Raw genomic sequence first — 88,295 nt, 5'->3', positions numbered from 1 at the left:
AGCTAAGCTTGCGCCGCTAGGTGTCGGTGGCGCCGGAAGATGACAAGGGTTGCAGGAAGGCCACGATACATTGCGGCGAACCGTCGAAGGATGATGCCCGCCCGCTACCGTTGGCAATATCATATTGATCTTGCGCATCTTTACGATCGCTTTAAAGCGCGTCGCGATCTCTGAGATTCGCTCCCAGCACTTTAGACTTTTGATTTTTCGCATGTCGTTATCGCAAAACCGCTGCACACTTTTGCGCGACATGCTCTAGGATTCCGGCGACCCGGCCGAAGGAGAATCAGTTGCACCTGCTGTCAGCCACTTTGTTTGCCTGCGGCTGCGTCAGCCTCGTCGACGGCCCCCTGTGGCCGCCGGCGCAAACCTATGTCGACAAGACGGTGCAATGCAGCCAGAGCAGCAATCCCGCCCGTTGCGAACAGACGCGCAATAGCTGGAAGACCGATTACGAGGAGGCCATCGCCGGCGGCTATCGCGCGCAGAAACATGTCGCCCTATGCCTCAGCACCGGCTGCGACGAAGCGATCCAATCTGATAAGATGCTCGGCTGTGCCTGGCGCATGGTCATTGCCGACGCGAAACACACCCAGTCGGACGGCTTGGATGCCGCGAACCTCACCCGCTTCTGCGGAACGGACTATATCGACGAGAAGGGAAAGCTCGCGGCCGCCTCGCAAGCAAAGGCGATGCTGCGCCTGATCGGCCAATAACAGGCCACGGGGCAAGGGTTTTCTGCCGCGTGGCTTAGTCATTTTTCTAGCTTAGGCGTAGGGCACAACGAATTTGCCGATGGCCTCGATCTCGTTGGGGCGAATATCGTGGCCGCCCGGATGCCATTCGAGCGTGACCTTGGCATCCTGCCGCGCGAAATAATCGGCCAGCGCCTGGGTCACCGGCGCAGGCGAGATCGGATCCCGCTCGCCCGCGGTGATCAGCACGCGCCTGCCCGCCAGCCTTGAATTGTCCTTCGGCTGGAAGGGGATGAGCGGATGCATCAGCACGGCCGCATCGAAGAGGTCGCCATGCTCGATCAAAACATTGGCGAGGATGTTCGCGCCGTTGGAAAAGCCGAGACCGAGGATCTGCGATGCGCCGTGTTGAGCCGCCAGCTCCGAGACATAGGCCGCCACCTTTTCCGTCGCGCGGGCAAGATCGGCCATGTCATAGACGCCCTCGCCCGTGCGGCGAAAGAAACGCGCCGCGCCGTATTCCGAGACATCGCCGCGCGGCGATATGATGGTGGCATCCGGCAGCAGGCGGGCAGCGAAATCGAAGAACTGGTTCTCATCGCCGCCGGTGCCATGGAAGGTGAAGAAAATAGGCTTTCCGGGCGCACCGGCCTTCAGCCGGTGCACATAGGTCGTATCCGTCATGATTTTTCTCCTGGATCAGCCTTCCAGCGGCTCAAGATGCTGCTCGATCAGGCCGCGCAGATGCGCGTGCTGTTCAGGCAGTTTCAGTGCTTCGCCGAGATGGGCCGTATCCTCGTCTCGGTTGAAGCCGGGTTCGTTGGTGGCGACTTCGAACAGCACGCCGCCCGGCGTACGGAAGTAGATCGCCCAGAAATAATCACGGTCGATGACCGGAGTCACCTGATAGCCCGTATCCATCAGCGCCTTGCGCACCTCCAACTGCTTTGCACGGTTCTCAACGGCAAAGGCGACATGGTGGACGGAGCCGGCGCCCGGCAGCGCGCGATTGATGTTGGGCATGGTTTCGAGATCGACATAATCGGCGCCGTTGCCGCCAGGAATGGCAAGCCGCTTGACGCCTTCATGCGTATCGACAACGTCGTAACCCATGTACTTCAACAACTCGGCGGTGGCGCCTTCATCCCTGAGCCGCATGGCAACGGAATGGAAGCCCCTGATGGCATGCTCGGCATCGACCCCGTTATGCGTCCAGGGCTGACGCTTGTCATCCTTGACCTCGACGAGCGCGAAGCCATCGCCATCCGGGCCGGCAAAATGCAGGCGCTTCTGGCCGAAGGATTCATCGGCCTTCAGGCCCTCGACGCCATGCTGGCCGAGCCGCTCGGTCCAGTAGCCAAGTGCACCTTCCGGAACGGAGTAGACCGTATTGCCGACTTCGCCGGTCCCCGGACGACCGCGCGCCATCTTCGGGAACGGGAAGTAGGTCATGATCGTGCCGGGAGTGCCGACCTCGTCACCATAGTAGAGGTGATAGACATCGGGAGCGTCGAAATTCACCGTCTTCTTGACGCGGCGCAGGCCGAGCGTATCCGTGAAGAACTTGTTGTTGGTCCGGGCGTCTTCCGCCATCGAGGTAACGTGGTGAAGACCTTTGATCTGGTTGAGCATCTCTAACCCCTTTTTTTCGCCTGCACCGGCAGGCGTTTCTCATGGGCAGAAGATGGTCTTGTGGGCCGTGTTTCGATAGCCCCGAATAGCCAAACGGATTGTCTTCAATGAGTGAACGATAAATTCAGATCGTTCACCGAGAAGCAGTACTGCTCTCATTTGTTGATTCCCAACGGGAGCGGCTTTAGATTAAGCTAGACAGTCTAGCTAGTGAGGGTTTCGATGAGTTGGCCATTGCAGGATGCTAAGAACCAGTTTTCAAAGGTCGTGCAGAAAGCGCGCAGCGAGGGACCGCAAATTGTCACCTTGCGCGGAGAACGTGCGGCCGTCGTCCTGTCTGCCGAAGACTATGATGCTCTCCTGGCCGGCAAACCGAGCCTTGCCGATGACTTGCTATCCGGGCCGGCCTGGGATGACGAAATGATTGACGCCGTATCGGAGCGCAGCAAAACGCCTAGCCGGGATGTCCTCTTCTGATGTATCTGGTCGACACCAACGTCATCTCGGAAATCCGGCGCGGTAATTCCCAAGCGATTGACTGGCTGCGCTCAATCGACCCCTCCACTATCTATCTGAGTGTCATCACACTTGGAGAGATCATGCGCGGGATTGCGCTCAAGCGAAAATCGGACCCGCGCACCGCAGCACATCTGGAAGAATGGCTGCGCAAGATCCGGCATGATCATGGCAATCGCATTCTTCCGATTACCGATCAGATTGCGGTCGAATGGGGGCGCATCGCGGCACAGCGTCTGCGCGGCGATGCCGATGGATTGATCGCGGCAACGGCGATCGTTCATGATCTTATCGTCGTCACCCGCAACATCGGTGATTTCGACGACACCGGCGCTTCGATCAGCAACCCGTGGGACCAGATACCTTACTGAGCCTCAGGATTGCTCGGCAGAGCCCAATCGATCGGATCCCGGCCATGCTCGGCTAGATAGGCATTGGCCTTGGAGAAATGCCGGCAGCCGAGGAAGCCGTTATGGGCCGACAGCGGCGAAGGGTGCGCCGCCTTCAGCACCAGATGGCGCTCGGTATCGACAAAGGCCGCCTTCTTCTGCGCATAGGAGCCCCAGAGCATGAAGACGACGCCGTCGCATTCGTCGTTGACTTGGCGGATGACGGCGTCGGTGAAGCGCTCCCAGCCCTTGCCCTGATGCGATGCGGCCTGCGATTCCTCGACCGTCAGCACACTGTTGAGCAGCAAGACGCCTTGCTCCGCCCAGCTTTCCAGAAAGCCGTGCCGCGCCGGCGGAATGCCGAGATCGGTTTCCAGCTCCTTATAGATATTGACCAGCGACGGCGGAATGCGCACGCCGGGACGGACGCTGAAGCAGAGCCCATGCGCCTGCCCGAAACCATGATAGGGATCCTGCCCGAGAATGACGACCTGCACCTCGTCAAGCGGGGTCAGATCCAGAGCCCGGAAATACTCGCTGCCACGGGGAAAGATCACCTTGCCGCGCTGCTTCTCCTCGACGAGAAAGGCCTTGAGCTGCTGCATGTAGGGGCTTTCGAACTCCGGAGATAGCGCCTCTTTCCAGCTCTCCTCCAGCTTGATGCTCGCTTCCGCCATCGTCTTTCGCCTCCGTCAATTGTCAGCATGTCGATTGAGGATGAAAGCGCTGGCGTGTCAAGGAAAGGGCTGGGGCTGCGGCAGGGAGATCACAGTTTTCGTCAGGTGGCATGGCTTGCTTCCGCGTTTCACGTAAATGTCGCAATGACGGAAGTACGGCACGCAGGCGTTGACAACGTCCTTCGCTTCGGCCATTGGAAGCCATCCCAATTTTCCGACCGGTGCCCCATGCTAACCTTGCATTCCCTTGGCGAGCGCATCGTCGTGCTCGGCCCCTCCAATGCCGGCAAGTCAACGCTGGCTGTGGCCCTTTCCAAAAAGCTCGGCTTTCCGACAGTCCATCTCGATCAGCTTCACCACCTTCCCCACACGGATTGGAAGCAGCGCCCGGAAGCAGAGTTCGCCGCGCTGCACGATGCGGCGATTCTTGGCGAGCAATGGATCATGGAAGGCAATTATACGCGCCTGATTCCGCAACGTTTGGCCCGCGCTACTGGCGCCATCCTCATCACCTCCAATCATTGGCTGCGCTTTTCCCGCTATCTCAAGCGGACCCTGATCAACCGCTCAGATCGAGCAGGGCATCTCGAAGGCGCCAAGGACAGCATCAAATGGGAGATGATTCGCTGGATACTCGTGAAGACCCGCAACAGCGGCACCAAATACGCAAATATCCTGCGGGAAGCCGAATTGCCGATGGTGGAATGCCACACAGCCGAGGCTCTCAATAACCTTTATCGGGCATGGGATCTGCCAAGCAGACGATAGGCTTCATACCGAAATGCTCGCGTTGAGTTAACGCACGCGGCCCCCAATCACCCCTTGATCCGCGCCATCCGCGCATCATAAAGCGGCTTCAACGACACCTGGCACGGCACGCGGCTTTGCGCGACATCGAGTTCGTAGCGACTGGACAGCACGAAATCCTCAGTCACGCCGTCGGGATTGCGGACATAGCCGTAGCCGATGGCCTTGCCGATCGTATAGCCGTAGCCGCCGCTCGACAGCCAGCCGACGCGCTGGCCATCGCGATAGATCGTCTCGCGGCCGAGAAGCACGACTTCGGGATCGTCGGGCACGAAGCAGGCGAGCATCTTTTTCACGCCAGAGGCCAGTTGCCGCTCGATCGCCTCCCTGCCGCGGAATGCGACGTCCTTCTTCGTCTTCACCGCCCAGGCAAGCCCGGCTTCAACAGGCGTATGATCCGGCCCGATATCCGAGCCCCAGGCGCGATAGCCCTTTTCCAGCCGGCAGCTTTCGATGGCACGATAGCCGGCATTGACGAGGCCGTGCTCGCGCCCGGCGGCCATCAGCACGTCATAAACGCTAGTGGCATATTCCACAGGCACATGCAGCTCATAGCCGAGTTCGCCGACATAGGTGATGCGCAGCGCCCTGACGGGACAGCCCGCGATACCGACTGTTTTCACTTTACCGAAGGGGAATGCGGCGTTCGAAACGTCGGCCGAGGTCACGGCCTGCAATATCTCGCGCGATTTCGGCCCCATCAGCGACAGCACGGAATAGGCGGAGGTGACATCCACCAGCTCCGCATGCATTTCGGACGGAATATTCCGGGCGATCCAGTCGAAGTCATGCGTAGCAAAGCCGGTGCCCGTCGTTATGTAGAATTCGTTCTCGGCGATGCGGCCGACGGTGACGTCGCATTCGATGCCGCCGCGGTCGTTGAGCATCTGGGTATAGGTCAGGGCGCCAACTGGCTTGGCGACGTCGTTGGAAGCGATCCATGAGATCGCCGCCTCGGCATCCCTGCCCTTCAGCACGAATTTGGCGAAGGAGGTCTGGTCGAAAATAACGGCCGCCTCGCGCACCGCCTTATGTTCGCGGCCGACAGCATCGAACCAGTTCTGACGGCCGTAAGTATAGACGTCCTTCGGCTCCTCGCCGGCGAATAGATCGGCAAACCAGTTCGGCCGCTCCCACCCGAGCTTTTCGCCGAAGCATGCGCCCTGCGCCTTGAGCCGATCATAGAGTGGCGACTTACGGCACGGCCGGCCGCTGGAATGCTCCTCGAAGGGCCAGGCCATGGTGTAATGCTTGCCATAGGCCTCCAGCGTGCGGGTGCGCACCCAGTCGGTGTCGAAATGCGGGCGGCCGAAACGCCTGATATCGACCGGCCACAGATCGTAGGGCGGTTCGCCCTTGGCGACCCATTCGGCAAGCGCCATGCCAGCTCCGCCGGCGGAGGCTATGCCGAAGGCGTTGAAGCCGGCGCCGACGAAGAAATTCCTCAACTCCGGCGCCTCGCCGAGAATGAAATTGCCGTCGGGCGTGAAGCTCTCCGGGCCGCACAGCAGCTGCTTGACGCCGGCCGTCTGCAGCGCCGGCACACGCACCAGCGCCTGTTCCATGATCTGCTCGAAATGATCGAAATTGCTGTCGAGCAGCGTGTAGTGGAAATCTTTCGGAATACCATCGAGCGCCCAGGGGATCGGGTTCGGCTCATAGCCGCCCATGACAAGCCCGCCGACCTCTTCCTTGTAATAGGTCAGCCGGTCCGGATCGCGCAGCGTCGGAAGGTTGGACGGCACGCCGAAGGATTCGGTGATGAGATATTGATGCTCGACGGAGACAAGCGGCACGTTGACACCGAAGCGGCCGGCAAAGGTCCGTGTCCACTGCCCGGCGCAGACGACGACGCGCTCGCATTCGATGCGGCCCCTCTCGGTGATGACGGCGTGGATGCGGCCCTTGTCGATCTCCAGATCGAGAACTTCGGTATCCTCGAAGATCGACACGCCGCCCACGCGGGCGCCCTTCGCCAACGCCTGGGTGATATCGGAAGGATTGGCCTGCCCATCGGTCGGCAGGAAGGCGGCACCGACGAGGTCGTCGACATCCATCAGCGGCCAGAGATCGCGCGCCTCCTGCGGCGTCAGGAGATGCATCTGCAGGCCGAAGGACTGCGCCGTTGTCGCCTGCCGCTTCACCTCCGTCCAGCGCTCCTCGTTGCAGGCAAGACGCAAGCCGCCATTCATCTTCCAGCCGGTGGCAAGCCCGGTCTCCGCCTCGAGCGTCTTGTAGAGATCGACCGAATAGCCGAGCATCTGCGTGATGTTTGCGCTGGTGCGCAATTGACCGACGAGGCCGGCGGCATGAAACGTCGTGCCCGAGGTCAGCTTCTTGCGTTCCAGCAGCACTGTGTCGGTAAAGCCGAGCTTTCCGAGATGGTAGGCGGTCGAGCAGCCGATGATGCCGCCGCCGATGACGACGGTCTTTGCTGTAGCCGGCAGTTCCTTCATCGTGTCACCTCAAGAATTGCGAAAACCCTGCCAGGCGCTCTCGAAGCGCCGTAGATTTTCAGCTGTATAGGAAGAATAATCGAAATCGATGTCGGAATGGATTTCCGAAACCATGCTCCACATCGTCTCGCGTAGGAGGGAAGCACATTTCATCGCCTGATAGCGCCGGCGCAGGTCGTCGCTGATGGAAGCTTCGAAATAGGCCTCCAGCATCGCCTCTTCCTGCGCCTCGGAGAATTCATTGTTGGAGGCAAGGCCGCCGAGATCGAAAAACGGCGTGTTGAAGCCAGCATAATCCCAATCGATCAGCCAGAGCCGCTTGCCGTCGTCGAGGAAATTCGCCGCCAGCAGATCGTTGTGACCGAAGGCAATCTCGAAAGGACCGGCTTCACGCTCGAGCCGCTCGGCAATTTCCAGGAAGGAAATCAGCCGCGACTTGTGCCGGCTACCACCGGCCTCGAGAACGGCCGCATAATCCCTGATCACATGGAAGACCCAGAAGATGGCTGCCGGTCCGCGAAAATGCCTGGCGACGTCCCGATGACAGGACCGGACGAGCGGCACGACGCGGGCCATCATGGCCGGGTCACCTATATCAGCGGCCGACAGCGGCTTTGCGTCGATATAGTCAAGCACCAGTATGCCGGGCTCGTGATGGATGACGGCGGGCGAGAGGCCGGCAGCATGGGCGGCCCTGCTTGCCGCCAGCTCATTGGCACGGCTAATATGGTGAACGGGAATGTCCTCACCCAGCCGAACAACGAAGCGCCGGCCCGCATTGCCGACCAGATAGTTGCGATTGGTGATGCCGCCGACAAGCGGGGCGATCTCGATCGGCCCGTGCCAGATGCCGAGAGAATAGATCTTGTCTTCCGGCGTCGCAGTCATTCCCCTCTGGCCCCTCCGGTACCACTGCCGAGCATCCTTCGGATGAGAAAGGTTCCTTACAACAGCGAAGCTGTCAAGGGCACCCCACAAAATGAAACGAAGATTTGGCTTTTTGTTGGTTTCGAGAGGCTGTTCGAATTGGATGAGCTATGGATATCGCGAAGAGAGCGCTTCACCGTAGGTGAGATTTGCCTTAAAAACTCAAGCGCGAGGCAAATGTATCAAGCTCGTGCGCGTTGACGCCTCTGGCGGCGACGGAGTTGGCCATTTCGGGATCAATACCCTCAATAGGATCAGCAACCATGTCGGGCATATCCCAGCCACCGCTTCATTCCAATCATCGCGAGCGCGAAATTCTGGAGGAACTGCGCTTGGCCGGCGGCGCGAGCCGCATCCAGTTCCTGGCCGAACGGCTCGGCGTTTCCGAGGAAACCATCCGCCGCAACATCCGCAGCCTCGAGGCCAACGGGCTCGTGACCAAGGTGCATGGCGGGGTCCACATCAAGGATTCGATGATCGAGCCTCCGCTGCATCTGCGCATGAACGAGAATGCGGAAGCCAAGCGGATGATCGCCGCCTCCGTCGCATCCATGATCGAGGATGGAGACGCACTCTTCCTCGATGTCGGCTCGACCACGGCCTTCATTGCCGTTGCGCTGCAGAAGCACCAGAACCTCTTCGTCGTCACCAATGCCGTCGCGGTCGCTCACGCGCTCGCAACCCGCAACGGCAACCGCGTCTTCTTCGCGGGCGGCGAACTGCGCGGGCACGACGGCGGCGCCTTCGGCATGGAGGCCGCCAATTTCCTGCGCCGCTTCAACATACGCCATGCCATCCTGTCGGTCGGCGCCATCAACGCCACCTCCGGCTTCATGCTGCACGATCTCGAAGAAGCGGAATATTCCCGGGAAGCGGCCGGCCGCGCCGAAAACTGCATCATCGTCGCCGACAGCGCCAAGTTCGGACGCAGTGCACCCATCGTCCTCAGCGAACCCACAGCGTTCGACAAACTGGTCACCGACGAAATACCGCCATCAGACATTCGCGCCATGCTGGAGCGCAATAACATCGAACTCGTCGTCGCCAACCGGCAGCGGGGTGAGCGGCGATAGATTGAAGGCTGGCACTATCAGCTATTGCCGGTATCGGATTCCGGGAACGTGCTGAATCGACTCAATCCTTGCACATCGCCTCCAGCGTCTGGGCGGCCTTGCTGGCATGGCGCTCCTTGTGGCGCAGCAGCCGGAAGCTGCGGACAGGCAGGTCGAACCTTGCCTGAACCAGCAGTCCTTGCCCAAGATAGGCTCTCGCCGCGGCACTCGAAACAGCCGCGGCACTTTGCCCGGCAGAAACCGCCGACAGCACCGCTTCATTCGACGGCAAGACAAGTGCCATGCCGAGATCGCGCGGTGACGCACCCAGCCTGGCGACCGCATTTTCGAATTCCGAACGCGTGCCCGACCCCTCCTCCCGCATCACCCAGGAGGTGCCGGTGGCAAGGTCGGCGACGGTCAGCTGACGTCCATCCGCCCAGGGATGATCCGGCGGTACGACGATGACGAGTGCATCCTGCGCGACGATCTTCATCGAGAGCGCCGGCGCGTCCACTTCACCCTCGATGAAACCTAGTTCGGCAGCACCATCGATGACGGCTTCCGTGACGGTTCGCGTGTTACCGATCGTCAGATCCAGCTCGATACCAGGGTAATCGCGATGAAACCGCATCAGCAGAGGCGGCAGCCAGTAGCTGGCGATGGTCTGGCTCGCATAGAGGCTGAGCCGGCCGCGCTGCAACCCACCCAATTCGGATAGCATGAGTTCCGCCGAACGTACCCGGGCGAGCGTCGCCTTGGCTTCACCCAGGAAGGACCGCCCTGTCTCCGTCAGCTCGATCCGTCGGCCGACGCGGTGAAACAGCTCCACACCGTAATAGGCCTCGAGATTCTTGATCGCCGAGCTGACGGCCGAAGGCGTCAGGTGGATGGCTTCAGCGGCGTTGGTCAGATGTTCTCGTTCGGCGACGGCGACGAAAATTGCGAGCTGCTCGAAGGTCATGGGAAATCATTCTAATTTATCGAATGAAACATAGGATAATATTCGATGGATGTCGACATCGACAGGTGAGACTTTCCGCCTCACCGAAGCATAGCAAACGAACGACGGCACGATATGTCACTTGCTCAACGCGTCAACACGATCCTTCCCGGCCTCGCGCTCACCTGCGCCGTCGCCCTTCTCGCATACGCCGGCGAGCATGTCGAAATCGGCCTGTTCGGAGACCGATGGATCGAAAGCCTGGTGCTTGCCATTGCGCTCGGCATCACCGTCTGCACGCTCAAGCCGCTGAACCCCGCCATGAGGCCGGGCATCGATTTCAGCGCCAAGATCCTGCTGGAAATCGCCATCGTGCTGCTCGGCGCCTCCATTAGCCTCTCGGCCATTCGCGGCGCCGGCGTCTGGCTGATCGCCGGCATCGCTATCGTTGTCGTTTTATCGATCGCCGCCACCTACCTCATCGGGCGGGCGCTTGGCCTGCCGCCGAGGCTGGCAACGCTGATCGCCTGCGGCAATTCGATATGCGGCAACTCGGCCATCGTTGCCGTTGCTCCCGTGATCGAGGCGGATTCGCAGGAGATCGCCGCGGCACTCGCCTTCACCGCCGTCCTTGGCATTGCGGCTGTGTTTCTGCTGCCTCTCCTCTATTTCCATCTCGGCATGAGCGTGCCCCAATACGGAACCCTGGCCGGACTGACCGTCTATGCGGTGCCGCAGGTGCTGGCCGCGACCGCGCCCGTCGGCCTCCTCGCCGTCCAGACCGGCACGCTGGTCAAGCTCGTCCGCGTCCTGATGCTGGGTCCCGTAATCTTTCTGTTCGGCCTCATCACCAAGACCGAGGCAGTTGGCGCCGACGCACGCGGCAGTCACCATCATTCGCTTGTTCCCTGGTTCATCTGCGGCTTTCTCGGGCTGATGGCGCTGCGCTCCTTCGGCCTCATTCCGGATGCGCTGGTTGCCCCGATGGAGGTGGTGTCAGGCATGCTGACCGTCATCGCCATGGCGGCGCTCGGCCTTTCGGTGAATATCCGCTCCGTCGCCCATGCGGGCGGCCGGGTCATTGCAGCGGCGACACTGTCGCTGCTGATGCTCGGCCTCATCAGCTACGGCTTGATCGTCGCCTTGCAGATCCAGTAGCACGCGCGCCCGCCGTCGGTCGGCTCTTGTCCATGACGATACCCGCTTTCAGCAACGCGACAATCTCGTTTCCCGAAGCAGGATAGCCGATGGCATAGCCTTGGAGTTCGTCGCAACCGACTTCGGCCAGGATGCGCGCATGTTCTTCGGTCTCGACCCCTTCGGCAACGACCTCGACATTCAGGGTCCGCGCAATGTCGACGATGGAACCGACAAGCCGGCGCCGCTCGTCGGACACCGTTACCGCCGTCACCAGTTGCCTGTCGATCTTCAACCGCTTCGGCTTCAGTGTAACCAGGCCGATCAGCGACGCATGGCCCGAGCCGAAATCATCGATTTCGATATCGATTCCCATCTCCTTGATGCCGGCAATATTGGCGAGAACCCGGTCGTCGGGAGCATCGAGAAAGATGGTTTCGACCAGTTCGAAGGCGATGGCGTTGCGGGGTATCCTCAGCGCCTTCAACCCTTCGATCAGATCCGGATCAGCAAGCCGGCGCCCGGAGATATTGACGGCAATACGCGGCGGCGAGAGACCCTGCGACACCCAGTCCGACCGGTCGGTAAGCGCGCGCTTAAGGACGGCCGCATCGATTTCGGCGGTGAGCCCGTATTCATCGGCCACCTTCAGGAAGGCGATCGGGCTCAACAATCCTCTTTCCGGATGCCGCCAGCGCGCGAGCGCCTCCAGCCCGACAATGCGGCGACTGCGGGCGTCCACCTGAATCTGATAGAAAGGCTCGATCTGACACAGCACTGGCGCCAAACGCAATTCGTCGGCCAGCTGACGCTCCGCCTGCAGGTCGGATTGCAGCTTCGGCGTGAAGAACTCCACCCGGTTGCGGCCGAGCTTCTTCGCCTGGAAAAGGGCGACGTCGGATTCCGCCAGCAGATTGCCGGCGCTGCCGGCCTCGCTCATGGCCACGCCGATGGAGGCACCGATCTTCAGCATCTCATTGCCGAAACGCACCTCACGTCGCAATCGCCAGAAAATATCATTCGCGATCGCTTCCAGCCTCTCGGCGTTGCCGACATTCACCAGAGCAGCCACGAATTCATCGCCGCCGATACGCGCGACTATGTCGTTGGCGGTTATGGCTCCGGATACGCGCGCGGCGGCACTCTGCAATGTCGCGTCGCCGGCCGCATGACCCCATTTGTCGTTGATCTCCTTGAACCCGACGAGATCGATGTGGAGCACGGCCAATGTCTCGATAGATGCGTCGTTGCGCAATTCGGTCAACCGTCGATCGAGGTAGCGCCGGTTCGGAAGGCCGGTGAGATAATCGTGATCGGCGGCGTGCTCGATTCGCGCCCGGCTCTGCTCCAGGGCAACGGCGCGGGCCTCCGCAATGGCCTTTTGGTTGGTCAGCTCGCGATTGAGCAGTACGTCGGCGGTTACATCCCATTCGGCGCCGATGAAGGAAGGCGCACCATCGGCATCTTCATAGTAATGCGCGCGCGAGCGAAGATGGCGCACCTCACCGCTGGGCAGAATGATGCGGAACTGCGAGTTGTAGAATCCCTTTCCCTCGAGCGCGATCTGGAAGTCGTTGACCGCCCCATCCTGATCCTCGGGATGCAGCGCCTTAAACCAGACATTGGAAGAAACCCGGCGATTGTGGCGCCCGGTCCCGTAGAGCTTGTGCATCTGCTGGTCCCAGAGCAGCTCCTGTTCATTGACGTTATGCTGCCAGACGCCGATTTGAGACGCCTCCAGCGCCAGCTCCAGCCTTCTCAGAAGGTCTTGGAACTCTTCTTCGCTTCGCCCTGTTGTCGTCTCTGCCAAAGAGCTCCACCCCCTTCGGGAACTGAAGAGACCGCATAACTGCTGCTAAGTATATAGGCACTACTCCCTTTCACGAACTTTAATGGTAGCGCATTGGGTGTTCGATCAGCAGTTTTTCGATATCTGAACCAGAACATGATGCCGAAAAGTGTAAGCTGCTTTCGGACGGCATCACGCCTTACCTGTTTGATTCCGGCGCGGATCCAGATTTTAGGTCGAGTAGACCTAAAATCATCCGGCGCTAATGGTTATGCCTCGGCGGTATTGCGGCGATATTGCGGAAATCCGCTGCGCCATCGAGGACGGCGCCATCGGAAAGCTGCGTGACCGAACGGCGATAGATCCGCTGCCACGGCGTCGCATCCGGCGGAACGGCCGGGATGCCGTCGCCCTTGCGGCGCTCGATTTCCGTCTCGTCGACCAGCATGTCGCAACGGCCCTGATTGAAATCGATGCGGATGATGTCGCCGGTTCTGACCCAGGCAAGTCCGCCGCCGGCGGCACTTTCCGGCGATGCGTTGAGGATGGACGGGCTGTCGGCCGTACCCGACTGCCGGCCGTCGCCGATTGTGGGAAGGCTGCGGATGCCCCGCTTCAGAAGCGCATCCGGCGGCTGCATGTTGACGACCTCGGCCGAACCCGGCCAGCCGATCGGCCCTGCCCCCCGAATGACGAGGATCGTGTTCTCATCGATCCCGAGCTCGGCATCGTTGATGCGCTTGTGATAATCCTCCGATCCGTCGAAGACGACAGCCCTGCCCTCGAACACGCCTTGGCGGCCCGGCTCCTGCAGGTAACGGCTGCGGAATTCCTCGGAGACGACGCTCATCTTCATGATGGCGAAATCGAACAGATTGCCCTTGAGGACGAGAAAGCCGGCACGCTCCTTCAGCGGGTCGGCGAAGGGGCGGATGACCTCGCGATCGGTCGCCTCGCGGCCCTTCAGATTCTCCGCCATCGTTCTGCCTGTGACCGTCGGACAGCTTCCGTCCAACTTACCGGCCTGCAGCAGCTCCCACATAATAGCCGGAACGCCGCCGGCGCGATGGAAGCGCTCGCCTAGATAGGCGCCCGCCGGCTGCACATTGGCAAGCAGCGGAATGTCGAAGCCATGCACCTGCCAGTCGTCGGGATAAAGTTCGACGCCGGCATGTTTCGCCATGGCCGCCAGATGCGGCTGCGCATTGGTCGAGCCGCCAATGGCGGAATTGACGCGGATGGCGTTGAGGAAAGCCTCGCGCGTCAGCACGTCCGAAGGCTTGATATCGGCGCGAACCAGCTCGACCGCACGCTTTCCTGTGCGGTAGGCCATCTGGCCGCGCTCGCGATAGGCGCCGGGAATGGCGGCGCAGCCGGTCAGCGACATGCCAAGCGCTTCCGCCATGGCATTCATGGTCGAGGCCGTTCCCATGGTGTTGCAATGGCCGATGGAGGGAGCCGAGGCGAGCGACGCCTCCATGAATTCTTCTTCGTCGATCTCACCCGCCGCCAGCTTGCGGCGCGACCGCCAGATCACCGTGCCGGAGCCGGCAAGCTCGCCCTCATGCCAGCCATCGAGCATCGGCCCGCCGGAGAGAACAATTGCCGGAATATTGACGGTCGAGGCGGCCATCAGCGCCGATGGCGTGGTCTTGTCGCAACCGGTGGTCAGTACGACGCCATCGAGTGGATAGCCATACAGCACTTCCACCAAGCCCAGATAGGCGAGATTGCGGTCGAGCGCCGCCGTCGGGCGCTTGCAGTTCTCGAAGATCGGATGGGTCGGAAATTCGATCGGAATGCCGCCGGCATCGCGGATGCCGTCGCGCACGCGCTTGGCAAGATCGAGGTGGTGACGATTGCAGGGGGTCAGATCGCTGCCGCTCTGGGCAATGCCGATGATCGGCTTGCCCGACCGCAGCTCTTCCGGCGTGATGCCGTAGTTCATGAAGCGCTCGAGATAGAGCGCCGTCATATCGATATGATCCGGATTGTCGAACCAGTCCTGCGAACGCAGACGACGCTTGGATGCACCCTTATCGTTCATCACTTCCTCAAGCCTTTCCTCGGGCATTCTTGTCTTCCAGATGCTGCAGCAAACCGCTGTGATCCTGCTCGCCGCCGCCATTCTCGACGAATTCGGCAAATTCGGCTCTCACAGCTTCCGTCAAAGGGAGATGAAGCGCGAGACTCTCCGCCGTCGCCAGAACGGTATCGAGATCCTTCAGCTGATTGCGGGCGGTTCCGCCCGGCTCGAAGTTGCGCTCGATCATGCGCTGACCATGCAGCTCCAGGATGCGGCTTTCGGCGAAGCCGCCGCGAATCGCGGCCCGGAATGCCTCGCGCGAACCGCCACCGGCCTCGACCAGCAGCATCGCCTCCGCGACGGCTCCGATGGTGACGGCAACGATCTGCTGATTGCCGAGTTTTGCAAGCTGGCCCGTGCCGCTGGGGCCGACGCGGGTCACGCGTCCGAGAGGCGCCATGATATCGCGAACGCTGTCTATCACCTCGGCATCGCCGCCGGCCATGATCGCAAGCGTTCCCGCTTCGGCACCCACGACGCCGCCGGAGACCGGAGCATCGATATGCCGAATGCCGCGCTCGGCAAGCTTGCCCGCATGTTCGCGGGCAACCGCGGGCGATATCGAGCTATGGTCGATCACGATCGCGCCGACTTCCAGCGCCTCAGCCACACCACCACCGAACAGGACCTCGCCGACGGCGCCGCCGTTGGTCAGCATGGTGAAAAGAACGGATGCTCCGCGCGCCGCTTCGACCGCCGTATCCGCGACGGTCGCGCCATCGGCAGCCAAAGGCTCCGCCTTGCTGCGATCGCGATTCCAGACGGTCACCGCGAAACCGGCGGCGAGCAGCCGCCGCGCAATCGGCGCGCCCATCAGTCCCGTACCGAGAAAGGCGATCTTTCTGCCTTGCATGAAATATCCTCCGAATTGCAACGCATCGGACACCGAAACTGGATAGCGAAACGCGTTCGTCATGCAGACGGATTCGGCGACGATCTTCCGCCCGCTACCGACCTCAAAGCTCCACGATCCGCAGGCGACCGCCATGCCCGACGTACGTCAATCAACTCATCCCAGAGCTTGATAAACCTCTGGAGACAGCATGCAAAGGAAATCGGCTATCGTGCGGCAAATTCTTCGAAAGAATGGTAAATTAGCCAAGACGAAAATATGGGCACAGAAAAGCGGGACCTTTCGGTCCCGCCCATGGCATGTCGAGCACTGGAGTGCCGCTACAGCGCCGCGCGTCAAATATGACGCGCAAAGGTCGCTGTAGCACTTTAAATCTGCTGCATATCCTTAAATCGATTCCGATTTAAGGAATTATGCAGTAGGCACTGCCTCCTATTCGGCGGCGATCGGGAGTACCTCCGCCGAATGGTCGTTGTCGTTGTGAGGGTGCTGCTTCAGCGGACGATTGCCCGTTACGCTGCGGATCAGCACGTAGAAGACCGGCGTCATGAAGATGCCGAAGAAGGTGACGCCGATCATGCCGGCAAACACCGCGACACCCATGGCGGCACGCATCTCGGCACCGGCGCCGGTCGAGGTGACCAGCGGCACGACGCCCATGATGAAGGCCATGGAGGTCATGAGGATCGGGCGCAGACGCAAGCGGCTGGCCTCGATCGCGGCCTGGACCGGCTTGCGGCCGTCGAACTCCAGCTCGCGGGCGAATTCTACGATCAGGATCGCGTTCTTCGCCGAAAGCCCCACCAACACCATCAAGCCGATCTGGGTGAAGATGTTGTTGTCGCCACCCGTCAGCCAGACGCCCGTCAAGGCGGCAAGCACGCCCATCGGCACGATCATGACGATCGCGAGCGGCAGGCTTACGCTTTCATACTGGGCTGCGAGCACGAGATAGACCAGCAGCAGGGCCAGCGGGAAGATGACGATGCCCGAGCTGCCGGCCAGGATCTGCTGATAGGTCAGATCCGTCCATTCGAAGCCGATGCCCGGAGGCAGCGTCTCGCTGGCGATCCTCTCGACAGCGGCCTGCGCCTGGCCGGAGGAGAAGCCCTGCGCAGGACCGCCGTTGATATCGGCGGCGAGGAAGCCGTTGTAGCGCGTCGTCCGCTCCGGCCCGGTGCTGGCCTCGACCTTCAGGAGTGCCGACAGCGGGATCATCTGGCCCGACGCCGAGCGAACCTTCAGCTGGCCGATATCGCTCGCATGCGAACGGAATTGGGCGTCCGCCTGCACACGCACGCTGTAGGTACGGCCGAATGCGTTGAAGTCGTTGACGTAGAGCGAACCCAGATAGATCTGCAGCGTATCGAAGACATCGGTCACCGAGACACCGAGCTGTTCGGCCTTGGCGCGATCGAGATCGGCGAAGAGCTGCGGCACGTTGATCTGGTAGCTCGAGAAGATGCCCGTCAGTTCCGGCGTCTGGTAGGCCTTGGCGAGGAACGCCTTGTTGGCCTCGTCGAGCGCCTGATAGCCGAGACCGGCACGGTCCTCGATCTGCAGCTTGAAGCCACCGGTCGTGCCGAGACCCTGGACGGGCGGCGGCGGGAACATGGCGATGAAGGCGTCCTGGATCGCGCCGAACTTGTGGTTCAGCTGCATGGCGATCGCCCCACCCGACAGATTGGGCGTCGTGCGCTCTTCGAATGCCTTCAAAGTCACGAAGACAATGCCGGCGTTGGAGGAGTTGGTGAAGCCGTTGATCGACAGGCCCGGGAAAGCGATCGCATGTTCGACGCCTGGCTGTTCCAGCGCGATCTTGCTCATCCGCTGGATGACGTCATCCGTACGGTCGAGGGTGGCGCCGTCGGGCAGCTGGGCAAAGCCGATCAGATACTGCTTGTCCTGCTGCGGCACGAAGCCGCCGGGGACGGCCTGGAACAGGTAGTAGGTCGCGCCGATCAAGGCGAGATAGACGACCATGACCAGGCTCTTCACCGACAGGATACCGCCGACGCCCTTGCCGTAAGCGGAAGAGCCGCGATGGAAGACCTTGTTGAAGCCGCGGAAGAACCAGCCGAAGGCAAAGTCCATCATGCGCGTCAGCATATCCTTCGGCGCATGGTGATCCTTCAGGAGCATCGCTGCCAGTGCCGGAGACAAGGTCAGCGAGTTGAAGGCGGAAATGACGGTCGAGATCGCGATCGTCAGCGCGAACTGACGATAGAACTGGCCCGACAGGCCGGAAATGAAGGCCAGCGGCACGAAGACGGCGACCAGCACCAGCGCGATCGCGATGATCGGGCCGGAGACTTCCTTCATGGCGCGATAAGTCGCGTCACGCGGGCTGAGGCCATTCTCGATGTTTCGTTCGACGTTCTCGACGACCACAATCGCGTCGTCCACGACGATACCGATCGCCAGCACCAGGCCGAAGAGGCTGAGCGCGTTGATCGAGAAGCCGCAGACATACATCACCGCAAACGTACCGATGATCGAGACCGGAACGGCGATCAGCGGGATGATCGAGGCGCGCCATGTCTGCAGGAACAGGATGACGACGATGACGACGAGCACGATTGCTTCGAGCAGCGTATGCACGACTTTGTCGATCGATGCGCGCACGAACTGCGTGGTGTCATAGACGATTTCATACTTCACGCCGTCGGGCATCGCGGTCTGCAGCTCATTCATCGTCTTGACGACGTTGTCCGAGATGGTGATCGCGTTGGAGCCCGGCGACTGGAAGACCGGAATAGCGACTGCCGGCTTGCTGTCGAGCAGTGAACGCAGCGAATAATCGGCCGCGCCGAGTTCGATGCGGGCGACATCGCGCAGGCGCGTGATCTCGCCATTGGTGCCACTCTTGACGATGATGTTGCCGAATTCCTCCGGCGTCGTCAGACGGCCCTGGGCGTTGACGTTCAGCTGAACGTCGATGCCGGGAACGCTTGGCGACTGGCCGATGATGCCGGCGGCCGCCTGGATGTTCTGTGCACGAATGGCATTGGCGATGTCGCTTGCGGCAAGACCGCGTTCGGCCGACTTCTGCGGATCGACCCAGACGCGCATGGAATAGTCGCCCGATCCGAACACGCGAACCTGGCCGACACCGTCGAGGCGGGCGAGCCGGTCCTTGATGTTCAGCGTGGCATAGTTGCGCAGATAGGTAATGTCGTAGCGATTGTCCGGCGAGATGAGGTTGACCACCATCATCAGGTCAGGCGAGCTCTTGACGGTGGTGATACCGAGATCGCGCACGTTCTGCGGAAGGCGGGGCTCTGCCTGCGAGACGCGGTTCTGCACGAGCTGCTGCGCCTTGTCTGGGTCGGTGCCGAGCTTGAAGGTGATCGTCAGCGTGAGCAGACCATCGGACGTCGCCTGGCTACTCATGTAGAGCATGCCTTCGACGCCGTTGATCTGTTCTTCGATCGGCGTTGCCACCGTTTCGGCGATGACCTTGGGGTTAGCGCCCGGATATTGGGCGGTGACGACGATCGACGGCGGCACGACCTCCGGATATTCGGAGATCGGCAGCAGCTTCAGACCGATCAAGCCGGCGACCACGATGAGGATCGATAGCACACCGGCGAACACCGGACGGTCGACGAAAAATCTTGAGATGTTCATGGCAGAACCCTCTCCACGAGTGAATCAAGGGACACGAGGTCCAGGCCCGCGGCCCACAGTGGCGCCACGAGCATTACAAAATCGAGGCTTAGAACAGCGGCCGGAAGCGAAACCTTCCGGCCGAATAATTATTTGGCGGCGACCTTCTCTTCCAGCTTCGGATCAACCACTGCGCCCGGGCGAACCCGCTGCAGGCCGTTGACGATGATCCGGTCGCCGGCATTCAGGCCAGATGTAACGATGCGCATGCCGTCGGAGCTGTCGCCAAGGCTGATCGGACGATATTCGACCTTGTTGTCCGCCCCGACCACGAAGACGAACTTCTTGTCCTGGTCGGTGCCGATCGCACGCTCGCTGATGAGCAGCTTGTTCTCGGCCTTCGGCTGGCCCATGCGGACCCGCACGAACTGGCCTGGGATGAGACGGCCGCCCGGATTGTCGAATACGGCGCGAACGCTGACGGTGCCGCTCGCCGTATCGACTTCATTGTCGATCAACTGCAACTTGCCCTTGATCGGCGTGCCGTTATCGCTTGCCGTCCCGATCTGAACCGGAATCTGCTCGACAGGTGGAGCCACGCCACTGCTGGCGGGCAGCTCGGACAGCGCCTGGGTGACGGTCTGTTCGTTGGCGTTGAAGCTCGCATAGATCGGATCGACCGAAACGAGCGTCGTGAGTGCCGGCGAAGACGAGCCGGCAGCGACGAGATTACCGACAGTGACGGCGATCTTGCCGACGCGGCCGGCGATCGGAGCGCGAACTTGCGTATAGTCGAGGTTCAGCTGCGCCGTCTGCAAGGCTGCTTGCGCCGCCTTCAGATTGGCCTCGGCCTCGGCATAATTGCTTGTGCGCGTGTCCATGTCGCTCTGCGAAATGGTCTTGTTGTCGAAGAGCTTCTGCCCGCGGCCGACTTCGACCTTGGCGAGATCGAGCTTGGCTTTTGCTGCTCCGACCTGGGCCTGAGCCTGGGCGACGGCCGCCTCATAGGGTGCGGGATCGATCGTGACAAGCAGGTCGCCCTGCTTGATCAAGGCGCCTTCGCGGAAATGCACGGACTGGATTGCGCCGGCCACACGCGGCCGGATTTCAACCCGGTCGATGGCTTCGAGCCGGCCGGAAAATTCCTGCCAGGAGGTGACATCGCGAGGCTCGACGGCGGCAACGGTGACGGGGACCGCCGGCGGTGCCGCCTTGCTGGCCGTCTCCGTTGCCAGAGCGCCGCGCGGCAGCTCCAGATAAAAAGCCGCGCCTGCAACAGCGGCAGCAACACCCATGCCAGCGCCCCACAGGGCCCAGCTCTTACCGTTGGACTTCATGTTGGTCTCTCCTTTGGTCCCGTCTTGGGACACGGGACCGAAAATTCCTATTGTCTCAATAAAATCGGGGGTCGAAGCATCGCGCATCCGCGTGACCACCGCTCCGGCCTCATGCCTTCGACGCCTCATCCCATTCGCGCTTGTCTCTCGCGGGACGGGATAGCCTAGTCGATCAAGCCTGCACGTCTTCGACAAAACCCTTGAAACAGCAACAGATGTCCTGCTGCCACGAAGGCCTGTCTTTCGACTGCCCGCCGTAGAGAGTGGGCCAGCCTGTCCCGGCGGGAAGGACTTGCTGGCGAACACGGACGCCAGCCGCTTTCAGCCGACTGCCGTATTCCATGCTCTCGTCGCGGAGCGGGTCGTCCTCGGCCGTGAGCACCAATGCCGGCGCGAGGCCCGAAAGCCGCGAACAGTATCGAGGCGCTGCATAAGGATGGCAGACACCGCCCAGGAAGCCCAGGTATCGGTTCCAGCCGTCCGTCCAACGCTCGCGCATGCCGCTTTCCTCCGCCTGGAGGAAAGATTTCGATCCCATGAAAGGATCAAGCAAGGGCGAAATCAGCACCTGTCCGTCCAGCGAACCGGGCATCTGATCGCGCGCCTTTAAAGCGACACCCGCTGCAACATTGCCACCCGATTCCTCTCCGGCGACAAACAGCAGCGATTTTTTCGCCCCACCCAGCGCAAGCATGTTCCGCTTGTTGCCGAGGTAGGCGAGAATTCCGTAGGCGCATTCGAGCACCTTCGGAAAAGCATTCTGATTGCCGCTCGTATAGTCCGCGGCAACCACGATGGCACCGGCCTCAGCGAGGCTTGCCGCCACCGGCCTGTCGGTCGCATGATCGGTGTCGAGAAAAGCGCCGCCGTGCAGATAAAGCACGAGAGGTGCCGCCTTCTTCAAACCTTCGCCGTTGTAGATCCGGGCTTCCACGGGCCCCGTAGGCACGTTTTCCAGCACAACATCTTTCCACGGCGCACTCATCGACCCAAATCCTTGTCTGCTCGAGCGAATATGATTCAATTCAGAAGCGGTCTATCACGCTTTGCAATCATATTCCCGAATGCGGTCTTTGGCGCCCCCATGCCGCATTGCAACAATTACGATAAAAACATATTGTTATTCCGCTTCGAGAATAAGTAGCTTATATTCGATCAGACTATTCACGATTACAAACAATCGGCTTCTTTTCGTTACGGTCCAGGGACATCATAGAAATGGATCAGTTGTCAGCAATGCGGGCATTCGCGCGTGTGGTGGAAACGGGTAATTTCACCCGCGCCGCAGCTGCCCTTTCCATGCCGAAGGCGACGGTGACGACGCTCATCCAGTCGCTTGAGGCGCATCTGCACGCCAAGCTTCTCAACCGCACGACCCGGCGCGTCATGGTGACGACGGACGGTGCGCTCTATTACGAACGCGCGGTTCAGATCCTTTCGGAAATAGAGGAGCTGGACGGCAGCATCAGCAATTCGCAGAGCCTTCCGAGCGGGCGCCTGCGCGTCGAAATGGCCGGCGCCTTCGCCGAGAAGATCGTCATGCCGGCACTGTGCGATTTCCATCAACGCTATCCCGATATCCATATCGACCTCGGCGTCGGCGACCGTCTGGTGGATTATCTGGCAGAGAATGTCGATTGCGCGCTGCGCGCCGGCATGCCGAGCGACCAGTCTCTGATTGCCCGCCGCGTCGGCGAAATACACCTCGTCACCTGTGCGGCACCGCTTTACATCGAGAAGCATGGCTTTCCGGAACGGCCGGAGGATCTGGAAACCAGCCATTATGCGGTCAGCTATTTTCGCGCGCAAACCGGCCGTACGATTCCATTCCTGTTCGAACACGGCAACGAGGCATTGGAAATCAGCCCGCGCTATATCCTTTCGGTGAATGACAGCCGCAGCTATCTCCAGGCAGCCTTGATGGGGCTCGGCATCGCGCAGGTTCCGAGCTTCATGGCCCGGGACGCGCTTGCAAGCGGCGAACTCGTTCCCATTCTTTCCGGCTGGACCCGGCCATCACTGCCCCTGCATATTGTCTATCCGCCCAACCGGCACCTCAGCAACAAGGTGCGTGTCTTCGTGGATTGGATGGCGAAATTGCTGGTGACCTCGCGAGTGGGCGAGGCTTGAGAGGCGGGCCACCTTCTTCCCCATGCCGTGGGAAGAAGGTGGCGCTCATGGCAAACGATCAGCTCCAGGATGCGCCTGCCTGCTGGCGGACCGTCGCGTTCAGCCGGTTCCAGACATTGTCGATCGCGATCGCGACGATCAGGGCCGACAATGCCTTTTCGTCGAAATGCCTTGCCGCTTCGTTCCAGATCTCGTCGCTGATGGCATCGGGCCGGTCGGCAAGCCGCGTAGCCGCTTCCCCGAGAGCCAGAGCCGCGCGTTCGGCTTCTGAAAAATAAGGCATTTCGCGCCAGGCGGAGACGCCGACGATGCGCTCCATCGTCTCGCCGGCCTTCTGGAGCTTGCGAAAGCCCATATCCGTGCAGACGCTGCAGCCGTTGATCTGGCTGACGCGCAGATGCACGAGGTCCATGATATTTTCCGAAAGACCCTGATCCTTGATCGAATTGCTGACGGCCAGAAGCGCCTGCAGCGTTTCTGGCAGAACGAGGGCTGGGTTCTTCATACGAGCTTGCATATCTATTTCCTCTGATTGTGAGAGCATTGTTGCGGCTCAAGTCCCGACGATGCACTCTCCTGCCGATTCGCTGTCACACCGGCCGGATTTTACTCGTCATGGGTCTGACGAAACGCGATGAGGGAATGTGACCGATGGACGAAAAAAAGTGGCAGGCTGAAAAATTCGAGGCGAACCGGCCGCATCTGCGCGCGGTTGCCTACCGCATGCTCGGCTCGCGCACCGAGGCCGAAGATGCGGTGCAGGAAGCATGGCTGCGCCTGATCAGGAACGACACCTCGGACATCGAAAATCTCAGCGCATGGCTGACGACGGTCACGGCCCGCATCTGCCTCGATCTACTGCGCGCCCGCAAATCCCGCCGCGAGGAGCCGCTGACAGTCCAGATCCCCGAACCGATGGTCGTGCACGAAGCCGGAGCCGGCACCGACCCGGAACAGGATGCGTTGCTGGCCGATTCCGTCGGTCTTGCCCTTCTGGTCGTGCTGGAAAAGCTAAACCCGGCAGAACGGCTTGCTTTTGTTCTGCATGATATGTTCGACGTATCTTTCGACGAGATCGCCCCGATTCTGGGACGCACGACCGTCGCAACGCGCCAGCTTGCAAGCCGCGCCCGCCGCCGCGTGCAGGACACGCCGTCAGCCACGGAGGCCGATCTCACCCGCCAGCGCCACGTCGTCGATGCTTTCTTCACAGCATCGCGTCACGGCGACATGCAGGCCTTGATGGCGGTCCTCGATCCCGAAGCCGTTTTCCGCCCCGATGCCGTCGCGGCACGCATGGGATCCGTCGGCGAAATCCGCGGGCGCGCCGACGTCGCCAAGACGTTCCACGGCCGGGCGCAGGCAGCGCGGCTCGCCGTCATCAATGGCGCGGTCGGCGCCATCGTGGTGATCGGCGGGCAGTTGCGCATTGCCCTTCAGCTCACCGTCGGCGAAGAGGGCATGGTCACGACCATCAATGCGATGGCGGATCCGGAAGAACTGCGCAAGCTGGAGATCGTCTTGATCGAACCGTAGAGCATTTCCGCTTTTCTTCGAACCGCGAAAACGCTCTATCTTCTTGCTTCATTACGCATTCCGGACGGAAAACCGCTGCGCACTTTTCCTGGAAGTGCTCCAAGACCTAGCGCATCTGCGTCGGGCTGGTGCCCGTCAACCTGCGAAACATCGCGATGAAGGCGGAGGTGTTGCTGTAGCCCAATTCCGCTGCGATCCGGTGCACGGGCTCGCCGGCCTCGATCAGCGACAGCGCGGCAACGAGTTTCAGCCGCTGCCGCCATTCGTTGAAGGAAAGGCCGAGATCGTCCCGGCATCGGCGCGACAAGGTACGCTCGGTCGTTCCCATCCTGCGCGCCCATTCCGAAAGGGAGTGCCGGTCGCCGGGTTCGGCCTGCAAGGCACTCAGGACCGGCCCGAGTAGCGGATCGTCGGAAAGCGGCAAGTAGCTTTCGCAGCGCGGCGCCAGGCGAATCTGATCGACCAGAACCCGCGCCAGCCGCAGATCCTCGACCGTTTCGGGCATGGTGACATCGCGCGCCGCGAAATTCGCGAGGATCGCCTTCAGCAGCGGATTGATGCTGAGCGTCGAAGGCTTCGCCGGCAGATCGTGGCAGAGGGCGCGATCGACATAGACGGTTACATAGCGCAGGTCATGCTGGTTATAGGCGCCATGCATCGTATCCGGCGGCAGCCAGATGGCATAATGCGGCGGCGACAGATAGCGCACGCCTTGAATGTCGAACTCGCAGACACCGACAAGCGCATAGTTTAGCTCGCCCCAGGGCTGGCTCTTTTTGGGAAAAACCGTGCCCGCCCTATAATTCTCGGTTCGGAAGGAAACCGGATTTGGCGGATCGCCCTCGATGCGCGGAGATCTAACGGACATGTCCTCATTTCGCTACCGTTGTCTTAATCTCGCTATATACCAGAATTCGGACAAACGGTAGAGAAGCTTCGAGATTGCGAACCATGTCCGCCCTCCTTCATTTTGCCCAAGCCAGAAGACGACGAGAGATCATTCCCATGAGCACCCAGCCGAATGCTTCCGCCTCCATCGTCAGCGCGGCTGGACTTGCGCCACTGCTGACGGTGCTGATCTGGTCCGGCAATACCGTCGTCACCAAAGCGTCCGCCGGCGTGATCTCGCCGGGCTCGATCTCCTTCTATCGCTGGCTGATCGCCTTCGTCGTGCTCCTGCCCTTCGTTGGCCGCACAGCATGGCGCAACCGCGCCCTGTTCCGGCAGCATTGGCTGAAGCTCGCCACCCTTGGCGCTCTTGGCATGGTGATCTATCAGAGCCTCGCCTATGAGGCGGCCAAGACCACCTCTGCCGTCAATATGGGCGTGATGATCGCTTTGATGCCACTGCTGTCGACGATTTTCGCAAGCCTGCTTGCAGGAGAAAAATTGAGCATCGCCAGCCTGGCGGGCGGCGTAATTTCCCTGATCGGGCTCATCTATCTGACGTCCCGAGGCGACCCGATGCAGCTCGCGAATGGCGGCTTCCATATCGGCGACGGCCTGATGATCATCGCCGTCCTCTCGAATGCGCTCTATGGCGTGATGCTGAGACGCTGGGCGATGCCGATTCCGATGTGGCAGCAGCTTTTCTGGCAGATCGGCTTTTCGACCCTATTGCTGATGCCGATCTTCCTGATGGGCGAGATCTCACCGGTCACAACAGCAAATCTGCCGCTGATCCTCTATGCCGCGATCCCGACCTCCCTCGTCGCGCCGCTCTGCTGGATGATCGGCATTCAGAGGCTCGGCGCGAGCCGGACGTCGCTGCTGATCAACCTCCTGCCGATCATCGTTGCGGCTCTCGCCTGGGTGCTTCTTGGAGAACTGCTGCATGCCTATCATGCGATCGGCGGCGCACTTGCCCTCATCGGCGTCGGTCTCGGCTTACGCAAGACTCCAGCGAAGTACGATCCGGCCGATGAGACAAGCTTGGAGGCCGAGGAAGCTTGACCGCCACTCCGAGAAGCCCTTTCCTTTCTCCTGCCCTTCGTTCTACCATGAACGAGTCCTGAGAAGCGAAGAGGAAGCGAGCGTGCGCATTGCCCTGGAACCGGTGTCCTCCAGAACGACGATCCAGGAGAGCGTCTACCAGCAGCTCAGAAACGCGCTCATGGCCGGCAATTTCGATCCGGGCCAGACGCTGACCATCGCCTCGCTCGCCGAAACCTTCGGAACCAGCAACATGCCGGTGCGCGAGGCCCTACGCCGGCTGGCGGCTGAAAATGCGCTTGAAGTCGCAGCCAACGGCTCGGCCCGCATTCCGATCGTCACCCTCGGCCGCCTCGACGATCTCTGCCGCGCCCGCATTGCCGTTGAAGGCCTGGCCGCCGAACTCGGCATGCCGAACCTCACCCCGACAGACATTGAAACGCTCGAGCGCATCGCTGGGGAACAGCATGTGATCGGCCTTGGCGCCAATGTCTACGACCTGATGGCAAAGAACCAGCAGTTCCATTTCACCATCTACCGCGCCTCCGGCTCCGAAGTGCTGCTGCAGCTTATCGAGACCCTGTGGCTGCGCTTCGGCCCCTACATGCGCATGCTCTCCGCCTCGGTCGAACCCTTGATGCGCAGCGGCGAGCTCGATCCCGCCGGCGAGCATGGTTCCATTGTCAAGGCGCTGAAAGCCGGCGACTTCGTGGGCGCACGGGACGGCGTCATCGCTGATATCAGCCGCACCCACGAAATCCTCAGGGATTATTGCCCGGCCACGCAGGATGAACCGCGCAAGGGCTCCGGCTCGGCCCGCCGCTAAACTCCCAAAAAGAGGCTGAGGAATTTGGTTGAACCTTAAAGTATTTTGTGATCAAATGATCAAAATTGAGGTTTCAATCCCATACTCAGAGCGAGATCCCCATGAGCTCCGCCCCTTCCGTATCGCAATTCGCCGGCCATAACAGTTTCCCGGTCGACGAGGTTCGAGCCATGTTCCCCGCCATTCAGAAGGCCGGCGATTTCGTCTTTCTCGACAATGCGGGCGGCGCGCAGGTGCCGCAGACGGTTGTCGACGCGGTTGCCAATCACCTCATCGATTTCAATGTCCAGCGCATGGCGAAATACCAGCACAGCCAGGGCGTTGACCGCAATCTGGACGAGGCGCGCGAAAGCGTCGCCATGCTGGTCAATGCCTATCGCCCGGAAGAAATCTCCTTCGGTCAGAACGCCACTTCCTTCATCCGCCTCGTGAGCCTCGGCATTGCCAAGCTGCTTGGCGAGCGCAACGAGATCGTCGTCACCGACATGGATCACGATGCCAACATCGCCACCTGGATGGCACTGGAAGCCGATGGCGCGAAGATCGTCTGGTGGCGCATGCGTGAGGACGGCACGCTGCATGTGGAAGACCTGAAGCCGCTGCTCAACGACAAGACCCGCCTCGTCGCCTGCACCGTCACCGCGCATTCTATCGGCACGATCGTCGATGTCGCCGCTGTCTGCAAACTGGCACAGGCCGCCGGGGCCGAGACCTTCCTCGATTGCGTCCATTACGGCCCGCATGGCCTGATCGACGTGCAGGCGTGGGGCTGCGACTACCTCGTCTGCTCCGGCTACAAGAATTTCTCGCCGCATATGGGTTTCCTCTGGGGCCGCTACGACGCGCTGGTGAAACTTCCCACATTCAAGGAAGACTTCATTCCGGACGTGCCGCCTTACAAGATCGAAGTCGGCACCTTCACCTACGAGAACGTTGCCGGCATGAACGCCGCGATCAAATATCTCGAAGGCCTCGGCCGGCGTTTCCTGGCCGCTGGCGATCATAGCCGCCGCGAGGCGCTTGCAGCCGCCATGGGCGCGATCCGCCAGTATGAGCTGATGCTTTCGCGTGAGATGATCTCAGTGCTGAAACGCCACGGCGCCACCATCTACGGCATCTCCGACGAGAACCGTCTGGAACAGCGCGTTCCCACAATATGCTTCAACATGCCTGATATCACGCCGCAGGAGTTCGCGGACGAGATGGGTAAGCAACGCATCGGCCTGCGCGACGGCCACATGTTCGCACCGCGCCTGATGAAACGCCTCGGCCTTTCCATGGAAACAGGTGCCATCCGCGTGTCGCTGGTGCATTATAACAAGGTCGAGGAGATCGCGCGGTTCGATGCGGTCCTGACCGAGATCATGGCGCGGTGCAAGTAAGCCGTGCCTGTGAGCGGTGGCGGCGCCCGAACAACTCCGCCACCGCAATGCCTCCGTGCCGGTGCCCGATCGGCACGGAAGCTGCCCTGAAATTCAGGGCAGATTGCCCTGTATCTTTTCGGTCTATCCCTCGTTGAGAGGACCGCTGAAATATGAGGATGCCAATGAGCGATTTCCGCCGGAACTGTATGGAGCAGAAGCTGCTCATCGGTACGTTTGCGGCGATTCCGCATCCTGTCGCCATCGAAGTCACGGCAGCCACAGGCGTCGATTTCATCTGCATCGACTGGGAGCATTCGCAGATCAGCCGCGAGCGTATCGAGGATCTGATCCGCGCCGCTGACGTCCACCGTGTTCCCGCCATGGTCCGCGTACCCGGACACACGGCGGAAGATATCGCGACTGTTCTGGACGCGGGTGCGGCGGGCGTTCTTGTTCCCCGCGTTTCGACGGCGGAGCAGGCCAGCGCTGCCGTCAAAGCCACCCGCTATCCCCCGCTCGGCGCTCGTGGCGTTGGCCCCGGTCGTGCGGCCGCCTATGGCTACCGCATTCCAGATTACCTCGCCAAGGCCAATGCGGAACTCGTGCTTGCCATCCAGGTCGAAACGGCCGACGGGCTTGCCAATATCGCCGAGATCGCCGCCGTCGATGGCGTCGACCTCATCTTCATCGGCCCCGGCGATCTCTCGGTCTCGATCGATGCCATGGGACCTGCGGGCAAAGACAGGCTCGATGCGGCGATCAGCATCATCGCAAAAACGGCTCTGTCTGCCGGCCGCGCGGTCGGCATCTTCCGCCCTTCGCCCGATGATATCGGCGCATGGTCGCAAGCCGGCATCAGCTTCTTTGTGCTCGCAAGCGACACGATGTTTCTGGGCGCCAGCCTGGCCGCCGGCATCGATGCCGCGCGAGTGGGTGGCCAGCGTGTGAACAAAAAAGAAAGCTAATTTCTATCAGTGCGTTACGACTTGGAAGGGCAAAGTGAAATCGAACAGGAAGGTAGACTTTTTAAGCTTAAAATTTGTCCTTGAAATGCAGCAGCTTTTAGATAACCATTCGAAATCGAGGGGTGGCTCGATCGAAAGTTTCCGCAGCCGTTTGAGCCCTCCAATGCCGAATTCCCAGGGGAAATTCCTTGTCTCTTCTACCGCAGCATAACTTGCCGAACGCGATATCAGGCCGCGATGCCCTCGAGGGTATTCGCGCCCAGATCCGCGATATGCGCACCGACAACATCGCAGTCCTTGCCAAGCGCGCCCGCGAACTCGGCGGCGTCATTCCGCTCTGGTTCGGCGAGGGCGACATCGTGACGCCGGCCTTCATCCGCGATGCTGCAAAGAGGACGCTCGACGATGGCGCAACCTTCTACGTGCCGAACATGCGCGGATTGGCGACGCTGAACGAAGCGCTGTCCGACTACCAAACGCACTGGCACCGCCGCCCTATCCCGATCGAGCGCGCGACGGTCGCGCCCGGCGGCATGCAGGCGCTCTACATGGCGCTCGAACTGCTCGTCGATGTCGGCACCAATGTCGTCTATGTCGCGCCGCAATGGCCGAACATTCATAACGCCATCCACCTGATCGGCGGCGAACCACGTGCCGTGTCGCTCGATTTCGATACCGACTGGCGCCTCGATCTCGACAAGCTTTTCGCCCGCTGCGACGCCCGCACCCGCGCGATCTTCCTGTCGACCCCCTCCAATCCGACGGGCTGGACCGCCTCGCGCGAAGAGATGCAGGCGTTGCTGGATTTCAGCCGCCGCACCGGCATCTGGATCATCTCCGACGAAGTCTATGCACGCCTCTATTTCGAGGGCGAAATCGCGCCCTCGATCCTGCAGGTGGCAGAAGACGGCGATCGCGTGATTGCCATCAACAGCTTTTCGAAGGCCTGGGCGATGACCGGCTGGCGCGTCGGCTGGCTCACGCACCCGTCTGCGGTCGCCGACCAGCTCGGCGCGATGACGCAGTATATCAATAGCGGTACCTCGGCCATGGTTCAGGCAGGTGCTGCCGCCGCTCTGCGCGAAGGCGAGCCGCTGGTTTCCGAAATCCGCGGCCGGATCAAGGCCGGCCTCGATCTGGCCTATGAAAAGCTACCGAAAATACCGGGCATGATCCTGCCGGAGAAACCGCGCGGCGGCATGTATGCCTTCTTCGCGCTGCAGGGCGAGCCCGATGCGACGGCGCTGTGCGAGCGTATCCTCGAAACGGCCCGCGTCGGCCTGGCACCGGGATACCATTTCGGCGAGGCATCGCGCGCGTTCCTGCGCATGTGCACTTTCCGCGAAACCGAACAGATGCGCATCGCGCTCGATCGCATGGTCAACGCGATGACATGAGACGGCCGCCGGTCTGGCGGACGGGGAATACCGCGGGTGAGAGGAAAAGCCCGCAGCCATAACCAGAGGGAGACTAAGAAAATGCCTATTACTCGTCGTAGTCTGCTGGTCCTTGCGACCGCCGTCGGCCTGGCCGGCGGAAGCCATTTCGCCTATGCCGCCGATGTCTTGAATGTCGGTTCCTATCCGAACAACCCGCCCTTCGAATACAAGACCGCGAATGGCGGCTTCGAAGGCTTCGAGGTCGATGTCGTCAACGAAGCGGCCAAGCGCGCCGGCATGACCACGAACATCGCCGACTACGGCTTCCAGGCGCTGTTCGCGGCCACGAGCTCTAAGCGTATCGACGTGGCGATCTCGTCCATCACCATCACGCCGGAGCGCCTGAAGTCGCAGTCCTTCACCCAGCCCTTCTACGACTCCGACATGGGCGTCGCCACCAAGGACGGCGGTTCGATCAAGACACTCGCCGATCTCAAGGGCAAGACCATCGGCGTGCTGTCGGGCTCTACGGGTGAAAAATGGGCCAATGATAACAAGGCTGCTCAAGGCTTTGCCGACGTAAAGGGCTACAACTCGCAGCAGGACATGTTCCTCGATCTCGGCGCCGGCCGCATCGACGCCGTCGTCAGCGACATTCCGGGCATGCAGTATCTCTTCGTCAAGACCAAGGGCTTCGCCATCAAGGATCGCATCAAGACCGGCGAACAATACGGCCTGATGATGACCAAGGATTCGCCACTGCTCGGCAAGATCAACGATGCCATCACCGCGATGAAGAAGGACGGTACGCTGGAAAAGATCCACGAGAAGTGGTTCGGCGGCAAGGCGCCGGCAGGCTCCTCCACCATCACCGAATTACCTATCCCAAAGGCGTGATCAAAAGATCATTGTTGAAATGAGCTACGCCGGTCGCAACGACCGGCGTAGATGTAAGAAATTATATCTTCGTTTCGCGCGCGGGAGTGCCAATGTCTTTCGTCGATACTTTCTTCAATTCCGACGTCATGATCTCGGCTTTCCCCCAACTGCTGCGCGGGCTTTGGATGACCATCGCGCTCGGCGTGGTCAGTATCCTGATCGGCGTGACCGGCGGCCTCGTCGTCAGCCTGATCCGCCTCTATGCTCCCAAACCGCTGCAACTATTGACGGTCGCCTATATCGACATCATGCGCGCCATGCCGATGCTGGTGGTGCTGATCCTGATCTATTACGCGCTGCCCTTCGTCGGCATCAGCTTTTCCGCCTGGTGGTCGGCGATCCTCGGCTTTTCCATCGTGCTGGCTGCCTATTCGGCCGAGGTCTTCCGCTCAGGGATCGAAAGCGTGCCGCGCGGCCAGTTCGAGGCCGCGGCAGCCCTCGGCATTCCCTTCCTGATCACGCTTTACAAGGTGGTGCTGCCGCAGGCGGTCCGTATCGTCATCCCGCCAACGACGAGCAACTGCGTGTCGATGTTCAAGGATACGTCGCTCGCCTCGACCGTGGCCCTGCCGGAACTGCTGAAGGAAGGGCAGAATGCCCAGGGCCTCTATGCCAACCCCTCACCGCTGATCATGGCCGCGGTGATCTACGTCATCCTGCTCTGGCCGATGGTGCGCCTCGTCAGCGTGCTTGAGAAGAAGTTCAAGAGCGAGCAGGCGCGATAGAGCATTTCCAGGAAAAGTGCGTAGCGGTTTTCCGTCAGGAATGCGTAAGGAAATAAAAAATAAAGCGTTTTCGCAATTCGAAGAAATCGGAAATGCTTTAGGCGCGGCCGTCAATCGAAGTCGGCGCCTGACAGATGGTTGCTTACCGATGATTTCACCGCGCCGATATCGCGCCACAGCTCGCTGACGATAGCGGGGTCCACATCTGCCATCATGTCGCGCAGCCAGCCTTCATGGGCTGCGGCCATGGCGCTGAACGACGTCTCGCCCTTCTCCGTCAGCTTCGCGACCGTCACGCGCCGGTCGCCATCGGGCGTGACGCGCAGCACGAGGCCATCCGCTTCCAGGCGTTCGACAAGCCCGGTGACATTGCCGTTGGTGACCATGGTTCGCTTCGACAGCTCCCCAAGCCGGAGACCCTCGCGTTCGCGATAGAGCTGCGCCATCAGATCGAATTGCGGCAAGGTCGCGCCGAACTCGTTGCGCAGCCGGCGGCGAATTTCCTGCGAGATCAGCTTCGTTGTCGACAGCATGCGCAGCCAGAGCCGCAACTCCAGCTTTTTGCCTTCCTGCGCGCCCTGAACGATGATCTCCAGGTCAACGGTTGCACTTTCCGGTTCTGCCATCACGTCAGCTCAATTCAATGCTCTGCATTCACGATGTGAACGATCTAGGGAGCAACATTTGAAATGTCAAAGGTTTGCACGTCAAGCCAAATGGTGCTCACTTGGCCAGCATTTTCCCCAACATGAAGCCGGAGCCCGCCCCCGTTCCCGCACCCGGCCATGTCGAAGCCCCGCACATGAACAGAGATGCCACCGGCGTCCTGTAGCGCGAATAACCGGCAACGGGGCGAAAGAGGAAATTCTGGTCGAGATGATGGCTGCCCGAGAGGTTGTCACCGCCGACGAGATTCGGGTTCTCGCGTTCGAGATCGATGGGCGAAAAGACCGACCGGCCCAAAATCTTCCCGCGCAAGCCCGGCGCATAGCGCTCGATGATATCGAGAACGCGCTCGGCATAGGCATCCTTGATCTCGTCCCAGTTCGAACCGCTGATTTGACCTGCGGCATCGCCATGGAATTCTGCCGGCAGTACGCGCACCTGTATCCAAAGCACATGCTGCCCGGCAGGCGCGCGGGACGGATCAATGGCCGTTGGCTGACCGACCACCAAGGCGGGTTCGATCGGCAGCAGCCCGCCCATGGCGTCGGCATAGACACGCGACATCATTTCGAGATCCGGTGCGATATGCACATAGGCGAAATTCTGGAGCGCCTTGCCCGCCGTCCAATCCGGAAGGCCCGACAGCGCCAGATGGATCATCATCGTGCCGGGGCCGGCACGGAAGCGCTTGACCTTGCCGTCGAACTCCCGACGCGACGGGTCCTGATCCAGCAGCTTGCCGAACAGGATCTGCGGATGGACATTGGCGATAACGGCGCGCTTGGCTTCATAACGTCGTCCATCGGCCAACACGACACCAGTCGCCTTGCCGCCTGAGGTGATGATCTTGTCGACGCGCGTTCCAAGCATCAGCTCGCCGCCCTTGCTTTTCAGCACGGCCGCCATCGCCTTGATGATCGTATCGGCGCCGCCCTTGCCGATCACCATGCCGAAAGCCTGATTCGCCATGGATTCGAGATAGGGAAACAGCGCGCCGCCGGCGACATCGGGTGCAAAGTCGAGATGCAGCCCCCAGGCGGCCATCATCGTTTTGAGCTTCGCATTCTGGAAGCGGGTGTCCAGAAAATCGCGCGGCGAGGCAAGGAGCATGCGCGCTGTGTCGTAAACCCAGCCCGTCCCCTTTTCGCGCCATGCCTTCCAGACGACCTTGGCGGCAGCCATGGACGGCATCGGCGAGCCGAGCAGACCGAAAATATGCGGGGCATCCGCGCCGAATTGCGAGAGCATGTTGCGCCAGGCGGCGGCATCTTGCGGCGATATGTCGGCGATGGCGCCTGCTGTCTTCTCGATATCGGTGCTGACGCCGAGATAGGTGCCGTCGCGGAAGACGCTGGCAAAGCAGTCCGCAGTCGGCACGAAGCCCATACCTTCGGCCAACAGTTCGTTCTTATACTGGGCAAAGAAGGCAGAGCCGGCGAACATGGAGAGGTTCATGGCACAGAGATCGTGCCTGAAGCCGGGCAGCGTCACCTCACGCGTCTTCACCGCGCCGCCGGGCTCCGCGTTGCCCTCGATGACGGCGACTTTCCAGCCCCTCGAAGCCAGATGCACCGCCGCCGCCAGGCCATTATGGCCGGCCCCCACAATGATCGCATCATAGCTCATTACTCGCCCCTCTTTGAATTGTAATTATTATTATCACATGCATACATTCTGAGCTTTAAGCTTCAAGTATCTGTCGGCGCGAACCGCAAGGTACCGACACAATCATAGGTCGCTAAGTTGTAAATCATTCCCGAGATTAGCGTTGTATTTCAGTAATTTACCAATCCGGCCCAGCCTCGAATTGAAACCCAATTTTGGCCTCCGGAAGCGGGCTGGAATGCTTGCAATATCATATATTGTGACATAGGCTCCCTCCATTCCGCCGCCACGCGGACCCGGTGCCAGGAGGAAAGGCACCCCGCGCCAGGCGATACCGACTTCACGCCTGATCCCGAACAAAAGACCTGCAAAAGGGCTCTGCGCATGGGATCACGCGACAACAAGGGGAACTAGAAAAAATGACTGCTACCACACTCGCCAGTCTCGCCTCGGCCCTGCTTTCGGGCTCCGTCAAGGTCGTCGATCTCACCGCGCCGCTCGGACCGGATACCCCGGTGCTCTACCTGCCGCCGCAGTTTGGCAAGAACACGCCCAAGGTCAAGGTCCACACGATCTCCGAATACAACGAGGACGGCCCCTTCTGGGCCTGGAATTGGCTTGAACTCGGCGAGCATACCGGCACGCATTTCGATGCGCCGTGCCACTGGGTCACCGGCAAGGACAATCCGAACAACACGACCGACACCATCCCACCGCAGAATTTCGTAGCGCCGGCCAATGTCATTGACCGCTCCAAGGAAGCTGCAGCCGATCCCGACTATCTGCTGACGGTCGACAGCATCAAGGAATGGGAAGCTGAGAACGGCGCAATCGAAGCCGGCACCTGGGTGCTGCTGCGCACCGACTGGTACAAGCGCAACGGCTCGACCGAGACCTTCCTGAATGCCGATGAAAACGGCCCCCACTCTCCCGGCCCGACGGCCGAGGCCATCGAATATCTGCTGAGCAAGGGGGTCATCGGCTGGGGTTCGGAAACGATCGGCACCGATGCAGGCTCCGCCGGCGGCATGAACCCGCCCTTCCCGGCGCATAACCTCATGCACAAGGCCAATCGCTATGGCCTCGCCAGCCTCTCGAACCTCGATCAGCTTCCGGCCAAGGGCGCCGTGCTGATTGCCGCTCCGCTGAAGTTCGTCAAGGGCACCGGTTCGCCGGTTCGTGCACTGGCATTGATTGCATGATAGGCTGGAGAGGTTGGCGTCCGGGGCGGACTTCAGCCTTTCCGTTCATCTTGCCTATGAGGGGCAGCGGCAATGGGCGATCATGATTACATCATCGTCGGCAGCGGCATCAACGCGCTCGTCGCAGCCGCAATGCTCGGCAAAAAAGGCCACAAGGTGCTCGTCCTCGAGCGCAACGACCGCATCGGCGGTTGCCTGCGCACCGAGGAGATCACCGAGACCGGCTTCATCCACGACGTCATGGCAACGACCATGGTGCTGTTCCTCACCTCGCCGGCCTATGGCGCCATCGGCAAGGATCTGGAGGCGCGGGGCCTGGAATTTGCCCATGCCGAGTTTCCCACAGGCATCCTGCGACCCGATGGTTCGCATGTGATCTTTTCCAAGAACAGGCAGCGAAATATCGCCACCTTCGACGAACTGTCGCTCGGTGACGGGCAGACCTTCTCCCGCGAGATGGAGGCCCTTGCCGCCGATGCGCCATTCCTGTTTTCCCTGCTAGGCGGCGCGCTGTGGTCGGGTTCGACCCTGAAGGCCGTTGCCGGGCAAGGCTGGAACCGTGGCCTGCGCAAGCTTGCCGCCTGGTTCGGCGAAGCCTTGACGCCGGCGCGCGGCTACCTCGAAACCACCTATCGGTCGGAAGACATTCACGCGCTCTGGGCACCCTGGGTGCTGCATTGCGGCCTCGGGCCGGAAAGTGCCTACTCCGCCGAGATGCTGAAGGTCATCGCCTTTGCGCTGGAGCTGGGCGGCGCGCCGATCGTCAAGGGCGGCGCCGAGAAACTGCTGGCCGCCTTCGAACGACTGATTGCCGATAATGGCGGCGAAATCCGTGTCAGGGCCGATGTCGAGGCCGTCGTTCCCGGCCCCAATCGCCGCGCCGGCGGCGTGCGGCTTGCAAGCGGCGAGATATTAAGGGCGAAAGCCGGGGTGATCTGCTCCGTGACCCCCAACCAGCTCTACGAGCGGCTGATGGCGGATTGGCCGGATCCGCTGCCGGCCGAGATAAAATCGAGCGTTGCCAGCTATCGCTACGGCAAGGGCGATATGCAGATCCATTACGCACTTTCCGAACCGCCGCGCTGGAAGGCCGATGCCGAGCTCGGCAAGGTGGCGCTGCTACATCTGACCCCCAGCCTCGACGGCGTCTCGCGCGCCGCCAACGAATGCGAGCGCGGGCTATTGCCTGCGGAGCCCACCGTCTGCGTCGGTCAGCCGGTGGCGCTCGATCCCAGCCGCGCGCCGGAAGGCAAATCGATCCTCTGGCTGCAGCTTCCCGAAGCGCCGCGCCGCATCAAGGGCGATGCCGCCGGCGAGATCGCGACGCCGGAAGATGGCCGCTGGACGGAAGAGGTGCGCGAGCGCTATGCCGACCGCGTCGAAGCCCTGCTTGCGAGCCACATCGAAAACTTCTCAAGCATAAAACTCGCACGCCGCGCCTACTCTCCGGGTGATCTGGAAGCGATGAACATGAACCTCGTTGGGGGCGACCCTTATGGTGGCTATTGCGGCCTCGACCAGCTTTTCATCTGGCGTCCCTTCAAGTCATCTGTTAACCACCGCACCCACATATCAGGCCTCTACCACATCGGCGCTTCGGCCCATCCCGGTGCAGGCCTTGGTGGAGGCTCCGGCTTCCTGCTCGCATCATCGCTGAAGTAACACGTTTCCCAGGGAGGATCGTCGATGGAGGAACGGTTTTCAGGCACCGTTTTGAGGCGCAAGCAGGATGAGAACGCAAAGCGCCCGACCATGGGCGAAATCGGCCTCAATCACTTCGCACCCTATCTGATGAACCGGCTGATGGCGCGCTGGAACGCCAATCTGTCCGAAGAGCTTCGTGAATACGACATGACGACCGTCAAGATGCGCGCGCTTGCTGTTCTCAGCGTATCCTCGAGTGTCACGATCAACGAACTCTCTGTCTTCGCCGTGACCGAGCAATCGACGATGAGCCGCACCCTGGATTCACTCGAACAGCAGGGCTACATTCGCCGCCAGCCCCGCGCCGAAGACATGCGCATCCGCGACGTCTCCATCACCGAGGAAGGCCGCGTCGCCTTCGAAAAGGTCTGGCCGACCATGTACGACCTGTTCCTCCAGATGTTCGACGGCGTTGACGAGGCGGAATACCGCACCTTCATCTCGACCCTGCACAAGGTGCTGCACAATATCAGGAAGCATGAGATCTGAGGCAGTGCTTATCCCGCCCCCAGCGGGCGGGAAAGCAAATTCTTACATTTAGCCGCAAGGCTAAGTGTAAGAATTTGCAAGGGCGGGGTTAGGCAGGGACGCATGAATTCCCGGAACAAAGACGGGCAAGAAGCGGACCCCCGCTCTGGCAATTTCAATGACTTAGCAATTGCGATGAGCTTTTGAATGAGTGGCCGCGTCTGTGTCGCAATTGCTAAGCCAGTGAAATTGCTTTCTCGCCCGCCAGGGGCGAGATAAGGCTCCGCGCTCGCCACAGCTTCACAGCGTCTCCACAGTCTTCAGAGCGCCATCGAGCGCCGTGCCCTTCTCGTCCAGCAATGCCGCCTGCCGCAGCCGCCGCATCCAGGCGGCACCGTCTTCTCGATCGCGCAACAGCGGCAAGGCGGACATGACACGATCGAACTTGGAAAGCCCGCGCGCATGCGTATCGGAATAGCCCTTGACGAGCCGGCGGTTGCCGAGCACCTCGACGGCGAGATCGTAATTGGCGGCCAGCAGATTGGATGCCGTTGCAAGCCAGGCCTCGCGATGCTCGACCTCGCGGGCATGCCGCAAGGTGCCGCGACGGATACGGCGTAGCGTCGAGACCATGTAGAGGCTGAGGAACCAGAAAAGCGTGCCGGTCTGCACCCGCCGGCCCTTGTTGACGAAACGGTCGAGCCGGGAAAACAAGCGCGGCCGGCTTTCGATCCAGAGACCCATCGCCTTCGGCATCGTGCCGCAGACCTCGTCCATGCGCGGATGCATATATTCGGTCATGTAGACGATCTGATCGTCCTTGGCGCCGACCTCCTTGCGCACGCGCTCGAAGCGGGAGCCGCGCACCTTCAGGTCGGCGACGCGGATGACATCGTCGTAGGCCATGGCAACGGCAACATATTTGCCTGATTGAACGGTGAAGGCGAAATCCTTGGTCGCGCCGCCGGCCTTGCGGTCGAGCGCATGGAGTGCCGCGACACGGTTCAGATATTCATCGGCATAGGCCGGATCCTGATAGTCCGTCAGCTTCTTGACGCCAGCGAACAGAAAGGGCCAGGCGACTTCGGGAAATTCCGAGCGGATGCGATTGACCAGCCGGTCCAGGGCAGGATGGCCGGCCGTCTCAGGCAGGGCATCGAAATGCTTCGGCGGCGTTGCGGAAACCGCATCGCGCGGCTTCTCCTTGACCCTGTCGAAAGCGGCATTGAAGGCCTTCAGGCTAGGCTCGATGCCCTTGCCGCCGGCGCGAATCATCGCCTCGAAGGCCTGCTTACCGAAGGGAAGCGCGCCGGAGCCGGCCAACGCACCGAACATGGAGGCCGAAATCACGCTGCCATTCCTGACGGCCATCATTTCCATGTCGAAAGCGATGGTGCGCTTGGCGGCGAAATCCGTGGCATCAACAACCACTTCGGCATTGCCGATACCGTCGCCCGGCTTCTCCTTCTCGGCAACCGCAAAGGAACGATGCGTCGAGGCAATCAACAGCGTCTTGTCCGGCGTGACGAGACCGCGCAGCACCGAGCGGCCAGCCTCCATCAACTCGGCCGCCATGACGACATCGACATCGCCCGGCGTCGGCATCAGCGAAAAGATCGGCTCGTGCCCGTCGCGGGCCGGCAGCATCTCGATATAATAGATCGTCGCGCCCGTTCGCTGCGCCACGCCGGGCACCGACGTCGTCTGCGCCATCCATCCCTCAGCCTCGGCAAGGCCGACAATCCAGTCGGCCAAAACACCGCCGCCCTGCCCGCCCATGGCGAGGATGGCAAGCGACAGAGGCTTGTCCGTCGAGAGACGGCTTGCACTGAGATCACTCATGCTCACATGCTCGTTCATATCGCCCTCTCAATCCGAAAAGACGATGCGGCCGGCGCGGCGGCGCGCCTGCAGCCAGCCGATGATGCGGGAACGCATGCGGGCGACGAAGCGATCCCAGCCTGTCGGATTATGAATGATGTCGGCACGATAGAAGGAGGGACAGAGCACCGCTGCCTCGGAGACCTCGCCGCAATTGCCGCAGCCGACGCAATTATTGTCGATTGCCGCCACCGGATCATCCTTCAGCGGATCATCGGTATGCTTGACCGACAGCGAGGGACAGCCGGAAAGGCGGATACAGGCGTGATCGCCGGTGCAGACATCTTCGTCCACGCCGAAGCGCTCCTTGACCATGCGCTTGCCGTCCTTCACGGCCTTGGTGAATTGCGGCTTCACGCGGCGCTGCTTGTTGAGCATGCACTCCGAGGAGGCGACGATGATCTTCGGTCCCGGCTCCTTCGAGGTCAGAGCCTCGCGCAGCGTATCGCGCATCTTGGCGACATCATAGGTCCGGTCGATCTGGCGCACCCAGGTCGCGCCGATGCCCTTGACGGCATTGACGATCGAATTGTTGGTCTTGCGGCGCGGATTGAGCGCGCGCGAGGACGGTATGTCCTGCCCGCCGGTCGCCGCCGAATAATAGTTGTCGACGACGAGGATGACGCCATCCTGCTTGTTGAAGACGGCATTGCCGACGGAGGTCGCAAGCCCGTTGTGCCAGAATCCGCCGTCGCCCATGACCGAGATCACGCGCTTGTCGGCCGCGACATTGAAGGCCGAGGCGGCGGCCGGCCCAAGCCCGTAGCCCATGGTCGTGCTGCCGATATTGAAGGGCGGCAGGATCGAGAAGAGATGGCAGCCGATATCGCCTGATATGTGATGCTGGCCGAGCTCGTCCTCCACCATCTTCATGGCAGCAAAGATCGGCCGCTCGGGACAGCCGATGCAAAAGCCCGGCGGGCGCGGCGGCACGACTTCAGCGAGCGCCTTGATCTTCGGATCGTTGAGGACAGGCGTCGGATCCGGCAGCGGCGGCTGATTGCCGAGCAGTACGCGCTGATGGATTTCCAGGAAGTTCTTGATGCCCTTCATCAGCACCGGCGCGGTATATTCGCCGCCCATCGGCAGCACATCCTTGCCCGCAACCTTGGTCTGGATATCACGGCGGCGCAGGATGGTATTGAGGGATTGCTCGATATATTCCGGCGCCCCCTCCTCCACCATCAGCACCGCTTTCTTGTTGGCGCAGAACTCAGCGATCTGGTCATCAACAAGCGGATAGGCGACGTTAAGGACATAAAGCGGCACGGCGGAATTGCCGTAGACATCGGCAAGGCCGAGCTGCTGCAGCGCGCGCATGACGCCGTTGTAAGCGCCGCCGAGCAGGATGATGCCGACATCGCCTTCCGAGGGGCCGAAATACTCGTTGAGCTGACGCTTCCTAATGAAATCGACTGCAGCCGGCCATCGCTTCTCCAGCTTCTCCTTCTCGTGCATGAAGGAAGCTGGCGGCAGCACGATGCGGTTGACGTCGCGAACCGGATTTTCAAGCGCCTGCTTCAGCGTATAGGCCGGCCGCTTGTTGTCTTTGGTCACGAACTGGCCGTGCACATGACAGCTGCGGATGCCGACCTGCAGCATAACAGGCGTGTTCGAAACTTCCGAAAGCTCGAACCCCTCCTCGACCGCCTGCACGATCGACGGCAGGTTCGGGCGCGGATTGAGCAGCCACATCTGCGATTTCATCGCATAGGCGTGGCTACGCTCCTGCATGATGGAGGAGCCCTCGCCGTAATCCTCGCCGATGATGATGAGCGCGCCGCCCGTCACCCCGCCCGAAGACAGGTTGGAAAGCGCGTCGGACGCGACATTGGTGCCCGCCGTCGATTTCCAGGTAACGGCGCCGCGCACTGGATACATGACGGAGGCGGAGAGCATGGCCGCCGCGGCCGCTTCCGAGGCCGACGTCTCGAAGTGGACGCCCAGATCCTGCATCACGTCCTTGGCGTCGGCCAACACGTCCATGAGATGGGAGATCGGCGAGCCCTGATAGCCGCCGACATAGGAAACACCGGACTGCAGAAGTGCCTTGGTGATCGCGAGGATACCCTCGCCGCGGAAGATGTCACCTTCCCCGAGCTTCAGATCCTCGACCTCGCGCGCAAACGATCGCTCGGCCATGACGTTACCCCTTTGCCCTTGTGGGCTTGTTTTAAATCATTTGCAAAATCATATTTTGAACTTCCTTGAACTGTCAACGAACAATTATGCGATTTCGCCGCCGCAATTTGCGATATCGGCTGCACGACCATATTGCATGACCGTGAGACATCGCTGGCTACAGTATAGGCTCAGCAGCTATATATATGCATAAGCATAGATTTTTTGCGAACCTGCAAAGCCGGTCGAGGAATGGAGGCCGGATTTCGCGAGACGGTCATAGAAAGCACTTGCCGCTCCAAAATATGTATTTTAAGATTAAAACATTCCGACAATAAATCGCCAGCGGCAGTTGGGCGTCATGCTTTTCTGCCGCTTAACAGGGGAACGGAGTGACCATGACGACACTTACTCGGCGCGAGGCATTGAGCCTCGGCGCAGCCGCATTCATGACTGGGATTCTAGCCGGCAGAACGCCCGTGGACGCAGCGGAAGCCGGCACGCTGACCATCGCCTTCAACGTCAACCTGCCATCCTTCGATCCGACGACCGGCCCGTCCGCCGTCAACCCGACGATCCAGGCGATCTATCGCTCGATCTTCGACCAGTTCATCGGCCAGGGACCGGATCTGAAATTCCAGCCGGGTCTGCTGACCGCCTGGGGCTGGAATGACGACAAGACCAAGGTCTGGATGGACGTCCGCGAGGGCGTCACCTGGCATGATGGCTCCAAATTCACGCCCGATGACGTCGTCTGGTCGCTGGAGCGCGCCGCCAAGCAGGACACGGGCAATCCGATCCAGTTCATCTGGTCGACCGCCAATAATTACAAGGTGGAAGGCAATCGCATCACCGGCGATGTCGTCCGCTTCGAGCCGACTTTCTTCAAATGGATGGCCTTCCTCACCGGCTACGTCCTGCCGAAGGATTATTACACCAAGGTAGGCGCACAAGGCTTCGAAAAGAAGCCGATCGGCACTGGGCCCTATATGGTCGATGCTTATGAAGGCAACTCCTATCTGCGCCTGAAGGCAAACCCGAACTACTTCGGCGGCAAGCCCGCCTTCGACACCGTCATCTTCAAGTTCGTGCCGGATACGACGAGCCGCGTGGCCGAAATCGAGTCCGGTTCATCCGACGTGACGCTGGAAATACCCTATGAGGATTTCGATCGGCTGAAGAAGAAATCGGGCCTTGCCGGTGTCGCAACCCCGATCTCCGACATCGGCATGATCTTCATCAGCAATGTCGACCCGATGCTCGACAAGAATGTTCGGCTTGCCGCCAACATGGCGATCGACAAGGAAGCGATCATCAAGCGGCTTCTGCGCGGCTACGGCAAGCCGCTCTCGACGCTGGAAGCGCCGGAATACGACGCCTACGATCCTTCCATCAAAATCCCCTATGATCCTGAGCAGGCCAAGAAACTCTTGGCAGCCAGCGGCTATTCGCCGGAAAAGCCGGTGAAATTCAGCATCAAGACGACCCGAGGCTTCAAGCCGAAGGACTACGAGATGATCCAGGCGATCGTCGGCATGTGGCGCAAGGTCGGCATCCAGGCTGAAATCGAAGTCTACGAAATCGCCAAGCACTACGAGCTGCGCGCCGCCCATCAGCTCGGCCCGGCCGCCTTCTACAATTGGGGCAACGCTATCGGCGACCCGACGACCTCCACAGGCTTTGCCATGTTCGGCCCTTCGCCACACTCGGCCTGGAAGACCAAGGATGTCGACGACATGCTGGGGCCGCTATGGGTGGAAAAGGACGAGGCAAAGCGCATTACCGGCTGGAAGGCGGCGATCAAGTACATCGCCGAACAGGGCTATGTGATCCCGCTGCTGCAATATGCCCAGCCGATCGTCTACAAATCGAGCCTGAAGGTCACGCCGAACGTCTCCGGCGCCCTGCAGCCGACACTGGTGTCGAAGGGTTGATGCGTCGAGCTCTAAGCGTGTAGCCTTGCCCCTCACCCTAACCCTCTCCCCGCATGCGGGGAGAGGGGACGACCTCTGTCTCTCGCCTAAGACGGTGCGCGGAAAGAAGGCTGCGGGTGCTTCTGTCTCCTTCTCCCCTTCAAAACGGGGAGAAGCTGGCCGACAGGCCGGATGAGGGGCCCGCACGCTTCATTTGCAGCAGCAGATGCGATCGGAATTCATAACGAATGATAGCAGTCTCCATTCTCAACCGGCTGATCATGGCCACGATCACCCTCTTCGGCGTGGCAGTGATCGTCTTCATCCTGTTGCGCGTCGTGCCGGGCGATCCGATCGCGATGATGATCTCGCCGGGCGCGAGTCCGGCCGACATCGCCGCGCTCCGCGCTCATTACGGGCTCGATGCGAGCCTGACCACGCAATTCTGGCTGTGGTTGAAATCGGTTCTGACGGGTGACTTCGGCACTTCTATCTCCCTGAAGCGCGATGTACTCTCCCTGCTCGGCGAGCGCCTCCCCGCAACGCTGGAACTTGCCTTCGCTGCATTAGTGCTGGCCGTTCTTCTCGGCGGCGCGGTCGCGATCGTCGGTACGCTCGCCCGCCGCACGATTTTCGAGCCTGTGATCGATAGCCTCACCGGCCTTTTTCTCGCGGTTCCGGATTTCGTCTGGGCGCTGGCGCTGGTTCTCGTCCTCGGCGTCCTCTTTCCGCTCTTTCCGCTCTCCGGCCGCATCGATCCGAGCGTCGACGCACGATTCGCCACGCCTTTCTATCTCCTCGAAAGCCTGCTGACGCTTCGCTTCGGCATCTTCGCCGACATCTGCGCGCATATGGTCATGCCGGTCCTGGCGCTCGGCCTGCCGCTGGCCGCCATCATCGCCCGCGTACTCAAAGCCGCACTCTCCGAGGCCATGGTGCAGGACTATATTCTGCTCGCCAAACTCAAGGGCATGTCCGAGCTGCGGCTGGTGCTGCAGGAGGCACTGCGCAATGCCGTCGGCCCGACCATCGCGCTGACCGGCGTACAATTCACCTTCCTGATCGGCGGCACCGTCATCGTCGAGCGCATCTTCGCCTATCCTGGCATCGGCAACATGGCGATCGATGCGGTCATCAATCGCGACCTGCCGCTAATCCAAGGGCTCGTGCTGGTCTTCGGCGCCCTCTTCATTCTCGTCAATCTGGCGGTCGATCTCCTGGTCGCGGCCTTCAATCCGAGGCTCGCCCATGGCTGACGTCACCTCGCCCGCCATACCGCGACCACCATCGAGAATGGCGAAACGCATCCGGGCGCTGCTCTCCGAGCCGAAGGTGATCTTCGGCGGCGGCTTCATTGTCATTCTTCTCATCCTCGCGATCTTCGCGCCCTATATCGCGCCGAAGGACCCGCTGGAGCAGGATCTCATGTCCGGCACCCTGCCGCCGGCGTGGATCGACGGTTCAGATCCGGGTTTCCTGCTGGGTACGGACGATCTCGGCCGCGACGTGCTGTCACGCGCCATCTTCGGCACGCGCATCGCTCTGACAGTCGCCTTCATCGCTGCAGGTCTTGCAGCATTCATAGGCACATTGCTCGGCCTTCTCGCCGGCTGGTACGGCGGCTGGATCGACAAGGTGATCTCCCGTCTCGTGGATATCTGGATGGCCTTCCCGCCGGTGCTGCTGTCGATCCTGCTCGTCGCCGTCTTCGGCTCCGGCATGCATTCGGTGATCGCGGCCATCGTCATCATCGACTGGACACGCTTCTGCCGCGTCGTGCGCTCGGAAACGCAGGCACAGGCGCGGATGGATTATGTGACCGCAGCCCATACGATCGGCTTTTCGCGAGCCAGAATCCTCTTCAGCGAAATCCTGCCAAACGTGACGCCGGTGCTGATCGCCCTTGTCAGCCTGGAAATGGGCATCGCCGTCATTGTCGAAGCCATCCTGTCTTTCGTCGGATTGTCTGTTGCATCCGATACGCCGACCTGGGGCGGCATGATCGCCGAGGGACGGCAGATGATCTATCAGGGCTGGTGGGTGCTGGTCGTGCCGCTGATCGCGCTGTTCGCGACGGTGCTTGCCTTCAATCAACTCGGCGACGGCCTGCGCCGCGCCCTCGATCCGGTGATGCGCCGATGACATCTCCACTCCTCTCCATTGCCGGCCTCAGCGCCATATCCGACCGCGACGGCGGCGCACCGATCCTGCGCAATGTTTCCCTGACGCTCACGCGCGGCGAAGTACGCGGGCTCGTCGGCGAAAGCGGCGCCGGAAAATCCACCATCGCCAAGGCCTTGCTCGGCATCTTGCCGCGCAGCGTCCGCATTACAAGTGGATCGATCCTGTTCGAGAACCGCAACCTCCTTACCCTTTCAGCCAGGGAATTGCGCGGCATCATGGGCAGCGATATCTCGCTGATCCCGCAGGACCCGCAGACGGCGCTCAATCCCGGCCGGCGCATCGAGGCGCAACTGACCGACGGCCTGCGGTTGAAGCGGGGCATGTCGTCGGGCGATGCCCACCGTCGCGCGCTGAAACTGCTGGACGAAGTGCATATCCGCGATCCCGAACGTGTGTTGCGCGCCTATCCCCATGAATTGTCAGGCGGCATGCGCCAACGCATATTGATTGCCGCCGCCTTCGCCCTGGAACCGAAACTGGTCGTCGCCGACGAGCCGACCACGGCGCTCGATGTCACCGTGCAGAAGCAGATCCTGCGGCTGATCCGTGGCCTGCAGGAAGCGCATGGCACCGCCGTCATCTTCGTCACGCACGATCTCGGCGTCGTCGCGCAGATCTGCGACAGTGTGACCCTGCTCTACGCCGGCAAGGTTATTGAAGAGGGTCGCACGAGTGACGTGCTTGCGCATCCCCAGCACATCTACACGAAATCACTTGTCGCCGCCGGCCCGCGCTACGACCGTCCGGATGCCGGGCTGACGCCGGTTCCGCAAGCCGTCTTCGAGCAGTTGCGCCGCGAAATCGGCATTCCGGAGGGCGGCCGATGAGCGGTTCCGATCATCTCCTGTTGGCCAGGGGCATCGAAGTCACCTATGGCGCCAAGCCGCATCTTTTCGGCCCGCCGGGCCATGGCATCAAGGTGCTGCACGGAGTCGATATCGACATCCGCCGTGGCGAGACCGTCGGTATCGTCGGCGAAAGCGGTTCAGGCAAGACGACGCTCGGTCGCGCCCTGCTACGGCTGGTCGATGTGACTACCGGCAGCATCCATTTCGACGGCAGGGACATCACCCGCCTGCCAGATGCTGACATGCGCCCGTTCCGCCGCCGCATGCAAATGATCTTCCAGGATCCGATGGCCTCACTCAATCCGCGCCATACGATCCGCCGCATCCTCGTCGAGCCGTTGCTACTGCATCGGCTGGCTTCCGACCGGAAGGAAGCCGAACGCCGCGTCGCTGAAATCCTGGAACGCGTGACGCTGCCGCAGGCCTGCCTCGATCGCAATCCGCACGAGCTTTCCGGCGGCCAGCGCCAACGCATCGGCATCGCGCGGGCAGCCCTGCTGAAACCGGATTTCGTACTTGCCGACGAGATCGTCTCCGGTCTCGATGTGTCGACGCAGGCGCAGGTGCTTAATCTCTTGAAGGAGCTTTCGCGCGACCTCGGCCTGTCCATGGCCTTCATCAGCCACGATCTCTCCATCATCCGCGCCGTCTGCGACCGCGTCTACGTCCTGCGTCACGGCCGCGTCGAGGAAGAAGGCGGATGCGAGCGCGTCTTCACCGCACCCGCTTCCGCCTATACCCGCATGCTGCTCGACGCTATCCCCCTGCCGGAAGTCGACCCGCACTGGCTCGGTCGCGAAAGCCTGGTGGAAGAAGCGTCGGAAGCTTGAATAGCCGCCCGAAGGAGGCGCAAAGCTGTCACTGAAACCGCAGCGGGAATGCAAAAGTATCGGCCTACCGAAAGGGAAATCGCCATGAAATACCCTATGTCAGCAGAGAAAAAAGCCGGCGGGCTGCCCGGACTTCGTGGCCATGACCATACGGGACTCACGGTGCCGGATATGAAGCAGGCGGTCGATTTCTTTCAGAACGTGCTCGGCTGTGAGGTCATAATGTCGTTCGGCCCTTTTGCCGATGACGAGGGCACGTTCATGACGGATTTGCTCGGTGTCCACCCAAAGGCTCAGGTAAAGCAAATAACGCAAATACGCTGCGGTTTCGGATCGAACATAGAGCTCTTCGAATACTCGGCCCCGGACCAGCAAGATCTGAAACAGAAGAACAGCGATATCGGCGCATTTCATATCTCGCTCTACGTCGATGATATCGACGCGGCAAAGGCCTATCTGGACAGCAACAACATCGAGACACGGCTGGGACCCTTCTCGGTCCAGGATGGCCCGGCCGCCGGCCAATCGATCCTGTATTTTCAGGCACCATGGGGCCTGCAATTCGAGGCCATCAGCTATCCCAAGGGTATGGCTTATGAAAAAGATACCGGAGCCGTGTTGTGGGATCCGAAGAATCCGGGCAGGTGATCGATGCCAGGAAAGCGCCGCCTATTCAAGCCGCCGGCGTCTTCAGGCGGAAGCGCTGTATTTTACCCGATTCCGTCTTCGGCAAGGCTTCGACGAAGACGATGGAGCGCGGATATTTATAAGGCGCGATCACCGCCTTCACGTGCTCCTGTAGCTTCCTGACCTGCAGATCCGATGCGACGACGCCTGCCGTCAGCACCACATGCGCCTGAACGATATGACCCCGCTCCTCGTCCGGCTTGCCGATGACGGCGCATTCCAGCACATCGGCATGCGAAAGAAGTGCTGCCTCGACTTCCGGCCCGGCAATATTGTAGCCGGCCGAAAGAATGATGTCGTCGGAACGGGCGGCAAAGTGGAAATAGCCTTCGTCGTCCTGAATGAAGCTGTCGCCGGTCACATTCCAGCCATCCCGTACATAATCGGCCTGCCTGGAATCGGCGAGATAGCGGCAGCCGATCGGCCCGCGAACGACGAGCTTGCCGATCATGCCGCGCGGAACTTCGTTCATCTCATCGTCGACGACACGGGCTTCATAGCCCGTCAGCGGCTTGCCCGTGCAGTTCGGCCGCGCGTCGGAAAGACGGTTGGAGATGAAGATGTGCAGCAACTCGGTCGAGCCGATGCCGTCGAGGATCGGCTTGCCGGTCTTGTGCGTCCACTCCTCGAAGATCGGCCCCGGCAGCGTCTCGCCGGCCGAAACGGCGATGCGAAGTGAAGACAGATCCGCCCCCTCTTCCATTGCCGCCAGCATGGCGCGATAGGCCGTCGGTGCGGTGAAGCTGATCGTCGCGCCATATTCCTGGATGATCTCGACCATGTTCTTCGGCGAGGCGTTTTCGAGCAGCGCCGTCGATGCGCCGAAGCGCAAGGGGAAGATGACGAGACCGCCAAGCCCGAAGGTAAAAGCGATCGGCGGCGAGCCGATGAAGACGTCATCGGGCGTCACCTGCAGCACTTCCTTGGCATAGGCGTCGGCGATGATCAGGATATCCCGATGGAAATGCATCGTCGCCTTCGGCACACCCGTCGATCCCGATGTGAAACCGAGCAGCGCCACATCATCCCGCCCGGTCTTCAGGGGCTCGAAACGAACGGGTTTGTTGAGCGCGATGCGGTCGAGCTCGGCATCGTGATTGGCAGTGCCATCGAAGCCGATCACCTGCTTGAGGAAATGGCTGCCCTTGGCCGCCGAGACAAGCTCCTCCAGCAGCCGCGTATCGCAAAGCGCCAGCGAGATTTCCGCCTTGTCGATGACCTTGGAAAGCTCGCCTGCTCGCAACATCGGCATAGTATTGACCGCGACGGCACCGACCTTCGTCACCGCCAGCCAGCAGGCGATCATGGCGGGGTTGTTGCCGGAGCGGATGAGAACGCGATTGCCGGACTTGACGCCGAAATTCTCGACGAGCGCATGCGCAATACGATTGGTCCAGTCCGCCAGTTCCTTATAGGTGCGGCGGCGGCCGTTGCCGATCAGGGCGACATTGTCGCCGAAGCCTTTCTCGACCATGCGGTCGCTGAGTTCGAAGCCGGCATTCAGCCATTCCGGATAGTCGAAACCATCCATCCGCAGCTCGGGCCATTCCTCGAAAGGCGGTAGATTGTCTCGCGTGAATGTATCGGTATGACCAGTCGGTCCCAGCATTGCCTTGCTCCCGCATTCCTATCGATCAAATCGCCACGACAGCCGTTTCCCTGCGGCACATGGAGCGTTGTCAAAAAAGATCGCACCGAAGCCCGCAATGTTCAAGCAAGAAATTTTAAGCCTAAACTATTTTTAAATTCCTATTGATTCAAAAGGACAATTTTCATTTTATACGGTACTATGATCATCTACCATCCGCGGCTCCCGGCAGGAAAAGCCTTGACGAATGGCGCCAACAAGATATTTTAAACTTAAATGATTTTGAGGCCGACTGCGGCTGGACGAGGAGGGAAAAGCGATGCGCATCGTCTGTATCGGCGGCGGCCCCGCAGGGCTTTACTTCGCGCTTCTGATGAAGAAGTTCCATCCCGAACACTCGATCCGCGTCGTCGAGCGCAATCGCCCCTATGATACATTCGGCTGGGGCGTCGTCTTCTCCGACGCAACAATGGTTTCGATGCGCGAATGGGACCCCGAAAGCGCTGCCGAAATCGAGGATGCCTTCAACCATTGGGACGATATCGAGGTTCTGTTCAAGGGCACGCGCCAGCGCACGTCGGGCCACGGCTTCGTCGGCATCGGCCGCAAGAAGCTCTTGAACATCATGCAGAAACGCTGCGAAGCGCTCGACGTCGAGCTGATTTTCGAAACCGACGTCAATTCCGATCTCGATTACCCGGACGCCGATCTGGTCATCGGTTCGGACGGCCTCAATTCGAAGATCCGCAATCATTATCCGGAAGTCTTCCAGCCGGATATGATCACCCGACCGAATCGCTATATCTGGCTCGGCACCAACAAGCAGTACGACGCCTTCACCTTCGATTTCCGCCGCACCGATCACGGCTGGTTCCAGGCGCATATCTATAAGTTCGACGACAAGACCTCGACCTTCATCGTCGAGACGACGGAAGAAGCCTATCTCGCCCATGGCCTCGACAAGATGGACCAGGACGGCTCCATCGCCTTCTGCGAAAACCTGTTTTCCGAAGTGCTCGAAGGCGCGTCGCTGATGACCAATGCCCGCCACATCCGCGGCTCGGCCTGGCTGAACTTCAACCGCCTGATCTGCGGCAAGTGGAGCCATTTCAACGGCAATTCCCATGTCGTGCTGATGGGCGATGCCGCCCACACCGCGCATTTCGCCATCGGCTCCGGCACCAAGCTCGCCATCGACGATGCGATTGAGCTGACCCGTCAGTTCATGATTCATGGGCATGAGAAGGACAAAATTCCGGCCGTCCTTGAGACCTACGAGGAAATCCGCCGCGTCGACGTTGCCCGCATTCAGAATGCCGCTCGCAATGCGATGGAATGGTTCGAGGTCGTCGGCCGCCGATACGCCGATACGCTCGAGCCGCCGCAATTCATGTATTCGATGCTCACGCGCTCGCAGCGCATCAGCCACGAGAATTTAAGGCTTCGCGACAAGACCTGGCTCGAAGGTTACGAGCGCTGGTTCGCCGAGAGATCCGGCCTTGCCGTCGGCAACGACCGCTGCCTGCCGCCGATGTTCACGCCCTACCGCCTGCGCGATGTCCAACTCATCAACCGCATCGTCATGTCGCCGATGGCGATGTATTCGGCCGAGGACGGCGTGATGAACGATTTTCACATCGTCCATCTCGGCTCGCGCGCCCTCGGAGGCGCTGGTCTGATCTTTGCGGAAATGACCTGCGTCACCCCGGATGCACGCATCACACCCGGCTGCCTCGGCCTCTGGAACGAGGCGCAGGTCGCGCAGTGGAAGCGCCTCGTCGATTTCGTTCACATGAACAGCGCCGCCAAGGTCGGCATCCAGCTCGGCCATGCCGGCCGCAAGGGTGCGACGAAGCTCGCCTGGGAAGGCATCGACCAGCCACTTCCCGAAGGCGACTGGCCGCTGATCTCAGCATCATCAGTCCCCTATCTCAATAACAGCCAGGTGCCGAGGGCCATGGATCGCGCCGATATGGACCGCGTCAAGGCCGACTTCATCCGCTCGACCGAACTGGCGCTCGATACCGGCGCCGATTGGCTGGAACTGCATTGCGCCCACGGCTATCTGCTGTCGAGTTTCCTGTCGCCGCTGACCAATTTGCGCGACGACGAATATGGCGGCAGCCATGAGAATCGCGCTCGCTATCCGCTCGAGATCTTCCATGCGATGCGGGCGATCTGGCCGGCGAACAAGCCGATCTCGGTCCGCCTCTCCTGCCATGACTGGACCGATGGCGGCAATACACCGGAAGACGCGGCGATCTTCGCCCGCATGTTCAAGGAAGCCGGCGCCGACCTGATCGACTGCTCCTCCGGCCAGGTCTCCAAGCAGGAGCAACCTGTCTATGGCCGCCTGTTCCAGACGCCCTTCTCCGACAAGATCCGCAACGAGATCGGCATCCCGACGATCGCCGTAGGTGCGATCTCCGAAGCCGATCACGCCAATTCGATCATCGCGGCGGGCCGCGCCGATCTCTGCGCCATCGCCCGCCCGCATCTCGCCGATCCCGCCTGGTCGCTGCACGAAGCCGCCAAGATCGGCCTGACTTCCATTCCCTGGCCGAAGCAATATGTTTCCGGCAAGACGCAGTATGAAACCAACCTCGCCCGTGCGGCCACATCAGCACCGGCGAAATGAGGACGAGATGACGACTTCGGGCAAACTTGCCGGCCGCCACGCCCTCGTCACCGGGGCCGGTAGCGGTATTGGCACCGCGATCGCCAAGGCGCTCGCCGCCGAGGGCGCGCGCGTGAGCCTGGCCGGTCGCCGCAGGGAGCCGCTGGACGCGGTTGCCGCCGAGATCGGGGCGCAGGCTTTCGTGGTCGATGGCTTCGATGTCACGAACCCTGATGCCGTCGCGCAAGGCCTTGCCAAAGCGCGCGAAAAGTTCGGCCCGGTCGATATCCTTGTCAACAATGCCGGCGAAGCGCCGAGCACGCCCTTCGAGAAGACGAGCCTGGAGGCCTGGAACCACGTCCTCTCAGTCGACCTGACGGGCGTTTTCGTCGTGACGCAAGCAGCCCTGCCCGACCTGAAAGCACATGGCGCCGGCGCTCGCATTATCAATATCGCCTCGACGGCCGGCCTGAAGGGCTATGGCTACGTCTCTGCTTACGTGGCCGCCAAGCATGGCGTCGTCGGCCTGACCCGCTCGCTGGCGCTGGAACTGGCGAAGACCGGCATGACAGTCAATGCCGTCTGCCCCGGCTTCACCGACACGCCGATCATCCGGCGGTCGATCGAGACGATCGTTGCCAAGACCGGGCGCACGGCCGAACAGGCGCTTGCCGAGTTCACGAAATCCAATCCGCAGGGACGCCTCGTCAAGCCGGAAGAAGTCGCCGACACCGTGCTATGGCTGGCCTCGCCGGCTGCGGCGTCGATCAATGGACAGGCAATTGCGGTTGCCGGTGGGGAGATTTGAGCGCCATGAGCGATCTAGATATGACGATGAAGGGGCATCTGAAGCCTTTCAAGGATTTGAAGCCTGAGCACTTCCTCTGGGAAGTCAGCGAAGACAGCCGCGTCGCCACCATCCGCCTGAACCGCCCGGAACGTAAGAACCCGCTGACCTTCGACAGCTATGCCGAACTGCGCGACCTTTTCCGCGACCTCGTTTATGCATCGGATATCCGCGCCATCGTGCTGACCGGCGCCGGCGGCAACTTCTCCTCCGGCGGCGATGTCTTTGAGATCATCGAGCCGCTGACCCGCATGGCGATGCCCGAGCTTCTCGCCTTCACCCGCATGACCGGCGATCTCGTCAAGGCGATGCGCAAATGCCCACAGCCAATCATCTCGGCGGTCGACGGCATCTGCGCCGGCGCCGGCGCCATCCTGGCAATGGCCTCCGATCTGAGGCTGGCGACGCCCGAAGCCAAGACGGCCTTCCTCTTTACCCGTGTCGGCCTTGCCGGTGCCGATATGGGCGCTTGCGGCATCCTGCCCCGCATCATCGGCCAGGGCCGGGCCGCCGAGCTTCTGTTTACCGGCCGCTCGATGACGGCGGCGGAGGGACAGGCCTGGGGCTTCTACAACGGCCTGCACGCCAGCGGGGATCTTGAGAACGAAGCGATCAAGCTCGCCCGCTCGCTCGCCGACGGCCCCTGGTTCGCCCATGGCATGACGAAGACCATGCTGAACCAGGAATGGGCAATGGGAATCGACGAAATGATCGAGTCCGAAGCGCAGGCTCAAGCCGTCTGCATGGCGACGCAGGATTTCCGCCGCGCCTTCGAAGCCTTCGCCGCCAAGCGCCGGCCGGAATTCGAGGGGGATTGAGCGGATGTCCACGGCAAGCAGCCTCGCCGGCCCGACCCGCGATCATCTGGATTGGCCCTTCTTCGAGGAGCGCCATCACCATTTCGCCGCTGAAGTCGATGCCTTCGCAAAGTCCGGCGTCATGGCTTCGATCGATCACGCCGATGTCGATGGCGCATGCCGGAAGCTGGTCAAGGCGCTGGGCGAAGCCGGGCTGTTGATCGCCGCCACTGGGTCTTCCGACAGCGAACCGCTGATCGATTCCCGCATGGTCTGCCTCGCCCGCGAAACGCTGGCCTGGCATGACGGCCTTGCCGATTTCGCCTTTGCCATGCAGGGCCTCGGCACCGGCGCCATCGGCCTGTCCGGCTCGCCGGAATTGCGCTCGGCCGTGTTGCCCAAAGTGCGCTCGGGCGATTGGCTCGCTGCTTTCGCGCTGTCGGAAAAGGATGCCGGCTCCGATGTGGCGGCCATGAGCTGCGCTGCCCGCCTGGACGGCGACCATTATGTTCTCGACGGCGAGAAGACCTGGATTTCCAATGGCGGCATAGCCGATGTCTACACCGTCTTCGCGCGCACCGGCGAAGCGCCGGGAACCCGCGGCATCTCGGCCTTCGTCGTCTTCGCCGATGATCCCGGTTTCTCGATTGCCGAACGCATCGAGGTCATTGCGCCGCATCCGCTGGCAACGATCCGCTTCGACAATTGCCGCATTCCCGCTTCGCGCCGTCTGGGCGCACCCGGCGAAGGCTTCAAGATCGCCATGCGCACGCTCGATATCTTCCGCGCTTCGGTGGCAGCCGCCGGCCTCGGCTTTGCCCGCCGGGCGCTCGATGAATCGCTTGCCCATGCGCGAACACGCCCGATGTTCGGCGCTGCCCTTGCCGACCTTCAGTTGACGCAGGCCGCCCTCGGCGATATGGCGACCGGCATCGACGCGGCGGCATTGCTCACCTATCGGGCGGCCTGGCGCCGCGACGTGCAGCGCTTGCCGACGACGCGCGAGGCGGCCATGGCCAAGATGACGGCGACGGAAACGGCACAAAGCGTGATCGACCGCGCCGTCCAGCTCTTTGGCGGGCGCGGCGTGAAATCGGGCGAGATAACGGAAAAACTCTATCGGGAGATCCGCGCGCTTCGCATCTATGAGGGTGCGACCGAAGTTCAGAAACTCATCGTCGCGCGCGAACTTTTGAAGACCAATTAATGGGAGATACCACCATGAGCCGCGAGATTTTCGACTGGGCCGACCCGTTCCGGCTGACGGAGCAGCTGAGTGACGACGAACGCATGGTGCTGGATACCGCGCATTCCTACGCGCAGGAAAAGCTCGCGCCCCGCGTGCTCGAAGCCTTCCGTCATGAAAAGACCGATCCGACGATCTTCCGCGAAATGGGCGAGCTCGGCCTGCTCGGCCCGACGATTTCCCCGGAATATGGCGGCGCCGGCCTCAGCTACGTCGCCTACGGCCTGATCGCCCGCGAAGTCGAGCGCGTCGATAGCGGCTATCGTTCGATGATGAGCGTTCAGTCCTCGCTCGTCATGGTGCCGATCGAGACCTTCGGTTCGGAGGCACAGAAGCAGAAATACCTGCCGAAGCTTGCGACGGGCGAATGGATCGGCTGCTTTGGTCTCACCGAGCCGAACCACGGCTCCGATCCCGGCTCGATGGTCACGCGCGCGAAGAAGGTCGACGGCGGCTACAGCCTGACCGGCGCCAAGACCTGGATCTCCAACGCGCCGATCGCCGATGTCTTCGTCGTCTGGGCAAAGACCGAGGATGGCCTCATCCGCGGCTTCATCCTCGAAAAGGGCTGGAAGGGCCTGTCCGCACCCGCCATCCACGGCAAGGTGGGCCTGCGCGCCTCCATAACGGGCGAAGTCGTCATGGACAGTGTCTTCGCGCCCGAAGAAAACCTGATGCCGAATGTATCCGGCCTCAAGGGCCCCTTCACCTGTCTCAATTCGGCGCGCTTCGGCATTGCCTGGGGTGCGCTCGGTGCCGCCGAGGATTGCTATGCGAGGGCACGCCAATATGTGCTCGACCGCAAGCAGTTTGGCCGTCCCCTCGCCGCCAACCAGCTGATCCAGAAGAAGCTCGCCGACATGGTGACCGAGATCACGCTCGGGCTTCAGGGCTGCCTGCGTCTCGGCCGCATGAAGGAAGAAGGCCATCCGCCTGTGGAACTCACCTCCATCCTCAAGCGCAACAGCTGCGGCAAGGCGCTGGATATCGCCCGCGCTGCCCGCGACATGCTGGGTGGTAACGGCATCTCGGACGAATTCGGCATCGCCCGCCATCTCGTCAATCTCGAAGTGGTCAACACCTATGAGGGCACCCACGACATCCACGCCCTCATTCTCGGCCGCGCCATCACCGGCATCGCCGCTTTTTCGAACTGAGGCCCGCCTTGGCATTCAAGACCACCAGACCCCTGCGCTTCGGAGATTGCGATCCCTCCGGGATCGCCTACTTCCCCTCCTACCTGAACATCCTCGTCGGGGTGCTGGAAGACTATTTCGCCTCGATCGGCTTTTCCTGGCGAAAGCTGATCGACGACCGCCGCATCGGTGTCCCCACCGTACGGCTCGATCTGACCTTCATCAAGCCGGGCCTGCAGGGTGACGATCTCGAATTCGTCCTTGCCATCCATGGTGTCGGCCGCTCCTCGCTCGATCTCGAACATCAGGTTTCGTCAAACGGCTATGTGCTGTGGACGGCCAAACACCGCGTCGTCGCCACCTCGCTCGATACGCATAGATCCATTGAATGGCCGGATGATCTCCGCGCCGCACTGACCTCTCATCTGGAGAAGACCGATGCACACCATCCTGCAACCTGAGGGCTGGGCCAAGCCGATCGGCTATGCCAATGGCATGGCGGCGACGGGCCGCATGGTGTTCGTCGGCGGCCAGGTCGGCTGGAATGCCGCATGCGAATTCGAAAGCGACGATTTCGTCGAGCAGGTGCGCCAGACGCTGAAGAATGTCGTCGCCATCCTTGCCGAAGGTGGCGCCGAGCCGAAGCACATCACCTCGATGACCTGGTATTTCACCGACAAGCAAGAATATCTCGGCAATCTGAAAGGTCTCGGCCAGGCCTATCGCGAAATTATCGGCCGGCACTTCCCGGCCATGGCCGCCGTGCAGGTCGTCGCCCTCGTCGAGGATCGCGCCAAGATCGAGATTCAGGCGACCGCCGTCATCCCGGAATAATATCGGAAGGCTGATAAGATCATGTCGGCATTACGCTTTTCGGATACCATCTCGGCGGCATTGGCCGAAGGGATTCTCGTCGTCACCATAGACAACGCACCGGTCAACGCGCTCTCGGCCGATGTCAGGGGCGGCCTGAGGGCGGCGCTCGATCACGCCGAGAAAGACAATGCCGTCGCCGGCATCGTGCTGACCGGTGCGGGCAACAGCTTCATCGGTGGCGCCGACATCAAGGAATTCGGCAAGCCGCCGATCGAGCCGCATCTACCTGATGTTATCTCCCGCATCGAAGCCTTTCCGAAACCCATTATCGCCGCGATCAACGGTGTCGCGCTCGGCGGCGGCCTGGAAGTGGCGCTTGCCTGCCATCGCCGCCTTGCCGCGCCGGCAGCCAAGCTCGGCCTTCCGGAAGTCAAGCTCGGCATCGTACCCGGCGCCGGCGGCACGCAGCGCCTGCCGCGCCTGACAAGCATCGCCGCCGCCATCGAGATGATCGCCAATGGCCGCATTGTCTCCGCCGCCGAAGCGCTCAAACTCGGCATCATCGATGGCGTAGCCAGCGGCGAACTGATCGCCGAGGCCCGAATCGCCGTCACCTCGCCCATGCGCCGCACGGGATTGCTGGCGCTTCCCGCAGAAGCCGCCGAAGCCATCGACAAGGCAGCAGCAGACGCATTACGCAAAGCGCGCGGCCAGCGCGCGCCCTCTGAGGCTGTCCGCCTCGTTCGCCTGGCCGCGACCGCACCCCTTTTAGAGGGGCTGGCGGAAGAACGCCGCACCTTCATCGAACTCCGTGACAGTGACGAGGCCGCCGCCTTGCGCCATGTCTTCTTCGCCGAACGGGCCGCCGGCAAGGTCGAGGGGCTGGAGACCGTCGCTCCGCGCAAGATCGAAACCATCGGCATCGTCGGCACGGGCCTGATGGGATCGGGCATCGCCGTCTCGGCGCTCAACGGCGGCTACCGCGTCATTGGCGTCGAGCAGAACGCCGAAGCTGCTGACAGGGGACTCGACCGCATCACCGGCCTGCTCGATAAGGCAATGCAAACCGGACGCCTCGATGCGGCCGGCAGAAAGGATCGTCTCGGTCGGTTGACGGTCACCGCCGATATGCAGGAGCTGGCGCAGGCCGATATCGTTATCGAAGCCGTCTTCGACGATCTCACCGTCAAGACCGAGCTGTTCCAACGGCTCGATACCATCGTTCGGGACGATGCCATTCTCGCGACCAATACGAGCTATCTCGACCCGGACGTGATCGCTGCAGCAACACAGCGGCCCGAGCGGGTCGTCGGCCTGCACTTCTTCTCGCCGGCGCACATCATGCGGCTGCTGGAAGTGGTGAACTGCAAGAAGACCGCACCCGACGTAATGGCGACAGTCCTCGGCCTCGCAAAGCGGCTGGGCAAGCTACCGATCATCTCAGGCGTCACCGAAGGCTTCATCGGCAACAGCATCTTTTCCGCCTATCGCCGCGAAGCTGAATACATTGTCGAGGATGGTGCGCTACCGCAGGAGATCGACGCGGCACTGGAGGCTTATGGTTTTCCAATGGGGCCGTTCGCCGTCTTCGACATGGCGGGGCTCGAAATCGCCTGGGCGCGTCGCAAGCGTCAAGCCACGACACGCGATCCGGCGGAACGTTACGTCGTCATCGCCGACCGGCTCTGCGAAGCCGGCCGTTTCGGCCAGAAGACCGGCCGTGGTTGGTATGCCTATCCCGATGGCAAACGGACTGTTGATCCCGAAGTAACGACGATGATCGAGGCCGCCCGCGCCGAGAAAGGCATCGCGCCGAAGAGCTTCACTTCGGACGAGATCGTCGCCCGCCTGCTGAAAGCCATGGCCGACGAAGGTGAGCGGCTGCTCTCGGAGGGCATCGCCGCGCGTGCAAGCGATATCGACCTCGTCATGATCAACGGCTACGGTTTCCCCGCCAGCAAGGGCGGGCCGATGTTTGCCGCCGGGCGCCGCTAAAGCAATTCCAGGAAAAGTGCGCAGCGGTTTTCCGTCCGGAATTGCGTAAAAACAAAGAGATCAAGCGGCTACGCCGCCGAAGATAGCAGCGTGAACAGTTCCTGCGGCCGCTTGACGCCGCGCAGCGCGTAACGGCCGACGGAAACGAGGTCGTTGCTCTGCTGGCCCGACAGCGCCTCGACGAAATTCGACGACATCAGGATGTTGCGATCGGCCGACCGGCACATCGAGGCGATACGGCTGACTTCGTTGACAGCCGGCCCGATGACCGTGAAATCCAGCCGGTCCATGCTGCCGATATTGCCGTAGAAGACGTCGCCGATGTGCAGGCCGAGATAGACCTCCGTCACAGGCCTGCCCTCGATCTGCCGCTGCGAGTTGAGGTCGCGCAGCCGCTGGCGCAGCAGCGATTCCGCCATCAGCGCGGCGGCGCAGGCATCGGCGGAATTCCGGGCTTTGAAGATCGCCAGCGTGCCATCGCCGATCAGCTTCAGCACATTGCCGCCCGCCTCGTGGATCGAGGAGATAACGGCATCCGCATAGGCATTCAGCATGGGGATGATTTCATCCGGTTCGGCCGTATCCGAAATGCGCGTGTAGTTGGCGAGATCGGAAAACCAGAGCGCCGCCGAAATCCGCTCGGTCTTACCGCGCGTGATCTTGCCCTCGAGCACATGCCGGGCCGCATCTTCCCCGAGATAGACCTCGGCAATGGTACGGGCAATGCGGCTCATGCCGGTGCACTTGATCGCCAGTGCCAGAGCCGGCGTCAGCTTGCGCAGCACGCGCAAATCTTCGTCCGGAAAGCCCACTTCCGCTGCCGTGGCGAAGTTGGAATAGAAGCAATCCATCTCGCCGATCGTGCCGCCCTCTTCGAAGCGGTGTACCATCGCGATATAGTCGGTGTGACCATCTGCCAGCAGCGTATCGAGCCCGTAGAAATCCGTGGGTTCGCCAAAGCCGATCCGTCGGCGCACTTCGTCGTCACCGGTCGTCAACATGTGATAGAAGGCGGAACGCTGCCAGTTTTCGGAGGCGATCCCCTGATGCGACGGGCCATATTCGAACTCACGTTCGATCACCTGATTGCCGTCCCAGCGGAAGGCGCGGCCCTCATAGACCGGATGCAGCGTGTCCATCAGCGCCATGGCCCGATCAAGGTTCAGGCCATGCAGACGGCACTGCTCGCAGAAGCCCGAGAGGATATCGACTTCCGTCATTCCCTTGAGGCCGGCCTGCATAAGCCAGCTGGCAATTTCGCCAATGTCCTTCGCGTCCATGGATATCTCCCGACCCTCTGAAGGATTCGCTTTAGTACGAAACGTGTACGCTTGGAATGCCGTACTGCACAAAATAGTTTCGACGAACGTAAGTCATCGCCGCTCCTGTGGCAGAGAAGCGGCGATTTGACACGCTGGAAGGGTGACGACGAAGCTTCAGCCCTGGATATGGGGCTTCAGCAGATCCTCCAGTCCGATGCGCCGGAAAAGTTCTGCGCGCACACGATCGGCAACACCATTGACGATTTCCGCACCATCCTCGGAAGGGTCTATATGGGTACGGAAGGGGCGCGTGCCAAACGGCATGTCGACGACTTCGACGATCGCGGTCGCCACCGATGCGGCATCGGCATCCGCCGGTTCCAGCAAGGCGAGACCCTTCAATGCTTGATCGGGAACGCCGGCGTAGGGACCATTGTCATATTCGGCGGCACGAGCCTTGTCGGCCGGCGAACCGGAATGGGCGAAGTGGTTCGTCCCCTTGGTGAAGGCACCCGGCACGATGATGGCGGTTTCGATGCCCCAGCGTGTCAGCTCCGAAGCGTAGGAAACGGCGAGCGAATCCATGGCCGCCTTGGCTGCGAAATAAGGCGAGAGGTACGGCGGCGTGCCGCCGCGCGTGCTGGATGAGGAGACCCAGACGACCAGTCCTTTCCCTTGCCTGCGCATATGAGGCAGCACGGCACGATTGACGCGCTGGGTGCTGAGCACGTTGATGTCGTAGAGTTCGGCGAACTGCTCCGGCGTAAAGGCTTCGGCCGGACCGAAGGACATGTGGCCGGCATTGTGGATGACGGTATCGATGCGGCCGTGCTCGGCGATAACGGTGGCAATGCCCGTTTCGACGGAGGCATCCGATGCGACATCGAGTTCGACGGTCCGGAGATCGACGCCGTTCTCCTTCGCAAATGCCGCCGCTGCCGCAACCTGCGCCGCATTGCGACCTTGGGTTTCGCGGATGCCGGCATAGACGGTGTGGCCTGCCTTGGCGAGAGCGCGTGCTGTCAGAGCGCCGAAACCGCTCGATGCGCCGGTGATTACGATGACTTGCTTGCTCATGATCCTGTTCCTTTGAGATTGGCTGTTGCTGAGGTCAGGGGGAGGTCGGCGGCAGGCATCACCTGCCGCCTCGTTGGCTCAGATCATGCCGCCATTGGCGCGCAGCGTCTGACCGTTGATCCAGCCGCCGTCCGGGCCGACGAGGAAGGAGACGGCGGCGGCGATATCCTGCGGCGTGCCCAGGCGCTCCAGCGGGTTCATCTTGGCCATGCGGTCGATCAGTTCGTCGCTCTTGCCATTGAGGAAGAGATCGGTGGCCGTCGGGCCGGGAGCAACCGCATTGACGGTAACCGCGCGGCCGCGCAGCTCCTTCGCCATGATGCCGGTCATAAGCTCGACCGCCGCCTTCGTGGCGGCATAGACGCCGTAGGTTTCGAGCTTGAGGCCAACGATACTGGTCGAGAAATTGACGATGCGGCCACCGTCCCGCAGGCGCTTGCCGGCTTCGCGCAGCGTATTGAACGTGCCCTTGAGGTTGATGGCGATATGGCGATCGAAATGCGCGTCGTCGGCATCGGCGATCTTGGCGAGCTGCATGATGCCGGCATTGTTGATCAGCACGTCGACGCCGCCGAAGGCTGCCTCAGCCGCATCGAACATGTGGCGCACGGCTTCGGCATCGGAAACATCGGCTTTCGCGGTCAGCGCCTTGCCGCCCTTTTCTCCGATCCTGCGGGCGAGTTCCTCAGCGGCAGCCTCACTGCCGGAATAGTTGATGACGACGGTGAAGCCATCTTCGGCCAGACGTTCGGCAATGGCGGCGCCGATGCCGCGGGATGCGCCGGTGACGATCGCTACCTTGTTGGAATTGCTGCTCATTTCCTCATCCTTCGTTGCTTTGCGCCGCAGCGCCTTTCGATGAGGAGAAAATGCCCCTTTTCATGCGGCGGATAATCAGCCATTAATCGGCATCACTATCCGAAATTAGCGAACAAATAATATGGACAGATTCGACGCCATGCGCGTGTTTTGCCGGGTCGTGGAACGGCGCAGCTTCACGCTGGCGGCTGAAGACACCGGCCTGCCTCGCTCGACGGTGACGGATGCGATCAAGCAGCTCGAAGCCCGGCTCGGCGTGCGCCTGCTGGAGCGTACGACGCGGCATGTCAGCCCAACGCTCGATGGCGAAGCCTATTATCAGCGCTGCCTGCGCATCCTCTCCGATATCGAGGATGCCGAAGGCGCCTTTGCCGGTGCAAAGCCGAAGGGGGTGCTGCGCGTCGACGTGCATGGAACGCTCGCCCGGCACTTCGTGCTGCCGAACCTGCCCTCTTTCCTCGAAACCTATCCCGATATCGAACTGCAGATCACCGAGGGCGACCGGTTCGTCGATCTGATCCGCGAAGGGATCGACTGCGTGCTGCGCGTCGGCGCGCTACAGGATAGCGACATGATCGGCCGCCGTGTCGCGATGCTGGAAGAAGTGACGCTTGCAGCACCTGCCTATGTCGAACGCTTCGGCATGCCGACCCATCCGGACATGCTCGACGGCCACCGCATGATCGGCTTCCGCTCGTCGGCAACCGGCGGGTTGCTACCGCTGGAATTCCAGATCGATGGCGTAGTGCGCGAGATCACCCTGCCGGCCACCATCTCCGTCAATGCGGCCGAGAGCTACTTCGCCGCAGCCAAGCTCGGCCTCGGCCTGATCCAGGTTCCGCGCTATCACGTGGAGGAAACCTTACGATCGGGTGAGCTGCTCCATGTCCTCCAAAAATATCCACCGACGCGAACGCCGGTCTCGATGCTCTATCCGCGCAGCCGCCAGCTTTCGCCACGGGTCCGCGTCTTCATAGACTGGCTGATCAAGGTTTTTGCCGGACAGAACAGCGCGGAAATGCCGGCCGGATGAATATTCCGCGAAAGCGATCAAATAAATGAAACCGGCTCTTTGAATGCGCGGTCGGCACGCCTACGTCGTAGTACATCATTTCGCTGGCAGTGCCGTTTCGACGTCGTGACAGCCTGACGTTTTTCGAGAGAGAGCCGATGACCGAACAGAAGCAATTAAAGCTCGGGGCATTCATGCGTCCCGTCAGCCTGCATACCGGTGCCTGGCGTTATCCCGGCGCCTATCCGGACGCCAACTTCAATTTCCAGCATATCAAGAGCTTCGCGCAGGAGCTGGAAAGGGCGAAATTCGACGCCTTCTTCATGGCCGATCACCTGGCGGTTCTCAATATGCCGATCGAGGCTTTGAAGCGTAGCCACACCGTGACCTCCTTCGAGCCGTTCACCCTGCTTTCGGCGCTCGCCGCCGTCACCGAGAGGATCGGCCTCGTCGCCACCGCCTCCACGACTTTCGACCTGCCCTATCACATCGCCCGCCGCTTCGCCTCGCTCGATCACATCAGCGGCGGCCGTGCCGGCTGGAACATCGTCACCACATCCAATCCCGATGCCGCCCTCAATTTCGGCCTGGAAGAGCATATGGAGCACGGCGAGCGCTACCATCGCGCCCGCGAATTCTACGATGTCGTCACCGGCCTCTGGGACAGCTTCGCCGATGATGCCTTCATCCATGACGCCGAAAGCGGTATCTTCTTCGATCCGGAACGAATGCATGTGCTTGGGCACAAGGGCGAGGAACTCAGCGTCCGCGGTCCCCTCAACATCGCCCGCCCGCCGCAGGGTTGGCCTGTCATCGTGCAGGCCGGGCAATCCGATGCCGGCCGTCAGCTTGCCGCCGAAACGGCTGAAGCGGTCTTCGCGGCTCCCCGCAACCTAGCCGACGGCAAGTCGATCTTTGCCGATATCAAGGGCCGGATGAAGGCAATCGGCCGCAATCCGGATCACCTGAAGATTCTGCCCGCCGCTTTCATCGTCGTCGGCGACACGATCGAGGAGGCGAAGGCCAAGCGGGCGAAACTCGACAGCCTCGTCCATTACGACAGCGCCATCGCATCCCTGTCGATCGCGCTTGGGCACGATGCCTCCAGCTTCGATCCGGATGGCCCTCTGCCGGACATCCCGGAAACCAATGCCAGCAAGAGCGGCCGCGAACGCGTTATCGCCCTTGCAGAAGCAGAAAAGCTGACGGTGCGCCAGCTTGCCCAGCGCCTCGGCGGCTATGCCGGCCTAGCCTTCGTCGGCACGCCTGAGAGCATCGCCGATGAGATGGAGCAATGGCTGCACGAAGAAGGCTCCGACGGTTTCAATGTCGTCTTCCCCTTCCTGCCGCAGGGCCTGCTTGACGTGACCACCCGCGTCGTTCCAGAGCTGCAGCGCCGCGGCATCTTCCGCCGCGACTATGAAGGCACGACGTTGCGCGAACACCTCGGCCTACCGCGCCCGGAAAACCGCTTCTTCAAGAAGACGCCCGAAGCAGCGCAGTAAGAGAAACTGACATGAGCCATATCACGCCGATCGACTACGAGACCGCTTCCGACGCCGTGCGCGCCGAGCATGATCGCGAGGTGCAGCTGCGCGGCCGCATGACGAACATGAAGCGGACATTGCTGCATTCGCCGGTGGCGCATCGCATCTATGCGGAATGGTTTCCGCTGCGCGAGGAGCTGCGTCCGGCACTGGACGATCGCGCCGTCTGGCTACTTTGCCACGCCATCGCGCTCGAATGCCGCTCGATCATCCCGGTCGGCTTCTTTCGGCGCGCGCTGATCAATGCCGGCCTGACGCCGGAAACGATCGTACCGAGCGAAGACGAAGCCCTGTTGATCGAATTCGGCAAGGCGATCGTCAGGGATTCCAACGCGATTCCCGAAGGGATTTGGGCGCGGCTGAAGGCGCGCTATGACGAGCCGACGCTTGCCAATCTCGTCGCCTTCGCAGGGATCATGATCGCAACAGCGATCTACAACAATGCCGTGAAGGTGGATATCGATCCGGAACTTGGGCCTTATCTTGATAGGTTTGAGTTTCCGGCGAAATAACGAAAGAGGCCCCTCACCCCGCCCTCTCCCCGTTTTGACGGGGAGAGGGAGCGACCTCGGTGCCCTCGCCCAACTTTGCGCGAGAGAGGGAACGGCGATGGCGCGGCCATCCCCTTCTCCCCGTCAAAACCGGGAGAAGGTGCCCGACAGGGCGGATGAGGGGCTTTAGCGACTACTCCGAAATCACCGTCGAAAACTGCGGATTGCCGCGGATCGTGTTGCTCACGGTGCAGATCTCGTCTTCGGCGGCGTGCGCGATCGCGTTGCGGATCTCGTCGCCGAAATCGCCCTTGATGGTGAAGGCGATGTTGAATTTCTCGACGCGGGAAAGCCCTTCGGTCGCCTTTTCGCCTGTCACGACGGCGGTCACTTCAGTCAGCTTGTCGAGCACACCGAGGCTGCTCGCCGCCATACGGGCACTCAGGACCAGGCAGGCGGATAGCGATGAATAGAGCAGGTCGAGCGGGTTGAAGCCGGGCTGCGACGGCGAGGTGACGATGTCGATCTCGCCGCCCGTCACCGACGTCACATGCGGAAACCCCGTGCGGCCGACCGTGGCGGTGGCGCCCGTCTGCCTCGTCTTCACTTTCAATTCGGCCATGTCGAAAATCCTTGGAATAAAGCGTCAGAACTCTTTTCTTCAACATAGGGATTCATGCTGCCGGGCACAATTGCGGTTCCCGCCCCTTGCGTCTTCCAACCAGTTAAGCCACCAAATGGTTACAGGCTCTCAGAGCAATTCCAGGAAAAGTGCGTAGCGGTTTTCCGTCCGGAATTGCGTACAAACGCGCTAGCAGACAGGCAATTCGACATGACCGTTTCCGATCCTCGCGCCTTCCTTACCTCTCTGTTCGATGCCGCCGTTCGCGCCGCCGATCCTATGACCGGCATCCGCGCGCATCTGCCTGCCAAGCCCAAGGGCCGGACGATCGTCGTCGGCGCCGGCAAGGGCTCCGCCCAAATGGCCGCCGCGCTGGAACAATGCTGGGATGGCCCGCTGGAAGGTCTGGTGGTGACGCGATACGGCTTCTCCGCTCCTTGCCGCCAGATCGAGATCATCGAAGCAGCCCACCCTGTGCCGGACGAAGCAGGCCTGACCGCCTCCCTCCGACTTCTGAAACTCGTCGAGGGCCTGACAGCCGACGATCTGGTGATCGCGCTGATATCAGGCGGCGGCTCGGCGCTGCTGCCTTCGCCGGCCGGCTCATTGAGCCTTGCCGACGAGATCGCCGTCAACAAGGCGCTGCTTGCCTCCGGCGCGCCGATTTCGGCGATGAACGTCATTCGCAAGCACCTGTCGACCATCAAGGGCGGCCGGCTCGCCGCCGCTGCCCATCCGGCCAAGGTCATCTCCCTCGTCGTCTCGGACATTCCCGGTGACGATCCGGCGCTGGTCGCTTCCGGCCCGACCGTGCCGGGTGCCGGCACACGCGCCGAAGCGCTCGATCTCATTCGCCTTTACCGCATCGAACTGCCGCCGGCCGTTCTCGCTCATATCGAAAAGGTCGAAGCCGATGCACCGCGTCCGGACGACCCGCGCTTTGCCGGCAATGAGGTCCATATCATCGCATCCGCCGGCGTCTCTCTGGAGGCAGCGGCTGAGGTAGCGCGCGCGGCCGGTATCGAAGCGGCCATACTTTCCGACGCTATCGAGGGCGAGGCCCGCGAAGCCGCGCATGTCCATGCCGCCATCGCGCGCGAGGTGCTGCATCGCAGCCGTCCCTTCGCCAAACCGATCGTGCTGCTATCCGGCGGCGAGACGACGGTGACGCTGAAGGGCAAGGGTAAGGGTGGCCGAAACTCGGAATTCCTTCTGTCGCTGGCGATCGATATCGACGGCCATACCGGCATTCACGCCATGGCCGCGGACACGGACGGCATCGACGGCAGCGAGGACAATGCCGGCGCCTTTGCCGATGCGAGCACCGTAGCGCGGCTGCGCAAAGCCGGAATAGTGCCAGCCGAGATACTTGCGAACAACGATGCCTGGACGGCTTTCAACGCGATCGGCGATCTCTTCGTGCCTGGCCCGACCGGAACGAATGTCAACGACTTCCGCGCTATCCTGATCGTGTAACGGTTAAGAGCAGATGGGATCAGACGATTGCGATGCAATCGTCGCAGCGCCAGTAGACGGCCGCCATCGATGACCATCGGAAGAAGTGCCTGCTGCAATGGGCGCATTCGATTTCGATGACGGGCATCTTTTCAGCAATGACGAGCGGCTTTGCCTTGATCTTGCGCTCGCTCTTCCACTGCTCAAGTTTCGTGACGGGCATCATCATCCTCCACGCAATACTTCGGCTTCGATAGATTATCGACTAAAGTAGACTTAACTAATAAGCGAAACATTGCAAGCGCAAAGCAAGTTTTTGCGCGGAAGGAAGAACGAACTTATCCGTTGTTGTGCAAATACAACATAGTTTGGATCACTGACGGGTCACGCTGCCTTCATTAAAAAAACGTGACAGCGGATATCGCCATTTCCGCGCTAGGCTCCATTTCATTTGCGAGCCATTTTCCATAGATACGACAGCGAAAGGCATCATCATGCGCCAATTCCGCCAGCGGGCGATATCTTCGGTGACCCTTGTCACATTCGCCCTCTTTTCCGTCACCGCCAGAGCCGCCGCGCCACCTCCGGTCGAGGCTGAACACGGCATGGTGGTCACGGCGCAGCATCTGGCCACGGATGTCGGCGTGCAGGTATTGAAAAACGGCGGCAATGCCGTCGACGCCGCCGTTGCCGTCGGCTACACGCTCGCGGTGGTCTACCCGACCGCCGGCAATATCGGCGGCGGTGGCTTCATGACCATCCGCATGCGAGACGGCAAGACGGACTTCCTCGATTTCCGCGAACGTGCCCCTCTTGCAGCCAAGAAGGACATGTATCTCGACGACAAGGGCAATATCGTCAAAGGAGCCAGCACCAATGGCTATCTCGCTGTCGGTGTTCCCGGCTCGGTCATGGGCTTCGAGACCGCCCGCGAAAAATACGGCACGAAATCCCGCCAGGATCTGATGGCGCCGGCCATCCGCTACGCCCGGGAAGGCTTCGCGCTGAACCAGGCCGATGCCGCCGAGCTCAACGAGAGCAAGGATCGGCTCGCGCGCGATCCGGCCACCGCCGCGATCTTCACCAAGTCAGACGGCAAGCCCTTTGCGACGGGCGACAAGCTGCTGCAGCCGGATCTCGCCAACGCACTATCAGGCATTTCGGACCAAGGGCCTGATGGCTTCTACAAGGGACCGGTCGCCAACGCCATCGTCAAGGCGAGCCAGGACAAGGGCGGCATTCTCGCCACACAGGATTTCGAGCAGTACAAGGTCCGTGAACTCGATCCCGTGAAGTGCGACTATCGCGGCTACGAGATCATCTCATCGCCGCCACCCTCCTCCGGCGGCGTCATCATCTGCGAAATCCTCAACGTGCTGGAAGGCTATCCACTCTCCTATACCGGCTACGGCTCGGCCGATACCGTACACCTCATGGTCGAGGCCATGCGCCATGCCTATGTCGATCGCAACTCGGCTCTCGGCGATCCAGATTTCGTCGACAATCCCGTCACCAAGCTGCTGGACAAGGATTATGCCCAGAAGATCCGCGACAGCATCGACCCCTACAAGGCCGGCGTTTCCAAGGATCTGATGCCCAAGGGCCTCGGCGAAAGCCATGAGACCACGCATTATTCGATCATCGACAATGACGGCAATGCCGTTGCCGTCACCTACACGCTGAACGGCTCCTTCGGCGCCGGCGTCGTCGCACCCGGCACGGGCATTCTTTTGAACAATGAGATGGACGACTTCACCTCCAAGCCCGGCGTGCCCAATCTCTACGGACTGGTGCAGGGCGAAGCCAATGCCATCCAACCGAAGAAGACACCCCTGTCGTCCATGAGCCCGACGATCATCGCCAAGGACGGCAAGCCCTTCATGGTAATCGGGAGCCCCGGCGGCTCGCGCATCATCACCATCACGCTCGAAGCGATCATCAACGTCATCGATTTCGGCATGAATATTCAGGAAGCCATCGATGCGCCGCGCATCCATCATCAATGGCTGCCGGACAAGATCTATATGGAGCCGCGTGCGCTTTCGCCGGATACGATCAAGCTTCTGACCGGCATCGGCTACAAGGTTCAGGTCGACGACGATTGGCCGATCTGGGGCCAGGCGGCCGGCATCCTCGTGGGCGGCAAGAGCCTCGGCGACATCGCCAAGGGCGGAGGCGCCCGCTATAATGGCGCCATGGACAGCCGCGCCGGCTCGGGACTTGCCGAAGGCTATTGATTGCCGCGTCGCCCAGGAACGACAACCAGGCCGGTATCGCCACCGCGGTACCGGCATTTTTGCGCGCAACCTTCGACAGCAAGACGGTTTCGGCAGGGGTGAAATGACCCAGGTTCACTTCGACACGAGTGGCTTGCTCATGTTGATTCCGGTTACCCGAAAGCCCATGACTTCATAAACATGCCTGGCGCGTTTGTTGTCGTCAGCCACTCGGAGCTTTATTTGTTGAAAACCTTTGTATTTCAGCTCGGTTTCGAGAACGTCCAAGGCCTGTTTTCCGAGGCCTTGACCTTGATAAGCGGGAAAGATGTGAAAATCGCTGATGAATGCCGTGTGCATCGTCAAGTCCTGCTTGTACCATAGGTACCCGATAACCTTTTCAGGGCTTTCGATCGGATCGACCAGGCACAGCAAGATGTGGCCGGTCGTATTGACGCCGTCAGGCAGGTCAGACGCGATTTCCCGTTTCGCTTGTGCAAGAGATTCACTATCGGAAAGCCGGTAGTTAGAGGCGATCTCGGATGCATAATCGGGAATAAAATATTCGAGATAAGCTGGAAACTCGCCGTCCCGCATCGGTCTCAGGGAAATCATAGAGTAATTCCTTTATTGAATTTGAGATGTAGCTGCATTGCTTAGAGCGGTTCGGCTTTTCACGGAATCACTGAAGGCTCTATCTCTTTGTTGTCTCGCAATTCCAGCCTTCCAATTCGCAAAGGGTGTCGAGGAGATCGACCGTCGATGTTGCATCCTCGCCCGCATGCGTCATTTTTTCCATTTCGATCAAGAAGATTTGCGATTTCTGATATGGTAATCGCGCTGGAGCGGGAGTATACAAACCGCCGTTCAAATAGGCCTTCGCGCCGTGACCAGACTTGCGGTTCTGTCTTCGGACCCCACCGCACCATCGAGAGCGATCCCCGACAATGTCGGATCAGATATTCCAGGCCGCCCACACTCGGCGGGCCGCACCGAATTTTCGCGTAGTAGCGCTTATCGTGGCAAGCGCGATGTTCATGGAACAGCTTGACGCGACCGTGCTCGCGACTGCCCTTCCGACCATGGCGAGAGACTTCGGCGTCAGCGCGCCGGCCATGAGTATCTCGCTGACATCCTATCTGCTCAGCCTGGCGATCTTCATTCCCGCCAGCGGCGCCATCGCCGATCGCTTCGGATCGCGCACCGTCTTCCGATCCGCGATCGCGGTTTTCGTTGTCGGCTCGCTTTTGTGCGCGCAGGCACCCAACCTGTTCTTCCTCGTGATCGCGCGGCTGCTGCAGGGCCTCGGCGGCGCGATGATGCTGCCTGTGGGACGTCTCGTGCTGATGCGCAGCGTCGCCCGCAAGGATATGGTCAATGCCATGTCCTGGCTGCTGATCCCGGCGCTCGTCGGCCCCATCCTCGGCCCGCCCGTCGGCGGCATGTTCGTCACCTATCTCGACTGGCGCTGGATCTTCTACATCAACGTGCCGATCGGCATCGTCGGCTTCATCCTGGTAACCATGTTCATCGAGGAGGTGAAAGGCCCGCGCACCGGCCGTTTCGACCTCTCGGGCTTCATCCTGTCGGGCATCTCGCTCGGCTCGCTGCTCTTCGGCTTCGAAATGTCGAGCCGCGAGGGCGAAGGCTATCTGGCCGTATTTCTGATCTCCATCGGCCTGCTGTTCGGCATCGCCTACCTGCGCCACGCCCGCAAGCACCCCTCGCCGATCATGGACTTTTCGCTGATGAAGGTGCCGACCTTCCGCACCTCGGTCATCGCCGGTTCGCTGACACGCATCAGCCAGGGTGCCCATCCCTTCCTGATCCCTTTGATGCTGCAGCTCGGCTTCGGCCTTTCGGCTGCCGCGGCCGGCCAGATCGCCATTGCGACCGCGCTCGGCTCCATGGCCATGAAGCCGCTGCAGGTCCGCATTCTGCGGACGCTGGGCTTCCGCACGGCCCTCATCATCTTCGGCCTGATCGGTACGCTCGGCTATGGCATGTGCGCCATCTTCCAGCCGGATTGGCCGCTGCCCGTCATCTTCGTGATCCTGTTCTTCTGCGGCTTCTTCATGTCGTTCCAGTTCACGGCCTACAACACGATCGCCTATGACGAGATCGAGCGCGATCGCATGAGCATCGCAACCAGCTTCTATTCGACCTTCCAGCAGCTGATGCTCTCGCTCGGCATCTGTGTCGCCGCCCTTGCCCTGCACGGCTCGACGCAACTGCGCGGACACGCAAAGGCCGAAATGAGCGATTTCTCCGCCGCCTTCATCGTCGTGACGGCCATTGCGCTGCTTGCGGTGATCTGGAACGCCAGCTTCTCGCGCACCGCCGGCTCCGAAATCAGCGGCCATCGCCGCAAATCGCCGGAAGACAGCCTCGGCGAGCATTGAGTTGACGACAGCGCCGTGCGTCTTTTGAGACGCGGCAAGGACGCTGTAACAGAGACCAGCGAAAAACGAAAAAGGCCGAGCTGAACCCGACCTCTTCCTCAATTGTCTCAACGATCTATGCCAGTTTATCCGTGGTCAAAGACCGGAAACAAATGGCTTACATGGCTTCAAGCTGATCAGCCGACATCTTGCCCGAACGCTTGTCCTTGACAAGCTCGTAGGAAATCTTCTGGCCGTCGCGAAGCGTGCTCATTCCAGCGCGCTCAACGGCTGAAATATGCACGAAAACATCCGTCGCGCCATCATCGGGCTGAATGAAACCAAAACCCTTGGCAGCATTGAACCACTTTACAGTACCTGTGCTCATAACGATGACCTTTCAATCACTCACATAAAGACGTCAACCCAGGAAATACCCGGATGATATTGGACCGATTTTGAGAGGGAAGTTCGTCATTGTCGCGCAGAGTGCGCCGAGGCAAAGCGTCATTCACAAATATCGATGATACACTTGTATCCGATACGAATATTCTTCACAAGCAGAAACGTCTAAAATATCAAAAACTTGGACTGTCGATCAAAAGACGCCTTAGATGATGTCGATTGATAATGCCGCTTATGAGTAGATATTGAAAGGCTCTCTCCTTTGGGCTCCGCCCGCCTGTTTCGCGAAGGATTGCGGAATTGTATCGCTAATGCCGGACATCTTCTGCTACAGCATGATATCATCCGTGTTGTAGGCGCAGTCGATCAACTTGGGCTATTTGCGACCAACATCAACATGATACAACCCCCAAGGAGGCTGATATGACGCCACCGAATAAAGACAGCCTATTCGGCTCCAAGAGACAGGCGCCGACAGACAAAGCGAACCAGCTCGATTCCGCGGTCAAAGAAATTCTCGCCAGCGAGCATGCGATCCGCGAGAAAAAAACGGCCCGTCTGCGCGAGCTTCGGCTTGAGAAGGAAGCCCTGCAATCACCGCCGGAGCCAAAGACAAAGTCCAAACGAAAGGCTCCCAAAAAATCGGGAAAGGCTGAAACCGGTCTTGACGAATGAGGTGACGCGACAAAACGTTGCGTCTTTTGTGAACACTGCCTCCACGGACCGCGCATTGAATTGAACAGTGGCCCCGGCCTAAATAGCGACCAGAAAGAAATGACAGTCTGGAGCATCCCATGGTCGCCGGCATCCATCACATCACGCTTATCACCCGCAAGGTACAGGCCAATGTCGATTTCTACGTCGGCTTCCTCGGCCTGCGCCTCGTCAAGCGCACCGGCGGCTTCGAGGACGCCACGCAGCTTCATCTCATCTATGGCGACGCCAAAGGTTCGCCCGGCTCGCTGGTCACCTTTCTCGTCTGGGAAGATGGCTCTCCCGGCCGTGCCGGCGTCGGCCAGGTCGGCGAGATCTCGCTCGCCATCGATCCGGCAAGCATCGGCTTCTGGCTGACACGCGCCCTGAGCGCCGGTCTGAAGCCGGAAGGCCCCTCCGAGGAATTCGGTGAGCCGGTTCTGCGATTGAAGGACCCGGACGGCGTCATAGTCAAGCTTGTGGGAACCACCACCCTGCAGGCGACGGCGCCGTGGACGAGCGATACCATTCCGCAAGAGCACGCAATCAGGCGTATTCGCGGCGCAACGCTTTTCAGCGAAACGCCCGAGGAGACGCAGGCCATCCTTGTCGATCACTTCGGCTACCGGCCGCAGGCGACCAGCGGAGCGATCAGCCGGCTCGTATCGGCGCCGGGCGATATCCTCGACATCCGGGATGCGCGCGGCTTCTGGGCTAGCGCGCCAGGCACGGGGACGGTCGATCATGTCGCCTTTCGCGCCAGCGACGACGTCGAATTGCAGTCGGTCCACACCGCGTTGCAGGCAATCGATTCTGGGCCGACGACGATGCATGACCGCAAGTATTTCCGCTCGCTCTACGTCCGCGAACCCGGCCGCATCCTGTTCGAACTCGCCACGGATGCGCCGGGCATGCTGATCGATGAGGACGAGGCAACGCTCGGCACGCGCCTCTTCGCTCCCGGCGACAGCCGGAAGCTTTTGGCCGAGCTGAACGTGATCCTGCCGCAGTTCTCCATGCCCGGAGAACCGCGCGTCATTTATCGCGATCTGCCCTTCATCCACCGCCTCTTCACGCCCGAGCAGCCGAACGGCAATATCTTCATTCTGCTGCACGGGTCCGGCGCCAACGAAACGACGATGCTGCCGCTCGGCCATAAGATCGACGCTGATGCGACATTGCTCAGCGTGCGTGGACGTGCGCTCGAGGAAGGTAGCCCGCGCTGGTTTCGCCGGACCGGTCCGATGTCCCTCGATCAGGCCGATATCGCCAGCGAGGCCGAAGCCTTTGCCGCCTTCATCGATGGCGCGATCCATGCCTATGGGCTCGATCCGGACCGCATCGTCTATATCGGCTATTCGAACGGCGCCAACCTGCTGAACGCCATGCTGTCGCTGCAGCCGCATCTCATCCGCCGCGCCGTACTGCTGCGCTCCATGGCCGCGCTCGAAAATCCGCCTGCGGCTGATATGTCGGATGCCGACGTGCTCGTTATCGCAGGCGAGAAAGATCTGTATGGCCCATACGCTCAGCCCTTGGCCAAACGCCTGCGCGAGGGCGGCGCCAAGATCGAGCTTGCAACCGTGCCCGCTGGCCACGAGTTTGACGATGCCGATGTGCCGGTCATTAAGGCGTGGTTGAACAAGTCTGCCTGACGCGTCTTCTCGGTATGAACGACGACAAAAGCCCGCCAAATGGCGGGCTTTTGCTCCGATAGGGCTGTACTCACCCCTTGAACGTATATTCCGCGATCGATTCCGGCTTCATCTCGATCGAGAAACCCGGTAGGCTCGGCGGCATGTAGGCTGCATCGCGGATGATGCAGGGGTCGATGAAATGCTCGTGCAGGTGATCGACATATTCGATGACGCGGCCGTCCTTGGTGCCTGACACGGCGATGTAATCGATCATCGACAGGTGCTGCACATATTCGCAGAGGCCGACGCCGCCGGCATGCGGCCAGACCGGCAATCCATACTTGGCGGCGATCAGCAGTACCGCCAGAACCTCGTTGAGACCGCCCATTCGGCAGGAATCGATCTGCACGATGTCGATCGCGCCCTCGGCGATGAACTGCTTGAACATGATGCGGTTCTGGCACATCTCGCCGGTCGCAACTTTTACAGGACCGATGGCTTCGCGGATCTTGCGATGTCCGGCAACGTCGTCCGGGCTTGTGGGTTCTTCGATGAAGAAGGGCTTGGCGAAGGCAAGCTTGCGCACCCAGTCGATCGCCTGATTGACTTCCCAGACCTGATTGGCGTCGATCATGAGGTAGCGGTCCGGACCGATCACTTCGCGGGCGATGGTGAGGCGGCGGATATCGTCTTCGAGATCGCGGCCGACCTTCATCTTCACATGGTTGAAGCCGGCGTCGATGGCCTCCTGGCAGAGGCGGCGCAGCTTGGCATCATCATAGCCGAGCCAGCCGGCTGATGTCGTGTAGCAGGCATAGCCCTCGCGCTCGAGCGTGGCGATGCGGTCGGCCTTGCCGGCCTCCGCCTTCTTCAGGATGGCAACGGCGTCGTCGCGGGTCAGCACATCGGTCAGGTAACGATAGTCGACGATATCGGCAATCTGCTCGGCATCCATCTCCGAAACCAGCCGCCAGACCGGCTTGCCGGCTTCCTTGGCGAGCAGATCCCAGACGGCATTGACGACAGCGCCGGTTGCCAGATGCATCGCGCCCTTCTCCGGGCCGATCCAGCGCAGCTGGCTGTCGCTGGTCAGATGCCGCCAGTATTTGCCGGGGTTTTCCAGAACCGCCGCAAGTTCGGTGCCGACGACCAGATGCCGCATCGCCTCGATCGCCATGCAGCAGATGTCATTGCCGCGGCCAATGGTGAAGGTCAGACCGTGGCCGGCAAGGCCCGGCTTGTCGGTGTCGAGGATGACATAGGCTGCCGAATAGTCCGGATCCGGATTCATCGCATCCGAACCGTCGAGGCTCTGCGATGTCGGGAAGCGCAAATCGAACACGCGAAGATTGGTGATGCGCGTCATTGGAAAACTCCTTCTATATCCATCGGCGACCTCTCGACCCCTTTAACAAAGATCGAACTCCTCCCAGAGTGCTATTATGCTCGCCAACGTGCGGGGCCGCACGCTCGAATTTCGGCCGCTGCCCGTCGATGCGGATGGGCGAGCGGGTGGTATGCAGGCTGACGCCATCATCGCGCGCGCCCGTCTGCAGCATGTCGAGAACGCGGAAGCCCTCGCTGCCCCCGCCTGGCCGCTCGATCTTGATGACTCTCGTGCCGAGATCCATCAGCCGAAGGGTACAATAGGGACCCGACAGGAACTGGCTCATGTCGACGACGACAAGCCCGGCCAGTGGCAAGTCCTTCTTCAGCGCCATCGCTATTCCCACTCCCCCGGCATCGCCCCGGCGCAAAGCGCCCCTCCGCCTCGAGGAATATCCTCGCCACCGGTTTTCGCGTCAGCCAAATTTTCTTATGTGAATAGTATTTTCACATATGGATGAACATTGCAAACGAAAAGAGGAGGGAAATTCGACCGCGCTCCCGCCGACACGGCGTAAAAATGCGCTATGTTCCGGCGCAGTCAGGATTGCTGAAGGAGATAGAGAATGGCGACGGTGAAATTGCTCGATGACGCGGAAGCAAACGCAATCCCGGCGGTCAAGGCGGTGTTCGACGATATTCGCGCGGTGAGAAAATCCGATTTCGTCAATAATTTCTGGCGCGGCCTGGCCAATGATCCCGCGCTGCTGAAGCGGACCTGGGAAGGCCTGAAAGCGGTCATGATGGCGGAAGGGGCGCTCGACCCGCTGGTGCGCGAGATGATCTATATCGCCGTCTCCACCGCCAACGGCTGCACCTATTGCGTCCATTCCCACACGGCAGCCGCCAAGGCAAAGGGCATGACCGATGCCCAGCATGGGGAGTTGCTGGCGGTCATCGGACTGGCCGGACAGACCAACCACCTGGTTACGGCGATGCAGATCCCCGTCGATCCGGAGTTCGATGTAACAGGCCGATGAAATGCAGAAGGCCCGTCGGCGCATGCCGGCGGGCCTTCCATAAACCATCTTCGCTATTTTCAGCGATCCGAGGTTTCCGATGCCTGACCATCTACTGCAATGGCAGCGACACTGAGGCCGTTATTCACCGCGAGCAGCCTTTTGCGGACCAGAACGCCCATGACGCGGGCGGCCGTCGAAAAGGTCATCGTGTCAAGCGGACCTTCGCCCTCCCAGGGCTTGGTCAGCCGCTCGGTCACGGCCGAGACGATATTGTTCGGCACGATGTCGGTGCATTCACGCATGGTTTCGAAAACGACGCTGATGGGATGAATGCGTCCCTCGAACGTCACGATCGGTTCGGTGACTTCGCTGTCCCACTCCTCGAAGGCGTAGAGCGCCTCGCGGAAGAGTTGCTGCAGGGTGATGGGGGCATGACCCTCATGAAGGGGCGGCAAGGCATTCGACATGTCTGTCTCCTTTCAATTGGAAGTCCGGCGCATGTATGAAAGTCGATGGTCTCCTTGAAGACCCAAGCGCTGCTTCTGCAGTTTGGCGCACCTGAAAATGAGGGACTTCGGCGCGGCAAACCATCTTGTGACCGGCGCAACGCGGGAACCACACGAAATGTTCCCACCGGTCATGTAACTTGATCAAGTCTATAGATTAATCGCGACTTGAAAAGCCTCATTGATAACTTTCTGCAATTCCCTTTATTTTTGAATGGCTTCGCGTAGAGTGGAACAACAGTGTTCCTGTGGACGGCATGCAAATCTCCCTCCAAAGCCGAAAGGACGACCATGTGCGGCGATCATGAGCATGGGCATCAAGACGGGCATGATCACGGCCATCAACCCGTCGACTGGCGTGAATATGGTGTCAAAATCATCCCCGGCAATGCCCTCGACCCGAATACGGCGCAGACGCCGGGCATGAACCGTGCAACCGCGATCAACCATGCACGCGCCGGTGCGGAAAAGATCTGGGCGGGAACAGTGACGATCCACGCCAATGCCAAGACCGGCGCCCACCATCACGGTGATCTGGAGAGCATCATCTACGTCGTCAAAGGCAGGGCACGGATGCGATGGGGCGACAACCTGGAATTCGTTGCCGAAGCCGGCCCTGGCGATTTCATCTTCGTGCCGCCCTACGTGCCGCACCAGGAGATCAATGCCAGCCGCGATGAAACGCTGGAATGCGTTCTGGTCCGCTCTGGGCAGGAGCCGGTCGTCGTCAATCTCGACATAGAACCTATCGAAAAGCCGGAAGAAGTCCTTTGGAAGGATCCGATTCATCGATGACGCGCTCAATTTTTAGGCATATGCCCATTTTGCCGCATTAATAATCTACTGCATTTATAGAAAATTAGTTTGCTCTTTCGCATCGCACTGAAAAGAGTTTTTCAGAACTGCATCGCACAACGCATGATCCTGCTTCGCGGCGCCAATACGCGTCTGAGATGATGAGTCCGTCAACGAGAAAAACGATCTCGATCATCTGGAACAGGATTTCCCATGACTGAAAAGCTTCCTAAAGGTTTCGACGCGCTGCGCCTTTCCCGCCGTGCCGGCCTTGCCGCCATCTTGGCTTCGGCCGTCGCCGTGTTCGGCCTGACGGCAACCGCCCCGCAGTCTTTCGCCGCGGACAAGACGATCAAGGTCGGCATCATGAGCGGTGAGGACGAAGATGTCTGGCGCGCCGTTGTTGCCGAAGCCGCCAAGAAGGGTCTGAAGGTCGAGCCTATCGTCTTCAACGACTATACCCAGCCGAACGAAGCGCTGGAGCGCGGCGAAGTCGACGCCAATGCCTTCCAGCACCAGCCTTACCTGGACAATCAGGTCAAGCAGCACGGCTATCATATCGTCAATGTCGGCTTCACCGGCATCTGGCCGATCGGCCTTTACACGAAGAAGTACAAGACCGTGGCCGAGCTTCCGAAGGGCGCCGTCATCGGGGTGCCGAACGACCCGTCCAACGAAGGCCGCGCACTTCTCGTTCTCCAGCACGAGGGAGTGATCAAGCTCAAGGATGGCACCGGCATCCTGGCAACCGTGGCCGACATCGCGGAAAATCCGAAGAACGTCGAAATCAAGGAGCTGGACGCCGGCATCGTCGGCCGCTCGATCGACGACCTCGACGCAGCCGTCGTCAACACCGACTGGGCGCTGAAGAGCGGCCTGACGCCGAAAGACCGCATCGCGCAGGAGCCGACCAAGGACAACCCCTACCGCAACTTCATCGCCGTGAAGAAGGGCAGCGAGAACGAAGCCTGGGTAAAGACCCTGGTCGCCTCCTACCAGAACGACACCGTCAAGGCCGAATTCGACAAGGTCTACAAGGGCACCGGCCAGAGCGCCTATTGATAAGAGCGCCTATTGATATCAGAACGGCGCGGGGGACAGCGCTGAGCGGCAAGGCGGCCGGGGCATCTTGCCCGGGCCGCCTTTGGTGTTTTCCTGTAGGTGCGATGAAATTTATAGTTGGTTATGGAATTCGCGGAGGGTACATACCCCCCTCTGTCACTTTCGTGACATCTCCCCCACAAGGGGGGAGATCGGAAACCCGTGGCAGGCCATCGCCAGAAACGAACATCGCATCTGCTGACACCTGGCTGATTTATTTCGCAGAGTGCGCGGCATATTCCCAACGATCTCCCCCCTTGTGGGGGAGATGTCACGAAAGTGACAGAGGGGGGTATAATAGCCTCGGCAACCTGGAAGGCGCCTTTACAAAAAAGAGAAGCAGACATGAATTCGTTTATTGCAGCCACATCAATCGACGGACAGGCGCCGCCCGAACGATCCCCCGGCGATGACATCGTCCGCCTGGTCGATGTTCGCCGCCGTTTCGGCACGACGCCGGCGCTGGACGGCATATCGCTGACCGCCCGGCGCGGCGAAATCGTCGGCATCATCGGCCGCAGCGGCGCCGGCAAATCGACGCTGATCCGCTGCCTAAACGGGCTGGAACGCGCCGACAGCGGCGAGATCCACATCGAGGGCCGCGATATCGCCCGCCTGTCGGAAAAGGAACTGCAGCCGCTGCGCCGCCGCATCGGCATGGTCTTCCAGCATTTCAACCTGCTCTCCTCCAGGACGGTCGAGGAGAATATCGCTTTGCCGCTCAAGATCGAAGGCGTCGCCAAGGCTGAACGATTGCAGCGCGCCCGCGAACTGCTTGATCTCGTCGGCCTCGCCGACAAGGCGAAGGCCTACCCATCTGCCCTGTCCGGTGGTCAGAAGCAGCGCGTCGGCATTGCCCGCGCCCTTGCCGCTCGGCCCGCCATCCTCCTGTCGGACGAAGCAACATCGGCGCTCGACCCGGAAACCACCCGATCCATCCTGGCACTCCTGAAGGATATCAATCGCAAGCTCGGCCTGACGATCCTGCTTATCACCCACGAGATGGAGGTGATCCGCTCGATCGCCGACCGCGTTGCGGTCATCGACGCCGGTCGCATCGTCGAAGAAGGTTCGGTGTGGACGGTCTTCGCCAATCCGCAAACGGAGATCGCAGCAAGCCTGCTCAGCGGCGCCCGCCCGCAGCTTCCGGAGCATATCGCTGCCCGCCTCTCTCCGGCATCGGGCGCCGAGGCCATTCTCAGCGTCGATCTTGCCGGCCCTGCCGCGCAAGGTGCGCTCTTTGCCGAGCTTTCGGCCGTCCTTCCCCACTCATTCCGGCTGGTCCACGGCGGCATCGACCATATCCAGAACCAGCCCGTCGCCCGCTTCTTCGTCGCGGTGCCGACGCGCGATGCCACTTTGCCGGCCCAGGTCAGCGATTTTCTGAAAGCCCGTTCCGCCCGGGTAGAGGTTCTAGGCTATGACAACTGATGTAATCCTCGGCCTGCTTTTGCGCTCCTTCTGGCAAACCGTGTGGATGACGGGCGCATCCGGCTTTCTTTCCCTGATCATCGGCCTGCCGCTCGGCCTCGCCCTCGTCGTCACCAGCCGCGGCGGTATCGCCGAGCAGGGCGCAATCAACCGCGTTCTGGGCGTCCTGGTCGACGGCTTCCGCGCCGTGCCTTTCATCATCCTGCTCATCGCCCTTATCCCGCTGACGCGTTTGATCGTCGGCACGGCGCTCGGCACGACGGCCGCGATCGTGCCGCTGACCATCGCCGCAATCCCCTATTACGCACGCGTTGCCGAGGTCTCTCTGCGCGATGTCGACCGCGGCCTGATCGATGCCGTGCGTGCCATGGGCGGCAATCGCTGGACCATTGTCCGCGAGGTGCTGATACCGGAAGCCATGCCCGGCATCGTCGCCGGCTTCACCGTAACCATGGTGACGCTGATCGGCGCATCTGCCATGGCCGGCACGATCGGCGGCGGCGGCCTCGGCGATCTCGCCATCCGCTATGGCTACCAGCGCTACGAAACGAACGTCATGATCGCCGTCGTCATTATCCTGATCGTTCTGGTCTGGGGCATGCAATGGCTGGGCGATCGCTTGGCCAAACGGCTCGATCGCCGCTAGTCCTGCCGATACAAATCCATTCCTGGCGCAGCGTCTCTCTGCGCCAGGAATGAAAACGAGTGATCAGTTCCGCGTCACCGGCTTCGAGCGCATACGCGATACCGTTTCCCGCTCGGCGCGCTTGCAGCGCATCGGCGGCAGTCCACGATCCATCAGATCCATGTCCTCTAGCACCATGTCGCCCATTTTCTTGAAGGCGCTGTCGAGTGCGCCGGCGCGGTGGGCCGAGCGGAGGAAACCCTTGAGCTTGCGCACCGGATGATCGAAGCCAAGCGGCTCCTCCGGATAGACATCGCTTGCCGCCACGATGTGGCCGGAGGCAACCGCCGCCATCAGCGCCTCGAAATCGACGACATCGGCCCGGCTGAGCAGAATGAAGGCGGAACCCTTTCGCATCTTCGCAAAAGCTTCAGCCCCGAGAAATCCCTTGTTCTCGCTGGTGACCGACGCGACCACGAAAACGAAATCGCTGCCTGACAACACCTCGTCCAGCCCGGCGGGCTGGACGCCATGCTCTCTCAGGATCGAAGGCGGCATCCAGGGATCGAACACTCTGATATTGGCACGGAAGCCGGAGAGCACCCTGTTCAGCGCCTTACCGAGATCGCCGAAGCCGACAATGCCGATATCGCTGCCCGAAAGCAGCCGGGCGCTGGCATTGCCGTCGCCGCCCCAAAGCTCCCTACCCTCGCGAAAATCCAGATCGGCATCGACGATGCCGCGCGCCAGGCTCAAGGCGAATCCGAGGCCGATCTCGGCGACCGGCTCGGCGAAGACCTGCCCGGTGGTGACAACATGGATCCCGCGCTCGAAGAGCACCTCATAGGGCATGTTGTTGATAAGGTTGCTCTCGACATTCAGGATGCAACGCAGCTGCGGCATTCGATCGAGCGTTTCCCTCGAAAGCGGCGGCTGGCCGATGATGTAACGCGCCTCGCCGAGCACCTCGTCGCCCAGTCCGGCAATATTGTCCGGATCCGCCTCGATGAGGCGATATTTCGACTGAAGGAGCGACAGTGCGTCCTTGGTGAAGATAAGCTCGAGCGAGCGCGGCTCCGGCGCGCTGATGGCCAAGGGCCTGCTGTCGATGGTCATTTTATTCCTCCCTGTCTGGCGACGCGATCCAATAGTATCAGGCGGATCAGATCAATCAGGCCCGCCCTCTTCGTCAGGCATTCCGACGGAGAAGGCGCAGATGCGCGAGAGATAGGTAAGCGGCAGGTCAGTCTCCGCGCGCCAGGCATTGAACTGATCCTGGATCAGCCGCAGATCCTTCTTCGTCGGCTTGTTTTCGGAGATCGGCACGCCGGAAAGCCGCAGGCAGGTGAGAACGTCATGGCTCATGACGAAACTATCGCGGCCGATCGCCCGCAGGAGATATTGGCCGGTCATGCCGCCGAGCCGGTTGGCCTGCTTGGCGAGGACGTCAAGCAGGCCGATCTGATCTTTCAGTGGCCAATCGGCAAAGAACCGGCCGGCGCTGCCATGCTCGTCGGACAGCTTGCGAACAAACTGCGCATTGTCCCGCACCGACATGATCTTGGCGCCATTGCGGATGACCCGCGTATCGGAGGTCAGGTCATACCAATAATCATCCGGCGCGAGATTGAGAAAGGCCGGATCGAAACCGGAAAAAGCAGCCTCGAAGCCCGCCCACTTGGCATCGATGACGTTGCGGACGAAGCCCGCATAGAAGATGTAGCGCGTCATCTCCGACAGGATGCGGTCATCAGGCAGGGCACGCAGGACATCATGGTCCGGCGCCTTCGGCATCAATGCCTTCAGCCCGGCAGCGCCGCCCTTGCGCTTCTCGGCGCGTTCCCTGATCTCCGCAAAACTCGCCATCGCTTTCTCCCGTCGACTGCGCTGTCGCCCCAAGTCTTTTATGATCTTCCGCCGCCGCGCAAGTAATCTCCACGCAATGATCGCCTGTGAAACACGGCATCCAAAGATATGAATCGAAAGTTGATCGCGCTGCCGTGTGAATTGATTTTCGCGGTGATTGAAACGGTTCCTGGCTGCTCCAGATATCGTCTTGAAATTAACTTGAGATTTCGCGCAGCACAGCGTTAATTCGGCGGCATCGGATCGGAGCCTCGTACCATGAATAATAAAGACTGGAATTATCCCATCATGGTCATCTGCAAGCGTACCGGAAAAATTTATACGGTCACCAGCACGAAGGAAGCGTTGGACATGTTGCTGAATGCCTGGCCTGTGGCGGAGGGCAAGGCATTCATGATGGCTCTGCAAATCTGTGCCGATGTCGAGAGGGGTCAGGGACAACCGCTGGAGGCGCGCAGCAGCTTTGTCATAGCGGCGGCGGAGGCCGGAGTCCCCCTCGAAATTCCCGTGATTCAATAGAATTTACCGCACTCTTCCGTACTCGTTCGCGCGCGAAATGGCTGCCTGCCCCTCCATCTGATGGGGCATCAACTGGTCTGCGCAACCTTGACGCTGGCCTTGCCCTGCGCCGGCTTTCGCGCCGCCAGGCCGCAGCGCTCTCCGCAAATAGCCGCGATCGATTTTTCGTAAATTGCGAAACTTTTTGCCGCGATGGGAGTTTCGATCACAATGTCGGAGCACCATTGAAAATGACCGTGACTTTTAATACTGGCGAGGTCCGCTGGCCCGAGCCCGTTTATCTACGAATCGGCTATGGCATGCCGGAAGCAATTCGAAGTCCAGAAGAAGCCCACAGCTACCTCCTTTTTCGTTGGCCTGCCATCAGAGGCGAGAAATACAAGTCGGCCCGGAGCCTTTGCCTTGCCGCCAACGATGATCCCCTTCTCTGCGAGAGGGCCAGGAGGATGTTCGTCGAAGCCTGCATCGAGGCCGACGTATTGGATTAGGCCTATCTTGAACACCTCGCCGACTTGGAGAAGCGGAGCTTTTCGGCGGCATCCACTCTGATCCGTCAGGCGTAGCACCAATAGACGAGACCTCGACCATGTGACGCGGTGGTGGTGGAGTGCTGTTGCGGGCCTGCAAGTATCGCGGCGGGAGCCGGCTGATGCGTAAAACCCCGTAGGCAGCCGGCGTTCATGCCACTCTCCGTGGACAAACGAAACCAGCTCGATAAACGCCAGCCGAAAGCCGTTCGATCCGGAATGCTTTTTGCAACGTTACCGAAGCAAGTACGTTTCGGAGGTAATGCGTGTTGAAACGAGACACTTTACGACCATTTCCGGCTATCACGCTGGTGATCGGAGAAAACGGCGGACAGCGCCGCGTCAATTCAGTACATCAGGTTGCTGAACTGCTGTTGGAACATTGGCCGGTCGAGCATGGCGAGGATTATGTCGCCGCGGTGCGCATCTGCCTTGAAGCGATGCTTGGCGCCGTCCCGCCCGAGGCTGTGAGGGAGGCCTTGATCAAGGCCGCCCGGGAAGCAGGCATATCCGTATTGCAATAAAATCACCACGCCCTTCCCGCCGTATGCGGGATCTCTCTGACATTATTCACTTTTTGTGAACCAGTGCCGGCGATCTTTGCCAACAGAGGCAGGCGATTCGCCCTGCCAATGACGGAGAGAATATGTCGCTTCTACCATTCCCGGCCGACAGGCGTACCAGTGATGTCAGGCGGTGTGCCGCAGCCCTTCAGCAGCTAAATGGCGAGGCGGCAAACCGCTTCTGGCGTTCGGAAATGGCAAGCTTTGCCGCCGTCCTGCGGGAACAGGGAGTGGAAGACGACGAAATCTCGCGGCAGGCCGGCCTTTATATGCACGCAGTCCAGATGGAACTGCAGCTTGCCTTTGCCGAGGAAGAGCTGAACGCGTCGGCCTGACCCCGCTATTTCGGCAATCTGCAGAATGCGATCGATTTGTCGCCGCTGGTCGGCGACTTGATCTGCACGGTCCATTCGCCGCTGGGGAAATGAAATCCCTTGGAGGAAACCACGCCGGCAATCTGCATGCATGCCTTCCTGGCGTCGGCACTCGGCAGATCTATCGTCGCCACGACAGCGTATTTCCGGCTGGAAACCTGACACGGCGTAGTAAACAAGCCGGTATTGTCGATCATTTTGCAGACCCGGAACGCATTGTCCGCGGCATCATCGGCAGCCAGTGCAGAATTGGCGACCACCAATGCAGTGGTCACCGCCAAAAACAGTCTCATTGAAAACCCCGATCCCCTATGGCGGCACGGTGCCAGAGCATGTTTCTTCTTGCAAGACATGTTGCACGGATTTGCGGTGACTGTTTGGGAATACAACGTCAATGACGACAACTTGTTCGCCGGAGAATTAGATTATCCGGCTTTGTCGGAAATATTCGGCCGCGATCGAGGAATGCCAACCTCCCCGGAGCCCTTGCCGGCCGTTTCACCGGCCGGCCCGTGAAACGCATGCAATTCACGGTTTCCCGTTAATATCTTCGATATTAGAACATGGCACATTAGTAAAAGATAGAAATCAGGGAGCCAACGCGATGACGGCACTCTCCCCCGAAGGTCGAGCATCCCTCCGAAAGCGTACGCTTCTCGGCGCAAAGATCATATTCAACGACGGACATTCGGTTTTTGATTGCATCGTCAGAAACCTGTCCGATACCGGCGCCATGATTCACATCGAAAACCCGCTCGCGGTACCAAACACCTTCAACCTGCGATTTCCAGACGACAGGCTGCTGCCCTGCGAGGTGCGCTGGCGAAAGATCAACAGCATAGGCGTTGAGTTCGTGTGAGACTGATTCTCGCCTCGTGCTGGATAATTCACTGATGCAGCGAAAGCAGGCCGACCACGATCATGCAGGTCAGCAGGCCGGCGGATAGAAAGAACAGAATCAGAAGCTTGTAGCTCGACATCAGGGACTCCCTTCGAAGTTTCTCTTGGTGTCGTCATAGAAAGCCGCGCCCCTTCCCGAATTCGCGCGGCTCAAGGTGCTCGGTTCCACATGAGGATCGAGTAAAGCTTGTCACTTATCTTTACGCAGGTAGCGTCTCTTGGTTCCGACAATCATTCGAAAGGACGGCAAGAATTTCGATGCCGCCATATCGGCGTGTGGGCGACATCGCGATCTCACCTCGCAACCAGGATACCCGACCCCTTGGCTCCCACCCGCACTTTGACGGAAGCCCGCCACCGGAACAAATGCCACGCTCGGAGCATTCCCGGAGATATGACACTCCGTTCAGTTTGTTTGCAAAGGAGATGGCTATGAACCAGGACACGATCGACCGACTCGACTCGATTAACCAACAACTTCACACGCGCGCTCTTGCTCTATCTCAATCCCCGGAAGGTCATGACCATGCGCTCATGATGTCGGCGCTGAGCGCTATGATAGAGGTTGTGCGATCTTTGGACGAGAACATGACCCGTCTCGATGGCCCGAAGGGGATTGGTTCGGCAGGCTCTTGAACTCAGCCCTGTCCATCTGCAGCGAAAAGCGCGCCTCAGAAAACCAATAAGCTTTTGATTTTGCTTGGAATTTTGGTAGCGGAGGAGGGATTTGAACCCCCGACACAAGGATTATGATTCCTCTGCTCTGACCTACTGAGCTACTCCGCCACGCCGCGTTTGATGCTGAACATCACACGCAAAGGTCAAACGAACCGCCGCTCGAAAAGCGCTGACCCGTCGGTTGAGCGGCTTATAAGGTGCGGTTCGGCTTGGTGTCAAGCGGATGATTTGGAAAAATCAGTGCTTTCTCGTCAGGCGGCGCATTCGTCCTTCAAGCCGCGACCGGGCTTGCCAGCAACGCCTTCAGTGAAGCCTCCGCCATCGGCTCGCGTTCCGAGCGTTCGATGAAGCCGCCACCATAGACGCGGGCGTCGTCGCCCGGCGCGGAATAGAGCGCGCAGGCCTGACCCGGCGCCACACCGGCCTCGCCGACCGAAAGGTCGACATAGATACCGCCGGCGTCGGCATGCAGCACGGCCGGAGACGGCGCGCGGGTGGAGCGAACCTTGGCGAAGCAGGCAAAGCCGTCGCCGGAAGCCGCCTGCGAAAGCGGCTCGTCGCCCAGCCAGTTCACATCTCGCAGATAGACGCGA

84 protein-coding genes, 1 tRNA gene and 1 pseudogene (1 of these 86 only partly in view) are annotated in these 88,295 nt (G+C 60.8%); 51 read left to right on the top strand and 35 right to left on the bottom strand.

The genetic code is table 11. The annotated features are described in order from the left end of the window. On the bottom strand, positions 1 to 252 hold a 252-nt coding region (locus ACPYOP_RS01500; protein WP_481408611.1), incomplete at its 3' end, for a hypothetical protein. 38 nt (positions 253 to 290) lie between these two features. Here ACPYOP_RS01500 and ACPYOP_RS01495 point away from each other — a divergent pair. Beyond that, positions 291 to 716 carry a hypothetical protein gene (locus tag ACPYOP_RS01495; RefSeq protein ID WP_481408610.1) on the top strand — a complete coding sequence of 142 codons (426 nt, stop codon included), beginning with the start codon at positions 291 to 293 and terminating at the stop codon, positions 714 to 716. Positions 717 to 767: 51 nt separating this feature from the next. Here the strand turns inward: ACPYOP_RS01495 and ACPYOP_RS01490 are convergent, their stop codons facing one another. Both ACPYOP_RS01490 and ACPYOP_RS01485 read right to left on the bottom strand, forming a co-directional pair. Continuing rightward, the gene (locus ACPYOP_RS01490) at positions 768 to 1,379 is read right to left on the bottom strand and encodes an alpha/beta hydrolase (protein ID WP_481408609.1); all 612 of its coding nucleotides are present in this window, start codon (positions 1,377 to 1,379) and stop codon (positions 768 to 770) included. Between the two features lie 15 nt (positions 1,380 to 1,394). Continuing rightward, positions 1,395 to 2,327 (bottom strand): VOC family protein, encoded by a 933-nt coding sequence (locus ACPYOP_RS01485; protein ID WP_481408608.1) that lies wholly within the window; start codon positions 2,325 to 2,327, stop codon positions 1,395 to 1,397. Positions 2,328 to 2,549: 222 nt separating this feature from the next. Here ACPYOP_RS01485 and ACPYOP_RS01480 point away from each other — a divergent pair, with 222 nt between their 5' ends. Together ACPYOP_RS01480 and ACPYOP_RS01475 are read left to right on the top strand one after the other, a co-directional pair. Continuing rightward, on the top strand, positions 2,550 to 2,804 hold the full coding sequence (locus ACPYOP_RS01480; RefSeq protein ID WP_481408607.1) for a type II toxin-antitoxin system Phd/YefM family antitoxin: 255 nt from the start codon (positions 2,550 to 2,552) through the stop codon (positions 2,802 to 2,804). Next, the gene (locus ACPYOP_RS01475) at positions 2,804 to 3,214 is read left to right on the top strand and encodes a PIN domain-containing protein (RefSeq protein WP_481408606.1); all 411 of its coding nucleotides are present in this window, start codon (positions 2,804 to 2,806) and stop codon (positions 3,212 to 3,214) included. The genes ACPYOP_RS01480 and ACPYOP_RS01475 overlap by 1 nt, the downstream gene beginning before the upstream one ends. Here the strand turns inward: ACPYOP_RS01475 and ung are convergent. Continuing rightward, the gene (ung, locus tag ACPYOP_RS01470) at positions 3,208 to 3,909 is read right to left on the bottom strand and encodes a uracil-DNA glycosylase (protein ID WP_481408605.1); all 702 of its coding nucleotides are present in this window, start codon (positions 3,907 to 3,909) and stop codon (positions 3,208 to 3,210) included. The two genes, ACPYOP_RS01475 and ung, sit on opposite strands and share 7 nt — an antisense overlap. Positions 3,910 to 3,936: 27 nt before the next feature. Between ung and ACPYOP_RS01465 the strand changes: the two genes are divergently transcribed. Then, a complete protein-coding gene (locus tag ACPYOP_RS01465; RefSeq protein ID WP_481408604.1) occupies positions 3,937 to 4,677 on the top strand; it encodes a P-loop NTPase family protein in 741 nt (246 codons plus the stop codon). A gap of 47 nt (positions 4,678 to 4,724) precedes the next feature. Here the strand turns inward: ACPYOP_RS01465 and ACPYOP_RS01460 are convergent, their stop codons facing one another. Together ACPYOP_RS01460 and ACPYOP_RS01455 are read right to left on the bottom strand one after the other, a co-directional pair. Next, entirely contained in the window at positions 4,725 to 7,172 is a 2,448-nt protein-coding gene (locus ACPYOP_RS01460; protein WP_481408603.1) for a GcvT family protein, read from the bottom strand. Between the two features lie 9 nt (positions 7,173 to 7,181). Then, entirely contained in the window at positions 7,182 to 8,060 is an 879-nt protein-coding gene (locus ACPYOP_RS01455) for a phosphotransferase (RefSeq protein ID WP_481408602.1), read from the bottom strand. 302 nt (positions 8,061 to 8,362) lie between these two features. Between ACPYOP_RS01455 and ACPYOP_RS01450 the strand changes: the two genes are divergently transcribed. Then, entirely contained in the window at positions 8,363 to 9,172 is an 810-nt protein-coding gene (locus ACPYOP_RS01450) for a DeoR/GlpR family DNA-binding transcription regulator (RefSeq protein WP_481408601.1), read from the top strand. A 61-nt stretch (positions 9,173 to 9,233) separates the two neighbouring features. Here the strand turns inward: ACPYOP_RS01450 and ACPYOP_RS01445 are convergent, their stop codons facing one another. Then, complete coding sequence (locus ACPYOP_RS01445; protein ID WP_481408600.1) at positions 9,234 to 10,115, bottom strand: LysR substrate-binding domain-containing protein; 882 nt, start codon at positions 10,113 to 10,115, stop codon at positions 9,234 to 9,236. Between the two features lie 114 nt (positions 10,116 to 10,229). On the opposite strand from ACPYOP_RS01445, the gene ACPYOP_RS01440 reads away from it, so the two are divergent. Then, positions 10,230 to 11,252 (top strand): YeiH family protein, encoded by a 1,023-nt coding sequence (locus ACPYOP_RS01440; RefSeq protein ID WP_481408599.1) that lies wholly within the window; start codon positions 10,230 to 10,232, stop codon positions 11,250 to 11,252. Here ACPYOP_RS01440 and ACPYOP_RS01435 read toward each other — a convergent pair. The 6 genes from ACPYOP_RS01435 to ACPYOP_RS01410 form a co-directional block, all read right to left on the bottom strand. Next, positions 11,215 to 13,041 carry a bifunctional diguanylate cyclase/phosphodiesterase gene (locus tag ACPYOP_RS01435; protein WP_481408598.1) on the bottom strand — a complete coding sequence of 609 codons (1,827 nt, stop codon included), beginning with the start codon at positions 13,039 to 13,041 and terminating at the stop codon, positions 11,215 to 11,217. The genes ACPYOP_RS01440 and ACPYOP_RS01435 overlap by 38 nt on opposite strands. A gap of 241 nt (positions 13,042 to 13,282) precedes the next feature. Continuing rightward, entirely contained in the window at positions 13,283 to 15,067 is a 1,785-nt protein-coding gene (locus tag ACPYOP_RS01430) for an IlvD/Edd family dehydratase (protein WP_481408620.1), read from the bottom strand. 7 nt (positions 15,068 to 15,074) lie between these two features. Further along, the gene (locus tag ACPYOP_RS01425) at positions 15,075 to 15,959 is read right to left on the bottom strand and encodes an NAD(P)-dependent oxidoreductase (RefSeq protein WP_481408597.1); all 885 of its coding nucleotides are present in this window, start codon (positions 15,957 to 15,959) and stop codon (positions 15,075 to 15,077) included. A gap of 432 nt (positions 15,960 to 16,391) precedes the next feature. Beyond that, positions 16,392 to 19,589, bottom strand: a complete 3,198-nt coding sequence (locus tag ACPYOP_RS01420; RefSeq protein ID WP_481408596.1) for an efflux RND transporter permease subunit — start codon at positions 19,587 to 19,589, stop codon at positions 16,392 to 16,394. Between the two features lie 128 nt (positions 19,590 to 19,717). Next, positions 19,718 to 20,905, bottom strand: a complete 1,188-nt coding sequence (locus tag ACPYOP_RS01415; RefSeq protein ID WP_481408595.1) for an efflux RND transporter periplasmic adaptor subunit — start codon at positions 20,903 to 20,905, stop codon at positions 19,718 to 19,720. Between the two features lie 172 nt (positions 20,906 to 21,077). Next, on the bottom strand, positions 21,078 to 21,890 hold the full coding sequence (locus ACPYOP_RS01410; protein WP_481408594.1) for an alpha/beta hydrolase fold domain-containing protein: 813 nt from the start codon (positions 21,888 to 21,890) through the stop codon (positions 21,078 to 21,080). 233 nt (positions 21,891 to 22,123) lie between these two features. Between ACPYOP_RS01410 and ACPYOP_RS01405 the strand changes: the two genes are divergently transcribed. Continuing rightward, the gene (locus tag ACPYOP_RS01405; protein ID WP_120664828.1) at positions 22,124 to 23,035 is read left to right on the top strand and encodes a LysR family transcriptional regulator; all 912 of its coding nucleotides are present in this window, start codon (positions 22,124 to 22,126) and stop codon (positions 23,033 to 23,035) included. A gap of 58 nt (positions 23,036 to 23,093) precedes the next feature. Here the strand turns inward: ACPYOP_RS01405 and ACPYOP_RS01400 are convergent, their stop codons facing one another. Continuing rightward, complete coding sequence (locus tag ACPYOP_RS01400; RefSeq protein WP_481408593.1) at positions 23,094 to 23,552, bottom strand: carboxymuconolactone decarboxylase family protein; 459 nt, start codon at positions 23,550 to 23,552, stop codon at positions 23,094 to 23,096. 134 nt (positions 23,553 to 23,686) lie between these two features. Here ACPYOP_RS01400 and ACPYOP_RS01395 point away from each other — a divergent pair, with 134 nt between their 5' ends. Beyond that, positions 23,687 to 24,571 carry a sigma-70 family RNA polymerase sigma factor gene (locus tag ACPYOP_RS01395; protein ID WP_481408592.1) on the top strand — a complete coding sequence of 295 codons (885 nt, stop codon included), beginning with the start codon at positions 23,687 to 23,689 and terminating at the stop codon, positions 24,569 to 24,571. Between the two features lie 106 nt (positions 24,572 to 24,677). On the opposite strand, the gene ACPYOP_RS01390 is transcribed toward ACPYOP_RS01395, so the two are convergent. Beyond that, positions 24,678 to 25,439, bottom strand: coding sequence for an AraC family transcriptional regulator (locus tag ACPYOP_RS01390; protein WP_481408591.1), 762 nt, complete (start codon positions 25,437 to 25,439; stop codon positions 24,678 to 24,680). A gap of 137 nt (positions 25,440 to 25,576) precedes the next feature. Between ACPYOP_RS01390 and ACPYOP_RS01385 the strand changes: the two genes are divergently transcribed. The 7 genes from ACPYOP_RS01385 (at position 25,577) to ACPYOP_RS01355 (ending at position 32,701) form a co-directional block, all read left to right on the top strand. Continuing rightward, entirely contained in the window at positions 25,577 to 26,524 is a 948-nt protein-coding gene (locus ACPYOP_RS01385; protein WP_481408590.1) for a DMT family transporter, read from the top strand. Positions 26,525 to 26,606: 82 nt separating this feature from the next. Next, complete coding sequence (locus ACPYOP_RS01380; RefSeq protein ID WP_481408589.1) at positions 26,607 to 27,329, top strand: GntR family transcriptional regulator; 723 nt, start codon at positions 26,607 to 26,609, stop codon at positions 27,327 to 27,329. Positions 27,330 to 27,430: 101 nt separating this feature from the next. Next, complete coding sequence (locus tag ACPYOP_RS01375) at positions 27,431 to 28,711, top strand: cysteine desulfurase-like protein (RefSeq protein ID WP_481408588.1); 1,281 nt, start codon at positions 27,431 to 27,433, stop codon at positions 28,709 to 28,711. Positions 28,712 to 28,875: 164 nt separating this feature from the next. Next, entirely contained in the window at positions 28,876 to 29,658 is a 783-nt protein-coding gene (locus ACPYOP_RS01370; RefSeq protein WP_481408587.1) for an HpcH/HpaI aldolase family protein, read from the top strand. A gap of 188 nt (positions 29,659 to 29,846) precedes the next feature. Further along, positions 29,847 to 31,055, top strand: coding sequence for a pyridoxal phosphate-dependent aminotransferase (locus tag ACPYOP_RS01365; protein WP_481408586.1), 1,209 nt, complete (start codon positions 29,847 to 29,849; stop codon positions 31,053 to 31,055). A gap of 81 nt (positions 31,056 to 31,136) precedes the next feature. Continuing rightward, positions 31,137 to 31,934: an ABC transporter substrate-binding protein gene (locus ACPYOP_RS01360; protein WP_481408585.1), complete on the top strand. Its 798-nt coding sequence runs from the start codon at positions 31,137 to 31,139 to the stop codon at positions 31,932 to 31,934. Positions 31,935 to 32,026: 92 nt separating this feature from the next. Next, positions 32,027 to 32,701 carry an amino acid ABC transporter permease gene (locus ACPYOP_RS01355; protein WP_481408584.1) on the top strand — a complete coding sequence of 225 codons (675 nt, stop codon included), beginning with the start codon at positions 32,027 to 32,029 and terminating at the stop codon, positions 32,699 to 32,701. A 110-nt stretch (positions 32,702 to 32,811) separates the two neighbouring features. On the opposite strand, the gene ACPYOP_RS01350 is transcribed toward ACPYOP_RS01355, so the two are convergent. Together ACPYOP_RS01350 and ACPYOP_RS01345 are read right to left on the bottom strand one after the other, a co-directional pair. After that, a complete protein-coding gene (locus ACPYOP_RS01350) occupies positions 32,812 to 33,327 on the bottom strand; it encodes a MarR family winged helix-turn-helix transcriptional regulator (protein ID WP_120664838.1) in 516 nt (171 codons plus the stop codon). A 97-nt stretch (positions 33,328 to 33,424) separates the two neighbouring features. Continuing rightward, entirely contained in the window at positions 33,425 to 34,993 is a 1,569-nt protein-coding gene (locus ACPYOP_RS01345; protein ID WP_481408583.1) for a phytoene desaturase family protein, read from the bottom strand. 398 nt (positions 34,994 to 35,391) lie between these two features. Here ACPYOP_RS01345 and ACPYOP_RS01340 point away from each other — a divergent pair, with 398 nt between their 5' ends. The 3 genes from ACPYOP_RS01340 (at position 35,392) to ACPYOP_RS01330 (ending at position 38,367) form a co-directional block, all read left to right on the top strand. Then, the gene (locus tag ACPYOP_RS01340) at positions 35,392 to 36,174 is read left to right on the top strand and encodes a cyclase family protein (RefSeq protein WP_481408582.1); all 783 of its coding nucleotides are present in this window, start codon (positions 35,392 to 35,394) and stop codon (positions 36,172 to 36,174) included. A gap of 72 nt (positions 36,175 to 36,246) precedes the next feature. Next, on the top strand, positions 36,247 to 37,836 hold the full coding sequence (locus ACPYOP_RS01335; protein WP_481408581.1) for a phytoene desaturase family protein: 1,590 nt from the start codon (positions 36,247 to 36,249) through the stop codon (positions 37,834 to 37,836). Positions 37,837 to 37,860: 24 nt separating this feature from the next. After that, positions 37,861 to 38,367 (top strand): MarR family winged helix-turn-helix transcriptional regulator, encoded by a 507-nt coding sequence (locus tag ACPYOP_RS01330; RefSeq protein WP_481408580.1) that lies wholly within the window; start codon positions 37,861 to 37,863, stop codon positions 38,365 to 38,367. 279 nt (positions 38,368 to 38,646) lie between these two features. Here the strand turns inward: ACPYOP_RS01330 and ACPYOP_RS01325 are convergent, their stop codons facing one another. Both ACPYOP_RS01325 and ACPYOP_RS01320 read right to left on the bottom strand, forming a co-directional pair. Next, complete coding sequence (locus tag ACPYOP_RS01325) at positions 38,647 to 40,206, bottom strand: indolepyruvate oxidoreductase subunit beta family protein (RefSeq protein WP_481408579.1); 1,560 nt, start codon at positions 40,204 to 40,206, stop codon at positions 38,647 to 38,649. A 9-nt stretch (positions 40,207 to 40,215) separates the two neighbouring features. Further along, positions 40,216 to 42,369 carry a thiamine pyrophosphate-dependent enzyme gene (locus ACPYOP_RS01320; RefSeq protein WP_481408578.1) on the bottom strand — a complete coding sequence of 718 codons (2,154 nt, stop codon included), beginning with the start codon at positions 42,367 to 42,369 and terminating at the stop codon, positions 40,216 to 40,218. A 377-nt stretch (positions 42,370 to 42,746) separates the two neighbouring features. Between ACPYOP_RS01320 and ACPYOP_RS01315 the strand changes: the two genes are divergently transcribed. From ACPYOP_RS01315 to ACPYOP_RS01290, 6 genes are all read left to right on the top strand, one after another. Then, positions 42,747 to 44,282 carry an ABC transporter substrate-binding protein gene (locus ACPYOP_RS01315; RefSeq protein WP_481408577.1) on the top strand — a complete coding sequence of 512 codons (1,536 nt, stop codon included), beginning with the start codon at positions 42,747 to 42,749 and terminating at the stop codon, positions 44,280 to 44,282. Positions 44,283 to 44,509: 227 nt separating this feature from the next. Continuing rightward, positions 44,510 to 45,517 (top strand): ABC transporter permease, encoded by a 1,008-nt coding sequence (locus ACPYOP_RS01310; RefSeq protein ID WP_481408576.1) that lies wholly within the window; start codon positions 44,510 to 44,512, stop codon positions 45,515 to 45,517. Continuing rightward, positions 45,510 to 46,403, top strand: a complete 894-nt coding sequence (locus ACPYOP_RS01305; protein WP_481408575.1) for an ABC transporter permease — start codon at positions 45,510 to 45,512, stop codon at positions 46,401 to 46,403. The genes ACPYOP_RS01310 and ACPYOP_RS01305 overlap by 8 nt, the downstream gene beginning before the upstream one ends. Further along, positions 46,400 to 47,272: an ABC transporter ATP-binding protein gene (locus ACPYOP_RS01300; RefSeq protein WP_481408574.1), complete on the top strand. Its 873-nt coding sequence runs from the start codon at positions 46,400 to 46,402 to the stop codon at positions 47,270 to 47,272. Before ACPYOP_RS01305 ends, ACPYOP_RS01300 begins: the two co-directional genes overlap by 4 nt. Then, entirely contained in the window at positions 47,269 to 48,123 is an 855-nt protein-coding gene (locus ACPYOP_RS01295; protein ID WP_481408573.1) for an ATP-binding cassette domain-containing protein, read from the top strand. The genes ACPYOP_RS01300 and ACPYOP_RS01295 overlap by 4 nt, the downstream gene beginning before the upstream one ends. A gap of 84 nt (positions 48,124 to 48,207) precedes the next feature. Beyond that, the gene (locus ACPYOP_RS01290) at positions 48,208 to 48,771 is read left to right on the top strand and encodes a VOC family protein (protein ID WP_481408572.1); all 564 of its coding nucleotides are present in this window, start codon (positions 48,208 to 48,210) and stop codon (positions 48,769 to 48,771) included. A gap of 25 nt (positions 48,772 to 48,796) precedes the next feature. Here ACPYOP_RS01290 and ACPYOP_RS01285 read toward each other — a convergent pair whose 3' ends face one another. Next, positions 48,797 to 50,419 (bottom strand): AMP-binding protein, encoded by a 1,623-nt coding sequence (locus tag ACPYOP_RS01285; RefSeq protein WP_481408571.1) that lies wholly within the window; start codon positions 50,417 to 50,419, stop codon positions 48,797 to 48,799. A 298-nt stretch (positions 50,420 to 50,717) separates the two neighbouring features. On the opposite strand from ACPYOP_RS01285, the gene ACPYOP_RS01280 reads away from it, so the two are divergent. The 8 genes from ACPYOP_RS01280 to ACPYOP_RS01245 are packed head-to-tail and all read left to right on the top strand — an operon-like array spanning position 50,718 to position 59,852. Next, entirely contained in the window at positions 50,718 to 53,036 is a 2,319-nt protein-coding gene (locus tag ACPYOP_RS01280; protein WP_481408570.1) for a bifunctional salicylyl-CoA 5-hydroxylase/oxidoreductase, read from the top strand. 7 nt (positions 53,037 to 53,043) lie between these two features. Then, positions 53,044 to 53,823, top strand: a complete 780-nt coding sequence (locus tag ACPYOP_RS01275) for an SDR family NAD(P)-dependent oxidoreductase (protein ID WP_481408569.1) — start codon at positions 53,044 to 53,046, stop codon at positions 53,821 to 53,823. Between the two features lie 5 nt (positions 53,824 to 53,828). Beyond that, complete coding sequence (locus ACPYOP_RS01270; protein ID WP_481408568.1) at positions 53,829 to 54,680, top strand: enoyl-CoA hydratase family protein; 852 nt, start codon at positions 53,829 to 53,831, stop codon at positions 54,678 to 54,680. Between the two features lie 4 nt (positions 54,681 to 54,684). Next, positions 54,685 to 55,866, top strand: a complete 1,182-nt coding sequence (locus tag ACPYOP_RS01265; protein ID WP_481408567.1) for an acyl-CoA dehydrogenase family protein — start codon at positions 54,685 to 54,687, stop codon at positions 55,864 to 55,866. A 14-nt stretch (positions 55,867 to 55,880) separates the two neighbouring features. Next, complete coding sequence (locus tag ACPYOP_RS01260) at positions 55,881 to 57,062, top strand: acyl-CoA dehydrogenase (RefSeq protein ID WP_481408566.1); 1,182 nt, start codon at positions 55,881 to 55,883, stop codon at positions 57,060 to 57,062. 8 nt (positions 57,063 to 57,070) lie between these two features. Further along, positions 57,071 to 57,502 carry an acyl-CoA thioesterase gene (locus ACPYOP_RS01255; RefSeq protein WP_481408565.1) on the top strand — a complete coding sequence of 144 codons (432 nt, stop codon included), beginning with the start codon at positions 57,071 to 57,073 and terminating at the stop codon, positions 57,500 to 57,502. Then, positions 57,480 to 57,875, top strand: a complete 396-nt coding sequence (locus tag ACPYOP_RS01250; RefSeq protein WP_015340927.1) for a RidA family protein — start codon at positions 57,480 to 57,482, stop codon at positions 57,873 to 57,875. The genes ACPYOP_RS01255 and ACPYOP_RS01250 overlap by 23 nt, the downstream gene beginning before the upstream one ends. Before the next feature lie 21 nt (positions 57,876 to 57,896). After that, the gene (locus ACPYOP_RS01245) at positions 57,897 to 59,852 is read left to right on the top strand and encodes a 3-hydroxyacyl-CoA dehydrogenase NAD-binding domain-containing protein (protein ID WP_481408564.1); all 1,956 of its coding nucleotides are present in this window, start codon (positions 57,897 to 57,899) and stop codon (positions 59,850 to 59,852) included. A 68-nt stretch (positions 59,853 to 59,920) separates the two neighbouring features. Here the strand turns inward: ACPYOP_RS01245 and ACPYOP_RS01240 are convergent, their stop codons facing one another. The 3 genes from ACPYOP_RS01240 to ACPYOP_RS01230 form a co-directional block, all read right to left on the bottom strand. Next, on the bottom strand, positions 59,921 to 61,132 hold the full coding sequence (locus tag ACPYOP_RS01240) for an adenylate/guanylate cyclase domain-containing protein (protein ID WP_481408563.1): 1,212 nt from the start codon (positions 61,130 to 61,132) through the stop codon (positions 59,921 to 59,923). Between the two features lie 156 nt (positions 61,133 to 61,288). Beyond that, positions 61,289 to 62,191 (bottom strand): SDR family oxidoreductase, encoded by a 903-nt coding sequence (locus ACPYOP_RS01235; RefSeq protein WP_481408562.1) that lies wholly within the window; start codon positions 62,189 to 62,191, stop codon positions 61,289 to 61,291. 78 nt (positions 62,192 to 62,269) lie between these two features. After that, on the bottom strand, positions 62,270 to 63,010 hold the full coding sequence (locus tag ACPYOP_RS01230) for an SDR family oxidoreductase (protein ID WP_481408561.1): 741 nt from the start codon (positions 63,008 to 63,010) through the stop codon (positions 62,270 to 62,272). Between the two features lie 121 nt (positions 63,011 to 63,131). Between ACPYOP_RS01230 and ACPYOP_RS01225 the strand changes: the two genes are divergently transcribed. The 3 genes from ACPYOP_RS01225 (at position 63,132) to ACPYOP_RS01215 (ending at position 66,081) form a co-directional block, all read left to right on the top strand. After that, complete coding sequence (locus ACPYOP_RS01225; RefSeq protein WP_481408560.1) at positions 63,132 to 64,043, top strand: LysR family transcriptional regulator; 912 nt, start codon at positions 63,132 to 63,134, stop codon at positions 64,041 to 64,043. A gap of 137 nt (positions 64,044 to 64,180) precedes the next feature. Further along, positions 64,181 to 65,527: an LLM class flavin-dependent oxidoreductase gene (locus tag ACPYOP_RS01220; RefSeq protein ID WP_481408559.1), complete on the top strand. Its 1,347-nt coding sequence runs from the start codon at positions 64,181 to 64,183 to the stop codon at positions 65,525 to 65,527. 11 nt (positions 65,528 to 65,538) lie between these two features. Continuing rightward, on the top strand, positions 65,539 to 66,081 hold the full coding sequence (locus ACPYOP_RS01215) for a carboxymuconolactone decarboxylase family protein (RefSeq protein ID WP_481408558.1): 543 nt from the start codon (positions 65,539 to 65,541) through the stop codon (positions 66,079 to 66,081). Positions 66,082 to 66,253: 172 nt separating this feature from the next. Here ACPYOP_RS01215 and ACPYOP_RS01210 read toward each other — a convergent pair whose 3' ends face one another. Further along, positions 66,254 to 66,682, bottom strand: coding sequence for an OsmC family protein (locus ACPYOP_RS01210; protein WP_481408557.1), 429 nt, complete (start codon positions 66,680 to 66,682; stop codon positions 66,254 to 66,256). 210 nt (positions 66,683 to 66,892) lie between these two features. Between ACPYOP_RS01210 and ACPYOP_RS01205 the strand changes: the two genes are divergently transcribed. Beyond that, complete coding sequence (locus ACPYOP_RS01205; RefSeq protein ID WP_481408556.1) at positions 66,893 to 68,158, top strand: glycerate kinase type-2 family protein; 1,266 nt, start codon at positions 66,893 to 66,895, stop codon at positions 68,156 to 68,158. 19 nt (positions 68,159 to 68,177) lie between these two features. Here the strand turns inward: ACPYOP_RS01205 and ACPYOP_RS01200 are convergent, their stop codons facing one another. Further along, positions 68,178 to 68,360, bottom strand: a complete 183-nt coding sequence (locus ACPYOP_RS01200; RefSeq protein ID WP_481408555.1) for a hypothetical protein — start codon at positions 68,358 to 68,360, stop codon at positions 68,178 to 68,180. Between the two features lie 271 nt (positions 68,361 to 68,631). Here ACPYOP_RS01200 and ggt point away from each other — a divergent pair, with 271 nt between their 5' ends. After that, positions 68,632 to 70,374, top strand: a complete 1,743-nt coding sequence (gene ggt / locus ACPYOP_RS01195; RefSeq protein ID WP_481408554.1) for a gamma-glutamyltransferase — start codon at positions 68,632 to 68,634, stop codon at positions 70,372 to 70,374. 114 nt (positions 70,375 to 70,488) lie between these two features. Here the strand turns inward: ggt and ACPYOP_RS01190 are convergent, their stop codons facing one another. Beyond that, the gene (locus ACPYOP_RS01190) at positions 70,489 to 70,968 is read right to left on the bottom strand and encodes a GNAT family N-acetyltransferase (RefSeq protein ID WP_481408553.1); all 480 of its coding nucleotides are present in this window, start codon (positions 70,966 to 70,968) and stop codon (positions 70,489 to 70,491) included. A gap of 332 nt (positions 70,969 to 71,300) precedes the next feature. On the opposite strand from ACPYOP_RS01190, the gene ACPYOP_RS01185 reads away from it, so the two are divergent. Further along, the gene (locus ACPYOP_RS01185; RefSeq protein ID WP_481408552.1) at positions 71,301 to 72,755 is read left to right on the top strand and encodes an MFS transporter; all 1,455 of its coding nucleotides are present in this window, start codon (positions 71,301 to 71,303) and stop codon (positions 72,753 to 72,755) included. Between the two features lie 157 nt (positions 72,756 to 72,912). Here ACPYOP_RS01185 and ACPYOP_RS01180 read toward each other — a convergent pair whose 3' ends face one another. After that, positions 72,913 to 73,122: a cold-shock protein gene (locus tag ACPYOP_RS01180; protein ID WP_034503699.1), complete on the bottom strand. Its 210-nt coding sequence runs from the start codon at positions 73,120 to 73,122 to the stop codon at positions 72,913 to 72,915. 440 nt (positions 73,123 to 73,562) lie between these two features. Here ACPYOP_RS01180 and ACPYOP_RS01175 point away from each other — a divergent pair, with 440 nt between their 5' ends. Together ACPYOP_RS01175 and ACPYOP_RS01170 are read left to right on the top strand one after the other, a co-directional pair. Then, the gene (locus tag ACPYOP_RS01175; protein WP_481408551.1) at positions 73,563 to 73,814 is read left to right on the top strand and encodes a hypothetical protein; all 252 of its coding nucleotides are present in this window, start codon (positions 73,563 to 73,565) and stop codon (positions 73,812 to 73,814) included. Positions 73,815 to 73,933: 119 nt separating this feature from the next. Then, on the top strand, positions 73,934 to 75,487 hold the full coding sequence (locus ACPYOP_RS01170; protein WP_481408550.1) for a VOC family protein: 1,554 nt from the start codon (positions 73,934 to 73,936) through the stop codon (positions 75,485 to 75,487). 70 nt (positions 75,488 to 75,557) lie between these two features. Here ACPYOP_RS01170 and ACPYOP_RS01165 read toward each other — a convergent pair whose 3' ends face one another. Further along, complete coding sequence (locus ACPYOP_RS01165; protein WP_481408549.1) at positions 75,558 to 76,835, bottom strand: L-fuconate dehydratase; 1,278 nt, start codon at positions 76,833 to 76,835, stop codon at positions 75,558 to 75,560. A gap of 217 nt (positions 76,836 to 77,052) precedes the next feature. Then, positions 77,053 to 77,190: pseudogene (locus ACPYOP_RS01160) on the bottom strand (CoA transferase); the annotation flags it as partial. A gap of 231 nt (positions 77,191 to 77,421) precedes the next feature. Between ACPYOP_RS01160 and ACPYOP_RS01155 the strand changes: the two are divergent. Then, positions 77,422 to 77,835, top strand: a complete 414-nt coding sequence (locus tag ACPYOP_RS01155; RefSeq protein ID WP_481408548.1) for a carboxymuconolactone decarboxylase family protein — start codon at positions 77,422 to 77,424, stop codon at positions 77,833 to 77,835. 59 nt (positions 77,836 to 77,894) lie between these two features. Here the strand turns inward: ACPYOP_RS01155 and ACPYOP_RS01150 are convergent, their stop codons facing one another. Then, on the bottom strand, positions 77,895 to 78,284 hold the full coding sequence (locus tag ACPYOP_RS01150; RefSeq protein ID WP_481408547.1) for a BRA0787 family protein: 390 nt from the start codon (positions 78,282 to 78,284) through the stop codon (positions 77,895 to 77,897). Positions 78,285 to 78,614: 330 nt separating this feature from the next. On the opposite strand from ACPYOP_RS01150, the gene ACPYOP_RS01145 reads away from it, so the two are divergent. From ACPYOP_RS01145 to ACPYOP_RS01130, 4 genes are all read left to right on the top strand, one after another. Next, positions 78,615 to 79,118: a cupin domain-containing protein gene (locus ACPYOP_RS01145; protein WP_481408546.1), complete on the top strand. Its 504-nt coding sequence runs from the start codon at positions 78,615 to 78,617 to the stop codon at positions 79,116 to 79,118. Positions 79,119 to 79,331: 213 nt separating this feature from the next. Continuing rightward, on the top strand, positions 79,332 to 80,180 hold the full coding sequence (locus ACPYOP_RS01140) for a MetQ/NlpA family ABC transporter substrate-binding protein (protein WP_481408545.1): 849 nt from the start codon (positions 79,332 to 79,334) through the stop codon (positions 80,178 to 80,180). Between the two features lie 384 nt (positions 80,181 to 80,564). Further along, on the top strand, positions 80,565 to 81,650 hold the full coding sequence (locus ACPYOP_RS01135; RefSeq protein ID WP_481408544.1) for a methionine ABC transporter ATP-binding protein: 1,086 nt from the start codon (positions 80,565 to 80,567) through the stop codon (positions 81,648 to 81,650). After that, positions 81,640 to 82,296, top strand: a complete 657-nt coding sequence (locus ACPYOP_RS01130) for a methionine ABC transporter permease (RefSeq protein WP_481408543.1) — start codon at positions 81,640 to 81,642, stop codon at positions 82,294 to 82,296. Before ACPYOP_RS01135 ends, ACPYOP_RS01130 begins: the two co-directional genes overlap by 11 nt. Before the next feature lie 63 nt (positions 82,297 to 82,359). Here ACPYOP_RS01130 and ACPYOP_RS01125 read toward each other — a convergent pair whose 3' ends face one another. Continuing rightward, positions 82,360 to 83,391, bottom strand: coding sequence for a hydroxyacid dehydrogenase (locus ACPYOP_RS01125; protein WP_481408542.1), 1,032 nt, complete (start codon positions 83,389 to 83,391; stop codon positions 82,360 to 82,362). A gap of 51 nt (positions 83,392 to 83,442) precedes the next feature. Continuing rightward, the gene (locus tag ACPYOP_RS01120) at positions 83,443 to 84,141 is read right to left on the bottom strand and encodes a DNA-3-methyladenine glycosylase I (RefSeq protein ID WP_481408541.1); all 699 of its coding nucleotides are present in this window, start codon (positions 84,139 to 84,141) and stop codon (positions 83,443 to 83,445) included. Between the two features lie 258 nt (positions 84,142 to 84,399). Between ACPYOP_RS01120 and ACPYOP_RS01115 the strand changes: the two genes are divergently transcribed. From ACPYOP_RS01115 to ACPYOP_RS01100, 4 genes are all read left to right on the top strand, one after another. Next, positions 84,400 to 84,660, top strand: a complete 261-nt coding sequence (locus ACPYOP_RS01115; RefSeq protein ID WP_481408540.1) for a DUF982 domain-containing protein — start codon at positions 84,400 to 84,402, stop codon at positions 84,658 to 84,660. Positions 84,661 to 84,890: 230 nt separating this feature from the next. Further along, positions 84,891 to 85,148: a DUF982 domain-containing protein gene (locus tag ACPYOP_RS01110; protein ID WP_481408539.1), complete on the top strand. Its 258-nt coding sequence runs from the start codon at positions 84,891 to 84,893 to the stop codon at positions 85,146 to 85,148. Positions 85,149 to 85,453: 305 nt separating this feature from the next. Then, complete coding sequence (locus ACPYOP_RS01105) at positions 85,454 to 85,711, top strand: DUF982 domain-containing protein (RefSeq protein WP_246665302.1); 258 nt, start codon at positions 85,454 to 85,456, stop codon at positions 85,709 to 85,711. A gap of 122 nt (positions 85,712 to 85,833) precedes the next feature. After that, positions 85,834 to 86,085 carry a DUF6074 family protein gene (locus ACPYOP_RS01100; RefSeq protein ID WP_481408538.1) on the top strand — a complete coding sequence of 84 codons (252 nt, stop codon included), beginning with the start codon at positions 85,834 to 85,836 and terminating at the stop codon, positions 86,083 to 86,085. Positions 86,086 to 86,090: 5 nt separating this feature from the next. Here ACPYOP_RS01100 and ACPYOP_RS01095 read toward each other — a convergent pair whose 3' ends face one another. After that, on the bottom strand, positions 86,091 to 86,417 hold the full coding sequence (locus ACPYOP_RS01095; protein ID WP_481408537.1) for a hypothetical protein: 327 nt from the start codon (positions 86,415 to 86,417) through the stop codon (positions 86,091 to 86,093). A 311-nt stretch (positions 86,418 to 86,728) separates the two neighbouring features. Between ACPYOP_RS01095 and ACPYOP_RS01090 the strand changes: the two genes are divergently transcribed. Both ACPYOP_RS01090 and ACPYOP_RS01085 read left to right on the top strand, forming a co-directional pair. Next, positions 86,729 to 86,983 (top strand): PilZ domain-containing protein, encoded by a 255-nt coding sequence (locus ACPYOP_RS01090; RefSeq protein WP_481408536.1) that lies wholly within the window; start codon positions 86,729 to 86,731, stop codon positions 86,981 to 86,983. A 473-nt stretch (positions 86,984 to 87,456) separates the two neighbouring features. Next, complete coding sequence (locus tag ACPYOP_RS01085) at positions 87,457 to 87,660, top strand: hypothetical protein (RefSeq protein ID WP_481408535.1); 204 nt, start codon at positions 87,457 to 87,459, stop codon at positions 87,658 to 87,660. A 73-nt stretch (positions 87,661 to 87,733) separates the two neighbouring features. Here ACPYOP_RS01085 and ACPYOP_RS01080 read toward each other — a convergent pair. Both ACPYOP_RS01080 and mnmA read right to left on the bottom strand, forming a co-directional pair. Further along, a tRNA-Met gene (locus ACPYOP_RS01080) sits at positions 87,734 to 87,810 on the bottom strand. A 163-nt stretch (positions 87,811 to 87,973) separates the two neighbouring features. Next, positions 87,974 to 88,295, bottom strand: the final stretch of a protein-coding gene (mnmA, locus tag ACPYOP_RS01075) for a tRNA 2-thiouridine(34) synthase MnmA (protein WP_481408534.1). 878 nt of this gene lie beyond the right edge of the window; only the last 322 of its 1,200 coding nucleotides appear in the window; the start codon falls outside the window, past its right edge; it ends in the stop codon at positions 87,974 to 87,976.

Source organism: Rhizobium sp. KNZ2-6A (assembly GCF_056755475.1).
This window is presented reverse-complemented; position numbering and strand designations above follow the sequence as displayed.

Coding starts and splice junctions, on each gene's coding strand:
- ACPYOP_RS01490 (WP_481408609.1), bottom strand. CDS start 1,379: ATGACGGATACGACCTATGTGCACCGGCTGAAGGCCGGTGCGCCCGGA.
- ACPYOP_RS01485 (WP_481408608.1), bottom strand. CDS start 2,327: ATGCTCAACCAGATCAAAGGTCTTCACCACGTTACCTCGATGGCGGAA.
- ACPYOP_RS01480 (WP_481408607.1), top strand. CDS start 2,550: ATGAGTTGGCCATTGCAGGATGCTAAGAACCAGTTTTCAAAGGTCGTG.
- ACPYOP_RS01475 (WP_481408606.1), top strand. CDS start 2,804: ATGTATCTGGTCGACACCAACGTCATCTCGGAAATCCGGCGCGGTAAT.
- ung (WP_481408605.1), bottom strand. CDS start 3,909: ATGGCGGAAGCGAGCATCAAGCTGGAGGAGAGCTGGAAAGAGGCGCTA.
- ACPYOP_RS01465 (WP_481408604.1), top strand. CDS start 3,937: ATGTCGATTGAGGATGAAAGCGCTGGCGTGTCAAGGAAAGGGCTGGGG.
- ACPYOP_RS01460 (WP_481408603.1), bottom strand. CDS start 7,172: ATGAAGGAACTGCCGGCTACAGCAAAGACCGTCGTCATCGGCGGCGGC.
- ACPYOP_RS01455 (WP_481408602.1), bottom strand. CDS start 8,060: ATGACTGCGACGCCGGAAGACAAGATCTATTCTCTCGGCATCTGGCAC.
- ACPYOP_RS01450 (WP_481408601.1), top strand. CDS start 8,363: ATGTCGGGCATATCCCAGCCACCGCTTCATTCCAATCATCGCGAGCGC.
- ACPYOP_RS01445 (WP_481408600.1), bottom strand. CDS start 10,115: ATGACCTTCGAGCAGCTCGCAATTTTCGTCGCCGTCGCCGAACGAGAA.
- ACPYOP_RS01440 (WP_481408599.1), top strand. CDS start 10,230: ATGTCACTTGCTCAACGCGTCAACACGATCCTTCCCGGCCTCGCGCTC.
- ACPYOP_RS01430 (WP_481408620.1), bottom strand. CDS start 15,067: ATGAACGATAAGGGTGCATCCAAGCGTCGTCTGCGTTCGCAGGACTGG.
- ACPYOP_RS01425 (WP_481408597.1), bottom strand. CDS start 15,959: ATGCAAGGCAGAAAGATCGCCTTTCTCGGTACGGGACTGATGGGCGCG.
- ACPYOP_RS01420 (WP_481408596.1), bottom strand. CDS start 19,589: ATGAACATCTCAAGATTTTTCGTCGACCGTCCGGTGTTCGCCGGTGTG.
- ACPYOP_RS01415 (WP_481408595.1), bottom strand. CDS start 20,905: ATGAAGTCCAACGGTAAGAGCTGGGCCCTGTGGGGCGCTGGCATGGGT.
- ACPYOP_RS01410 (WP_481408594.1), bottom strand. CDS start 21,890: ATGAGTGCGCCGTGGAAAGATGTTGTGCTGGAAAACGTGCCTACGGGG.
- ACPYOP_RS01405 (WP_120664828.1), top strand. CDS start 22,124: ATGGATCAGTTGTCAGCAATGCGGGCATTCGCGCGTGTGGTGGAAACG.
- ACPYOP_RS01400 (WP_481408593.1), bottom strand. CDS start 23,552: ATGCAAGCTCGTATGAAGAACCCAGCCCTCGTTCTGCCAGAAACGCTG.
- ACPYOP_RS01395 (WP_481408592.1), top strand. CDS start 23,687: ATGGACGAAAAAAAGTGGCAGGCTGAAAAATTCGAGGCGAACCGGCCG.
- ACPYOP_RS01390 (WP_481408591.1), bottom strand. CDS start 25,439: ATGTCCGTTAGATCTCCGCGCATCGAGGGCGATCCGCCAAATCCGGTT.
- ACPYOP_RS01385 (WP_481408590.1), top strand. CDS start 25,577: ATGAGCACCCAGCCGAATGCTTCCGCCTCCATCGTCAGCGCGGCTGGA.
- ACPYOP_RS01375 (WP_481408588.1), top strand. CDS start 27,431: ATGAGCTCCGCCCCTTCCGTATCGCAATTCGCCGGCCATAACAGTTTC.
- ACPYOP_RS01370 (WP_481408587.1), top strand. CDS start 28,876: ATGAGCGATTTCCGCCGGAACTGTATGGAGCAGAAGCTGCTCATCGGT.
- ACPYOP_RS01360 (WP_481408585.1), top strand. CDS start 31,137: ATGCCTATTACTCGTCGTAGTCTGCTGGTCCTTGCGACCGCCGTCGGC.
- ACPYOP_RS01355 (WP_481408584.1), top strand. CDS start 32,027: ATGTCTTTCGTCGATACTTTCTTCAATTCCGACGTCATGATCTCGGCT.
- ACPYOP_RS01350 (WP_120664838.1), bottom strand. CDS start 33,327: ATGGCAGAACCGGAAAGTGCAACCGTTGACCTGGAGATCATCGTTCAG.
- ACPYOP_RS01345 (WP_481408583.1), bottom strand. CDS start 34,993: ATGAGCTATGATGCGATCATTGTGGGGGCCGGCCATAATGGCCTGGCG.
- ACPYOP_RS01340 (WP_481408582.1), top strand. CDS start 35,392: ATGACTGCTACCACACTCGCCAGTCTCGCCTCGGCCCTGCTTTCGGGC.
- ACPYOP_RS01335 (WP_481408581.1), top strand. CDS start 36,247: ATGGGCGATCATGATTACATCATCGTCGGCAGCGGCATCAACGCGCTC.
- ACPYOP_RS01330 (WP_481408580.1), top strand. CDS start 37,861: ATGGAGGAACGGTTTTCAGGCACCGTTTTGAGGCGCAAGCAGGATGAG.
- ACPYOP_RS01325 (WP_481408579.1), bottom strand. CDS start 40,206: ATGAACGAGCATGTGAGCATGAGTGATCTCAGTGCAAGCCGTCTCTCG.
- ACPYOP_RS01320 (WP_481408578.1), bottom strand. CDS start 42,369: ATGGCCGAGCGATCGTTTGCGCGCGAGGTCGAGGATCTGAAGCTCGGG.
- ACPYOP_RS01315 (WP_481408577.1), top strand. CDS start 42,747: ATGACGACACTTACTCGGCGCGAGGCATTGAGCCTCGGCGCAGCCGCA.
- ACPYOP_RS01310 (WP_481408576.1), top strand. CDS start 44,510: ATGATAGCAGTCTCCATTCTCAACCGGCTGATCATGGCCACGATCACC.
- ACPYOP_RS01305 (WP_481408575.1), top strand. CDS start 45,510: ATGGCTGACGTCACCTCGCCCGCCATACCGCGACCACCATCGAGAATG.
- ACPYOP_RS01300 (WP_481408574.1), top strand. CDS start 46,400: ATGACATCTCCACTCCTCTCCATTGCCGGCCTCAGCGCCATATCCGAC.
- ACPYOP_RS01295 (WP_481408573.1), top strand. CDS start 47,269: ATGAGCGGTTCCGATCATCTCCTGTTGGCCAGGGGCATCGAAGTCACC.
- ACPYOP_RS01290 (WP_481408572.1), top strand. CDS start 48,208: ATGAAATACCCTATGTCAGCAGAGAAAAAAGCCGGCGGGCTGCCCGGA.
- ACPYOP_RS01285 (WP_481408571.1), bottom strand. CDS start 50,419: ATGCTGGGACCGACTGGTCATACCGATACATTCACGCGAGACAATCTA.
- ACPYOP_RS01280 (WP_481408570.1), top strand. CDS start 50,718: ATGCGCATCGTCTGTATCGGCGGCGGCCCCGCAGGGCTTTACTTCGCG.
- ACPYOP_RS01275 (WP_481408569.1), top strand. CDS start 53,044: ATGACGACTTCGGGCAAACTTGCCGGCCGCCACGCCCTCGTCACCGGG.
- ACPYOP_RS01270 (WP_481408568.1), top strand. CDS start 53,829: ATGAGCGATCTAGATATGACGATGAAGGGGCATCTGAAGCCTTTCAAG.
- ACPYOP_RS01265 (WP_481408567.1), top strand. CDS start 54,685: ATGTCCACGGCAAGCAGCCTCGCCGGCCCGACCCGCGATCATCTGGAT.
- ACPYOP_RS01260 (WP_481408566.1), top strand. CDS start 55,881: ATGAGCCGCGAGATTTTCGACTGGGCCGACCCGTTCCGGCTGACGGAG.
- ACPYOP_RS01250 (WP_015340927.1), top strand. CDS start 57,480: ATGCACACCATCCTGCAACCTGAGGGCTGGGCCAAGCCGATCGGCTAT.
- ACPYOP_RS01245 (WP_481408564.1), top strand. CDS start 57,897: ATGTCGGCATTACGCTTTTCGGATACCATCTCGGCGGCATTGGCCGAA.
- ACPYOP_RS01240 (WP_481408563.1), bottom strand. CDS start 61,132: ATGGACGCGAAGGACATTGGCGAAATTGCCAGCTGGCTTATGCAGGCC.
- ACPYOP_RS01235 (WP_481408562.1), bottom strand. CDS start 62,191: ATGAGCAAGCAAGTCATCGTAATCACCGGCGCATCGAGCGGTTTCGGC.
- ACPYOP_RS01230 (WP_481408561.1), bottom strand. CDS start 63,010: ATGAGCAGCAATTCCAACAAGGTAGCGATCGTCACCGGCGCATCCCGC.
- ACPYOP_RS01225 (WP_481408560.1), top strand. CDS start 63,132: ATGGACAGATTCGACGCCATGCGCGTGTTTTGCCGGGTCGTGGAACGG.
- ACPYOP_RS01220 (WP_481408559.1), top strand. CDS start 64,181: ATGACCGAACAGAAGCAATTAAAGCTCGGGGCATTCATGCGTCCCGTC.
- ACPYOP_RS01215 (WP_481408558.1), top strand. CDS start 65,539: ATGAGCCATATCACGCCGATCGACTACGAGACCGCTTCCGACGCCGTG.
- ACPYOP_RS01210 (WP_481408557.1), bottom strand. CDS start 66,682: ATGGCCGAATTGAAAGTGAAGACGAGGCAGACGGGCGCCACCGCCACG.
- ACPYOP_RS01205 (WP_481408556.1), top strand. CDS start 66,893: ATGACCGTTTCCGATCCTCGCGCCTTCCTTACCTCTCTGTTCGATGCC.
- ACPYOP_RS01200 (WP_481408555.1), bottom strand. CDS start 68,360: ATGCCCGTCACGAAACTTGAGCAGTGGAAGAGCGAGCGCAAGATCAAG.
- ggt (WP_481408554.1), top strand. CDS start 68,632: ATGCGCCAATTCCGCCAGCGGGCGATATCTTCGGTGACCCTTGTCACA.
- ACPYOP_RS01190 (WP_481408553.1), bottom strand. CDS start 70,968: ATGATTTCCCTGAGACCGATGCGGGACGGCGAGTTTCCAGCTTATCTC.
- ACPYOP_RS01185 (WP_481408552.1), top strand. CDS start 71,301: ATGTCGGATCAGATATTCCAGGCCGCCCACACTCGGCGGGCCGCACCG.
- ACPYOP_RS01180 (WP_034503699.1), bottom strand. CDS start 73,122: ATGAGCACAGGTACTGTAAAGTGGTTCAATGCTGCCAAGGGTTTTGGT.
- ACPYOP_RS01175 (WP_481408551.1), top strand. CDS start 73,563: ATGACGCCACCGAATAAAGACAGCCTATTCGGCTCCAAGAGACAGGCG.
- ACPYOP_RS01170 (WP_481408550.1), top strand. CDS start 73,934: ATGGTCGCCGGCATCCATCACATCACGCTTATCACCCGCAAGGTACAG.
- ACPYOP_RS01165 (WP_481408549.1), bottom strand. CDS start 76,835: ATGACGCGCATCACCAATCTTCGCGTGTTCGATTTGCGCTTCCCGACA.
- ACPYOP_RS01155 (WP_481408548.1), top strand. CDS start 77,422: ATGGCGACGGTGAAATTGCTCGATGACGCGGAAGCAAACGCAATCCCG.
- ACPYOP_RS01150 (WP_481408547.1), bottom strand. CDS start 78,284: ATGTCGAATGCCTTGCCGCCCCTTCATGAGGGTCATGCCCCCATCACC.
- ACPYOP_RS01145 (WP_481408546.1), top strand. CDS start 78,615: ATGTGCGGCGATCATGAGCATGGGCATCAAGACGGGCATGATCACGGC.
- ACPYOP_RS01140 (WP_481408545.1), top strand. CDS start 79,332: ATGACTGAAAAGCTTCCTAAAGGTTTCGACGCGCTGCGCCTTTCCCGC.
- ACPYOP_RS01135 (WP_481408544.1), top strand. CDS start 80,565: ATGAATTCGTTTATTGCAGCCACATCAATCGACGGACAGGCGCCGCCC.
- ACPYOP_RS01130 (WP_481408543.1), top strand. CDS start 81,640: ATGACAACTGATGTAATCCTCGGCCTGCTTTTGCGCTCCTTCTGGCAA.
- ACPYOP_RS01125 (WP_481408542.1), bottom strand. CDS start 83,391: ATGACCATCGACAGCAGGCCCTTGGCCATCAGCGCGCCGGAGCCGCGC.
- ACPYOP_RS01120 (WP_481408541.1), bottom strand. CDS start 84,141: ATGGCGAGTTTTGCGGAGATCAGGGAACGCGCCGAGAAGCGCAAGGGC.
- ACPYOP_RS01115 (WP_481408540.1), top strand. CDS start 84,400: ATGAATAATAAAGACTGGAATTATCCCATCATGGTCATCTGCAAGCGT.
- ACPYOP_RS01110 (WP_481408539.1), top strand. CDS start 84,891: ATGACCGTGACTTTTAATACTGGCGAGGTCCGCTGGCCCGAGCCCGTT.
- ACPYOP_RS01100 (WP_481408538.1), top strand. CDS start 85,834: ATGTCGCTTCTACCATTCCCGGCCGACAGGCGTACCAGTGATGTCAGG.
- ACPYOP_RS01095 (WP_481408537.1), bottom strand. CDS start 86,417: ATGAGACTGTTTTTGGCGGTGACCACTGCATTGGTGGTCGCCAATTCT.
- ACPYOP_RS01090 (WP_481408536.1), top strand. CDS start 86,729: ATGACGGCACTCTCCCCCGAAGGTCGAGCATCCCTCCGAAAGCGTACG.
- ACPYOP_RS01085 (WP_481408535.1), top strand. CDS start 87,457: ATGAACCAGGACACGATCGACCGACTCGACTCGATTAACCAACAACTT.